Origin of the sequence: Kitasatospora sp. NPDC059827 (assembly GCF_042731675.1) — a bacterium.
Taxonomy (GTDB): domain Bacteria; phylum Actinomycetota; class Actinomycetes; order Streptomycetales; family Streptomycetaceae; genus Kitasatospora.
Genome location: NZ_JBHWIV010000004.1, coordinates 1 through 113,063 on the forward strand (window position 1 = coordinate 1; position 113,063 = coordinate 113,063).

Sequence of the window (113,063 nt, forward strand, 5' to 3'; positions counted from 1 at the left end):
GGCGGTCACCATCCCCTCGGGGATGGTGACCGCCGCGCTCGCGTCCGGTCAGCCGTTGATGTGCTTGAGGCAGAGCACGTAGTTCAGCGCGGGGAGCTTGGTGTAGGTGCGGGTGTAGGTGCTGTCCGACTTCGGCTGCTTCTCGCAGGCCTTCTCGTCCGAGGTGGCGAAGTACTTGTAGACCACCTTGTACTGGGCCTTGGGGTCGGTGCAGGGCAGCACGGTGATCTTCGGGTGGTCGTCCGCGGTCGCGTTGCTGGAGTTCTCGTTGCGCAGGCAGTCGCCGATGCCCGCGCTGTCGACGTCGTCCTTGGCCGCCGGGGTCGCGGGCGGCGGCAGGGTGATGCTCGGCAGGGAGAAGGTGGGCACCGGGAGCGGCGGCGGCGGGGTGTAGCTGAACGTGGGCCGCGGCGACGGCGAGAAGGTGACCGTGCTGGTCGTCGTCGGCCCCGCGACGGGGCCGGAGTCCTGCTTCGGGCCGATCACGCCGGTGGCCAGCAGGACCCCGGTGACCAGCAGGGAGACCGGCACCAGCAGCATGGCGACGTGCGGACGGCTGCCCAGCGGGGCGCCCGGGTCCAGCTGCGGGCCGTGGGTGCCCGGCATGGGCGGCGGCAGCCGCTTGATCCGGTTGTGGGCGCCGAGGTTCATCAGCAGGGTGATCACGGTCAGGATCGGTGAGATCCAGCTCCACCAGCCCTGGACCAGCGTCCTGGCCGACATGTCGCGCACGGTGGCCGTGCCGCAGGTGCGGCAGAACGGGCCGTGCATCCGCAGCATCCGGAACGCGATCAGCAGGCCCTGGTGGCCGCGGACGGTGGCGCGTACGGCCGGGAAGCCGCCGCAGAAGCGGCAGTGCTCCCCGTCCATCGGGGCCGGCGGCGGGTAGCCGTAGCCGTAGCCGGGCGGCTGGGCGCCGTACGGCTGCTCCGGCGGGGGCGGGGCGCTCGGGTAGCCGTACCCGGGCGGGGGCGGCGGTGGCGGGGCGCCGTACGGGCCGCCGGCGTACGGGTTGCCGTCGCCGGGTGGCGGGCCGTAGGGCATCTGGGGCGGAGGCGGAGCGGACAAGGGATCCCCCCGGAACAAGGACGTGGTGGAAGGGTCAGGACTTCTTCACCGGCGGGTAGCCGGTGGTGGGGGTCAGGGGGCCGAGGCAGAGCACGTACCGCGTCTTGTTCCAGCGGCGGCCGCTCTTGCCCGAGACGGCGCTGGTGGTCTGCGGGGTCTGTCGGCAGCGGGTCACGTCGGTGGTGCCGGTGAACTTCGACAGCACCTTGTAATTCGCCTGGGAATCAGTGCACTTGACGATCTCGACGTCACGGGAGCCGCTCACCCGGACGCAGTCCCCGGGCTTGGCGCTGCTGACGTTCGGGCTGCTGAAGAAGTACGCGCCCGCGAGCACCACGCAGCCGCCGACCGCCCCGGCGATCCGCAGCTTGGCGCGGGCACCGCGCTTGGCGGGCGGCGCCGTGGGGGCCGCACCGGGCTGCGGGTAGCCGTACGGCCCGGCGGGCGGCTGCGGCCCGTACGGCGCCTGCCCGTGGGGCGGCTGGGGGTACGGCGGCTGGCCGTACGGGGGTTGGGGGCTCGGCGGCGGGCCGCCGTACGGGCCCGGGGCGTACGGCTGCTGGGCGGGCGGCCCGCCGTACGGCGCCTGGGCGTAGCCGGGTGGGGGCGGACCGAAGCCCGGCGCCGCGGGTGGCGGCGGCCCGTACGGACCGGTCGGTGTGCTCATCAGTTCGTCCCCCGAGACAGAGTGCTGTCCTTCCGACAGGTTTACGTACCTTAGCGACCGGGTCGGACGCAATCGGTCCGGTGGCCGCAACCGGAGTCCGGGACGAACCGGTTGCGGTTCCGGTACCGCGCGGTGTCAGTGGGCCTCGCCGGGCAGGGGGCCGGACCGCCGGGCGGCCCGCAGGTAGAACACCGCGGTCAGCCCGTACACCACCGCCACCCCGACCACCACCGTGACCGAGCGGCCGGACAGCGGCAGCACCAGGGCCGTCACCAGGGCGGCGGCCACGAAGGCGACGTTGAACAGCACGTCGTAGACGGCGAACACCCGGCCGCGGAACTCGTCCTCGACCGACTCCTGCACCACGGTGTCGGCGCAGATCTTGGTGCCCTGGGTGACCACCCCGAGCAGCAGCGCGGCGGCCAGGGTGGGCACCGGGGCGAAGAACAGGCCCAGCGCGGGGACGAAGACCACCGGGGCGAGCAGGCAGACCGTCATCCAGCCGGCCAGGCCGAGCCGGCGGGTGCACCAGGGGCTGACCACCGCGGCGACGAAGAACCCGGCGGCCGACAGCCCGACCGCCTGGCCGAGGGTGGCCAGCCCGGCCGCGCTGTCGGTCGGGGCGTTGAAGGTGTAGCGGGCGAGCATCACCACGACCACGATCAGCACGCCGTAGCAGAACCGGGCCGCCGTGACGGCGGCCAGCGCGTGCACGGCCGGGCGGCAGTCCCGCACCAGGTGGCGGACGGCGGAGCCGAGCCCGACGGCGGCCCCCACCAGCGCCTGGCCGAGCGCGGGGCGCTCGCCGTGCTGGTCCGGGCCGAGCAGGTCGCGGTCCATCCGGCGGGCGGCCAGCGCGGCCGAGAGGTAGAGCAGCGAGGCGACGGTGACCAGTGCGGCGTCCGCCTTCGGCCCGGGGGCCATCAGCTGGTGCAGCAGGAAGCCGATGCCCCCGCCCAGGGCGGCGGCGACGGTCCCGAGGGTGGGGGAGAGGGCGTTGGCGGTGACCAGCCGGTCCTGCTCGACCACCCGGGGCAGCGCGGCCGACAGCCCGGCCAGGATGAACCGGTTGAGCGCGGTGACCAGCAGGGCCGAGGCGAAGAACAGCCAGGTCGGTGCCTCGGCCAGGAGCAGCGCGCCGGTGCCCAGGCCCAGCCCGAAGCGGGCCAGGTTGCCGAAGTAGAGCACCTGGCGCCGGCGCCAGCGGTCCAGCAGCACCCCGGCGAACGGGCCGATCACCGAGAACGGCAGCAGCATCACGGCCAGCACCGAGGCGATGTCGGCGGGGGAGGACTGCTTCTCGGGGGAGAAGACCACGTAGGCGGCGAGTGAGACCTGGAAGACGCCGTCCGAGAGCTGGGAGAGCACCCGGGCGGTGAGTAGCCGGCGGAAGTCCCGGCCGCGGAGCAGACCGAGGAGCGTGGCGCGGTGCGCGGACTGGTGGGTGCTGCCGTTCTCGGTGATCGCCACCCGCCCAGGGTGCCACGGAACCGGGCACCGTTTCATGTGAAACATTCGCTGCGCGAACGTGAAGGGCTCACGACCGGATGATCGTGAGCCCTTCTGGCGCGTTACGAGCGGTCAGCTCGGCGCCCGGTGTCCTACGGTCGCGAACCGAGCTGTGCTCAGCGCTCGACCTCGCCGCGGATGAACTTCTCGACGTTCTCCTTGGCCTCGTCGTCGAAGTACTGGACCGGCGGGGACTTCATGAAGTACGAGGAGGCCGACAGGATCGGGCCGCCGATGCCGCGGTCCTTGGCGATCTTCGCGGCGCGGACGGCGTCGATGATGACACCAGCCGAGTTCGGGGAGTCCCAGACCTCGAGCTTGTACTCCAGGTTCAGCGGGACGTCGCCGAACGCGCGACCCTCCAGGCGGACGTAGGCCCACTTGCGGTCGTCCAGCCAGGCCACGTAGTCCGAGGGACCGATGTGGACGTTCTTGGCGCCCAGCTCGCGGTCGCGGATCTGCGAGGTGACGGCCTGGGTCTTGGAGATCTTCTTGGACTCCAGGCGCTCGCGCTCGAGCATGTTCTTGAAGTCCATGTTGCCGCCGACGTTCAGCTGCATGGTGCGCTCGAGGATGACACCGCGGTCCTCGAACAGCTTGGCCATCACGCGGTGCGTGATGGTGGCGCCGACCTGGGACTTGATGTCGTCACCGACGATCGGCACGCCGGCCTCGGTGAACTTGTCCGCCCACTCCTTGGTGCCCGCGATGAACACCGGCAGGGCGTTCACGAAGGCGACCTTGGCGTCGATGGCGCACTGGGCGTAGAACTTGGCGGCCTTCTCGGAGCCGACGGGCAGGTAGCAGACCAGGACGTCGACCTGCTGGTCCTTGAGGATCTGGACGACGTCGACCGGGGTCTCGTCCGACTCCTCGATGGTCTCCAGGTAGTACTTGCCCAGACCGTCGAGGGTGTGGCCGCGCTGGACGGTCACGCCGGTCGGCGGGACGTCGCAGATCTTGATGGTGTTGTTCTCGCTGCTGCCGATGGCGTCGGCCAGGTCGAAGCCGACCTTCTTGGCGTCGACGTCGAAGGCGGCGACGAACTCCACGTCACGGACGTGGTAGTCACCGAACTGGACGTGCATCAGCCCGGGGACCCTGCCGGCCGGGTCGGCGTCCTTGTAGTACTCGACACCCTGCACCAGCGACGCGGCGCAGTTGCCCACGCCCACGATGGCTACGCGAACCGAACCCATTCCGGTTGCTCCCTCTGATCTCATGAGGGCCGTCGGAACAGACGGCACTCGTCCTGCTTCTTCGAATGACTGCTTGTACGGGCGCGAGGCGCCCACTCCTGCCGCGCGGCACAGGGCTGACGCGGCGTCAGCGCTCCTGGGCGGAGCGCCCCGGGCGGTCGTACGGTGGCCCGGACGGGTCGGAGGACCCGGTCTCCTGGCCACGGCCGTCCGAAGTCGTGTGGGGTACGGCGGTGGTTCCGGCGGTCCCGGTGGGGGCGCCGGTGGCGGGCCCGGTCCGGCCGGTGCGGTTGGCCCGCTCGGTCTCGATCAGCTCGTTGAGCCACCGGACCTCGCGTTCCACCGACTCCAGGCCGTGCCGCTGGAGTTCGACGGTGTAGTCGTCGAACCGTTCGCGGGCGCGGGCCAGCGAGTTGCGCATCCGCTCCAGGCGCTCCTCCAGCCGGCTGCGGCGGCCTTCCAGGACGCGCATCCGGACGGCCCGGTCGGTCTGACCGAAGAAGGCGAAGTGGACGCCGAAGCGCTCGTCCTCCCAGGCCTCCGGGCCGGAGTCGGCGAGCAGCTCCTCGAAGCGCTGCTTGCCCTCGGGGGAGAGCCGGTAGACGATCTTCGACCGCTTGCCGTTGAGCGCGGTGGCCGGGACGTACTCGACGTCCGGGTTGTCCTCGACCAGGAAGCCCTGGGCGACCAGGCTCTTCAAGCACGGGTAGAGCGTTCCGTAGGAGAGCGCCCGCAGTGCCCCGAGCAGGATGTTGAGCCGTTTGCGCAGTTCGTAGCCGTGCATCGGGGCGTCGTGGAGCAGCCCGAGAACGGCGAACTCCAGCACTCCTGAGCGCCTGCCCACTGCCGTCGTCCTCCTCCCTCTCGACCCTCGCTCCGGCCGTTGCCTCGGCGGTATACCGCTTCGATGTATCGGCTCGATATATCGAGAACAGTAAACCCGACCCCCGGAACGAGCAAGGGGGGCACGCGTGAATGTGATCACAAGCCGACGCGCGGGTGGGGTTGGCAACGGCCGTGTAATGATCTGCTGCCGTTTTGCGGGCATTGGCACCTGATGCCCGATTAGGAAGGTTTTCCCGCTGCGTACGCTGTCGCGTGTGCACGAGGACCAACCTCCGGGGTTAGGGCGGTCCGGGCATCGGACAGGAACCCTGCCTTCAGGCCGACCGGGCCTGGCGAGGAGCGGCTGGAAACATGAGCGAGCGACGGCGAAGGACGCCCAATTCGGGCGGTGACGGGCAGCAGCCGCCGGGAGGCGGCGGCCGTCGGGGCGGCCCCGGCCCCGACGAACTGGGCTCGGAAGGCGTCGGCCGTCGACGTCCGCCCGGTGTCCGGGAGACCGCCCAGCAACCCCGGATGGGCCGCGCCGAGATGCGCAAGGCCTCCCAGAAGAAGGGGAAGGGCGGTGGCCGGCGCGGTGCCGCCGCCGCCTCCGCCGCCGCTGCGGCCGGCCCCGGCAAGAAGCGCTTCATCGACTACCCGCGGTTCGGCAAGACCGGCTTCCGGCGCTGGCTGCCGTCCTGGAAGCTGGTCTCCAGCGTCTTCCTGGTGTGCTTCGCCGCCTGCGTGGGCGTCGTGTTCTACCTGTACCAGACCACGACGGTGCCCCAGCTCAAGGACCTGGTGAAGGACCAGAACACCATCTACTACTGGGCCGACAACACGGAGATGACCCGCAAGGGCGAGACCAACCGTCAGATCGTCGAGCTCAACGACATCAACCCCACCCTGCAGAACGCCGTCATCTCGGCGGAGAACGAGACCTTCCGCACCGACAGCGGCATCGACCCCAAGGGCATGCTGCGCGCCGTCTACAACATGGCGAAGGGCGGCGAGACCCAGGGCGCCTCGACGATCACCCAGCAGTACGTCAAGAACGCCTACCTGAGCCAGGAACAGACCATCAGCCGCAAGCTGAGGGAGTTCTTCATCACGCTCAAGCTCAACCAGCAGACCAGCAAGGAGGACATCCTCAAGGGGTACCTCAACACCAGCTGGTTCGGCCGCAACGCCAACGGCGCCCAGGCCGCGGCGCAGGCGTACTACGGGGTCAACGCCAAGGACCTGAACCTCTGCCAGAGTGCCATGCTCGCCGGGCTGTTGAAGGGTGCCAACTACTACGACCCCTCCAAGCCGGCCAACCACGACCGCGCGGTGGAGCGCTGGAAGTGGATCCTGGACCGGATGGTGACCACCCACAACGCCACCGCGGAGGAGCGGGCGAAGTGCACCACCTTCCCCGAGCCGATCGCGTTGAAGGCCAGCTCCAACATGAACGGTGAGATCAGCTACCTGGTCGACACCGCCAACCAGTACGTGATGACCACCGACAAGTCGATCACCCAGCAGATGCTCGACAAGGGTGGTCTGAAGATCTACACCACCTTCGAGAAGGACAAGGTCGACGCCCTCAAGAAGGCCGTCGACGACGTCAAGGGCGAGAACCTCGACCCGCAGAAGCGGCCCAACAACGACACCTTCGTCCAGTTCGGCGCCGCCAGCATCAAGCCCGGGGACGGCGCGATGGTCGCCATCTACGGCGGCGACGGCGTGGAGAACGGCCACTTCGACAACAACGCCAACGCCGGCGGTGTCCAGGTCGGCTCGACCTTCAAGCCCTTCGTCCTGGCCACCGCGATGCAGACCGGTGTGCAGACCGCGAAGGACACCGACGGCAAGCCGAAGCGGATCAACGCGGACAGCCGCTACCTGGCCGACGACATGTCCGAGATCCGCAAGCCCGACGGCTCGCTGGTGATCGGCGACGACGGCAAGCCCTACCGGCAGAAGAACGAGGACGCCGGCAAGCGCGGCTACGTCTCGCTGCGGCAGGCCATGCAGTTCTCGTACAACGTGCCCTTCGTCCAGCTCAACCAGGACGTCGGCGGCCCCGCCGTGGCCGACATGGCCGTGCAGATGGGCATCAAGCGGGAGAGCCTGGCCGACCCGAAGACCGCGACCTTCCCGCTCGGCACCTCGACCATCAGCCCGATCCGGATGGCCACCGGCTACGGCACCCTGGCCGCCAGCGGCAAGGAGGCCGAGCCCTACTCGGTCACCAAGGTCGAGGTGGACGGCAAGGAGCGCCCGGGCTTCGGCAAGAAGGACGCCAAGGTCGCGCTGGAGCCGGCCGTCGCGGACAACGTCACCGACGTGCTGGTGAACGTGGCCAAGAACGGTACTGGTACCAAGACCAACACCCTGGGCCGCCCGGTGGCCGGCAAGACCGGTACCACCGACCAGAACAAGTCGGCCTGGTGGGTCGGCTACACCCCGCAGCTGGTGACCAGCGTGGCGATGTGGCGCGAGGACCCGAACAAGCACGACCGGGAGTCCCTCAACGGCACCGGCGGCAAGGAGTCCATCCACGGTGGTGACATCCCCACCGACATCTTCACCCGGTACATGAAGGCCGCCCTGGCCAACGAGAAGAAGGTGGACTTCCCGACCCCGCAGCCGGTCGGCACCGAGGTGGACTCCTCCGGCGCGCCGTCCACGGCCACCATGACGCCCTCCCAGACCCCGACCACCACCCCGCCGACCACGGTGGAGACCCAGCAGCCGACCCAGCAGCCCAACCAGCCGCAGCCCCCGCAGCCCACCCAGGGCAGCGGCTGCGTGCCGACCATCGACTGCCCGCCGACCGCGCCGCCGACCCAGACCCACAAGCCGAAGCCGACGGACACCCCCTGCAACCTGATCCTCGGTTGCCCGTCGACGCCGCCGGCCGGTGGCAACGGCGGTGCCGGCAACGGCGGTGCCGGCAACGGTGGCACCGGCGGAAAGCCGAGCCCGAGCAGCACCGGCGGCGCCGGTGGTGCCGGCGGTGCCGGCGGTGCCGGCGGTGGCGGCGGCCTGCAAGGCGGTGGCGCAGCGGCCGGGCAGTAGCCCGGTCCGACCGGCCGACCGGTCCGACCGGTGAGAAGCCGACAACGGCGGTGGCGGTCCTCCTCGGAGGGCCGCCACCGCCGTTTCGTCACGATTCGCCGCACGCGCCCCGTCCGTACCGCTGGACCACCGCAGGGTCCTCCTCGTCCCGGCGCATCCGGTGCGGCAGGATGTCCGGCATGACGTCGAGCGATCGTGACGAAACCGGCGGCCCGGACGGGCCCGGCGCCGCCGCAGGGCCCACCCCGGCGGCCGTCGCCACGGCCGTGCCGGCGGCCGACACCGTGGTCGTCCCGGCGGACGAGGACCGGGTGGCGGCGGCCGGCAGCGAGGTGTTCGGCGGCCCGCCCGGCCGGCGGGCGCTGCTCGGCGTCTCCTGGTGGATCCCGGTGCGGGTGCTGGCCCTGGTGGTGATCGTGGTCTCCGCGCTCGGCATGGTGCACAACCTGCCCTGCTACGACCAGGCCTGGTTCCAGCCGGGCTCGCCGCAGTACATCCACGCCTGCTACAGCGACGTCCCGCACCTGTTCTCCGGCCGCGGCTTCGCGGCCGGGCTGCACCCGTACGTGGACCGCATCCCCGGTACCACGGGGGACCTCCAGTACCTGGAGTACCCGGTGCTGACCGGCCTGTTCATGCAGGTCGCGGCCTGGCTGACGCCCGGCGGCGGCACCGAGCAGGCCCAGGAGCAGTGGTTCTGGGCGATCAACGCCGGGCTGCTGATGGCCTGTGCGGTGGTCGCCGCGGTCGCGCTCTCGCGCACCCACCGCCGCCGCCCCTGGGACGCGATGCTGTTCGCGCTCTCGCCGGTCCTGCTGCTCAACGGCACGATCAACTGGGACCTGCTCGCGGTCGCCCTGGCCGCCGTGGCGATGGCCTGGTGGTCCGGCTCCCGGCCCGGCTGGGCCGGGGTCTTCATCGGCCTGGCCACCGCTGCGAAGCTCTACCCGCTGCTGCTGATCGGCCCGCTGCTGGTGCTCTGCTGGCGGGCGGGCAAGTGGCGCGAGTTCCGGCTGCTGCTCGGCGGCGCGGTCGGGGCCTGGCTGGTGGTCAACCTGCCGATCATGCTGGCCAACTGGCAGGGCTGGTCGACCTTCTACGTGTTCAGCAAGCACCGCGGCGAGGACTACGGCTCGTTCTGGCTGATCCTGATGCAGCAGCGCGGCGTGGGGCTGGCCGACCTCGACCTCTACATCGGCGTGCTGATGGTGCTGGGCTGCGCGGCCATAGCGTGGCTCGGCCTCTCGGCGCCGCGCCGGCCGCGGTTCGCGCAGCTGGCCTTCCTGGTGGTCGCGCTGTTCGTGCTGGTCAACAAGGTGTACTCGCCGCAGTACGCGCTCTGGCTGCTGCCGCTCGCGGCGCTGGCCAGGCCGCGCTGGCGCGACCTGCTGGTCTGGCAGGCCTGCGAGGTGCTGTACACCCTGGGCATCTGGTCCCACCTGGGCTTCGTCACAGGGCCCAAGCAGCACGGCATCGGCGAGCCCTGGTACCACTTCGCGATCGCGCTGCACCTGCTCGGCACGCTCTACCTGGTCGTGCTGGTGGTCCGGGACGCCCTCTACCCGGACCGCGACCCGGTCCGCTGGGACGGCACCGACGACCCCTCCGGCGGGGTGCTGGACGGCGCGCCGGACGTGGTGACCCTGGGCGCCGCCCGGCGGCTGGAGGAGGAGCGGAGCTACGCCGGATACGCGCCGGCCGGCTCCTTCGAGCAGTGGCTGGAGGAGCCACCGGCGAAGGAACCGGCCGACGGGAAGGCGTAGCGGCCCCCAGCGGCCCGTAGCGGCCGCCGGCGGCTCCTGCCCTGTCCGGCCGATCTTGCCGGGCCCGCGACGCCGGGCATCCCGCCTGGCCGCACGCCCGAATCGCCCGAGTACACCCAGTACGAGGACGATCCGGGCGCACGCCCAGCCGGGCGCCCACCGCCGCGGGCTGATCCGACAAGATCGACCGGACAGGGCCTAGCGGTCCACCACCCGGTCGAAGTGGGTGGTGGTGTGCCGGACCTGGAGGCCCAGCTCCTCGCCGATCGCGGGGGGCGCGGTCTCGCCGTCCAGGAACAGCAGTGAGACCTGCATGTGCGGCGGCTCGGCGAACCAGAGCTGCTTGCCCGCCCAGTGGAACGGCGACTTGGTCTTGTTGACCGTCGCCAGACCGGCCCGGGCGATGCCCTTGGCGCGGGCGCCCATGCTGGCCACGTACTTGGGCGCCTCCAGGCCGATGCCGTGCGCGGTGCCGCCGGCGACCACCAGGATGTGGCCGTCGGTGGGCGCCGGGTGCTGGCGGTAGCCGTAGCGCTCGCCCTTCTTCAAGGGGGTGACGTCCAGGACCGTGGCCCGGACCTCCAGCGCGCCGTGGTCGCCCAGCCAGAGCCGGGTGCCGATCCGGGCCCGGAACACGGTGCCCGGGTAGCGCTGGGCCAGCTGTTCCATCCCGGCCGCGCCCAGGTGGCTGACGAAGACGGTGTGCACCGGGATGCCGGCCGCCAGCGCGGTGTCCACCCAGTACACGACCTCCTCGACCGGGCTGGAGCCGTCCGGCCGGTCCATCGGCAGGTGCAGGGCGAGGCCCTCGAAGGAGACGCCGTCCAGCTCGGCGGCGACGGTGCGCAGGTCGGCGGCGCTCACGCCGTGCCGGCGCATGGTGGTCATGCACTCCAGCACCACCCGGGCGCCGTGCAGCGAGCGCAGCGCGTCCACGCTGGCCACCGTGCGGATCACCCGGGAGTGCGGCAGCGGGAGCACCTCCTCGCCGACCCGGTAGGGCGTGAGCACCAGCAGCTCGCCGCCGTACCACTCGGCGGCGTCGGCCGCCTCGTACGCGGTGCCGACGGCCAGCACACCGGTGCCGAGCAGGGTCGCCTCCTCGGCCAGCCGGTGGTTGCCCAGGCCGTAGCCGTTCCCCTTGGCGACGGGCACCAGGCCGGGGAACTCGGCGAGGACGGAGCGCTGGTGGGCGCGCCAGCGTTCGGTCTCGAGGTAGAGCGACAGCGTCATCGGGGCAGCCTCCTCAGCGGCGGGACATGTAGAGGTCGAGGGCCTTGTGCAGCAGCTTGTTCAGCGGGAAGTCCCACTCGCCGAGGTACTCGGCCGCCTGGCCGCCGGTGCCGACCTTGAACTGGATCAGACCGAACAGGTGGTCGTTCTCGTCCAGGGTGTCGCTGATGCCGCGCAGGTCGTACACGCCGCCGCCGAGGGCGTAGGCGTCGCGCATCATCCGCCACTGGATCGCGTTGGACGGCTTGACCTCGCGCTTGTGGTTGGCCGAGGCGCCGTAGGAGTACCAGACGTGCTCGCCGACCACCAGCATCGTGGTCGCGGCCAGCGGCTCGCCCTCGTGGTAGGCGATGTAGAGCCGCATCCGGTTCTGGTCCTCGGCGGTGAGGGCCTGCCACATCCGCTGGAAGTAGGACAGCGGGCGTGGGGTGAACTTGTCGCGCTCGGCGGTGACCAGGTAGAGCTGGTGGAAGATCGGCAGCTCGTCGTAGCCGCCCTGGTACACCTCGACGCCGCTCTTCTCGGCCTTCTTGATGTTGCGGCGCCAGAGCTGGTTGAAGTTCTTGTGGATGTCGTCCAGCGAGCGGTTGGCCAGCGGCACCTGGAAGACGTAGCGCGGCTGGACGTCGCCGAAGCCGGCCCCGCCGTCGTCGCCCTGCAGCCAGCCGGCCTTGCGCAGCCGGTCGGCCACCTCGAAGGCGCGGGCCTCGTACCAGTCGGCCTCGACGTCGCGCAGGCGCTTGGCCTGCTTGGCGGCGATGGCCTCCTTGATGGTGGGGGCGTTCCAGCGGCGGATGACGATCGGCGGGCCCATCTTCACCGAGAACGCGCCCTGCGACTTCAGGTGGGCGAGCATCGGGGAGAGCCAGCGGTCGAGGTCCCGGTCGAACCAGTCGATGACCGGGCCCTCGGGCAGGTAGGCGAGGTAGCGCTTGACCTTCGGCAGCTGGCGGTAGAGCACCAGGCCCGCGCCGACCAGCTGGTCGGCCTCGTCGAACCAGCCGATCGACTCCGAGCGCCACTCGGCCTTCACGTCGCCCCAGGACGGCACCTGCATGTGACTCGCCGAGGCGCGGCTCCTGATGAAGGCGAGGTGCTCCTCGCGGGTGATCGTCCTCAGGCGCAGGCTCATTGCTCGGTGCTCCTCGTCGGTCGGGCTGCGGTGGGCCCAGGTTCTCGGGCTCGACCCTATCGTCCGGGGCCCGGCGGCCCGGCGCTGCGGGCACGACGGCGCCCCCGGCGGGTACCTGTCTGATGCAGATACGCGACGGGGGCGCCGAGGGTTCCTGGAGCCGGGTGTTCAGCCCCAGAGGCCGCCGCGGGCGATGCCGAGGTAGAAGCCGATGGCGGAGGCGCCGAGCGCGATCATCAGGACGAAGCGTTCGGCGGTGGTGACCGAGACGAACATGCCCCACAGGCCGGTGACGATCCCGGCCAGGCCGGTCCACGAGGTCAGCAGGTGCAGGTTGTAGAAGAACGAGGTGGTGAAGGCGATCACACCCAGCACGGCCGTCAGGGCCACCAGGGTGTTCTCGCGGGGGTGCGGGTGGCCGTCGGTGTTCAGTGTGAGGGCGGGCATGCGGTGGACGGACTGGGCCATGAGTCCCACCTCCTGGCGTGGAGACGAACGGGCAGGAATCCCGTTCCGTCCAGATTGCGGCGGTTGGGTCCGTCTCACAACCCCTATGCGTTTTGTTCGGCCGTCCGGGTGCAGGTAGGCTGTGCCGTCTGCACTGGTGTAGTTGTGCCCCCTTGCGCCCTCTTCCGGGTGACACCCCTGGTGGGTGTACGGGGCCCGACTGTCCGACCCGGCCGCTACCGTGGGCCGGGGTCGTCACCGCACCGGTGCCGACGCTACGCACAACCCTCCTGCCACGGAGAGACCGTGGCCGCTGAGTCCAAAGGAGGTGGGTTACTCATGCGTCACTACGAGCTGATGGTCATCCTCGACCCGTCGGTCGAGGAGCGCGCTGTCTCCCCCCTGATCGAGTCCTTCCTGGCCGTCGTCCGCAACGCCGGCGGCAAGGTCGAGAAGGTCGACACCTGGGGTCGTCGCCGTCTGGCTTACGAGATCAACAAGCAGTCCGAGGGCATCTACTCGGTCATCGACCTCAAGGCCACGCCTGAGGTCGTCAAGGAGCTCGACCGCCAGATGGGCCTGAGCGAGTCGGTTCTGCGGACCAAGGTCCTGCGCCCGGACACCCACTGAGCCACTTCTGAGGCCTTCGGGTCTCGGGTAGCTCGCGTCCGCTGTTTCACGTGAAACAGCGGTGAACGGACATCTTCCCGAGAGGTCATCACCACCATGGCAGGCGAGACCGTCATCACCCTCGTCGGCAATCTCGTCGACGACCCCGAGCTGCGCTTCACCCCGTCGGGTGCGGCGGTCGCGAAGTTCCGCATCGCGTCCACCCCCCGCACCTTCGACCGTCAGACGAACGAGTGGAAGGACGGCGAGAGCCTCTTCCTCACGTGCAACGTCTGGCGGCAGCCGGCGGAGAACGTGGCCGAGTCGCTGCAGCGCGGCATGCGCGTCATCGTGCAGGGCCGACTGCGCCAGCGGTCTTACGAGACCAAGGAAGGCGAGAAGCGGACGGTCTTCGAGGTCGAGGTCGACGAGGTCGGTCCGAGCCTGCGCTCGGCGACCGCGAAGGTCACCCGGGCCAACCGGTCCGGCGCTCCCGGCGGCGGCTTCGGCGGCCAGCAGGGCGGCGGCCAGGGCGGTAACTGGGGCGGTGGCAACGGTGGCGGCCAGCAGGGCGGCGGCAGCTGGGGTGGAAACTCCGGCGGCGGCCAGTCCGGCCCCTCCGACGACCCGTGGGCGTCCAGCGCTCCGTCCGGTGGAAACCAGGGCGGCGGCGGCTGGGGCGGCGCCCCGTCCGGTGGCGGCTTCTCGGAAGAGCCCCCGTTCTAAGAGCTGACAGATTTCGTGCGGCCCGGCCGCAGGCGTCCCCGGACGCCGGTCGGGCCGTGAACCCCAAATGGAGCACACCATGGCGAAGCCGCCTGCTCGCAAGCCGAAGAAGAAGGTTTGCGTCTTCTGCAAGGACAAGGTCAACTACGTTGACTACAAGGACACGAACCTGCTGCGGAAGTACATCTCCGACCGCGGAAAGATCCGTGCCCGCCGTGTCACCGGCAACTGCACCCAGCACCAGCGTGACGTCGCCACGGCCGTGAAGAACAGCCGTGAGATGGCGCTGCTGCCCTACACCAGCACCGCGCGCTAAGAGAGGGTGACCGAGTAATGAAGATCATCCTCACGCACGAGGTTCCGGGTCTCGGCTCCGCCGGCGAGGTCGTCGAGGTCAAGGACGGCTACGCCCGCAACTTCCTGGTCCCGCGTGGCTTCGCCATCCGCTGGACCAAGGGCGGCCAGAAGGACGTCGACGCGATCCGTCGCGCCCGCAAGATCCACGCGATCCAGACCCTGGACGCGGCCAACGAGGTCAAGGGCAAGCTCGAGGGCGTCCAGGTCAAGCTGGCCGTTCGCTCGGGTGACGCCGGCCGTCTGTTCGGCTCGGTGACCCAGGCCGACGTCGTCGAGGCCATCAAGGCCGCCGGCGGCCCGGCCGTGGACAAGCGCGCCGTCGCGATCGCCTCGCCGATCAAGACCGTGGGCACCCACAAGGTCTCGGTCAAGCTGCACTCGGACGTCGTGGCCAACCTCGACGTCGCCGTCGTGGCTGCCTGAGTTCCGTAGCACCGGCCGAGGGCCGGACTCCCCCCGGGGAGTCCGGCCCTCGGGCGTTCCCGGGCCCGCTCAGTCGCGCACGGCCCCGGTGACCAGCCAGCGGCCGCCGCGGGCGCGGGCCACCAGGAAGACCGCGCGGACCAGCATGAACAGGTTCATCGCCCACCACAGCCCGGCCAGCCCGGTGCCGGTGGCCGGCACCAGGAACGCGGCCGGGGCGAACACCGCCAGGGTGGCGAGCGCCGCCCGGGCCAGGTAGGGGCCGTCCCCGGCGCCCATCAGCACGCCGTCCAGCACGAAGACCAGGCCCGCCACCGGCTGGCTGAGCGCGAGCAGCAGCAGGGCCGTGTGCAGCTGCCCCTGGACCACCGGGTCGGGGGTGAACAGCGGGACGTACAGCGGGCGGGCCAGCACCACCAGCAGGCCCAGCACCACCCCGGAGCCCAGGCCCCACTCGACCATCCGCCGGGTGGCCGCGCGGGCGCCCGGGACGTCCGAGGCGCCCAGGTAGCGGCCGATGATGGCCTGGCCGGCGATCGCGATGGCGTCCAGCGCGAAGGCCAGGAAGCTGAACAGCGTCATGGCGATCTGGTGTGCGGCGACCTGGTCGTCGCCGAGCCGGGCGGCCACCGCGGTGGCGATCATCAGCACCGCGCGCAGGCTGACCGTGCGGACCAGCAGCGGCCCGCCCGCCCTGGCCCCGGCCCGGATGCCCGTCGCGTCCGGCCGCAGCGAGGCCCGCTCCCGGCGGGCGCCGCGGACCACCACGACCAGGTAGACCGCGGCCATCCCGGTCTGGGCCAGCACGGTGCCCCAGGCCGAGCCGGCCACCCCGAGCCCGGCGCCGTACACCAGGCCGAGGTTCAGCCCGATGTTGGCGGTGAATCCGCCGACGGCCACCAGCAGCGGCGTACGGGTGTCCTGGAGGCCGCGCAGCACGCCGGTGGCGGCCAGCACCAGCAGCATCGCCGGGATCCCCAGGGAGCTGATCCGCAGGTACGTCACGGCGTACGGCGCCGCGGTCGGCGAGGCGCCCAGCAGGTCGGCCGCCCAGGGGGCCAGCAGCAGGGTGAGCAGGACCACCGGGACGGCCAGGCCGACAGCGAGCCAGAGGCCGTCGACGCCCTGCTGGACGGCGCCCCGGCGGTCCCCGGCGCCGATCCGGCGGGCCACCGCGGCGGTGGTGGCGTAGGCGAGGAAGACGAACACCCCGGTGGCCGTGGTGAGGGCGGCGGAGGCGACGCCGACCCCGGCGAGCTGGGGCGTGCCGAGGTGGCCGACGATCGCGGAGTCGGCCATCAGGAACAGCGGTTCGGCGACCAGGGCGCCGAAGGCGGGCACCGCCAGGGCGAGGATCTCGCGGTCGTGGCCGCGTCGGTCGTGGCCGCGTCCGGTGGGGCTGCGTCTGGAAGGGCTGCGTCTGGAGGGCTCGGCGGGGGCGGTGCTCATGCGCTCCAGGGTACTCATCCACAGGTAAGAGGCCAATGGGCAGTTCGGTCGTTACTCGAAACTGCGAGCGGTGTACTCCGCCCGGTCCGCGCCCACAGCCGTTCGGCAGTGTGTGAAGAATTTCTCATGCACAGGCCCCGGAAGAGGTAATCGCAGGTCAACAGGTTGACGATGGATCGATCGTTCGGTTATCCACAGGAGCTTCCACAGGGGTGTCCACAGCTTTGCGGCAGTTCTCCACAGCCCGGGGCCACTCGTCCACACCCCCTGTGGATAACCGCCTTGGCGCGAGGGCGTCCGGCGCCTTAGCGTGGGCCCTCCACCCGACACTCCCACCGGCCCCGGCGTCCGATTTGTCGGGGCCGTGGCGTACAAAGAGGAGCGGATCCGCTCCACCCAGCCACCGGCAAGGCCCGCTCCAACTTCGCACCACTCGCTGATCGGGGAACACGCGTGACCGGCCCCCAGTACGACGACCACGACGCCCCGCCGCCGGAGGAGGACTGGCAGCCCGCCGAGGACCCCTTCCCGGCCGGCGCCTTCGACGACGCCCCCTTCCCGGACGGTCCCGGCGACCGGCTGCCGGTCTCCCGCAACCGCGGCGGCCAGGGTGGCGGCGGCGGTCAGGGCGGCAACCGGGGCGAGGGCTTCCGCAAGGGCGGCGGCGACTTCAACGGCAGGGGCGGCAAGAACGGCAAGGGCGGCGGCCGGGACGACCGTCGGGACGACGAGGGCCACGGCGGCGTCGACGGCTTCGAACGCGTCCCCCCGCAGGACCTCGCGGCCGAGCAGTCCGTGCTGGGCGGCATGCTGCTCTCCAAGGACGCCATCGCCGACGTGGTCGAGGTGCTCAAGCCGGCCGACTACTACCGGCCCGCGCACGAGATGGTGCACGGCGCGATCCTCGACCTGTACGCCCGCGGCGAGCCGGCCGACCCGATCACCGTGGCCGGCGAGCTCACCAAGCGCGGCGAGCTCCAGCGCGTCGGCGGCGCCGCCTACCTGCACACCCTGGTCAACTCCGTCCCGACCGCGGCCAACGCCGAGTACTACGCCCAGATCGTCGCCGAGCGCGGGGTGCTGCGCCGCCTGGTCGAGGCCGGCACCCGGATCGCCGGCATGGGCTACGCCGCCGAGGGCGACGTGGACGAGATCGTCAACGCCGCCCAGGCGGAGATCTACGCCGTCACCGAGCAGCGCACCAACGAGGACTACGCGCCGCTCGCCGACATCATGGAGGGCGCCCTCGACGAGATCGAGGCGATCGGCTCCCGCAACGGCCAGATGTCCGGCGTGCCGACCGGCTTCGCCGACTTCGACGCGCTCACCAACGGGCTGCACCCCGGCCAGATGATCGTCATCGCGGCCCGCCCCGCGATGGGAAAGTCCACCCTGGCGCTGGACTTCGCCCGGGCCTGCTCGATCCACCACAAGCTGCCGAGCGTGATCTTCTCGCTCGAAATGGGCCGCAACGAGATCGCCATGCGCCTGCTCTCCGCCGAGGCCAGGGTCGCGCTGCACCACATGCGCTCCGGGAACATGACGGACGACGACTGGACGCGGGTCGCCCGCCGGATGCCGGACGTCAGCGAGGCGCCGCTGTTCATCGACGACTCGCCGAACCTGTCGATGATGGAGATCCGCGCCAAGTGCCGCCGGCTCAAGCAGCGCAACGACATCAAGCTGATCGTCATCGACTACCTCCAGCTGATGCAGTCCGGCGGCTCCCGCCGGGCCGAGAACCGCCAGCAGGAGGTCTCGGACATGTCCCGTAACCTCAAGCTGCTGGCCAAGGAGCTGGAAGTGCCGGTCATCGCGCTGTCCCAGCTGAACCGTGGTCCCGAGCAGCGCACCGACAAGCGGCCGATGGTCTCCGACCTGCGCGAGTCCGGCTCGATCGAGCAGGACGCCGACATGGTCATCCTGCTGCACCGCGAGGACGCCTACGAGAAGGAGTCCCCGCGCGCGGGCGAGGCCGACCTGATCGTCGCCAAGCACCGTAACGGTCCGACCGCGACCATCACCGTCGCCTTCCAGGGCCACTACTCGCGCTTCGTCGACATGACCCGGGACTGACCGCCGGCCCCGGGCCGCTCCCGGTGCGGAACCGGGAGCGGCCAGGGGCCGGGGCGGCCGGGGTGGCCGGTCAGAACCAGGACAGGCAGTGCGGCGGGCGCTCGGTGCGGAACAGGGCGTCGGCGAGGGCGACCGCCTCCGGGCGGTGGGCCCGGACGTGCCCGGCCCGCACCAGCGTGCCCACGGGGGTGCCGCCGAGGTAGACCGCGCCCAGGTCCCGCACGTCCAGCGAGAGGTCGGGCTCCCGGTCGGTCGGCACGCACACGGCCTCGCCGCCCCGGACGGTCAGCAGGTGGCGGGCGCGCTCGCCGAGGAACGGGTCGTCCACGTCGAGGACGAGCTCGCCGTCGGCGGACCAGCCGCGCGCGGTCAGCGCCCGGGGGACGTCCAGCAGCCGGACCCAGAGCCACTCGCTGCTGTTGCCCACCTGGGCGGCGCCGAAGTCCGCGAGCTGCCAGCGCAGCGGGTGCTCGGCCGGGAAGTGCTTGAAGACGACCTGGTCGACCAGGTCGTGCCCGAGCAGGAACCGGGCCAGGGCCGAGGTGACGGCGTCGTCGACGGCGATGGTCTCGTCCACGGTCAGGGTGTCCCCGTCCAGGGAGTAGCTGGCGTAGCCGTCCGGGGTGCCGGCGGCGTCGCGGTGGACGGCGATGTAGCGCGGCGTCGCGGAGACCGGGGGCTGGCCGGCGCCCAGGGCCCACCAGCGGTGCGGCCGGGACAGCGCGCCGGGACGGGCGCGGCGGTAGCCGTCGTAGACCTCCTCCAGGAGGTCCCGGCAGTCGGCCCGCCGCAGCAGCTCGACCGAGCCGGTGTCCGTGCCCCCGCCGGCCCGCGGGGCGGTGAAGGCGGCCCGGTGGCGCGGCACCGTCAGCCGCCCGGTGTACGTCGCCGGGCCGTAGCCGAACCGGCCGTAGATCGCGGGCTCGGAGGCCAGCAGCACGGAGAGGAACTCCCCGCGGGCCCGCAGGTCGGCGAGCTGGCGCCGCATCATCGCGGTCAGCACGCCCCGGCGGCGGTGGGTGGGCAGGACGCCGACGAAGCTCACTCCGGAGACCGGGGTGAGCGCCCCGCCGGGCAGGGTGAGCTCGAAGGAGTACGCGGCGGCGGTGCCGACCGGACGCCCGTCGTCCGTCACCGCGAGCAGGCCGCGCTCCGGTTCGATCGCCGACCACCAGACCCCGCTGCCGTCCTCGGCCCGGGCCTCCGGGAAGCGGCCGAACGCGGCGTGGACGGTGTCGACGAAGACGTCGAGGTCCTTCTCGGTCGTGGAACGGATCTCCATCGCTGCTGAGCCCTCCCCTGGGTACGGCCCACGGTGCGCGGGCCGCCGACAGTCCAGCGGAGGGCCGGAAGGGGGTCAACCGAATATGGTCCGCCGGGGCGGCCCGGGCCCGTACGGCGCCGGAGGACGGGGCGGTGGTGCGATGGACTACTGTCCCTGCGTGAAGACGATACGACAGCTGTCCGCCCGCAAGGCCGGGGGAAGCGCGCAGGCCCGGCCGGGCGGGGCAGCCGCCCGGCTGGGCTGGCTCGACGCGCTGCGCGGCGTGGCCGCCCTCGTGGTCGCCCTGCACCACTTCGATGTCCTGAAGCTGCTGCCGGACCGGCTGGCCGCCTTCATCTGGTGGCACGGGGACCTCGGCCTCTACGGCGTGATGCTGTTCTTCCTGGTCAGCGGCTACATCATCCCGGCCTCGCTGGAGCGCCGCGGGAACGTGCGGGCGTTCTGGATCGGGCGCATCTTCCGGCTCTGGCCGCCGGTGATCATCGGCATCGCGGTGGCGCTGGCCATCATCCCGAAGGGTGACGGCTCGGTCGCGCTCTTCGCCACCGGCCACAACTACGTGGCCGTGGCCGCCAACGCGACCATGCTGCAGGACTTCATGGGCGTCTGGAACGGCCTGGGCGTGATGTGGACGCTCAGCTACGAGATGGCGTTCTACTACATGGTGACCGCGCTCTTCGCGGTCGGACAGCACCGTCGCAGCGGACCGGTCGCGGTGGCCTTCGCCGCCGTGGCGCTGATCTTCGGTACCTCGATCGCCTCCCACACCATGACCGTCGACGCGGCCTCGACCCACAACCTGGTCTGGGGCGTCGTGCTGATCGTGCTCTTCGCCTTCGGCTGCGTGCTGAGCGGCCGGGCGAACCTGACCCGGATCGGGGCGATCACGCTCGGCGTGCTGGCCTTCGTGCTGATGTACAACAACAGCCGGGCGCCGATGTTCGAGACCCTGATGATCTTCGCGACGATGTTCGCCGGCACCGTGGTCTACCGCGCCGAGAGGGGCCAGATCGACCGGCTCCAGGCCGTGCTGTGCTGCGGTTTCGTGATCGCCGCGGGCGTGGCCATCGGCTTCTTCTACAACCACAGCGGCATGGAGAACAACACCTGGACCGCCGGACCGCGGGCCTGGGTCGGCTCCTACCTCGGTGCCTGGATCACCTTCGGGATCGGCTTCGCGCTGCGCAAGCGCCGCTTCCCGAAGCCGCTGACCTGGCTCGGCGGGATCAGCTTCTCGCTCTACCTGCTGCACGTCCCGGTGCTGCACACCCTGCACGACCTGCTGAACGTGCCCAAGGTGCCCCCGACGACCGGCGGCAAGGTGCTCTGGACGGTCGAGTACCTCGCGGTGATCATGGTCGTGAGCTGGCTGATGTACAAGCTGGTGGAGCTCCCGGTGCAGAAGCTGGGCCGCAAGGTGGGCAAGTGGGTCGACCGCCGCTGGCCGGGCGGCGACCTGCCACCGCTGGCCTTCGGGGCGCCGGCCGGACCGGCGGCGACCGGCGTGCCCGGCGGGGCTCAGGCCCGGGCCGAGGAGCCGGTGCCGGTCGAGGTCGGCGCGGGGTCGTCCGGCCGCTGACCTGCTGAGTACGACGAAGGGCTCGCCCCACCGGGGGCGGGCCCTTCGTCGTACCGATCCGTCCTACCGCGGGCCGGGCGGTGGCCGCCGTCAGACGGTGACGGTGGCCCGGAAGAGGGTGCCGGCGGTGCCGGAGAGGCGGGTCGGGGTGCCGGTGGCGGGGAGGAAGGCGGACTGGCCGCGGGCGAGGTCCAGTACGGCGCCGTCGGCGGCGGTGAGCCGGACGGCGCCCTCGGTGCAGAGCAGGATCTGCGGGGTGCGGCCGTCGATCTCCCGCTGCACGCCGTCCAGTTGGAAGCGGGACAGCCGGAACTCGTCGATCGGGACGGGGTAGAGCCGCTCGCCGGGGGTGCCCTCGACCGGGACGGGGTGCACCACCTCGGGGGCGCCGGGCTCGAAGAGCACGACCTTCAACAGTTCCGGGACGTCGATGTGCTTGGGGGTGAGGCCGGCCCGCAGCACGTTGTCCGAGTTGGCCTGGAGCTCCACGCAGACGCCGGACAGGTAGGCGTGCGGCACCCCGGCGCCCAGGTAGAGCGCCTCGCCGGCCCGCAGCCGGACGTGGTTGAGCAGCAGGCCGGCGATCACGCCGCGGTCGTCCGGGAAGTCCTTCGCGATCCGGGCGTACGGGGCGTGCGGGCCGTCCGGGTCGGTGCCGGCCAGCGCGGCGACGGTCTCCCGGACGGTCCGTGCGGCGGTCTCGTCGTCCAGGGTGAGCAGGGTGGCCAGGGTGCGGCGCAGTGCCTCGGCCTCGGCCTCGGCGCCGCCGTCCTCGCCGACCGCCAGCAGCGCGATCAGCGGGTCCAGCCCGGGCACCCCGAGGGCGGCCATCAGCGCGGCCGCCCCGGCGGGCCGGCGGAAGCCGCACAGGCCCTCGAAGTCGCCGAGCGCGCACACCATTTCGGGCTTGTGGTTGTCGTCGCGATAGCTCCGCTCCGGGGCGTCCGGCGCGAGGCCGAGGGCGTTCTCGGCGGCGAAGCCGGCCCGGGCCTGGTCCGGCGTGGGGTGGGCCTGGATGGACAGCGGGATGCCGGCGGCGAGCACCTTGAACAGGAACGGCAGGCTCGGCCCGAACCGGGCCACGCTCGCCGCGCCGAGCTCGCCCTCGGGGTCGGCCGCGATCAGCTCGTCCAGTCGGCGCGGGCCTTCGCCGCGGTCGGCCCGGGACGGGTCGCCGGGGTGGGCGCCCATCCACAGCTCGGCCTGCGGTTCGCCGGTCGGCTCCTGGCCGAGCAACTCGGGCAGGGCCGTGAGCGACCCCCAGGCGTACGGGCGGACGGTGTTGACGAGCCTGTCCATGCGCGCGGTCCTACTCCTTCGCTGACGGGGCTGCCCCGGACGTCCCGGGTCCGGGCCGGCGGTGCGGGCCCGGCGGTGCGGGCGGTCCGGGCCCGGGCAAGGGCATCGACCCTAGCTGACCCGGGTCGCCCGCGGGGAAACGGTGGGCATCAGGGGGGAGTGCCGTGGTCCGACCAGCGGTTCCCGGGCGCGGTAGTAGAATGCCAGGACGCAGTAGTATCCGCCCCCCGCAGCATTCTCCACCGTGGTCATCCCGTCGGCGGGCTGGCGGCGGGGCCGCGTTCCAGAGTGCGGGCGACGGTGTTCTGACACTCCCCGCCATCGGCCGAGAGGTTTGTACGTGACCGTGAACCAGCAGAGTTTTGCTGATCTCGGCAGGGTCCTGGTGATCATCCCGACCTACAACGAGGCGGAGAACGTCGAGCGGATCGTCGGCCGGGTCCGTGCCGCGGTGCCCGAGGCCCACGTGCTGGTCGCCGACGACAACAGCCCCGACGGCACCGGCGAGCTGGCGGACAAGCTGGCCGCCGAGGACGGCAACGTCCACGTCATGCACCGCAAGGGCAAGGAGGGCCTGGGCGCCGCCTACCTCGCGGGCTTTCGCTGGGGCATCGACAACGGCTACGACGTCCTGGTCGAGATGGACGCGGACGGCTCGCACCAGCCCGAGGAGCTGGACCGGCTGCTGGGCGCGCTGCGCGGCGCCGACCTGGTGCTCGGCTCGCGCTGGGTGCCGGGCGGCCGGGTGGTGAACTGGCCGAAGTCGCGCCTGCTGCTCTCCCGCGGCGGCTCGACCTACTCGCGGCTGATGCTGGGCGTGCCGATCCGGGACGTCACCGGCGGCTACCGGGCCTTCCGCAAGGAGACCCTGCTGGGCCTGGGCATGGACGAGGTGGCCTCGGCCGGCTACTGCTTCCAGGTCGACCTGGCCTGGCGCACGGTGAAGGCCGGCTTCAAGGTCGCCGAGGTGCCGATCACCTTCGTCGAGCGCGAGCTCGGGGCCTCCAAGATGAGCCGCGGCATCGTGGTCGAGGCGCTCTGGCGGGTGACCTCCTGGGGTGTCGCCGACCGGGTGTCCCGGGCGCGCGGCGGTGCCGCGAAGGGCTGAGCCGCCCCCGATCGTGCGAAGGGCCCGTCCGCCGGGATACGGCGGACGGGCCCTTCGTCGTACCCGGGGGCGACCAGCTGTCGGGGCCGGCCGGTCAGCAGCCGCCCCGGAGGGCGCTCTCCGGCAGGTAGCGGTCGGCCCAGACGGCCAGTTCGTTGAGGGCCGGTTTCAGGGCGACGCCGCCCTCGGTGAGCCGGTAGCTGACCCGCAGTGGCGGGCCGGGGTCGACCTCGCGGACGACCAGCCCGGCCTCGGTCAGTTCGGTCAGCCGGTCGGAGAGCATCCGCTCGCTGATGCCCGGTACGGCGCGGCGCAGCTCGGAGAAGTAGGCCGGTCCGCCGTTGTTGAGCACGCCCAGCAGCATGCCGGTCCAGCGCTTGCCGAGCAGGGTGAACACCCGGTTGAGGGCCAGGTCGACGTTGGCGCAGCCGCCGCGGACGGCAGGGGCGGCGCACGCGTCGACCGCGGTCGGTACTGCGTCGGTCACTACCTCGGGCTCGGCCATGGATCCAGCGTACTCGACCGGCCACTAGTGACTGCAGAAAAGTAAGCTGCTACCTTAGTTGCAGCTGCGAGGGAAAAGCCAGCTACTAATTCTCCGGAGGACCGCCATGCCCACGCTCCTGCACATCGACTCCTCGGCGCTCACCGACGGCTCCGTCTCCCGCGAGGTCACGGCCGCCTTCCGGGCCGCCTGGGAGGCCGAGCACCCCGGCGGCACGGTGGTCCACCACGACCTCGCCGCCGACCCGATGCCGCACCTGGACGCCGCCGGCATCACCGCCGGATACCTCCCGGCCGAGGCGCGCACCGCCGAGCAGGCCGCCGCCTTCGCGCTGCGCGAGCGGCTGATCGTCGAGCTGGAGACCGCCGACGCCGTGCTGATCGGCGCCCCGATGTACAACTTCACGATCCCGTCGACCCTCAAGGCCTGGCTGGACCAGGTGGTCCTGATGGGCCGCACCGCCGGCGAGCGGCCCTCCGCCAAGGGAACCCCGGTCACCGTGGTCGCCTCCCGCGGCGGCTCGTACGGCCCCGGCGCCCCGCGCGAGCCGTTCGAGTTCGTCATCACCTACCTGGAGAAGGTGCTGGCCGGCGGGCTCGGGCTGGAGGTCGACTTCATCGTCCCGGAGTTCACCATGGCGGCGAGCGTCCCGGCGCTGGCCGAGTTCGTCCCGGTCGCCGCCGAGTCCAAGGCCAAGGCCCTGGAACTGGCCGCCGCCCGGGGCAAGGAGCTCGCCGCCCGGGCCGCGGTGTGACGTGCGCCCGAAGGCGCGTCCCACCGGGCGCGCCTTCCGCGCAATCGGCCGCCGGTGCTCCCATGCTGTAGGGCGCAGGAAGTCCGACCGCCGACCAGAGGGAGCAGCCCGTGACGTCGTCCCCGCCCGAGGAGAGCGCCGGCGCGGAACGGGTGGACGCCGAGCCCGTCGCGGCCGGACTCCCCGACGACACCGAGCGGACCGCCCGACCGCTGGAGGTCTCCGTCTTCACCGGGCCCGAGTCGTCCTTCTTCGCCACCTCCACGCTGATCCTCGGCGAGCACACCGCGATCCTCGTCGACGCCCAGCTCACCCGCAGCGCCGGGCGCGAACTGGCCGAATGGGTCGCGGGCAAGGGCCGCCGACTGCTCGCCATCGTGGTCACCCACCAGCACCCGGACCACTACTTCGGGGCCGAGGAGGTGCTGAGGCTCTTCCCGGACGCCCAGCTGCTGGCCGCCCCGGCGGTGGTCGAGGGCATCCGGCGCACCGTCGCGGCCAAGGTCGCCCAGTGGAAGCCGGTCTACGGCGACGACATCCCGGACCACCCGCTGGTGCCCGCCCCGCTGCTGCCGCAGCCGCTGATGCTCGACCGCCAGGTCATCCCGGTGCTGCTGCTCGGCCAGGCCGACTGCGGGGAGTCCACGGTCGTCCACGTGCCGAGCATCCGGACCGTGATCGCCGGGGACTTCGTCTGCAACGGCACCCACGTGTGGACCGCCGACACCACCCCGGCCCAGCGCACCACCTGGGGCCACAACCTCGGCCGGATCGCCGACCTCGGCGTGGACCGGGTGATCGCCGGGCACCGCGCCCCCGACCAGGGCGACGACGCGGCCCGGGTGCTCGCCTTCACCGGGGAGTACCTGCGGGACTTCGACCGGCTGCTCGCCGAGCACCCGGACGACCCGGAGGCGCTGGTCACGGCGATGAACGAGCGGTACGGGGAGCTGACCCTGCCGTCCTTCCTGGACCTGGGGGCGGCCGCCAACACCGCCCGGTCCGCCGCCGCTCCGGCGGACGGGGCCGAGGACGGGGCCGAGGGCGAGGACGAAGAGGAGACGGCCGGGGACGGCCCGGACGGGGCCGACCGGTAGGGCGGGATACTGGCGGCATGACGACGCCGTACGACGTGATCGTTCCGGCGGGCGGCGCGGCCCGGAGGCTGGGCGGCGTCGACAAACCCGGCCTGACCGTCGGCGAGACCACCCTGCTGGACCGGGTGCTCGCCGCCTGCGCCGGTGCCCGGACCACCGTGGTGGTCGGCCCCGCCCGGCCCACCGCGCGCCCGGGCGTCCGCTGGACCAGGGAGCAGCCGCCCGGCGGCGGGCCGGTCGCCGCCGTCGCGGCCGGGCTCGACCTGGTCACCGCGGACACCGTGCTGCTGCTCGCCGCCGACCTGCCCTTCCTGGACCGCCGTACGGTGGACCGGCTGGTCGCCGCCCTCGACCGGGCCGGACCGCACACCGACGCCGCCGTCCTGGTCGACGCGGGCGGCCGCGACCAGCCGCTCGCCGCCGCCTACCGCACCGCCCCGCTGCGCGCCGCGCTCGCCGGGCTCGGCGACCCGGCCGGGCAGCCGCTGCGCCGCCTGGTCGGCGGGCTGCCCGGGCTGCGGGTCGCCGACACCGACGACGTCGCGTACGACTGCGACACCTGGGAGGACCTGGAACGGGCCCGGGAGCGGGCGAAGTCCTGACCGGCGGCCGGGCGGTGAGCGGGCCTCACCAGGCCGGGCCGTCGGCCGTGAGGGAAACGACGCGCCCCGCACACGGGGTGAACACCTCGGGGAAACCGCCGATCGGGCAGCATGGGCGCATGGAGCGCACGCTGGAAGACTGGATCGCCGAGGTCAAGGCCGACCTGGGCATCGACCTGGACGTGGACGTCCGGGGACTGCTCGACCTGGCCCGGGTGGTCGCGCACGGGGTGGCCCGGCCCGCGGCGCCGCTGACCGCCTTCCTGATCGGCTACGCGGCCGCGCAGCAGGGCGGCGGGGCGGAGGCCGTGGCCGAGGCGTCCCGGCGGACCGCGGCGCTCGCCGAGCGGTGGAGTCCGGCCGACGGCCCGGGGGAGCCGTGAGCGAGGTCGGACGGACCACCGTGACCGTTCCCGCCACCGGCCCCGGCGTGCTGAGCTGGTCGCGCGCCCGGGAGGCCGCGCGCCGGGCCGGGCTGCGGCCGCTGCCGGTGATCGGGCTGCCGCTGGCCGAGGCGCTCGGGCACGTCCTCGCCGAACCGCTCGGCGCGCTCACCGACCTGCCCGCCTTCGACACCTCCGCGATGGACGGCTGGGCGGTCGCCGGGCCGGGGCCCTGGAAGGTCACCGGCCGGGTGCTGGCCGGCCGCACCGAGGTGGCGCCGCTGGCCGACGGCGACGCCGTCGAGATCGCCACCGGTGCCCAACTGCCGCCCGGCGCCACCGCCGTACTGCGCCGCGAACACGGCCGGGCGGAGGGCGCGCTGCTGCGCGACACCGGCCCCCAGCAGCTGACCACCGGCCAGGACGTCCGCCCGCGCGGCCAGGAGTGCCGCCGGGGCGAGGAGTTGCTGCCCGCGGGGACGGTGGTCGGGCCGGCCGTGCTCGGCCTGGCCGCCGCCTGCGGCCACGACCGGCTCGCCGTGCGCCGTCGGCCGGCGGTCCAACTGCTGGTGCTCGGCGACGAGTTGCTCGACACCGGGATCCCCGGACCGGGACTGGTCCGGGACGCGCTCGGCCCGCTGCTGCCGCCCTGGCTGCGGGCGGCCGGCGCCGACGTGACCGAAGTCCGCTGCGTCCAGGACGACTTCGGGCTGCTGCGGGACGCCCTGCGGCACTCCACCGCCGACGTCGTGGTCACCACCGGCGGGACGGCCGCCGGTCCGGTGGACTTCCTGCACCGGGCGCTCGCCGAGGCCGGCGCCCGACTGCTGGTGGACGGCGTGGCCGTCCGCCCCGGACACCCCATGCTGCTGGCCGAACTCACCGGCGGCCGCCACCTGGTGGGCCTGCCGGGCAACCCGCTCGCCGCCGTCGCCGGCATGGTCACCCTGGCCCTGCCGCTGCTGCACGCCCGTGGTGGCCGGGCCGCCGGCGCGCCCGCGCTCGCCCCGGCGGCCGTCCTGCTGCCCGGGCACCCGGCGGACACCCGGCTGCAACCGGTGCGGCGCACCGCCGAGGGCGTGGTGCCGCTCGCCTTCGACGGGCCCGCGATGCTGCGCGGCCTCGCCCGGGCCGAGGCCCTGGCCGTCGTCCCGCCCGGCGGGGCGGCCGCGGGGGAGACCGTCGAACTGGTGGAGGCACCATGAGCAGGTTGCGACGCATCTCGGCGCCGGGGACGGAGCCGTGGGCGGACGCCGGGATCGTGCTGCCCGCGCGCCGCACCGCGCCCGCCGTCCGGCAGGTCGGCTCACGGCTGCTGGTCGCGCTGGCCGTGCTGGTCGCCACCTCGGTGATCGTCTACCTCGACCGGGCCGGCTACCACGACAACGCGGGCGGCGGACTCAGCTTCCTGGACGCGGCGTACTACGCCACCGTGACGCTCTCCACCACCGGCTACGGCGACATCACCCCGTACAGCGACGGCGCGCGGCTCACCAACATCTTCGTGATCACCCCGCTGCGCGTGGTGTTCCTGATCATCCTGGTCGGCACCACGCTGGAGGTGCTCACCGAACGGACCCGCCTGCAATGGCGGTTGAACCGCTGGAGGTCCACCGTGCGCGAGCACACCGTCGTCATCGGATTCGGGACGAAGGGGCGCAGCGCCGTCGACACCCTGCTCGGGCAGGGGGTGAAGGCGGAGGAGATCGTCGTCGTCGACCCGCAGCGCAAGGTGATCGAGCACGCCTCGCAGCACGGCCTGGTCGGGGTGGTCGGCGACGCGACCCGGACCGACACCCTGGTGCGGGCCGCCGTCCCCGCCGCGGCCCGGATCGTGGTCGCCCCGGAACGGGACGACACGGCGGTGCTGATCACCCTGACGGCCCGGCAGCTGAACAAGGGCGCCACCGTGGTCGCGGCCGTCCGGGAGGACGAGAACGCACCCCTGCTGCGGCAGAGCGGCGCCGACGTCGTGGTCACCAGCTCCAGTTCGGCCGGGCGGCTGCTCGGGCTGTCGATGCTCAGCCCGCACGCCGGGGCGGTGATGGAGGACCTGCTGACGTACGGGAACGGGCTGGACGTGGTCGAGCGTCCGGTCACCCGGGCCGAGGCGGGCCACAGTCCGCGCGAGTGCGAGGAACTGGTGGTCGCGGTGGTGCGGGGCCGACGGGTGCTCAACTACACCGAGCCGGAGGCCGCCGTGCTGCAGCTCACCGACCGGGTGATCGTCATCAAGTCGGCCGCGCAGGGCGGGGCCTGAGCCCCGGACCGCCGTGCGCCGCAGTAGGTTCGGGGCATGCATGCGATGACGATTCCCGTACCCGGCGGCCCCGAGGCACTGGTGTGGGCCGAGGTTCCCGACCCGGTGCCCGGCGAGGGCGAGGTCCTGGTCGAGGTGGCGGCCACCGCGGTCAACCGCGCCGACCTGCTCCAGCGGCAGGGCTTCTACAACCCGCCGCCCGGCGCCTCCCCCTACCCCGGGCTGGAGTGCGCCGGGCGGATCGTCGCGCTCGGCCCGGGCGTGGCCGGCTGGGCCGTCGGCGACGAGGTGTGCGCGCTGCTGGCCGGCGGCGGCTACGCCCAGCGGGTCGCGGTGCCGAGCGGGCAGCTGCTGCCGCTGCCGAAGGGGCTGAGCCCGGAGCAGGCCGCGGCCCTGCCGGAGGTGGCCTGCACCGTGTGGTCCAACGTCTTCCTCACCGCGCACCTGCGGCCGGGCGAGACGGTGCTGCTGCACGGCGGCGCGAGCGGGATCGGGACGATGGCGATCCAGCTGGCCAAGGCGGTCGGCGCCCGGGTCGCGGTGACGGCCGGCAGCGCGGCGAAGCTGGCCCGGTGCACCGAGCTGGGCGCGGACATCGCGATCGACTACCGGGAGCAGGACTTCGTCGAGGTGCTCCGGGAGGCCACCGACGGGGCCGGGGCGGACGTGATCCTGGACATCATGGGGGCCAAGTACCTGCAGCGGAACGTGGAGGCGCTGGCCGTCAACGGGCGGCTGGTGATCATCGGGCTGCAGGGCGGGGTGAAGGGCGAACTCGACCTCAACGCGCTGCTGCGCAAGCGGGCGGCGGTGATCGCCACCAACCTGCGCGGGCGGCCGCTGGCCGAGAAGGCGGCGATCGTGGCGGCGGTGCGGGAGCACGTGTGGCCGCTGGTGGAGTCCGGGGTGGTGAAGCCGGTGGTGGACCGGGTGCTGCCGCTGACGGAGGTCGGCGAGGCGCACCGGGTGCTGGAGGCGGGGGAGCAGGTCGGGAAGGTCGTGCTGACGGTCTGAGCGCTGGGCCCGGTCCGGCCGATCTTGCCGGACAGGGCCTGGGCGGGGGTACCGCTGCGTGTCCGAAATGCCGCGATTGTCGGACTGTGTGAGGCTGGTGCGGAGCTGTCCCGCCGCCGAACCCGCCTCCGGGCGCGGTCGGCCGTCGGAAGGACTCCGACCGTGGCCGCACCCCCGCACATCGCCCTCGGGCCGTTGCCCGCCGCGCTCCACCACCGCCCCGACCGCCGTGCCCGCCGGCTCCGCCGGGCCCGTCCGACCGGTCGGGCCCGGCGGCTGGTCGCGGCGGCCGTGCTGGGGCTGACGCTCCCGTTGGCCGCCGCGACCGCCGCGGTGGCGCTCCCCGCGCCGGGTGCCTCGGCGCCGGGGCACGCGCGGGCGGACGCTCCGGTGCCGGGCGGTGAGGAGCAGCGGGCGGACCGGTCCGATCCGGCAGCGCAGCCCGACCAGGCGGACGGGGTGGATACGGCGGACGCCACGGACGCCACGGACGCCACGGACGGGGCGGACGCGGCGGACCAGGCCTGGTCCGCGCCGAAGGCCGCACCGCCGCAGTACGGGGTGCCCGACCGGTCGCGCCCGGACCTCGCCGAGCTCAGGGCGCACCGCCACCACCCGGCCGCCGCCCTGGAACGGCCCGACCAGGCCGTCGAGCAGGCGCCGGACCAGGCTCCCGAGCAGGTTCCCGACCAGGCCGTCGACCAGGCCGTCGAGCAGCCGCCCGAGCAGGCCCCGGACCAGGGCGCCCGGGCGGACCGGCCGGACCCGGCCGCGGACACCCCGGACGCCCAGGACCCCGCCGCCGGCCAGGACACCGTCACGACGGCCGCCCAGCCGGTGGCGGCCACGGCGGTCACCGGGGTCCTCCCCGCCCGCTGGCAGGACCCCTCCACCCTCCAGCTGCCGCTGGGCGTGGGCCTGGGGCTGATCGGCTGCGGCCTGGGGCTGGTGGGTCTGCGGCTGCGGAAGGGCTGAGGGGGCGGGCCCGGGGCGTGGAGGTTCGGTGCGGGTTCCCGGGGGACACGGCCGCGGCGAGGGGTGGGTTTCGCGGGGTGGTCGGGGAGGTGCTGTGTGCGACCGGAGTGGCGCGGGGGGCGGCGTACGCGCGGGCGCGGACGGTCGGGTCGGGGCGGGAACTGAGTATCCGTACGGATTCCCGGGCGGGCCGCGGGGGCGTACCGTCGTCACGGTTGGCGCAGGACGGCGGGAAGCACGGGGGCTTCCGCCCGACCAACCCCAGTGAGAGAGAATGTTGTTCATGACGAATCCGATGAACGAGCGCTCGTCGCAGGAGCCCTTCCGGGCCGCCGACGGGCAGTCGCAGGACGGCCAGAAGGTGCTGATCGTCGGACCGGACGGGCTGCCCGTGGGCCAGGGGTTCGCCGCGGTACCGATCGGGGGGGACGAGGACGCGGACATGCCGCGCGAGCTCCCGGTGACCGAGATGGTCGAGCAGCCCGCCAAGGTCATGCGCATCGGCAGCATGATCAAGCAGCTGCTGGAGGAGGTCCGGGCGGCGCCCCTCGACGAGGCCAGCCGGGTCCGGTTGAAGGACATCCACGCCAGCTCGATCAAGGAGCTGGAGCTCGGGCTGGCCCCGGAGCTGGTCGCCGAGCTGGAGCGGCTCTCGCTGCCGTTCACCGACGACACCATCCCGACCGAGGCCGAGCTGCGGATCGCCCAGGCCCAGCTGGTGGGCTGGCTGGAGGGCCTGTTCCACGGCATCCAGACCGCCCTGTTCGCGCAGCAGATGGCCGCGCGGGCGCAGCTGGAGCAGATGCGGCGCGCGCTGCCGCCCGGTCTGCACGGCGGCGAGCCGGACGAGGAAGAGCCGGGCCAGGGCCGCGGGATCCGCTCCGGCCCGTACCTGTAGGCCCGTACCTCCAGGCCCGTACCCGTGGGCCCGCCGGGCCCGTAGCCGTGGGCCCGCCGGGCCCGGACCCGCCCGCCGGGCCCGCCCCGGGGCCGGACGTACCGCGACGATCCGCCCCGGACCGGCGCGCGGGGAGCGGGCGCCGACGGTCCGGGGGCGGGACCGGCCCTGGGCCGATCACCGTCGGCGGGAGCCGATACCCTGACCCCTGTCGCAGGCCGGTGGAGCCGCCGCGACAGGGGTTCGCCGGGCCAGTGGGCCGGGCCACCACGCACGGACGAGACCGAACGTCACGGTTGCGGCAGGACCACCGCGCCGAGGGGGAGCAGGGGACCATGAGCGAGCACGGCAACGCGGCGGCCGGGGGCTTCTCCCTGGGCAACGGCCGCTATGTGCTGCAGCGGCTGCTGGGCGAGGGCGGCATGGCCTCCGTGCACCTCGCGTACGACAGCGTGCTGGACCGGCAGGTCGCGTTGAAGAGCATGCACAGCGAGCTGGGCCGGGACGACTCGTTCAAGGAGCGGTTCCGCCGTGAGGCCCAGGCGGTGGCCCGGCTGGAGCACCCGAACATCGTCACGGTCTACGACAGCGGCGAGGACGTCGCCCCGGACGGCTCCAGCACGCCGTACATCGTCATGCAGCTGATCGACGGCAAGGGCCTGCGCGAGGCGATCAACGAGGCGGTCGCCCAGTACGGCGCGATGCCGGCGGACGAGGCCCTGAAGGTCATCGTCGGCGTGCTGAACGCGCTGGAGGCCTCGCACGACATGGGCCTGGTGCACCGCGACATCAAGCCCGGCAACGTCATGTTCGACCGCAAGGGCAACGTCAAGGTCATGGACTTCGGCATCGCCCGGGCGCTGGAGTCCGGCGTCACGTCGATGACCCAGACCGGCATGGTGGTCGGCACCCCGCAGTACCTGTCGCCCGAGCAGGCCCTCGGCAAGCCGGTGGACGCCCGCTCCGACCTGTACTCGGTCGGCGTGATGCTCTTCGAGATGCTCACCGGCCAGCTGGTCTTCGACGGGGACTCGGCCTTCTCGATCGCCTACAAGCACGTCCAGGAGGAGCCGCCGGCGGCCTCCAGCCTCAACCGGTCGATCGTCCCGGTGGTGGACGCCTTCGTGGCGCAGGCGCTGCGCAAGGACCCGGCCCACCGGTTCCAGAGCGCGGCCGCGATGCGGGACGAGGCGGAGCGGCTGATCGCCGAGTTGAAGGGCGGCGGCGCCGGGCACGCGCTGCAGGCCAGCTCCCCGCTGGTGATCAAGGAGGGGCCGCGCTCGGTGCACGCCACTCCGCAGGCGCCGCAGACCCCGCACCCGCAGTACCTCCAGCAGGGCGGGCCACAGGCCCAGCCGCAGCAGCCGCCGCAGTACCGGACGCCGCCGCCGGCCTATCAGACGCCGCACCCGCAGTACCTCCAGCAGGGCGGGCCGCAGGCCCAGCCGCAGTACCGGACCCCGCCGCCCGCGTACCAGACCCCGGGCCCGCAGGCCCCGCACACGCCGCAGCCCTTCCAGCGGCCGATGCACACCCCGGGCCCGCAGCCGATGCCGCCGTACCAGCAGCCGAAGCCCAGCGGCGGCGGCTGCTCCACGGCCTTCGTGGTGATCGCGATCATCGTCGGCGTGCTGGTGCTGGCCGGCATCATCATCGCGATCGTGGTCAACAAGGCGCAGAACACCACCAACGGCAAGTTCCACTCCGAGCGCCCGGCCGCGGTCGTGGTGGTGGACCCGCAGGCCGACCGGGGCGGTCTGCTCTGACGGATTTCCGCCCCTCCGCGCGTGTCACGGGTGCGCGCCGGAAGCGGTAGCGTTCGGGGATACGTAAGCGACAGGGCACCGCGAATCCGAGCGAACGCCCGGGGCGAGGAGCGATGGCACAGACGCAGCAGCCGGACGACGAGACGGGTGCCCGAGCGAACGGCCGGACCGGCGGCACGCCGGGGATCCCCGGGCCGGGCAGCGAATCCGCGACCTCCGCGCTGCCGCCGTTCGGCGGTTCGCAGACACCGGGCCGCGGGGTGCCGATGGGCACGGTCGGCGACGGCCGCTACCGGCTGACCCACCGGCTCGGCCGCGGCGGCATGGCCGAGGTCTTCGCCGCCGAGGACGTGCGGCTGGGCCGCACCGTCGCGGTCAAGCTGCTGCGCGGCGAGCTGGCGCAGGACGACATCGCCCGGGTGCGCTTCACCCGCGAGGCGCACGCCGTCGCGGCGCTCAACCACCACTCGATCGTCGCGGTCTACGACACCGGCGAGGAGTACGTCGGGGACGAGTCCACGCCGTACATCGTGATGGAGCTGGTCGAGGGCCGGACCGTCCGCGAGCTGCTGGCGGACGAGGATGCACCGCCGGTCGACCAGGCGCTGATCATCATCGCCGGGGTGCTGGAGGCGCTGGCCTACAGCCACCGCAACGGCATCGTGCACCGCGACATCAAGCCCGCCAACGTGATCATCACCAACGCCGGCGCGGTCAAGGTGATGGACTTCGGCATCGCCCGGGCGCTGACCGGCGGGGCCACCACGATGACCCAGACCGGCATGGTCATGGGCACCCCGCAGTACCTGTCGCCCGAGCAGGCGCTCGGCAAGCCGGTCGACCACCGCTCCGACCTGTACGCGGCCGGCTGCATGCTCTTCGAACTGCTCACGCTGCGCCCGCCGTTCACCGGCGACACCCCGCTCTCGGTGGTCTACCAGCACGTCCAGGACCCGCCGATGCCGCCCTCGCAGGCCAACGGCCGGGTGCCGGTCGGCCTGGACCCGCTGGTGCTGCGCTCGCTCGCCAAGAACCCGGACGACCGCTTCCAGGACGCCGACGAGTTCCGCGCCCACCTGCAGCACGCGCTGCGCGAGATGCACGGCGCGGGCGGGGCCGGCTGGGTCGGCGCGGGCACCGGGCTGCCCGGGGACACCGGGGCCACCCAGGTGCTCCGGCCGGACCAGGCGGCCGCCACCCAGGCCTTCGGCGCGGTCGGCGCCGGCGACCAGACCTCGGTGATGCCGTACTCCACGGGCGGCCCGCACACCCCCTCCCCGTACCAGGGCGGCGGCTCGTACGGCGGCGGTGGCGGCGAGGACGACCACGGCGACCACGGCGGCCGGCGGCGCGGGCCCTGGGGCTGGCTGGCCGGCGGGATCGCCGTGCTGGTCGCGGCCGGGGCCGGGATCGCCTTCGCGCTCAGCGGCACCGACGTGAAGACGCCCGTCGTGCCCAACACGCCCGAGCCGGCGGTCAGCACCGTCGAGTCGACCACGCCGACCCAGAGCGGCCAGCTGACCCCGCCGCCGTCGACCTCCGGCAGCCGGCGGCCGCAGCAGCCGAGCGACCCCGGGACGTACGGCGGCAGCGGTGGCGGGGGCGGCACCAACATGTCGCCGTCGCCGACGGGGAAGCACACCCCGACCCCGACGCCGACGGCCACCCACACGCCGAGCGCCTCCGCGACGGCGACGGGTGGGGCGAGCTCCTCGGCATCGGCGCCGACCGGTGACGGCTCGACGCCCTCGAAGTCGGCTCCGCCGACGAAGCCGGCCGGCGGCGGGGGCGTGGGCGGGGCAACGCTGCCGCCCCCCGCCAACAACCCCTGACTGATCAGTTGGCGAAGGCGTCCAGGACCTGCTCGTACTCCTGGCACCACCACGCCAACTGGCCCGCGGAGGCGGGGTAGAGCGGGTCGGCCCGGTGGTCGGCCCGCTGGTAGCGCCACTGCAGCATCCAGAAGTCGTTCAGCCGCTCCCACCAGACCCGGTGGACGGCGGCGGCCAGGTGCTCGGCGGTGGCGGCGCCGGAGGCCCGGTAGGCCTGGGAGTAGCGGCGGACCCGGACCAGGTCGAGGGCGCCGCTGGTGCGGTCGTTGAAGAGCAGGGTGGCGGCCCGGACGGCCTCCTCGGCGCGCGGCTGCGGGCCGAGCTTGTCCCAGTCGAGCACCGCGGTGACCCGCTCGCCGCCGTCCGGGCCCGCGGTGTGGATCAGGTTGAGGCCGTGGAAGTCGCCGTGGGTCCAGCCGGTGGGCGGGGCGGCGAGCGGGTCGGGCCGTCGCTGGGCGTGCTCGGCGAGCAGTTCCAGCCGTTCGTCGAGCCGTCGGACGACGAGGGCGTCCAGGTCGCCGTTCGGGCGGTGCTCGCGGGCGCGGCGCCGCAGGTCGCGGGCCAGTTCGGCGCTGTCGAGGGGGTCGGCGCTGCGGTAGCCGTCGGGCTGGTCGAGGGGGGCGCAGACGTCGTCGAGCGCGCCGTGCAGTCGGCCGAGCAGCGCGCCGAGGGCGTCGCACTGCGGCGGTTCGAGCTCCGTACCGTGCCGGTGTCGGCCATCGGTCCAGGGGAACAGGGCGAACAGGCGGCCGTTCAGGCCGGCCACCGTCGCGCCGCGGTCGGAGCAGTTCAGCGGGGGTGCCACCGGCAGGCCGAGGGCGTGCAGGTCGGTCATGGCGCGGTGGTGGGCGAGGATCTTCGGGCGGTTGGCGGTGGCGGCGTCGACGTAGCACTTCAGGAAGTACGCGCCGGCCTCGGTGGTGACCCGGTAACCGCGGTTGAGCAGGCCTTCCGCGACCGGTTCGGCGGTGAGCAGCCGCCCCACCCGGAAGCGGGCCAGGACCTCGGCGAGTGCGCTGCGCGGTACCGGTGGACTGAGGGTCCCTATCGGCGGTGCGGAGAGGTCGGGGCGGGCCGGGGCGCAGGCGAGGGTCTGGCTGAAAGTCACGTGCAGAGGTTATGGCCCCCTGGTGGGGGCCCTTGACAAACCGTCACATGTGTGAAGGACCGTATCAGTACTGATGATCGGCCTGGTGCCGCGCCACGTACGCTGCCGCCTGGGTGCGTCGCTCCATGCCCATCTTGGCGAGCAGACTGGAGACGTAGTTCTTCACCGTCTTCTCGGCCAGGTGCAACTCGTTGCCGATCTGACGATTGGTCATCCCCTCGCCGATCAGATCGAGGATCCGCCGCTCCTGCTTGGTGAGTTGGGCCAGCCGCTCGTCCTCCTTCTCGCCGCCGTCGCGCAGTCGGGCGAGCACCCGGCTGGTGGCGACCGGGTCGAGCAGGGAGCGGCCGGCCGCGACGTCCCGGACGGCGGTGATCAGGTCGGTGCCGCGGATCGCCTTCAGGACGTAGCCGGAGGCGCCGGCCATGATCGAGTCGAACAGCGCCTCGTCGTCGGAGAACGAGGTCAGCATCAGGCACTTGATCTCGGGCAGTCGGGAGCGGATCTCGCGGCAGACCTCGACCCCGTTGCCGTCCGGCAGCCGGACGTCGAGCACCGCGACGTCGGGGTGGACCGCGGGGATCCGGGTGAGCGCCTCGGCGGCGGTGCCGGCTTCGCCGACGATCTCGATGTCGTCCTCGACCGACAGCAGGTCGTGCACGCCCCGTCGGACGACCTCGTGGTCGTCGAGCAGGAACACCCTGATTTGTCCGTTATCAGTCACGCCCAAAGCCTCCCATACCACCGTACAAAAGGCCTATCGTCCCCAGTGCCGTAAAGGCGGGATCCAGCCACACCCGACCGAAACCGATACCGAGAACCCCCTTACGTACGGGCTTCCGCCCGGATAACGTGCGCTGGTGTCCTGAAGGCGCTCGAATTGAGAGCTGCGTCACGCCGACCGTCACCCCCACCCTTTCCGACGGCGAGCCGGGCGCGGCACCCGCGGGGTCGTAGGCCCTGAACAAGTAGGACGTCCTAGCGCAAGCGCGCCAAGGGCGGACGCTGGGTAACGTTCTCGTGAGGGACGCCGTCGGAACAGGATCACCACCTGCCACGCAGTAGGTGCGCACACCCACGCGCGCCCCGCGAGGCGGTGACCGGACCGGTCACCGGCGACCCCGGGCGGCCGGACAGACCGAGGAGTGAACGTGACCGTCAAAAGCACGGCGAGGACCCGCAAGAAGGCGGCCCCCGCTGTTCCTGACACCCTCCGCGCCACGGGAACGGACGTCCAGCCGGAGCTCGTCCAACTGCTCACGCCGGAAGGCGAGCGGGTCGAGCACCCGGACTACCCCCTCACCACCACTCCCGAGGAGCTGCGCTCCCTCTACCGCGACCTGGTGCTGGTGCGCCGGTTCGACGGCGAGGCGACCTCGCTCCAGCGCCAGGGCGAGCTGGGCCTGTGGGCCTCGCTGCTCGGCCAGGAGGCAGCCCAGGTCGGTTCCGGCCGGGCCATGCGCACCGGCGACTACGCCTTCCCGACCTACCGCGAGCACGGCGTCGCCTGGTGCCGCGACGTGGACCCGCTGAACCTGCTCGGCATGTTCCGCGGCGTGAACCACGGCGGCTGGGACCCGAACGAGAAGAACTTCCACCTCTACACCATCGTGATCGGCGCGCAGGCCCTGCACGCCACCGGCTACGCGATGGGCATCACCAAGGACGGCACCGACGACGCGGTGATCGCCTACTTCGGCGACGGCGCGTCCAGCCAGGGCGACGTCAACGAGGCCTTCACCTTCGCCTCGGTCTACAACTCGCCGGTGGTGTTCTTCTGCCAGAACAACCAGTGGGCGATCTCCGAGCCCACCACCACCCAGACCAGGATCCCGCTGTACCGCCGCGCCTCCGGCTTCGGCTTCCCCGGCGTCCGGGTCGACGGCAACGACGTGCTGGCCTGCCTCGCGGTCACCCGCTGGGCGCTCGACCACGCCCGCAGCGGCAACGGCCCGGTGCTGATCGAGGCCTTCACCTACCGGATGGGCGCGCACACCACCTCCGACGACCCCACCCGCTACCGGGCCACCGAGGAGACCGAGGCCTGGAAGGCCAAGGACCCGATCCTGCGGCTGCGCACCCTCCTGGAGAAGGAGGGCCTGGCGGACGAGGAGTTCTTCGCCTCCGTCGACGCCGAGAGCGAGCAACTGGGGCTGCGGGTGCGCGAGGGCGTGCGCAGCATGCCGGACCCGGACCCGACGCTGATCTTCGACCACGTGTACAGCGAGCCGCACGCGCTGGTCGACCAGGAACGGGCCGAATTCGTCGAGTACGCGGCCTCCTTCGAGGCGGGGGAGAACCACTGATGGCCGGTCAGAGCATCGCCAAGGCGCTCAACGACGCGCTGCGCAAGTCGCTGGAGAACGACCCGAAGACCGTCCTGATGGGCGAGGACATCGGCAAGCTCGGCGGCGTCTTCCGGATCACCGACGGCCTGCAGAAGGACTTCGGCGAGGACCGGGTGATCGACACCCCGCTGGCCGAGTCCGGCATCATGGGCACCGCGATCGGCCTCGCGCTGCGCGGCTACCGCCCCGTCGTGGAGATCCAGTTCGACGGTTTCGTCTACCCGGCCTTCGACCAGATCGTCTCCCAGCTGGCGAAGATGCACGCCCGCGCGCTCGGGCACGTCAAGATGCCGGTCACCGTCCGCATCCCCTACGCGGGTGGTATCGGCGCGGTCGAGCACCACAGCGAGTCGCACGAGGCGTACTTCGCGCACACCGCCGGTCTGCGGGTGGTCACGCCGTCCAACGCGCACGACGCGCACTGGATGCTGCGGCAGGCCATCGAGTCCGACGACCCGGTCATCTTCCTGGAGCCCAAGCGGCGTTACTGGGACAAGGGCGAGGTCGGCGCCGCCGCCGACCTGGGCCTGCACGAGGCCCGGATCGTCCGCCCCGGCACCGACCTGACGCTGATCGCGTACGGCCCGATGGTCAAGGTCTGCCAGGAGGCCGCCGCGGCCGCCGAGGAGGACGGCCGCCGGCTGGAGGTCGTCGACCTGCGCTCGCTCTCCCCGGTGGACTTCGCCGCGCTGGAGGAGTCGGTCAAGCGCACCGGGCGGGCCGTCGTGGTGCACGAGGCCCCGGTATTCCTGGGCATGGGCGCCGAGTTGGCCGCCCGGCTCACCGAGCGGTGCTTCTACCACCTGGAAGCACCGGTCCTGCGGGTCGGCGGCTACTTCGCGCCGTACCCGCCGTCCCGCGTCGAGGAGGCCTTCCTCCCCGACCTGGACCGCGTGCTCGACGCCGTCGACCGCGCGCTCGCGTACTGATACCGGGGAGCGAAGATGACCACCGAAGTTCGCTCGCTCCGCGAGTTCAAGATGCCGGATGTGGGAGAGGGCCTCACCGAGGCCGAGATCCTCAGCTGGTACGTCAAGCCCGGTGACACCGTCACCGACGGGCAGGTCGTGTGCGAGGTGGAGACCGCCAAGGCGGCGGTGGAGCTGCCGATCCCGTTCAACGGGGTCGTCGAGCAGCTCTTCTTCCCCGAGGGCGCGACGGTCGACGTCGGCACCGCGATCATCTCGGTGGCGGTCGCCGGGGAAGCGGGGGCCGCTCCGGCCGCCGCACCCGCCCCGGCGCCCGCTGTCGCCGCGGCTCCGGCCGTCGAGGCCGAGCCGGAGCGGCGGGAGGTGCTGGTCGGGTACGGCCCGCGCACCGGCACCGCCCAGCGCCGGGCCCGGCGGACCACCACGGCCGCCGGTACGGCGAAGGCCGCGGCTCCGGCCGCCGCTGCCGTTCCGGTCGCCCCGGTCACTGCCCCGGCTCCGGCCGCTCCGGCCGCTCCGGCCGTGCCCGCCGAACTGCCCTCCGGTGAGCGGCCGTTGGCGAAGCCGCCGGTGCGCAAGCTGGCCAAGGACCTGGGCATCGACCTGCGGTCCGTCACCCCGACCGGTGCGGGCGGGGTGATCACCCGCGAGGACCTGCACGCCCACGCGGCGGCCCAGGCCGCTCCGGCCGCTCCGGCAGCTGAGCCGGTCGTGGCCGAGGCCGTCGAGGTCGTCGGGACCGTGGCGGCTCCGGCGTCGGTGTCCGGTTCGGGCGACGTCCGGGTGCCGATCAAGGGCGTCCGCAAGGCGACCGCGCAGGCGATGGTGGCCTCGGCCTTCACCGCCCCGCACGTCACCGAGTTCGTCCAGGTCGACGTGACCCGCACGATGAAGTTCGTCCGCAAGCTCAAGGAGAGCGGCGAACTGGGCCGGGACGTCCGGGTCAGCCCGCTGCTGCTGGTCGCCAAGGCGCTGCTGGTGGCGATCAAGCGGCACCCGGAGATCAACGCCCAGTGGGACGAGGCGGCCCAGGAGATCGTGGTCAAGGGCCAGGTGAACCTCGGCATCGCCGCGGCCACCCCGCGCGGCCTGATCGTCCCGAACATCAAGGACGCCGGGTCCAAGACCCTTTCGGGCCTGGCCACTTCGCTCGGCGGGCTGGTCGAGACCGCCCGCCAGGGCAAGACCTCGCCGGCCGACATGCAGGGCGGCACGGTCACCATCACCAACGTCGGCGTCTTCGGCGTCGACACCGGCACCCCGATCCTCAACCCGGGCGAGGCGGCCATCCTCGCCTTCGGCGCGGTCCGGGAACTGCCGTGGGTGCACAAGGGCAAGGTGGTCCCGCGCCAGGTCACCACGCTCGCGCTCTCCTTCGACCACCGCCTGGTGGACGGGGAGTTGGGCTCCCGGGTGCTGGCCGACGTGGCCGGGCTGCTGGAGTTCCCGAAGCGCCTGATCACCTGGGGCTGACGCCCCGCCGGATGTGACGAAGGGGCCCTGTTCCGTACCGCTGTACGGAACAGGGCCCCTTCCGCGTACCCGCCCGTCGACTACCGCTGGCGGCGGAGGCGCCGGACGGCGAGCAGGACGCCGGCCCCGAGCGCGAGCAGCGCGGCGGACGAGGTGGCGAGGAAGGCGTTGGTGGAGGAGGCGCCGGTGTGGGCGAGCTCCGGGGTGCCGGCCGGGGCGGTGGTCGCCGGGGTGGCGGTGGGGGCGGGCTGCTCGGTCTTGTCCGCGGCGGGCTTGGCGGGCTTGGCGGGCTTGGCGGGCTTGGCCGGGTCGGCGGGCGCGGGCTTGGCGGCCGGGGACTGCTTCTCCGCGGCGGGCGCGGCCTTGGGGTGGGTGACCTTCACGGTGCGGTTGCCCCAGTACTCCAGGGTGCTCTTGTCGGTCTCGGCGTCTGTCACCAGCGTCAGCGCGCCCAGGTCCTTCGGCGCGTCGGGGGAGAGCGAGACCCGGAACATGATGGCGGTGCCCCGGTTGTTGGCCAGCGGCTGCGCCAGCGAGGCGGTGTCGGCGTCGAGCCCGATGCAGCCCGCGTTGAGCTTGAGCGGCTTCCAGGCGCCGTGCTGCATGACCTCGACCCGTACGTCCTTGGCACGCAGCGGGGTGCCCCGCCCGGCGGCCGACAGGCTGAAGCTCGGGGTGACCTTGGCGACGTCCGCCCCGGTGAAGTTGGTCATCCCCACCCCGACCTCGGTCCAGCTGCCGTCGGCGGCAACGGTGTTGGCCAGGGGGTCGCGGAAGTTCGCGTTCGGGACGGTCGGCTGCTTCGCGGCGGGGTCGACCACCGGGGAGGTGCCGTACCGCTGGTCGCCGCAGGCCCAGCCGGTGTCGGCGGCGATGAACTGGACGCCGCCGGCGAGGACGGTGGTGGCGGCGAGCACGGCGATGCGGCGGCGGCCGGAGAAGGCGCGGTCGTTCTTCGCAAAACGGGTGATAACGGACGTGCGCATGGCGTGACTCCCCAGGGTCATGGGTCTGACGGTGTGTGGTGAAGACGACCGGCCACCGCTCCTGACGAGCGGAAGCGCCCCCCGGCTCTGCCGGTCTCGCTCTCCGTGCCTTCACCCTGATAGACGTCCATCCCTGCCGGGGGTTGCAGGTGGATCGAAAACTTTTTTCGGGAGTCTTCGACCGGGGTTCGGGATACTGCCGGAATGACGGATGAACTGACGATCAGCCCGGAGACGGTGACGGGTGGGGCCGGGGAACGTCGGTCGCTGCGGCGGGACGTGTCGGTGCCGGCCTTGCTGGCGGGGCTGGTCTGCGTCGCGGTGTCGTTCTCCGGGCCGCTGGTGGTCGTGCTCGCGGCGGCCGCCGCCGGGCGGCTGGACCCGGCGCACACCTCCTCCTGGATCTGGGCGGTGGCGATCGGCAGCGGTGTGAGCGGCTTCGCGCTCAGCTGGTGGACCAGGACGCCGGTGATCGCCGCCTGGTCCACGCCGGGGGCGGCGCTGCTGGTGACCAGCCTGGGCCACTACCCGTACCGGGAGGCGATCGGGGCGTTCCTGGTGAGCGCGGCCGTGGTGGCGCTGTTCGGGGTGACCGGGTGGTTCGGCCGGCTGATCGCGGCCGTGCCGGTGGGGATCGTGAACGCGATGCTCGCGGGCATCCTGTTCTCCTTCGGCGCCGGGATCTTCGGTGCCGTGCACGGCGCGCCGGTGCTGGTGGTGGGCAGCTTCGCGGCCTTCCTGCTGGCCAAGCGGTTCTCGCCGCGGTACGCCGTGCTGATCGCGCTGGTGGTCGGCGGGGTGCTGGCGGCCCTCACCGTCGGGCTGCCGCTGCACCTGGGCTCGGGCGGGCCGACCGTCCCGGTGCTGACCGTGCCGGCCTTCTCCTGGTCGGCCCTGGTGGGGCTGGCGCTGCCGCTCACCATCGTCGCCCTGGCCTCGCAGAACGCGCCCGGGCTCGGGGTGATGCGGGCCTTCGGCTACCGGGCCGACGACCGGCTGCTGATCGGTGCGACCGGGGCGGTGTCGGTGCTGGTGGCGCCGTTCGGCTCGCCCGGGGTGAACCTGGCGGCGATCACGGCGGCGATCTGCTCCGGCCCGGAGGCCCACCCGGACCCGCGCCGCCGCTACGTCGCGGGGATGTCCTCGGGCGTGCTGTACGTGCTGGTGGGCAGCTTCGGAGGGGTGCTGGTGAGCCTGTTCACCGGGCTGCCGAAGGAGCTGATCGCGGTGGTCGCCGGGGTCGCGCTGCTGGCCTCGCTGCAGGGCAGCCTGGCGGCGGCGGTCGCGGCGGAGCGCGGGCGGGACGCGGCGGTGGTGACCTTCCTGGCGAGCGCCTCGGGGATGAGCCTGTTCGGCATCGGCTCGGCCTTCTGGGGACTGCTCTTCGGCCTCGGGACGCACCTGCTGCTGGACGTGGGCAAGCGCTCCCGGTGAGTTGCGGGCAAGCGCTCCCGGTGAGCCGCGGGGGAGCCCTCCCGGGATGGACGGGGGCGCCCCCGAGATTGATTGGTATGACAGGTACAACGGGAATCGTTCGGCCAGGTCGGTGACATTTTCTGCGGCCGGTGGGGGCGACACGCCGGTACGGGTACGTCTCCGCTCCACCACCCGGGCGACACCGGGTGACCGGAGCCCCGAGGACGCACCCGTATGCCTGCTGGCAACCCTGGCCGTCTCGTCCGGAGTCTGGCCGCCCTCGTACTGGTGTCCACCGCCGTACTCCCGGCCGCCCTGGAACTCGTCGGCCCCTCGCCGTTCGGCGTGATCGGGGCGGGCGCCCCCGTGGACCGGGCGGTGCCCCCGCACACCGCCCTCCGCGCCGACCGGCGGATGCTCACCGCCGCCCCGACCTTCGACATACGCCGCACCGGGGACCCGACCAACCGGATCACCCTGGTCCTGCTCGGCGACGGCTACACCGCGGACGAGCAGGAGGCGTTCCGGCAGCAGGCCGACAAGGCCTGGCACGCGCTGATGGACATCGAGCCGTTCCGCACCTACCAGGGGTTCTTCAACATACGGCGGGTCGAGGTGGTCTCCCCGATCTCCGGGATAGCCGAGACCGAGAGCCGCGGCCGCCACCCCGCCACCCCGCTGGGCATGCACTTCTGGTGCGAGGGCACCGCCCGGCTGCTCTGCGCCGACGAGGGCGCCACCGCCCGCTACGCCGGGGACAGCACCGGCCCGCAGTACCTGATCGCGCTGGCCAACTCGGTCGAGTACGGCGGCGCCGGGGGCACCGGGGTGACCACCCTGGCCGGGGGCAGCCCGGACGCCGGACGGATCATCCAGCACGAGATCGGCCACACCGTGGGGGACCTCGGCGACGAGTACGACAGCGCCCCGGACGACGCCGACTACCCGAACCTCTCCACCCTCAACGCCGAGGACATGCTCAAGAAGCAGACCAAGTGGTGGCGCTGGCTGGGCGCCGTCTCGCCGGACGGCGCCGGCACTGTCGGGGCGTACCGCAGCGCCAACGGCCTCTACCGGCCCACCCCCGACTCCGTGATGCGCACCCTGGGCAGTGCCTACAACCTGCCCTCCCGCGAGGCGATCGTCCAGGAGCTGTACCGCAAGGTCCGGCCGACCGACGCCCCGTCGCCGCCGCCCGGCGAGGTCGCCGGGCTCCCCCGGCTGGACGTCCGGCCGCTGCCGCTGACCGGCGCCCGGCAGCTGACGGTGGACTGGAAGGTGGACGGCGCCCCGGCCGCCCCGCAGGCCGTGGACGGGGGCCGCCTGGACACCGCGCAGCTGGACCTCGCCCCGGGCCGGACGGCGACCGTGACGGCGACCGTCCGGGACACCACGGACTGGGTGCGGGACGAGGCCTTCCGGGACCGCTACATGACCCGGTCGGTGTCCTGGACGGTCACCGGCTGAGAGCCGGACGGTCGCCGGCCGGGGTTCGCGAGCTCACACCGAGGGGACCTGGGCGTCCAATCATGGGATGACTAGTCTGGACGGACTATGACCGTGGAGCCCGCTCGTTCAGCCGCGTCCCCGTCCGTCCCCGCTCCTCGGTCCACCGTCGAGCCGCCGACGGCCGGGGCCCCCGTACCGCCCGGCGGCCGGGCGGCCTGGCTGGCCTGGTCCGTCGGCGTCAGCGTCTACGTCCTGGCCGTCATCCACCGCACCAGCCTCGGCGTGGCCGGACTGGACGCCGCCGAACGCTTCGGCATCGGCGCCTCGGCGCTGTCCACCTTCTCGATCCTCCAGGTGCTGGTCTACGCGGCCATGCAGGTCCCGGTCGGCCTGCTGGTCGACCGGTTCGGGCCGCGCCGGGTGCTGCTGCTCGGCGTACTGCTGCTGAGCACCGGTCAGCTGGCCTTCGCGTTCAGCTCCTCCTTCGCCCCAGCGCTGGCCTCCCGGGCCGTGCTCGGCTGCGGCGACGCGATGACCTTCATCAGCGTGCTGCGGATCGCCGCCCGGTGGTTCCCGGCGGCGAAGAACCCCTTCGTCGCCCAGCTGACCGGCCTCGCCGGGATGGGCGGCAACCTGGTCACCACCGTGGTGCTCGCCCAGGCGCTGCACAGCGAGGGCTGGACGCCCACCTTCACCGCGATCGCACTGCTCGGCGTGGCGGTGTTCGCCCTGGTCGCGCTCTTCCTCCAGGAGGCCCCGACGGCCGTACGACCGGTCGACCCGCCGGTCGGCACGCCGGCCGCCCGCCCGAAGGTCCGACGGCAGATCCAGGACTGCTGGCGGGAGCCGGGCACCCGGCTGGGCCTGTGGATCCACTTCACCACCCAGTTCCCCGGCAACGCCTTCGGCCTGCTCTGGGGCATGCCCTACCTGATCGAGGCCCAGGGGATGACCCGGGGCGAGGCCGGCGGGCTGCTGACCCTGCTGGTGCTCGCCAACATGGCCTGCGGGTTCCTCTTCGGCCGACTGCTCTCCCGCACCGCCCGGACCCGGATGCCCATCGTGCTCACCGTCATCGCCACCACCGCGCTCGGCTGGGCACTCGTGCTCGCCTGGCCCGGCGGGCACCCGCCGATGTGGCTGCTGATCGGGATCATCCTGGTGATGGGCAGCAACGGCCCCGCCTCACTGGTCGGCCTGGACTACGCCCGCACCCGCAACCCGGCCGAACGGCTCGGCACCGCCTCCGGGATCGTCAACATGGGCGGCTTCATCGGCACGATGATCACCCTGTTCGGCATCGGCGTCCTGCTCGACGCCCTCTCCCCGTCCGGCACCGGGTCCTACTCCGCCGACGCCTTCCGCTGGGCGTTCTGCTGGCAGTACGTGCCGCTCGCGGTGGGGACGGCGATGATCCTGCGGCTCCGGCGGAGGGTTGTGGCGGCGGACGCGTAGGGTTTCCGACCTGCGGAAATGCCGGTAACCATCGCTAGAAGCGATGGTTACCGGCGGGATCAGCCGCCGTACTCGCGCATCAGCTCGGCGATCTGCGGCGCGGTTCCGTAGATCCGGGCGCCGTGCATCTCCACGGTCAGGGTTCCTTGCCGCGGCACTCGGTCGGGTTGGGGTTTCGCCGTTTCCCGGAGCCGGATCAGGTCCACCAGCTTCAACTTCGGGCAGCCCGGGACGATCCGGCTGCCCCGGATGCCGACCCGCTCCCCACCCGGGCAGGCGAAGTACGCACCGAACGGCGGCCCGCTGTCCTCCTCCCGGCTCGGCAGGTGGAACACCATCTCCCCGTGCCGGCAGTGGACCGTCCCGTCGGAGTGGACGGTCAGGCCGGGCCAGGCCTCGTGTTCGATCTCCGCGACGATCCGCACCTGCTGCCCGATCGCCTCGGCCAGGGTCTCCGCCATCCGCCGCTGCTGGGTGGGGATGTCGGTGTCGCCTCGGCGGACGGAGGGGAGAAGCTCTTCGGTGACCCAATTGCGGAACGGCCGGGCTGCGGTCTTGTCCGACCTCATGAGGAGGCTGTACAGACCGGCCTCGCTCACCACGCCGAGCAATGGATTCCCCTGCCGGTAGGGTTTCTGACCTGCGGCAACGTCGAATGGCCCCATCTGATGGGTTGATACCGAGCGCTGGTCGACGGTGCGGTGCTGATGGGGCTCCAGCCCGTTGACGGCAGTGGTCGGATTACGTCGACCCACGATCCGGCACACGTCCGCCGTGACGAACCACGGCTCCCCGTCGATCATCACGACGCGGATCGGCTGCCCGGTGACCGGGAAGCTCGACCGCACCAGCACCATCTGTTCCTGCTGTTCCCGCTGTTCCTGTTCGTCGTCCATCTGGACGCCCCTCCTTCTTCCGGGTGATGGCAGTGCTGCCCGGTGAAACGAGGCCAAACAGGTGAGGTTGCTGGTGCTGGATTGACGTATGGGTGCACGAGTGGTGCCGACCCGGCGCGCGGTCGTGCGTGTACGCCGGGTGGTGCGCGCTGGGCTCGGCGGAGCGGCTCAGATGGTGACGGAGAAGGTGGCCAGGACCCGTTCGGCCAGTTCCTTGTCGCCCTCGACGCTGACCGGGCCGGGTCGGCCGCGGCCGCAGGCGAGGCGGACGTAGGTCTCCCAGTCCATGGTGAGCTGGACGTCGGGGGCCAGGCTGATCGACTCGTCGACGCTGCCGCGCCCGGTGGCGTCCACCCGGACGGTGCGCAGGAACTCCACCGGGCCGGTCACGTCCAGGACGAGGGCCGTCCCGGCCGGGGCGCCGGCGGTGTGGGCGACGGCCTTGGGCAGCAGCTCCAGCAGGACGTCCCGGGCGATCAGGGCGCCGGGGGAGTCCAGGTTGCCGGGGGCGTCGAGGGCCCGGCGCAGGTCCTGCTCGTGGACCCAGACGTCGAAGGCCCGCATCCGCAGCAGCTGGTGGTACGGCACGTCCGTGGCCAGCGGACCGGCGGGCCAGCGGGCCGGCTCCCCGGGCGTCTGCTTGGCGTTCCGCAGCGCGCGGGAGCGGCGGATGATCGTGTACTCCAGCTCGCTGGTCATCTCCAGCGCGGTGTGGCAGCGGCGCTTGTCGACCGGCAGTTCGACGTAGCGGGCGAAATCGGTGGTCACGTGGCGAAGGTCACGCGGCAGCGAGTGGATCGGGCGGGGGTCGCCGAGGAGCTCGGACTCGACCGCGATCACGTGCGAGACGACGTCCCGGACCGACCAGCCGGGGCACTCGGTGGCCCGGTTCCAGGAGCCTTCGGGGAGGGGGGCGACCAGCTCCGATATGGACTCGATGCTCTGGGTCCACGCCTCCGTGTAAGCCTGCACGGTCTGGTTGTCCGTCACGGGAATCTCCGGCCCTCCGTCAGCTTTCCTACGCTCGGCGCCCGGCCGTCGCGGTCGGCCGGGATGGTCCGGCTTCCGGGCGCGCACGCTAACCGCACGTTACGCTGCCGGGAGACAGCTGGGCAGCGCTTTCGGGTGACGATCGTAGGTCTCTTGTCGTGGACGGTGGTACTGTGCGCGCTTCATTGATCCAACTCGCGGTCTCCGACGCCGAGCCGGCCGCCGAACGGCGGGCCCGGGCCGCGTCGCTGGTACGGGCCCAGCAGGGTGCCGACCTGGTGGTCCTGCCGGAGCTGTGGCCGCTCGGCGGCTTCGCCCACGACCTCTGGTCGGAGGGTGCGGAGACGCTCGACGGGCCCACCTCGGACGCGATGGCGGCCGCCGCGCGGGCCGCCGGGGTGTGGCTGCACGCCGGTTCGATCGTCGAACGCGACCCGGACGGTCCGATCTACAACACCTCGATGGTGTTCGCCCCGGACGGCGAGCTGGTGCACACCTACCGCAAGATCCACCGCTTCGGCTTCGACAGCGGTGAGGCGGTGGTGATGGGCGCCGGGCAGGAGATCGTCACCGCGCCCACCGAGTTCGGCACCCTGGGCCTGGCCACCTGCTACGACCTGCGCTTCCCCGAGCTGTTCCGGGCGCTGCTGGACGCCGGGGCCCAGTTGCTGGTGGTCCCGGCGGCCTGGCCGGCCAAGCGGCGCGAGCACTGGACGCTGCTGGCCCGGGCCCGGGCGGTGGAGGAGCAGGCCTTCGTGCTGGCCTGCAACACGGCCGGGACGCACGCCGGGGTCGAGCAGGCCGGGCACAGCATCGTGGTGGATCCGTGGGGTCGGGTGCTGGCCGAGGCCGGGCCGGCCGAGGAGGTGCTGACCGTCGAGTTCGACCCGGCCGAGGTGGGTCGGGCGCGTGAGGAGTTCCCGGTGCTGCGGGACCGCCTGCTCGGCATTCCGGCGCCGGTCCAGCGGTAGGCACGGGCGGGGGCACGGGGTCCGGGTGGGTTGGTTCGTACCTGCTCCGGGTCCGTTTGAGAAGATGAGCACTCGTCGTGTTCCCCGCCGCCGGTCGGCCGGTCCGTCGCGGGTCGGTACGGTGGCCCGCCCCAGGAGGTCGCGCGCATGTCCGGCACCGGCGCCGGCGACACCCCCCGCCCCGTCGTCATCCAGCGCAACAGCCTGCGCGAGCAGATCGCCGGCGCGCTCCGCGAGGAGATGATGGCCGGCCGGCTGGAGGCCGGCCGCAACTTCACCGTCAAGGAGATCGCCGAGCTGTACGGCGTCTCCGCGACCCCGGCCCGCGAGGCGCTGGTCGACCTCGGCGCCCAGGGGCTGCTGCGGGCCGAGCACCACCGCGGCTTCACGGTGCCGGAGCTGGGCTGGGAGGACTTCCTGGAGATCTTCGAGGCCAGGGTGCTGCTCACCGACAGCTTCCACCGCCAGTTCGCCACCCGCCGGGCCCTGCCCGACCTCACCCGGCTGCCCTCGCTGAGCCGCCGGGCCGACGCGGCGGTGCGGGCCGCCCGGGCCGGGAACCTGGACGTGATGGTGGGCTGCGACCGCCGGTTCTGGCAGGAGGTCTCCGCCCTGCTCGGCAACCGCCGGATCGCGGAGTACCTGGACTGGCTGCGGGTGCAGTCCTGGATGTTCGCCGCGCGGTACCTGCGGGCGATGCCCACCCTGGGCGGGGTCTGCTGGGACCGCCACCCGGACCTGGTCGACGCGATCGGGGCCCGCGACCTGCACGGCGCGCACCGGATCATCTGCGAGTACAACCTCTTCACCGTCCGGCTGCTGGCCGGGCTGGCCGGGCGGCCGCTGGAGTCGGTGACGGTGCTCGGGCTGCTCACCGAGGTCGCGGACGGCGAACCGCTGCCCGTCCCGGTGGAGCCGCCCGCGTCGCAGCCGGGGTGGCACCGGCCCCGTCAGCTCCCGGCGGACCGGCCGGCGCCGGACGCCGCGGAGGAGTACGGGGCCGCGCCGGAGTCCGGGACGGCCCGGGGCGGGCGGTCCCGGCGGGGGGACGAGGTCGGCCGCGAACTGGGCCGTGAGCTGGGACTCGGCCTCGGCCTGGTGCCGCAGCCGCGCTGGGTGCCGCACACCAGGTTCGGCCGACGGCTGCCCGAGCCGCCCCCCGAGGCTCCGCAGGGACGGCCCGATCCGCGCCCGGCCCCGGGCCGGTAGGGTGGGCGGGCGTCGGACCGGCCGCCCGCACGGGCCGTCCGGGTACCGACCCCGCCCCCCGTCGTCGCCCCGCCCCGCGGGCGATCCCGCCGTCCGGAGAGGAACTGCCGGCCATGGCCTGCGACCTCTGGCTCGTCCCGTTGGTGGACGTGCTGAGCCACAGCCCCGACAACCCCTTCCGGGACGACCTCGCGCTCTACAACGCGGTGCTCACCTCGCGCGGCCTGCCCGAGGTGCCGGTGTACCAGTTCGTCCCGGGTCTGAGCGGGGCGGTCGAGCCGATAGCCGCCTTCGACTACGACTCGCTGCACTTCCTGCGCCGCGCCTACCTGTTGGGCCTCACCGGCCTGGACATCACCCCGGTCGACGCGCTCGGCAGCGACTACGAGCAGCTGCTGGAGATGTTCGAGAGCAGTGCCGAACAGTCGCACCTGGTCTGGCACTTCGACCACGCCGGCGCCTACGTGCCGATCGAGTTCCCGGCCCCGCTGGTGGACGAGACGCTGCTCGCCGCCGGCGGCCCGCTCGGCTCCAGCCACGGGCTGCTGCGCGAACTGCAGGCCGTGGCACCGGCCCTGGGCATCGACCCGCTCAACCCGCCGAACCCGACCCGACCGCTCGGCCCGACCGGCCTGGAGCAGCCGTTCGGACCGCCGATCGACGACCTGCACCCCTTCGCCCGGGAGCGGCACGCGTGGTCGGGCCTGTACGCGGCGGCGACCCGGAGCCTCGGCCAGGGCTCGATGATCGTCTTCGCGTAACGCCCCGGCATCGCCTCCGGCTTCGCCCCGATCCGGCCCAGGCCCCCGATCCCGGGCCCCCGATCCCGGGCACCAGGCCCGTCCGGCTAGCGCAGCGGGCCCTCCGGCGGCCGCTGACGCGGCATGGTGGGCCTCGTCCCCGGCGGCGGCAGCACCCGCACCTGGGCGCCCACCCCGGGTTCGGTGCGGCCGCCCCAGGTCCCCGCGGACTGGGTGGGCAGCTGGGTCATCGAGGCGCGGAACTCCAGCATCCACTCCGAGGTCTCGGTGCGGACCATGTCCGAGACGTCCTCGCAGAACCGGCGAAGCACGCCCAGGCAGCGCTCGGCGGCCTCGCCCGCGGTGCCCTCGGTCGGGCCGAGCACCTCGCGCACGCACTCCGAGGCCCAGTCGAACTGGAAGGCCTCCAGGCGGCGTTGGAGCGCCTGCGCGGTGGAGACGTCCCGCATCCAGCCGGAGGTGAGGCCGAAGACCCGGTCGGTGCCGTAGCAGGCGGCGGAGAGCGCGAAGCCCACGTAGCCCCAGGCGGTGCCGTGGGCGAGCGTGCCGGTGAGGCCCACCAGCGGGGCGGTCACCCCGCTCGCCGCGAAGCCGGCCGACCCGAAGCGCAGCAGGCGCGCCCAGCGGCGCTTCCAGATCCGGTCCCGGCGGTACCACTCGATCGCCTCGACCGCCCGCTCCTCGGACCAGCGGTAGAGCTCCTCCAGCCGCTCCGCGGGCTCGCCCCAGTCCCCGAGCGGGAACTGGCGGGCGCTCAGATCGGTCCGGTGCCGGGTGGAGGCCCGCCGGGCCACGGCTGCGGCGGGCTGGTCCTCCTCGCCGATCTCCTTGCCCCAGGCACTCTCCTCGGGCTGCATTTCCGGCTGGCTCACCTGTGGGGCTCCCTGTGGCGGGCGGGCGGCATGGTCTGTCGGCGCATCGGCTGACGCGACGTCCGCCGGTGGTTGTCCAACAGCACTTCTTACCGCCAAATGGCTGACCGCGGGGCGCTTCGCCGGTGATCGTTACCGGTTTCGGCCACCGGAACACGAGGTGGGGCGGTTGCGGGGCCCGGCGAGATTTCACCCGTCCGAGCGAGGCGCCGGTGACCCGCCGTCCTGACCCGGGCACCCGGCGCGCATCCGACCCGGCCCGGCTAGGAGGATCCTCCTAGCTCATCGGTGTACGGACCGCTTCTCCTGGAGGATCCGACGGGACCGGAGAGCGGCCGGAACAGGCCACCGACTACGCTGCCAGGCGTGAAGGTCCTCGTCATCGGCGGCGGCGCCCGCGAACACGCCCTGTGCCGCTCCCTGTCCCAAGATCCCTCCGTGACCGAGCTGCACTGTGCCCCGGGCAACGCCGGGATCGCCCAGGTGGCGACGGTCCACCCCATCGACCAGTCGGACGGCGCCTCGGTCGCCCGGCTCGCCGCGGAACTCGGCGCCGACCTCGTGGTGGTCGGCCCCGAGGCCCCGCTGGTGGCCGGCGTCGCCGACGCCGTCCGCGCGGCCGGCATCCCGGTCTTCGGCCCCTCCGGCGCGGCCGCGCAGCTGGAGGGCTCCAAGGCCTTCGCCAAGGACGTGATGGCCGGCGCCGGCGTGCCCACCGCCCGCTCGTACGTCTGCACCACCGCCGAGGAGGCCGCCGAGGCGCTGGACGCCTTCGGCGCCCCCTACGTGGTCAAGGACGACGGCCTGGCGGCCGGCAAGGGCGTCGTGGTCACCTCCGACCGCGCGGCCGCGCTGGCGCACGCCGCCTCCTGCGAGCGCGTGGTCATCGAGGAGTACCTCGACGGCCCCGAGGTCTCGCTGTTCGCCGTCACCGACGGCACCACCGTGCTGCCGCTGCAGCCCGCGCAGGACTTCAAGCGCGCGCTGGACGGCGACGAGGGCCCCAACACCGGCGGCATGGGTGCCTACTCGCCGCTGCCCTGGGCGCCCGCGGGGCTGGTCCAGGAGGTCCTGGACACCGTCCTGCAGCCGACCGTGGACGAGCTGCGCCGCCGCGGCACCGAGTTCTCCGGCCTGCTGTACGCGGGCCTGGCGCTCACCTCGCGCGGTACCCGGGTGATCGAGTTCAACGCCCGCTTCGGCGACCCGGAGACCCAGGTCGTGCTGGCCCGGCTGCGCACCCCGCTGGCCGGCCTCCTGTTCGCCTCCGCCACCGGCACCCTGGACCAGCTGGAGCCGCTGCGCTGGGACGAGGGGGCGGCCGTCACCGTGGTCGTCGCCTCCGAGGGCTACCCGGCCGCGCCGCGCACCGGCGACCCGATCGAGGGCCTCGCCGAGGCCGAGGCGGACGGCACCGCGTACGTGCTGCACGCCGGGACGAAGGCGGACGGGGACGGCCGGGTGCTCAGCGCCGGCGGCCGCGTCCTGTCGGTCACCGCGACCGGCACCGACCTGGCCGAGGCGCGCGAGCGCGCGTACGCGGCGGTGGAGCGGATCTCCCTCAAGGGCGGCCAGCACCGCACCGACATCGCGCTCAAGGCGGCCAACGGCTGACGCCACCGCGACCCCGGCGGCCCCCGTGCGAACCCTTCGCACGGGGGCCGCGGCTGTGCCGGGCCCGCGGGCGAGCGGCGAAGAGGGGCCGAACAACCCGCAGGGCGCAGCGCTCGCGGCGTTTCCGGGGTCGGAGCGGTTCCGGGGCCCGACGCACCGATCGGCGGGCGGATTCCAGCCCATCGGGTGACAGCACCCGCATCCGGCTGACGTAACCCGGCGCCCGGCCTTATGGTGCGCTGGATCGCCGTGCGACGGTGCCGTGCGCCGGGGTCGCCGCCGGGTAGCGGCGCGCCCGCGGGGGGATGCTGGACGGCGATCGGCCGGGTGGTCGCCCGGTGCTTCGCACCGGACCGGTAGCGGCCCCCGGGCGGCGTCGCCGGACCGACCGCGGCGTCACCGCGACGACCGGGCGGTGTCACCGGGACGAGTGGAAACCGGGGCGATCCGGAACGCCCGCCCGGACCGGGGCGTCGAAAATGTCAGTAGCGCCACACAGCATGCACTGCCGGGATCGGACGCCTCCGCTTCCCGGTCGGAACTGATCGTTTCGAGTCGCCTCAGGGCCCGTGGCGGGTGCCCGAGGGCTCCGAAGGGGGTGCCGCACCGTATGGCCGTCGACACCGCGCGCGCTCACGCCCAAGCGGTCCTGCGGATCCGGGGCCTCGCCCTGGCCGTGGCCGTCCTGCCCGCCGCCGTGGCGGTCGTCCTGCTCGCGGGCCGGTTCACCGGCCGGATCGGGGCCGCCGGCTCCTCCGACGCCGCCGGCTGGGACGCCGTCCGGTGGGTGGTCTGCGCGCTCGCCGCGCTGACCCTGCTGGTGGCCGGGCTGACCGCCCGGGCACTGCGCCGGGCCGTCCCGCCGCAGATCCCGGCGGTGCCGGTCGAGCGGGCCGGCGCCCCCGAGCTGTACCGGCTGATCGACGAACTGGCCGAGCGGCTGGACGTCCCGGCCCCGTCCGCGGTGGCGCTCACCCCGGACTGCGACAGCTGGCTGGAGGACGTCGCCCTGCCGCGCCGCCCCCACCCGCTGCGGCCGCACCCCTCGCCCGCCGCGCCGGTCCTGGTGATCGGCTCGCCGTTCCTGTGGTGGATGCGGTCCGGCGAGCTGCGCGCCCTGCTCGCCCCCGTGGTGGCCGGCACCGCCGCCTCCGCCGACCCCGAGATCGCCGCCGCCCGCCGCTTCCTGCGCGCCCTGGACGCCTGTCTGGACTCCGGTCCGGCCGCGGCCCCCGGTCTCGGCGGCGGCACCCTGACCGTCCCGCCGGCCCCGCCCCGCCGGGGCCCGGCCCGGCTCGCCGACCGGATCACCCGGCGGATCACCCGCCGGCTGCTGGGCGCCTGCCGCGGCCACTCCGCCGAGCTGGAGCGGTCCGTCGCGGGCTGGGCCTCCGAGCAGGCCAGGACGGTCGACTACGGCCTGCGGATCGCCGCCCAGGAGCAGGTCGGCCTGGCCTACGCCGGCTGGGACCGACTGCTCACCCGGGTCGCGCTGCCCGCCTGGCGGCTCGGCCGCCACCCCGCGCACCTGAACGCCGGCGTGGTCGCCGCGCTCACCGAGCTGTCCCGCCGCGACCGGCTGGCCGACGGTTACGGCACCCGGCTCGGCGACCGCCCCGCCTGCGACCTGCTGGAGGAGCCCGGCGCGGTGGACCGCGCGGTCTCCCGGCTGGCCGCCGAGCTGTTCTTCGGCCGCCCGGCGGCCGGGGCCTGGCACGAGCTGGAGTGGGCCGACTACCCGGCCGAGGTGGTGGACGCCGGCTGGCGGGCCCGGGCCGCCGCCCTGCAGTCCGCCCTGGACCGGCTCGCCCCGCAGTCCCGCCCGGGCGCCCCGACCCTCACCCGGCTGCTGGCCCGGCTGGCCGAGGGCGACGGCGAGCGGCTGGCCGCCGCCCTGGCCGCCCAGCTCGCCCGCACCACCACCCCGGCCCCGCTGCTGGAGCCCGACCGCACCGGCCGCGACCTGCTGGTCGACCACGTCACCGCGATGGTCTGCTGCGCCGCCGTGGACACCGCGGGCGGCGCGCCCGGCCTGGACTGGCTGGACGGCCCGGTGCTGCTGCTCGGCGGGGTCCGCCGCACCGACCTGGCCGGCCCGGTCGCCCAGGCGGTGGAGCAGGGCCAGGACGGGCCGCTGCGCGCCTGGCTGGACGCCGCCGAGGTGCGCCTGGAGAAGCCCGTCCGCCTCTGAGGCCCCGGGAGGCCCCGACCGCCCCGGGCGGCGCTCGGCCCCCGGCACGCGCCCCCGGGGCCCCCGGCCGCCGGCCGTCTCCGCAGGCCGGAGGCCCCGTCCCGGCGGAGCGGAAGATTCCCGACACCAATTGCTACCGTGGGGTGACGGAGCGCCAGCACTGTGTGGTGTATTAGACCGCACGCACATCCGGGGGGCACGTGCCAACCGGGCCTCGGGAGCCGAAGGCGCGCCGGTGTCGAAAGCGACGAGCGACGAGCGAGGGCAGCGAGCGCCGGAGCGAGGAACGCCGACACCGGATCGGGAGCGCCCGGAGGCGAGCGAGGGATTCGCGGAAGTGCACCTGGGAGGGGCGCGTGGGGACCGAACTCAACGGCCGCTGGGAGTCGGGCACGCACGCTTACAGCGTCTCCGACCCCTTCGGCCAGGGCCCGCTGCCCTGGCTGCGCAGCCCCGACCAGTACCTCGCCGGGGCCGAGGGCGCCGTGCCCTGGTACGTCTCGGTGGACGCGCCCGGCCAGCAGCCGCTGTCGGCGGGGGTGCGGCCCAAGCCGCCGGTCGGCACCCCGCAGAGCTCCAACGACGTGGACCAGCAGATCAAGGGCTTCGCCTCGGCGGGGGTGATCCGTCCCGGCGGCTCGGTGGACTTCCGGGTCACCGTCAACCCGCCGCGCGAGTTCACCGTGGACGTCTACCGGATCGGCCACTACGGCGGCGACGGCGCCCGCCACATGACGTCCAGTCCGCTGATCTCCGGTCTGGCCCAGCCCGCGCCGCTGGTGGTCGAGCGGACGGTCTCCTGCCACCACTGGTGGCACTCCTGGCGGTTGCAGGTCCCGCTGCACTGGCAGCCCGGGGCGTACGTGGCCGTGCTGACCACCGCGGACATGCTGCACCGCAGTCACATCCCGTTCACCGTGCGGGACGTCGCCGAGCAGGGGCGGAGGGCCGAACTGCTCCTGGTGGTCCCGGATGTGACCTGGCAGGCGTACAACCTGTTCCCCGAGGACGGCCGGACCGGTGCCAGCCTGTACCACGCCTGGGACGGCCGGGGCGGCCTGGTCGGCGAGCCCGAGGCGGCCGTCACCGTCTCCTTCGACCGCCCGCACGCCACCGCCGGGCTGCCGCTGCACGTCGGCCACGCGTACGACTTCATCCGCTGGGCCGAGCGCTACGGCTACGACCTCTCCTACGCCACCGCGACCGACCTGCACGCCGGGCTGGTCGATCCGGGTGAGCACCGCGCGCTGGTCTTCCCCGGCCACGACGAGTACTGGTCCGAGCCGATGCGCCGGGCCGCCGAGCGGGCCAGGGACGGCGGCACCTCGCTGGTCTTCCTGTCCGCCAACACCATGTACTGGCGGGTGGAGCTGACCGCCGCCGCCTCCGGCGAACCGAACCGGCTGCTCAACTGCCGCAAGCGGCAGAAGGTCGGGCCGGGCAGTCCGGCCGCCGGGGTGCCCGGCGCGGCCAGCGCGCTCTGGCGGGACGCCGGGGAGCCCGAGCAGCACCTGCTGGGCGTGCAGTACTCGGGCCGGGTCGCCGCGCCCGTGCCGCTGGTCGCCCGGCACACCGCGCACTGGCTCTGGGACGGCACCGGGCTGCAGGAGGGCGACGAGCTGCCCGGACTGGTCGCGGGGGAGGCCGACCGGTACTACCCGAAGGTCGCGCTGCCCGAGCACACCGAGCGGGTGCTGCTGGCCCACTCGCCGTACCGGGACCTGGCCGGCCGCACCCGCTACCAGGAGACCTCGCTGTACCGGGCGCCCAGCGGCGCCTACGTCTTCGCGGCCGGGACCTTCGCCTGGTCGCCCGCCCTCGGCCGCCCCGGGCTCACCGACGAACGGGTCCAGCGGGCCACCGCCAACCTGCTGGACCGGCTCTGCAAGAACTGAGTCCGGGCTGCGCGGGAACCGAGCCCCGGGCTCCCCGGGAGCCCGGTCGGGCGGGCGTGAAAGACTGCGGGGGCAGTGACCTCCCCTTTCGCGGTGCCCCACGCCCGTGAACGACCCCTGAGGACTGAACACCTTGAGCGGATTTGTCACCAAGCCCGAGCCGGTCCAGGTACCCGGCCTGGTCCACCTGCACACCGGCAAGGTGCGCGACCTGTACCGCACCGGGTCGGGCGAGCTGGTGATGGTGGCCAGCGACCGGATGTCCGCCCACGACTGGGTGCTGCCGAACGAGATCCCGGACAAGGGCCGGGTGCTCACCCAGCTCTCGCTCTGGTGGTTCGAGCGGATCGCCGACATCGTCCCCAACCACGTGATCTCCACCGAGGTCCCGGCCGGCGCCCCCGCCGACTGGAAGGGCCGCACGCTGATCTGCAAGAGCCTGGACATGATCCCGGTGGAGGCGGTCGCCCGCGGCTACCTGGCCGGCTCCGGCCTGACCGAGTACGAGGAGAGCCGTACGGTCTGCGGCATCGCCCTGCCGGAGGGCCTGGAGAACAGCTCCGAGCTGCCCGCCCCGATCTACACCCCGGCCCTCAAGGCCGAGGTCGGCGAGCACGACGAGAACGTCCCGTACGAGGAGACCGCCCGCCGGATCGGCGCCGAGCTGGCCAACCAGGTCCGCCGCACCACCCTGGACGTCTACGCCCGCGCCCGCGACATCGCCCGCGCCCGCGGCATCATCCTGGCCGACACCAAGTTCGAGTTCGGCCTGCTGGACGGCGAGCTGATCATCGGCGACGAGGTGCTCACCCCGGACTCCTCCCGCTACTGGCCGGCCGACGAGTACCGGCCGGGCCGCTCGCAGGCGTCCTTCGACAAGCAGCTGATCCGCGACTGGCTGGTCTCCCCGGCCTCCGGCTGGGACCGCTACAGCGAGCAGCCGCCGCCGGAGCTGCCCGCCGAGCTGGTCGAGCGGACCCGGGCCAAGTACATCGAGGTGTACGAGCGGCTGACCGGCACCGGCTGGGTCTGAGCCCCTCCGCCGCCCGCGAGCACCGGATCGGTCAGATCCAGCCGTGCTCGCGGGCGATCCGCACCGCCGCGTGCCGGTTCTCGGCGCCCAGCTTGGTGGCCGCCGAGGACAGGTAGTTGCGTACGGTGCCCTGGGACAGTCCGGCCCGCCCGGCGATCTCCGCGATCGGGGTGCCGTCCGCGGCCAGTTCCAGGACGTCCGTCTCGCGCGGGGTCAGCGGGGTCTCCCCGGCGCTGATCGCGTCCGCCGCCAGCTCCGGGTCCACGTACCGGCCGCCGGAGAGCACGGTGCGGATGATGCCGGCCAGGTCGGCCGCCGAGACGGTCTTCGGCAGGAAGCCGCGCACCCCGACCTCCAGCGCCCGCTTGAGGTAGCCGGGGCGGCCGTGGCCGGTGACGATCATGCAGCGGCAGTCCGGCAGCACCTGGCGCAGCTCGGCGGCCACCTCGATGCCGTCCTTGCCGGGCATCTGGAGGTCCAGCACCGCGACGTCCGGCCGGTGCGCCCGGGCCATCGCCAGCGCCTCCGGGCCGGAGCCGGCCTGGGCGACCACCTCGATGTCCTCCTCCAGCGAGAGCAGCGCGGCCATGGCGCCGCGGATCAGGTGCTCGTCGTCGGCGAGCAGGACGCGCACGGGCGGGGTGTCGGTCATCGGACGGCCTTCCTCGGCAGCGGGATCTGCGGTGGCAGCGGGATCCCGGTGGTGGCGGGGGATCCGCGGTGGCAGCGGGACCCGCGGTGAGAAGCGGGACCCGCGGTGGCAGGGGTCAGAGCGGTACGGCGGCGAGCATCCGGAAGGTGCCCGGCACGGCCGTCGGGACGGTCAGTTCGCCGTCGTGGGCGGCCAGCCGCTCGCGCAGGCCGCGCAGCCCGGTTCCGGCGCCCTGGGAGGGCAGCGGGACCTCCGGCACGCCGTCGTTCTCCAGTTCCAGCACCGCCCGGCCGTCCTCCCGCCGCAGCCGGATCCGGCAGTGGGCGGCCTCGCTGTGCCGCAGCACGTTGGTGGTGGCCTCGCGGATCACCCAGCCGAGCACCGACTGCACCGGCAGCGGCAGCCCGTCGGCGTTCTCGCCGAGGTCGATCTCGCAGGCGATGTCGGCGGAGCGCAGCACCGCCCGGGCGCCGATCGCCTCGGCGCGCAGGTCGGCGGTGCGGTAGCCGCGGACGACGTCCCGGACCTCGCGCTGCGACTCCTGGGCGATCCGCTGCACCTCGGACATCTGCTCGGCGGCCTCCGGGCGCCCGCGCTTGGCGAGTTGGACGGCGAGCTCGCTCTTCAAGGCGATGGTGGTGAGGTTGCGGCCCATCACGTCGTGGAGGTCGCGGGAGAAGCGCAGCCGCTCCTCGGCGACGGCCAGCCGGGACTGCGCCTCGCGGGCGGTGTCCAGCTCCCAGACGACGGCGGTCACCCACGCGGCGCTGCGGCAGCTGCCGATCAGGACGAGGGTGCCGATGACCGCGCCGACCACCCACCCCGTGGTGGTGAGGAGGTTGATGCCGGCCAGCAGCATCGCGGGAGCGACCGCGAGCGGCGCGGCGACCGCGCCGACGAAGGCCCAGCGCGTCGGCAGGCCCACCCCGGCCGGTCCGGTGGCCCCGCCCACCAGGGCGGCGGCGATCACGGTGGTGAACGGCGCGCCGGGATTCGGTGACAGGCTGTCGGAGGACGGTCCGAGCAGCAGCAGGGCCCAGGAGCCCCCGACCGCGAGCGCGGCGTTGACGGCCAGCCAGCGGCGATGGGGGCTGGGCCGTCCCAGGTAGTGGTCGAGGGAGGTGCGGTAGGCCCGGATGGTGACCAGGACCGAGGCGAGGGAGAGCACCAGGGCGACCTGGGCGAGGGAGGCCGAGCCCGTGATCCGTACCGAGGAGGCGCTGGCCAGCAGGTTCACCGGCAGCCCGATCCACGCGACCAGGTAGAGCGACCAGCGGAAGTACAGCTCGGCGCGTTGCGGCTTGCCGTAGCCCTTCCAGCGGCGGATCGGCCCCCGGACCATCGCAGTGCCCCCCGTCCGAGTCACGATCGTGTCGCTGTCTTCATATCAGAGGCGGGCCGGGGGCGGGTCCTTCGGTTTCCCGTTCGTCCTGGTCGTTCGCCCTGGTCAGCGGCGCGGTTCCCAGCGGAAGTAGCGGACCGCGCCCCAGATCGCGAGGCCCAGCCAGACCGTGCCGGTGATCAGGTGCGGGGCGGCGGCGCCCCAGCTGCCCAGGAAGCCGGTCGGGGCGGCCGAGCCGTCGGTGCCGAACCAGCCGACCCGGATCAGCTGGAAGGCCGGGGTGGTCGGCAGCAGCCGGCAGACGTCGGCCAGCTGGGAGGGCATCACCTCCAGCGGGACGAACAGGCCGGAGCCGAACTGCATGACCAGCAGGACCGGCAGGGTGGTGATGCCCGCGCTCTCCACGGTCTTGGTGAAGGCGCTGGACAGCGCGGCCAGGGCGATCATGGTGGCCAGCGTGAGCATCAGGCCGACCAGCATCAGCAGCGGGTTGACCGGGACCGCCAGGTGCAGGCCGAGGCTCCCGCCGACCCCGATCAGGGCGGCCATCAGCAGGCCGAGGGTGAGCGAGGGGACGGCGGTGCCGAGCAGGATCTCCAGGTCCCGGGCCTCGCCGGTGCGCAGCCGCTTGAGCACCAGTTCGCCGCGCCGCCCGACGTACGCGGCGGTCAGGTTGTAGTACACGACGAAGGCCAGGACCATCCCGACCGAGCCGTAGACCAGCATCGAGTCGATGTCCAGGCCGGGGGTGTTCTCGGCCTGCTGCTTGAGGATGCTGCGCAGCGAGCCGATCAGCACCACCGGCAGCACCACGGCGGTGAACAGGGCGGTGCGGTTGCGCAGCAGCAGGGTGGCCTCGGCGCGGCCGAGGGCGAGCAGGCGGCCGGCGGTGGTGCTCGGGGCACCCGTGGCGGTGGTGGCTGCGGTGGTCATCGGGCGGATCCGATCAGGCGGCGGCGGGCGGGACGGGTGGGGGCGGCGGGCCCCGAGGGCGGTGTGGTGCCGGGCGGGGCCTGGTGGGCGGCCTCGGAGGCGATGGCGAGGAAGGCCTCCTCCAGCGAGGCGCTGCGGGCGTCCAGGGCGCCGAGCGCGATCCCGTGGTGGCGGGCCCAGCCGAGCAGGTCGGTGAGGGTGTCCTGGAGGCAGGTGCTCTGCACGGTGACCTTGCGGCCGTCGACGGTGACCTCGGCGCCGGCCAGGACGGGCAGCGCGGCCCCGGCCCGCCCGTGGTCGAGCAGCTCGGGGAGCTCGAAGGTGATCCGGGAGGGCCGGCCGGCGATCACCTCGGCGACGGTGCCGGTGGTGACGACCCGGCCGCCGTGCATGATGGCCAGTCGGTCGGCGAGCTCCTCGGCCTCCTCCAGGTAGTGGGTGGTGAGCAGCACCGTGGTGCCCTGGGCGCGCAGTTCGCGGACCAGCCGCCAGACGGCGACGCGCGCCTCCGGGTCGAGGCCGGTGCTGGGCTCGTCCAGGAACAGCACCTCGGGGCGGCCGAGCAGGGCCATCGCGAGGTCGAGCCGGCGCCGTTCGCCGCCGGACAGCTGCTTGACCCGGACGTCGGCGCGGTGGCCGAGGCCGACCAGCTCCAGCGCCTCCGCCACCGGGCGGGCGCCGCTGGTCATCCCGGCCCAGGTGCGGCCGGTCTCGGCGGCGGTGAGCTCGCCGGGGAAGCCGCCCTCCTGGAGCATGATGCCGATCCGCGGCCGGACGGCGGCGCGCTCCGCGAAGGGGTCGTGGCCGAGCACCCGGACGCTGCCGGCGCCGGGAGCGGCCAGGCCCTCGATGACCTCCATGGTGGAGGTCTTGCCGGCGCCGTTGGTGCCGAGCAGGGCGAACAGCTCACCGCGGCCGACGGTCAGGTCGACGCCACGGACGGCGTGGTACGCGGCGGCGCCGGTGCCGTAGTGGCGGTGCAGGTCGGTGACCTCGATCACGCTGTCGCCGGGGCGGGCGGGCTGGCTCTTTTCCATGCCTCGAGCCTTCCGCCGCCGGGGCCTGCCGGGCAGTGCGGGCCGTCATCGGTCCGTGCTGCGGATCCACGGGTCGGCGATGACAAATGTCATGGGGAGGAGTGGGGGAGGAGCACGGGAGAACGTGCGGGAATACGCCGAAGGCCCCCTCGATCCGAGGGGGCCTTCGCTCTGGAGCGGACGACGAGATTCGAACTCGCGACCCTCACCTTGGCAAGGTGATGCTCTACCAACTGAGCTACGTCCGCATGGTCAGACTATTGAGTTGTGCTGTGCTCGCACACTGCGAGCGGACGACGAGATTCGAACTCGCGACCCTCACCTTGGCAAGGTGATGCTCTACCAACTGAGCTACGTCCGCATGGTGCCTGGTGGGCACCTGCCGCCTCTTTGGATCTCTCCGTTGCGGCGACGAGGAATACTCTACAGCATCGTTCGAGGTGGTCGCCCCACCCTTTCGGTCCAGGCGGGCGGGGCGACCTGGGGCGTGCCCCGACGGGGTCAGTTCGCTTCGGCGAACGCCTCGTAGACGTGCTTGGGGATGCGACCGCGGGCCGGGAGTTCCATGCCGCGCGACAGGGCCCAGGCGCGCACGGCGGCCGGGTCCGGGGTGAGCGCGGTGCGGCGGAAGGACTTTCCGGTGCGGCTCTGCCGACGGCCGGCCGCGACGAACGGAGCGAGGGCCTCCCGCAGCTTTTCCGCGTTGTCCACGGACAGGTCGATCTCGTACGACTTCCCGTCGACACCGAAGTGGACGGTTTCCGCTGCGGCACCGCCGTCCAGGTCGTCGGAGAGCGTGACAACTACACGCTGAGCCATGGGTGTCAATCCTCTCGGGCAATTCGGCCGCCGGTTCGCGGAGTGCGCCCGCCGACCTGATGTGCACCCACTCGCGCAAGCGCATACGGGCAGGCCTGGTGGCCCGCCGGATACGCAGCACTTGCCGCGACAGGTGGCCCTATTCTGCACCCGAAGGGGGTCGAAATCGAAGAGTTCGGCATTCTTTTCCGGATATTCACGAGTCTTCGCGGCAGTGCCGGATACCGGAGTGCGGGACGGGAGGATCTGTCCCCAAGTGCCGTATTCGGGTGTTCTTCGGGCAGCGCGGTTGGGGGCTCCGAATCCCGGGAAACGGGGCGGCCCGGGCGGGGGGTGGGGGCGTCGGATCCCTTGTGGCGTAAGGGGCCTGGGTCTACGCGCGTCACCCGCCCCGGCCAGCAATCCTGCCCCGAACGGCCGGTAGTCTGGAGTTCCCCCGCCTCACCGAAGACACCACCGGGAGTGCCAGTGGCACGCGTCGTAGTCGACGTCATGCTCAAGCCGGAGATCCTCGACCCCCAGGGCCAGGCGGTGCAGCGTGCACTGCCCCGTCTCGGATTCACCGGGATCGCCGACGTCCGCCAGGGCAAGCGTTTCGAGCTGGAGCTGGAGGGTCCGGTCGACGACGCCGCGCTCGCCCGTATCCGCGAAGCCGCCGAGACCTTTCTCGCCAACACCGTGATCGAGGACTTCACCGTCCGGGTCGAGGAGGCGGCGAAGTGACCACCCGCGTAGGCGTCGTCACTTTCCCCGGTTCCCTCGACGACCGCGACGCCCAGCGCGCGGTCCGCCTGGCCGGCGCGGAGCCGGTCGCCCTCTGGCACCGTGACAAGGATCTCCACCAGGTCGACGCCGTCGTCCTGCCGGGCGGATTCAGTTACGGCGACTATCTGCGCTGCGGCGCGATCTCCCGCTTCTCGCCGGTGATGGAGACCGTCATCGAGCAGGCCAGGCTCGGAATGCCGGTGCTCGGTATCTGCAACGGCTTCCAGGTGCTGTGCGAATCGCACCTGCTGCCCGGCGCGCTCACCCGGAACGACTCGCTGCACTTCATCTGCCGCGACCAGAAGCTCCGGATCGAGAACGCGGGCACCGCCTGGACCGGGGATTACTCGGTGGGCCAGGAAATCGTCGTCCCGCTCAAGAACGGCGAGGGCCGCTTCGTCGCCGAGGCCCACGTCCTGGACGAGCTGGAGGCCGAGGGCCGGGTCGTGGCCCGGTACCTCGACGTCAACCCGAACGGTTCGTACCGCGACATCGCCGGCATCACCAACGCCGCGGGCAATGTCGTCGGCCTGATGCCGCACCCGGAGCACGCCGTGGAGCCGCTCACCGGTCCGACCACCGAGGGACTGGGCTTCTTCACTTCCGTCCTCAAGCAGCTGGTGAACGCCTGATGAGCCTCGACACCGTCAAGAACGCCGAGCAGACCCCGGATGCCGCCCAGCCGTGGGCCGAACTCGGCCTCAAGCAGGACGAGTACGCGCGCATCCGGGAGATTCTCGGCCGCCGCCCGACCGGCGCCGAACTCGCGATGTACTCGGTCATGTGGTCCGAGCACTGTTCGTACAAGAGCAGCAAGGTCCACCTCAAGCAGTTCGGCGAGAAGAAGCCGGATTCGGACGCGATGCTCGTCGGCATCGGCGAGAACGCCGGTGTGGTCGACGTCGGCCAGGGCTACGCGGTGACCTTCAAGGTCGAGTCGCACAACCACCCGTCGTACATCGAGCCCTACCAGGGCGCGGCCACCGGCATCGGCGGCATCGTGCGCGACATCCTGGCGATGGGCGCCCGCCCGGTCGCCGTGATGGACCCGCTGCGCTTCGGTGCGGCCGACCACCCGGACACCCGGCGCGTGCTGCCCGGCATCGTCGCGGGCATCGGCGGCTACGGCAACTGCCTGGGCCTGCCGAACATCGGCGGCGAGGTCGTCTTCGACTCCTGCTACCAGGGCAACCCGCTGGTCAACGCGCTGTGCGTGGGTGTCATGAAGCACGAGGACATCCACCTCGCGCAGGCCTCCGGCGCCGGCAACAAGGTCATCCTGTACGGGGCCCGCACCGGCGGCGACGGCATCGGCGGCGTCTCGGTGCTGGCCTCCGAGACCTTCGACGACACCAAGCCGACCAAGCGCCCCGCCGTCCAGGTCGGCGACCCGTTCCAGGAGAAGCTCCTGATCGAGTGCACCCTGGAGATCTTCCGGGAGAAGCTCGTCAAGGGCATCCAGGACCTCGGCGGCGCCGGCCTGTCCTGCGCCACCAGCGAGCTGGCCTCGGCCGGCTCCGGCGGCATGCGGATCGACCTCGACACCGTGCACCTGCGCGACCACACGCTCTCGCCGGAGGAGATCCTCATGAGCGAGTCGCAGGAGCGCATGTGCGCGATCGTCGAACCCGACAAGGTCGCCCGCTTCCTGGAGATCTGCGAGAAGTGGGACGTCATCGCCAACGTCATCGGCGAGGTGACCGACGGCGAGCGCCTGGAGATCTTCTGGCACGGTGAGCTCGTGGTGGACGTGCCCCCGCGCACCGTCGCCCACGACGGCCCGGTCTACCAGCGCCCCTACGCCCGCCCGAGCTGGCAGGACGCGCTCCAGGCCGACGCCCCCACCGCCGAGCGGCTGGCCCGCCCGACCACCGGCGAGGGCCTCAAGGCCGACCTGCTCAAGGTCGCGAGCCACCCGAACCAGGCCTCCAAGTCCTGGATCACCGACCAGTACGACCGCTACGTGCTCGGCAACACCGTGCTCTCGCACGGCGAGGACTCGGGCATGATCCGGATCGACGACGAGACCAACCTCGGCGTCTCGGTCGCCACCGACGGCAACGGCCGCTACGCCAAGCTGGACCCGTACACCGGCGCCCAGCTGGCCCTGGTCGAGGCCTACCGCAACGTCGCGGCCGGCGGTGCCAAGCCGCTCGCGATCTCCGACTGCCTCAACTTCGGCTCCCCCGAGGACCCGGACGTGATGTGGCAGTTCGCCGAGGCCACCCGCGGTCTGGCCGACGCCTGCCTGGTGCTCGGCACCCCGGTCACCGGCGGCAACGTCTCGCTGTACAACCAGACCGGCGAGGTCGCCATCCACCCGACCCCCGTGGTCGCGGTGCTCGGCGTCATCGACGACGTCACCCGGCGCACCCCGGTCGCCTTCGCCGAGGAGGGGCAGCTGCTCTACCTGCTCGGCGACACCGCGGACGAGCTCGGCGGCTCGGCCTGGTCGCAGGTCGTCCACGACCACCTCGGCGGCCTGCCGCCCGCGGTGGACCTGGAGCGCGAGCGGCTGCTCGGCGACATCCTGATCGCCGCCTCGCGCGACGGCATGATCGACGCCGCGCACGACCTCTCCGACGGCGGCCTCGGCCAGGCGCTCGTGGAGAGCTGCCTCAAGGGCGGTCACGGCGCCCGGATCGTCGTGCCCGAGGGCACCGACCCGTTCGTCCTGCTGTTCTCGGAGTCGGCCGGCCGCGCCGTCGTGGCGGTGCCGCGCAGCGAGGAGCTCCGCTTCAACGACATGTGCACCGCGCGTGGCCTGCCGGCCACCCGGATCGGTGTCGTGGACGGCGACAGCCTCGACGTCCAGGGGCAGTTCAGCGTCACGCTGGCCGAGTTGAAGGACGCCCACACCGGCGTCATCGAGGCCCTGCTGGCCTGACAGGTCGTTGTCGAGGGACGGATGGTTCGATCGAACCGTCCGTCCCTCGGCGTATCTTGGGCCCCATGCCCGCCAAGTCCCGTACGTACCAACCGCAGAAGGTCCGCGCCGCGCTGGCCGCCCAGACCGGGGCGCTGCGCGCCGCCGTGGCGGGCCTCGGCGACGAACAGCTGGACCTGCCGACCAGGTTGGGGGACTGGCGGGTGCGGGAGCTGCTCGCCCACCTGGCCGTCCAGCTCGACTTCGTCCCCGCGCACCTGGACGATCCGCTCCAGGGTCGCCCGCCGCTCGACCTGCCGGGCTGGGTGGCGGCGGTCGGCACGGTGGCGCCGCTGCTGGACGAGCAGGCCCGGGACCGGGCCTCGGCGGACTTCGGCGGGGACGCGGCCGCCGTCGCGGCGGCCTTCGGGCGGGCCGCCGACGCGCTGACCGATCTGCTGGCGAGGCCCGAAGCCGCCGACCCGGTACGGCGGTTCGAGATCCGGCTCGGCTCGATGACGCTCGCCGACATGCTGGTCACCAGGCTGGTGGAGACCGTCGTGCACGCCGACGACCTGGCCGACGCCCTCGGCACCGCCGCGTTCCCGCACGACCGCCAGGCCCTCGCCGCCGTCACCCGGCTGCTCGCCGACGCGCTGGCCGTCCGGGCCCCCGGCGGCGCGGTCGAGCTGCGGATCCCGCCGTACGCCGTCGTCCAGGCCGTCGAGGGCCCCCGGCACACCCGGGGCACCCCGCCGAACGTGGTCGAGACCGACCCGCTGACCTGGATCCGGCTGGCCACCGGCCGGCTGCCCTGGGCGGCGGCGGTGGCCGACCACCGGGTGTCCGCCTCGGGGGAGCGCAGCGACCTGGGGGCGTACCTGCCGGTGCTGGGGTAGCGGCCCGGGCCGGACACCCCCTCAGCCGGACAGGGCCTAGTGCAGCTGGTCGACCAGGGTCGCGGCGGCCTTGCGCAGGGGTTCGCCGGTGAGGGCCTGGTCCGGCTCGCCGGTGCTGGGGTTCTGGGACAGCATCAGCACGATGTCGCCCTCGCCCTGGTGCGCGATCCGGGCGAGGGCCGCGGTTCCCTTGCTGCCGAGGATCCGGGTCCGGCCGGGGCCCGGCTGCTCGGTGGCGACCTGCTGGAGCTCGGCGACGGACAGCTCCGCGGCGCGCCGGATGCCCGGCAGGAGCATGTTGACGGCCACCCCGGACTGCGGGACGGCGAACAGTTCGAGGTCCAGCCTCGCCGTGCCGACCTGGTAGGCGCAGGTGACGTCGGCGTTCGGCGGAGTGGCCGGGATCGACGGCATGGTCGGCGGGTGGCTCGCGCCGGACGGCCACGGCTGCGGCGGCAGGCCGTCGCCGACGCTGCCCTGCACGGCGTGCCCGTCGTACTCGTGGTCCGGGGTGACGGTGCCGGGGATCCCGGCCGCCTGCAGCGCCTTGCCGAGGTCGAGGCCGAACGGGCAGGTGTCCTGCTTGTCCTGCTGGAGCTTCTCGGCGGTCGAGCGGACGGAGCCGTAGGACAGTGCGCCGGGCCCGGGGACGCCCCCGGTCGAGGACGAGCAGGCGGCGGCGCCGAGGGCGATCCCGGCGGCGGCGAACACGGCGGTGAGCTTTCGGCGGTGGGCAGCGGTCATGGTCGCAGGGTAGGCGCCGGGGGTCCCGGCGGACTGCCGATCAGGTCTCAACTCCGTTCCGAAGCGCGGCGCCGGACGCTCCTCAGGGTACGGCCGGGCCGCTCAGGTAGGTGCCCTCGGCGGAGTACGGCCAGGCGTTCGGCGTGCAGCCCTTGAGGCCGTAGATCTGCTGCATCATCGCGGGTGCTGGCTTGCCCGGGCCGGGGCAGGTCTCGTGGCCGTGGCCGATCCGGTGGCCGACCTCGTGATTGATGATCAGGGCCCGGTACTCGTCCAGCGGCCCGTCGAACTGGGGTGAACCGGTGTTCCAGCGCTTGGAGTTGACGAGCACCTGGTTGCCGACGTTGCAGTTCACCTCGCCGTGGGTGTCCAGGCCGGAGGCGCCGCAGATCTTGTCGACGGTGGCCGGGGAGGCGATCTTCACGGTGAAGTCGTAGGAGCCGCCGGCGACCAGCTGGAAGGCGTTCTTGCGGTCGTTGGTCCAGCCGCGGCGGTCGCCGAGGAAGCCGTGGATCTGCGCGGCGGCGGAGGCGGCGTCGATGCCGATGCCGTCCTCGACCTCCACCCGGTAGCGGCGTACGGTGCCGCGCCCGACCGCCTTGGCGTTGGCGGGGGCGGTGCTGAACGTGCCCGAGCCCTTGGTGGGGCCGGGGTCCGGGGCGGTGGGCGTCGGCGTGGGCGTGGGCGTCGGGGTGTTCACCGGGGTCGGGGTGGGGGTCGCCGACGGGGTGCCGGGTGCCTGTTCGGCGGGCGGGGCGAGCCGGGCCTGGGCGGAGGCGGCGGGGGCCGGGGCGTCCGGGGAGCGGTCCAGGGCGAAGGCCGCGGCGCCCAGCAGCAGCACGGAGGCCACCAATGCCGTGAGCATGCCAGGTCCGATCCGGCGGGATGCCCGGCGACGGCGTCTGCTGCGAGCGTTCTTGGACTGAGTGGCTCGCCGGCGGGCGGATCTGGCTGCGGGCACGCGCCACACCCTGACATGGCGAACGGGTGAATGTCCATATACCCGGTATGCAACCTCAGGGGCCCGTCGTGCGTTGGGCGGCGCTCGTCGGACCGGCGGGCGGCCGATCACCGGGGGGCGGTTGACCCCAGGGCCCCGAATGGCAGACTGCACCCATGGCGATCCACAGGAATCTTCTCGACGGCCCCGAACCGACCCTGCTGCCCGAGGACGAGCAGCCCTACCGGATGCTGGCGGAGGAGTCCGCCTCACCGACCCAGGTGGCCGCGGAGTTCCCGACCTTCTGCCTCGCCTGGGCCATGCTCGCCGACGACGCCTACGCCGCCGGCCGGCACGTCGAGTCGTACGCCTACGCCCGCACCGGCTACCACCGGGGCCTCGACGCGCTGCGCCGCAACGGCTGGAAGGGCCACGGCCCGGTGCCGTGGGAGCACCGCGGCAACCGCGGCTTCCTGCGCTGCCTGGCGGCGCTCGCCCGGGCGGCCGGCGCGATCAAGGAGACCGAGGAGGAGGCCCGCTGCTGGCAGTTCCTCAAGGACAGCAGCGCGGAGGCGTACGCGGAGCTCAAGCAGTCGACCGAGCTGTAGGCACCCCGACGGTGTGACCGTGCCCCCGGTGGACGATCCACCGGGGGCACTCAGCACTCCGGGCGCCGGTCGTGCCGGCCGCCGGCTACTTCAGGCGCTTGCCGGCCGAGCGCAGCTGCTCGGCGGCCTCGCGCACCCGGGCGGCCATGCCGGCCTCGGCCAGCTTGCCCCAGGTGCGGGGGTCGTAGGTGTTCTTCTTGCCGACCTCGCCGTCGACCTTCAGCACGCCGTCGTAGTTGGCGAACATGTGGCCGGCCACCGGGCGGGTGAAGGCGTACTGGGTGTCGGTGTCCAGGTTCATCTTCACGACGCCGTTCTCCAGCGCGGTGGCGATCTCCTCGGTGGTCGAGCCCGAGCCGCCGTGGAAGACGAAGTCGAACGGGTCGGTCCGGCCGTACTGCTTGCCGATCGCGTCCTGCAGCTCGCGCAGCAGCTCCGGCTTGAGCACGACGTTGCCCGGCTTGTACACGCCGTGCACGTTGCCGAAGGAGGCGGCCAGCAGGTAGCGGCCCTTCTCGCCCAGGCCCAGCGCCTCGGCGGTGCGCACCGCGTCGTTGACGGTGGTGTACAGCTCGTCGTTGATCTCGTGGGTGACGCCGTCCTCCTCGCCGCCGGTCGGGGTGATCTCGACCTCAAGGATGATCTTGGCGGCGGCGGCCTGGGCCAGCAGCTCCTGGGCGATCTCCAGGTTGTCGGCGAGGGTCTCGGCCGAGCCGTCCCACATGTGCGACTGGAACAGCGGGTTCTGGCCCTTGGCCACGCGCTCGGCGGAGACCGCCAGCAGCGGGCGGACGTAGCCGTCCAGCTTGTCCTTCGGGCAGTGGTCGGTGTGCAGCGCGACGGTGATGTCGTACTTGGCGGCGACGATGTGGGCGAACTCGGCGAGCGCGACCGCGCCGGTGACCATGTCCTTGCTGTGCTGGCCGCCCAGGAACTCCGCGCCACCGGTCGAGATCTGGATGATGCCGTCGCTCTCGGCCTCGGCGAAACCGCGCAGCGCGGCGTGCAGGGTCTGCGACGAAGTGACGTTGATGGCCGGGTAGGCGAACTTGCCCGCCTTGGCCCGGTCCAGCATCTCGTTGTAGACCTCGGGAGTTGCGATGGGCATGCGATCCGCTCCTGTCGGGTTGCGGCGTACGGACGGTGCTGTCCGACGCTGTGTACGCCTTCGTGACGACTCCGTGCCGGCCCGCCGACGCGCGGCGCTGCGGTGTGGCTCTCCGGCACCAAGGTTCGAGGCGACCTCCGCGGTACGGCCATGAGGGTGGTGGGCCGCTGCGGACCGGACGCCGGTGTCATCTTCCCAGACTCGTGCCCGCAGGTCAGCAGGAGCCCGTCTGTCGGGACGGCGTACCGGACGGCTCGGCCGGAACTCGTCGGCGGTTCCGCGCCCACCGGGCCGGTCCGCGCTCCCGGTCGGTGCTCCCGGTCGGTGCGCCTGGTCGGTGCTCCCGGTCCGGGGCCTCGGCCGGACGTCACCGGAAAGGTACGCCCGCTATCCTGCGCCCGTGGACTACAACCAGTTGGCCGTCAACGTGCTCGACGCCAAATCCCTGATCTCGTCCCTCGGCGCCATCGGGCTGATCGCGATCATCTTCGCGGAGACCGGCCTGCTGGTCGGCTTCTTCTTCCCGGGTGACTCGCTGCTGATCCTGGCGGGCGTGGCCGCGTCGAACGCGGCCTCCTCGGTGCTCGGCGACGGTGCGAAGCTGCCGATCGCCGTGCTGCTCGTGGGCTGCCCGATCGCGGCGATCGCCGGTGCCCAGCTGGGGCACCTGATCGGTGTCAAGGTCGGACCGAGGATGTTCGACAAGCCCGATTCGAAGATCTTCCGCCGCGAGTACGTGGTGAAGGCGGAGGAGTACTTCAACAAGTTCGGCTCGGGCAAGGCCGTGGTGCTGGCCCGCTTCATGCCGATCATCCGGACCTTCCTGAACCCGGTGGCCGGCACCCTGGAGATGCCCGCGAAGACCTTCTTCGTGTGGAACGTCGTCGGCGGCGTGCTCTGGACCGAGTCCATGCTGCTGATCGGCTACTTCTTCGGCGACGCGCTCGCCCCGGTGATCGACAAGTACCTGATTCCGGCCGTGCTGCTGATCGTGCTGCTGTCGGTCTCGCCGATCCTGGTCGAGGTCGTGCGGGAGCGCCGCAAGAAGAAGGCCGGCATCGTCGAGGCCCCGGCCGGCGACGCGGTGCAGAGCGGCAGCGGGCGGCACCGCCGCGGCTGAGGCTGCACGGCGTACGGCTCAGCCGCGGCGTACGGCTGCCGGCGTACGGCTTCACGGCTTCACGGTGTAGTGACGGAGGGCCGGGCCCCGTTCCACGTGGTTTCACGTGAAACAGGGCCCGGCCCTCGGTGTTGCTCGGGGTGCCCGTACGGGTCAGAGACCCAGGTCGTCCAGGTCGTACGCGGTCACGTACTCCAGGCCCTGCTCCGCGATCGCGGCCGCGCCACCGCGCTCGACGATCACCGCGACGCCGACCACCTCGGCGCCCGCCTCGCGCAGCGCCTCGACGGCGGTCAGCACCGAGCCACCGGTGGTGGAGGTGTCCTCGACCGCCAGCACCCGGCGGCCCTTCACCTCGGGGCCCTCGATCCGGCGCTGCAGGCCGTGCGCCTTGCCCGCCTTGCGGACCACGAAGGCGTCCAGCTTCTGCCCGCGCGCGGCGGCGGCGTGCAGCATCGAGGCCGCCACCGGGTCGGCGCCCAGGGTCAGGCCGCCGACGGCGTCGTACTCCAGGTGGGAGGTCGCGTCCAGCATCACCCGGCCGACCAGCGGGGCGGCCTCGCCGTCCAGCGTGATCCGGCGCAGGTCGACGTAGTAGTCGGCCTCCTTGCCGGAGGAAAGGGTGACCTTGCCGTGCACGACGGCCTTGTCCTTGATCTGTGCCAGCAGGGCGTCGCGGTCGTTGCTCATGAGCGTTCAGTCTAGGCCCTGACGGCCTTCGGGGCGCTCGCGGCTAGCGCCGGCGCAGCGCCCTGACCAGCACCACGGCGCCGCCCAGCAGGGCCACCGAGCCGCCGATCACCCACGGCACCGCACTGCGGCCGCCCGCGCCCGGCACCACGATGCCTCCGGCCTCGCCGCCCCAGCGGGACGCCGCCCGGGCCCGCGCGCTGCGGGCCGGCAGCGCCGGGGCGTACCGGCCGCGCGGCGGGGCGTGGTCCACCTCCTCGGCCGAACGGCCGACGATGCTGCGGCGGACCGGGCCGGAGAGCTCCGGCTCGTCCTCGTAGGCGAAGAGCGGCTCGACCGGGAGCTCCTCGGCGACCCCGTCCTGCGGGCCGCCGGTCCCGGCCTCGGCGGCGTCGCCGTCGCCGCGCTCGTCGATGTCGTCCTCGCCGTCGTTGTCGTCGTCGTCGGCGGAGCCGGTGGGGAGGCCGAAACGCTCGGCATCGGCGTCGGAGAAGGCGATCAGGTCGGAGAGGTCGTCGTCCAGGTCGTCGCCGGGCTGGTCCTGGCGGTCCTCGATGAACACCACCTCGGCGTCCGTCCCGGTGTCCGTCCCGTCGTCCGTCCCGGCGTCGGCCTCGTCCGAGGGCTCCGACCCGGCCTCGTCCGCGGCCTCGTCGGCGAGCTCCTCGTCGCCCTCGGCCGGGGCGTCCGGGGAGGTGAGCGCGAGGGCGAAGCGCTCCAGCAGACGGCGGCCGACGGCGTCGAGGGTCTCGGCGTCGAACTCGGTCAGCCGGCCGGTGGCGCTCAGGTCGCCGGTGAAGCGGACCGTCGCGGTGCCGTCCTCGGCGCCCTCCGCGACGCTCACCCGTACGGTGGCGGTCGCCTCGCCGCTGCCCCGGGCCTCCTCGCCCTCGGCCAGCACGGTCAGCACACCGCCCCGGCCCTCGATCAGCGACAGCACGCCCTTGTAGGTGATCGTGGAGCCGCCGATCCGCAGTTTCAGCCGCCCGCCGATCTCCTCGGCCGGCCCGGCCCCGACCGCCGCCGGCTCGGTGCTCAGGCCCGGCACGCTCCGCGCCAGCAGCGCCGGATCCTGCAAGGCCTGCCGCACCAGCTCTGCGGACATCGGGACGACAACCTCATGCTCCATGCCACGGAGCCTACCGACTGGGCCCCGCCCGGTCCCCACCCACCACCGCCCGACTTTCCCCGGCCCACCCCCGCCCGCCCGGGCTCCGGGGCGTGTCCCGCACCCGCCCGCCCGGTCGGCCCGTCCTCTCCCGGCCAGGGGCCCCGGAGCCGCTTCGTGCGCGGCTCGGTGCACCGCTCGGGCCGTGGGCAGACCGGCGCACCGCCGAGGTCGGCCGCCGGGTCAGCGTGGTGCCAGCAGGGTGAGGGGGGCCGGGGGGTGGGTTGGGCGGAGGGCGGTGAGGCGGGTGGTCGAGGTGCGGAGGGTGTCGGGGGTGAGGGCCCGGGGTGGTGGGGCGTCGGGGGCGAGGGTGAGCGGGGGCGGGGTGGCGGCGGCGAGCAGGAAGTCCTGGGCGGCGTCCGGCGGGCCCGGGCGGCAGTCGGCGGTGGCGCTGCCGTCGACCGCGTACGGGGCGGTCCGCAGCCCGACCGCGCGGAGGCCGGACTCGATCTGCCAGAGGCTGTCCCCGCCGTTCCCGCCGTTCCCGCCGTCCCCGCCGGCGCGGACGGCGAGCCGGCCGCCGGGGGCCAGCAGCCGGGCGGCGAGGCCGTAGAACTCCTGGGAGTGGAACTTGACCGGGCCGCCGTCCGAGGGGGCGGGCAGGTCGGCGAGCACCACGTCGTACTCCTCGTCGGGTGCGCCGCGCAGCCAGGCCAGCGGGTCGGCGGCGGTGGTGCGGACCCTGGGGTCGTCCAGGGAGTGGCCGTCGAGGGCGGCGAGGCCGGGGTCGGTGCGGGCGAGCCGGGGGAGGGCCGGGTCGGCGTCGACGAGGCGGACGGAGCGGACGCCGCGGTGCCGCAGCACCTCCCGCAGGGCGAGGCCGTCGCCGCCGCCGAGCAGCAGGACCCGGGCGTCGGGGCCGGCGGCCATGGCCGGGTGGACGAGGCCTTCGCTGCCCCGGTACTCGTCGGGCCCGCAGACCGCGAGCCGTCCGTCGAGGTAGAGCCGGAGCGGGCCCTCGGCGGGGCCGGTGAGCACGATCTCCTGGTACCGGCTGCGGGTGGCGTAGCGGACCTGGTCGCCGTAGAGGGCGTGCCGGGCGGCGCGTTCGATCGGGTCGGAGCCGACGGCGGCCGCGGCGAGCAGGGCGAGGACGAGGGCGCAGCCGGCCCAGAGCAGCCGTCGTATCCGGGGGGCGGGTTCCTCGCGGAAGAGCCAGAGCACCACGGCGGCCCCGGCGACGGCGTTGACCGCCCCGGTGAGCAGGGCGCCGTCGCCGGGGCCGAGCAGGGGGAGGATCAGGAACGGGAAGGCGAGGCCGCCGATCAGCGCGCCCACGTAGTCGGCGGCGAAGAGGTCGGCGACGGCGCGTCCGGCGTCCTCGCGCCGGATGCGTTGGATGAGGGTCATCAGCAGCGGGATCTCGGCGCCGATGAGGATGCCGATGAGGCACGTGAGGATGACCATCGCGGCCTGGTAGCGGCCGATCCAGGCCCAGCAGGAGTACAGGGCGAGGACGGAGAGCCCGCCGGTGAGGGCGAGGGCGCACTCGACGAGGGCGAAGGCGGTCGCGGGCCGGCGGGTGAGCCGTTTGGCGAGCAGGGAGCCGAGGCCCATCGCGAAGACCATGACGGAGAGCACCACGGAGGTCTGGGTGACGGTGTCCCCGAGCAGGTAGTCGCCGAGCGCCACGAGTTCGAGTTCGTAGACGAGTCCGCAGGCCGCGCAGACGAACGCGGCCAGCAGGACGGTCAGCCGGGCGAGCCGGGGGCGGGAGCGCAGCCGGGAGCGACGGCGGGCGGGCAGGGGGATGAGGCTTCGCCCGGGCCGGGGTGGGGTGCCGTCGTCGAGGTCCACTCGCGGGCGTGCGGGCGGACCGGCCGGATGGTTGATCACGAACAAACGCTAGGGGACGTGCGGGACGGATCGCTGCGCCCATCCGACGGACAGCGGGAGCCCTCGGATTGACGAATCGTTCCTGCGTACGATTCATAGGCCTGTGCCGGGTGGCATATGACCGGTTCGGTGCTGCCGGACGGGCTGCTGGTGCCCGGCGGGTGGGCTGTCACGGCCCCGGCACCACCAGCGAGGAACGGGTGCAGACCAGCTGCCCCTCCTGCGGGTAGGCGTGCCAGGTCCGCCAGAGCAGCCGGTCGGTGCCGCCCTGGGTGACCAGGGCGGTGAAGGCGCTCGGGTCGCCCGGGAAGACCCCGGCGAGGCCGCGCGGGTGCCCCTCGACCAGGGCCAGCAGCTCCTGGGCGCGGGCCGCGAAGTCGTGCGGGGGCAGGGCCTCGATGCGGGCGGCGAACTCGTACTCCCAGCCGCCGACCTGCTTGGCCACCCGGGCCGGCAGCGGGGTGCGGCGGCCGGGCATGCAGGCGACGGTCTCCAGGCAGTCTCCGGGGCCGGCCGAGATCACCACCTGGTGCGAGGCGCCCAGCAGCCGCAGCTGGAGGGTGCCGGGGGTTCCGGGGGTTCCGGGGCGGCCGCCGTCGAGTCTCAGGTCGCGGACGGCGAGAGCGGGCAGCGGGTCGCCGCCGAGGCACCAGGCCAGGTCACCGGCGCGGGTGTCCGTGTAGGAGGTCTGCAGTGTGGTGAGCATGCTCGGCTCCGCGTTTCAGCTCCGTGCGCGCCCGCCGAGCAGCAGCGAGTAGGCCTAGGCGATGGCGAGGCTGTTCGTGGCTGTGCGGCCCTGGGCGCGGCCGACCGTGGAAGGAAGGATTCCGGCTGGAGATTCAGCAGCAGAGAAGCATGAATACGCCGGGTCCGTCGGTGATTTACCCATCTTTGTCAAGCATTCACCGTTTCGAGCACACCTGCTTCCCGGCTCTGATCGACCCGGTGTGCGACTCTGCACAGCGCGCGCCCCTGTCACCGGCCTGTGCGCCGTGTGCGCCGGTCGTGCGCTCTTCGCGCGCATCATGCGCCGCCGCCCGCCCCACGCGGGGTGCGGGCGGGTCTCCGGGCGTGCCCGACAGGCCGTGAGGCCTGCCTGACGGGCAGCAAAGGAGCATGCCACTCAGGGGAGTTGGGGGTCGAATCAGCACATCCGGCGGGCCAGAATTGGTCCCTCTCCAAGGGGGCGCGCAAAACGAAACGCGCGCCCCACGCGCGCAACGGGCCCCCGGAACCCTCCGCTCCCTTTGCAGAAACCGCTCTCCGTCGGGCTAGGCGGCGCCGCGCGGACCGGACGGGGCTGCCGAGCGGAGCTGTCGGCGGATCAACTCATGTGTGAGCAGGGCATGTTCGTCACGAGCGGCGGCCGCGGGGCGCGATCTGGCGCGGGACCGGACAGCAGCAGGGGCGGGAACGGGGGCGGAAGGGTATTCCGCCCCCCGGCATTCCGCACTTCGTGATCGGCTTCGTGATCGGTGAGGACGTCGGCGGGCTTCTTCCGGTTCTTCCGGATTCCGCACGGCACCGAATTCGCCGCCGACGTCGACCGGCGGTCGCTCAGGTCGCTCAGAGCCGCCGCAGGCGGTCGACGGCCTCCTGGAGGACCTCGTCCTTCTTGCAGAAGGTGAACCGGACCAGGCTGCGCCCGGCGTCCGGGTCGTCGTAGAAGACGGCGTTGGGGATGGCGACGACGCCGCAGCGCTCCGGGAGGGCGCGGCAGAAGTCGATGCCGTCCTTCTCGCCGAGCGGGGTGATGTCGGTGGTGACGAAGTACGTGCCCTCGGGGGTGAAGGCGCGGAAGCCGGCCGCGGTGAGGCCGTCGAGCAGGAGGTCGCGCTTGCGGCGCAGGTCGGTGCGCAGGGTGTCGAAGTAGCCGTCGGGCAGGCGCAGGGCCTCGGCGACGGCGTACTGGAAGGGGCCGGCGCTGACGTAGGTGAGGTACTGCTTGGCGGTGCGCACGGCGGCGACCAGGGCGGGGCTCGCGGTGACCCAGCCGACCTTCCAGCCGGTGAAGGAGAAGGTCTTGCCGGCCGAGGAGATGGTGACGGTGCGCTCGCGCATGCCGGGGAGGGCGGCGAGGGGGTGGTGGGTGGCGCCGAAGACCAGGTGCTCGTAGACCTCGTCGGTGATCACCAGGAGGTCGTGCTCGATCGCGAGGGCGGCGATGCCGGCCAGCTCCTCGGCGGTGAGGACGGTGCCGGTCGGGTTGTGCGGGGTGTTGATCAGCAGCAGCCGGGTGCGCGGGTTGATCAGGGCGCGCAGTTCGTCCAGGTCGGGGCGGAAGTGCGGGGCCCGGAGGGTGAGCGGGCGGCGGACGGCTCCGGCCATGGCGATGCAGGCGGCGTAGGAGTCGTAGAAGGGTTCGAGGGCGATCACCTCGTCGCCGGGCTCCAGCAGGGCGAGCAGGGCGGCGGCGATGGCCTCGGTGGCGCCGGCGGTGACCAGGACCTCGGTGTCGGGGTCGTACGCGAGGCCGTGGAAGCGCTGCTGGTGCTCGGCGACGGCGGTGCGCAGCTCGGGGATGCCGGGGCCGGGCGGGTACTGGTTGCCGTGGCCCTCGCGCAGGGCCCGGACGGCCGCCTCGCGGACCTCCTCGGGCCCGTCGGTGTCGGGGAAGCCCTGGCCGAGGTTGATCGAGCCGGTGGCCGTGGCCAGGGCGGACATCTCGGCGAAGATCGTCGTCCCCATCCCGGCAAGTCGGCGGTTCAGCAGCGGCCTGGTACCCATCGGTGGCTCCTCACGGCTCGTCGTCAGGGCCATCCTGGGGCAGTCGGGGGCCGGGGACAAGGACGGCCCGGCGGCCGGGAGGGCGCGGGGAGGGTACGGGAACGGCCCGGCCCCCGGCGTCTGCCGGGGGGCCGGGCCGCAGGGGTGCGTGCCAGGGCCTCGATCAGGCCTCCTCGCCGCCCTCGCTGTCGCCGTCCTCGCCCTCGATCTCGTTCTGCAGGCCGAGGCGCTCGACGATCCACTGCTCGAAGCCGACCGCGGCCTGGGTCCAGTTCGCGGTGGTGGTGACGAAGTAGTCCAGGTTGACGCCGTTGCCGACGATCATCTGGACCTCGCCGATCAGGCGGACCACGCCGTCCTCGTGGGTGTGGGTGTACACCTTGGGCCAGAGGGTCTCGCGGTTCCACTCGTCGATCAGGTCGAGGATCTCGCCCTTCTTCTCCAGCGGGTACGCGCGGTCGTAGAAGGCACGGACCGCGAAGAGCTCCTTCTGCTCGCCGCGGAACATGTAGTAGACGCGGAAACCCTCCCAGGGGGCGGTGAGGTCGCCCTCCTCGTCCACGACGTGCTTGAGCTGCATCTGGTCGAGCAGCTGGGCGACCAGGGCCTGGTCCGGGACGACGATCGGCGGAGGGCCGGCCGGTCGGCCACCCTGGCCACCGGGCTGGCCGCCCTGGGGCACGCCGAACGACGGGATGGACGACGGGTCGATGCTCATGGGGGGTCCCTCTTCCTCAGTGCACGTGGTGGCCGGCAATGAGAGGCCGCCCTTTCCACCTCCCATCCTGCCTCATCCGGGGCTCCGCTCACAGGGGCGGCGGGGGCGCGTCGATCTTCGCCCCGGGGGGTCCGGGGGCCTCCGTCACGCACGGTGCCCGGGGTGCGGCGGCCCCGTCGCACGCCCGGCGCGCGCGTGAGCCAAGTCACGCGCCCGGCGCCCGGGTTCGCCTGCCGTGCGGGCCGGATGCGGTTAGCGTGCGACGGAACTGGCCCGGGGTAAAGGCCTTTCCTCCCGGGCGAGTTGAGACGTTTTGGACCGAAGGGGGGAACGGGGATGGAGCGTACGGTGACGGGGGAGGGTGCCTCGCTCGGGGCGTTGCTGCGGAACATCCGGCTGGACCGGGGGATGACGCAGGAGCAGTTGGGGGAGGCGTCGGGGCTGAGCGTGCGGTCGATCCGCGACCTGGAGCGGGGGGTGTCCTGCCCGCGGGTGTCCACCCTGCGGCTGCTCACCCAGACCTGGAGCCTCCCGGAGTCCCAGGGCGCCGAGCTGCACCGGATGGCCCGTGCCTGGCGGGACCGCACGCGGCGGGAGCAGCGGGCCCCGGGGACCGAGCGGGTGCCAGGGTACTGAGCGGGTGCCTGGCGGCCGTCCCCTCGCGCGGGCGAGGGGACGGCCGTGGGCCGGCGGTGCCGGTGACGGGCGGGGCCGGCGGTTACTTCTCCAGCGGGCCCCGGCTGCGGACCGTGAGCCGGTCGCCCTCCTCGTCCCGCTCGACCAGGACGGTGTCCCCGTCGTGCACCTGGCCGGAGAGGATCGCCCGGGCGAGCTGGTCGCCGATCGCGGACTGCACCAGCCGGCGCAGCGGGCGGGCGCCGTACGCCGGGTCGTACCCGGTGAGCGCCAGCCAGTCGCGGGCCGCCGCGGAGACCTCCAGGGTGAGCCGCCGCTCGCGCAGCCGCTCGGCGAGGCGGGCGACCTGGAGGTCGACGATCCGGCTGAGCTCGGCGGTGCCCAGCGGGTCGAAGACCACGATGTCGTCCAGCCGGTTGAGGAACTCCGGCTTGAACGCGGCCCGGACGGCGTCCAGCACCAGGGCCTTCTTCCGGTCCTCCGGGGTGGTCGGGTCGACGAGGTGGTGCGAGCCCAGGTTGGAGGTGAGGATCAGGATCGCGTTGCGGAAGTCCACCGTGCGGCCCTGGCCGTCGGTGAGCCGGCCGTCGTCCAGCACCTGGAGCAGCACGTCGAAGACCTCGGGGTGGGCCTTCTCCACCTCGTCCAGCAGCACCACGCTGTACGGGCGGCGGCGGACCGCCTCGGTGAGCTGGCCGCCCTCCTCGTAGCCGACGTACCCGGGCGGGGCGCCGACCAGGCGGGAGACCGAGTGCTTCTCGCCGTACTCGCTCATGTCGATCCGGACCATCGCCCGCTCGTCGTCGAAGAGGAAGTCGGCCAGGGCCTTGGCGAGTTCGGTCTTGCCGACGCCCGTCGGGCCGAGGAACAGGAAGGAGCCGGTCGGGCGGTCCGGGTCGGCGATGCCCGAGCGGGTGCGCCGCACCGCGTCGGAGACGGCCTGCACCGCCTCCGCCTGGCCGATCAGGCGCCGGCCCAACTCCTCCTCCATGCGCAGGAGTTTGGCGCTCTCGCCCTCCAGCAGCCGGCCGGCCGGGATGCCCGTCCAGGAGGCGACCACGTCGGCCACGTCGTCCGGGCCGACCTCCTCCTTCACCATCGAGGCGGAGGCGTCCTGGTCCGCGGCGCGCTCCTGGGCCTCGGTGAGCTCGGTCTCGGCGGCCGGGATCTCGGCGTACATCAGCTTGGACGCCCGCTCGAAGTCCCCGTCGCGCTGGGCCCGTTCGAGCGCGCCGTGCAGGCCCTCCAGCCGCTCCTTGAGCTCGCCGACCCGGTTGAGGCTCTTCTTCTCCTGCTCCCAGCGCGCCGTCAGCACGCTCAACTGCTCGTTCTTGTCGGCGAGATCGCGCCGCAGCCGGGCGAGGCGGTCGACCGAGGCCGGGTCCGACTCCTTCTCCAGGGCCAGCTCCTCCATCCGCAACCGGTCGACGGAGCGCTGGAGTTCGTCGATCTCGACCGGGGAGGAGTCGATCTCCATCCGGAGCCGGGAGGCCGCCTCGTCGACCAGGTCGATCGCCTTGTCGGGCAGGAAGCGGGAGGTGATGTAGCGGTTGGACAGGGTGGCCGCGGCGACCAGGGCGGCGTCCGAGATCTGCACCTTGTGGTGCGCCTCGTACCGGCCCTTGAGGCCGCGCAGGATGGCGATCGAGTCCTCGACGCTGGGCTCGCCGACCAGCACCTGCTGGAAGCGGCGCTCCAGGGCCGGGTCCTTCTCGATCCGCTCGCGGTACTCGTCCAGCGTGGTGGCGCCGACCATCCGCAGCTCGCCGCGGGCCAGCATCGGCTTGAGCATGTTGCCCGCGTCCATCGCGGAGTCGCCGCCGGCGCCCGCGCCGACCATGGTGTGCAGCTCGTCGATGAACGTGACGACCTGGCCGTCGGAGGACTTGATGTCGTTCAGGACGGCCTTCAAGCGCTCCTCGAACTCGCCGCGGAACTTGGCGCCGGCCACCATCGCGCTGAGGTCCAGCGAGACCAGCCGCTTGCCGCGCAGCGACTCCGGTACGTCACCGGCCACGATCCGCTGGGCCAGGCCCTCGACCACGGCCGTCTTGCCCACGCCGGGCTCGCCGATCAGCACCGGGTTGTTCTTCGTCCGGCGGGAGAGCACCTGGACCACCCGGCGGATCTCGTGGTCCCGGCCGATCACCGGGTCGAGCTTGCCGTCCCGGGCGGCCTGGGTGAGGTCGGTGCCGTACTTCTCCAGGGCCTTGTAGGTGCCCTCCGGATCCGGCGACGTCACCCGGCCGCTGCCGCGGACGTCCTTGAAGGCGGCGAGCAGCGCCTTGGGCGTCGCTCCCTGCTGCGCCAGCAGCTCGGCGACCGCCCCGCCCTCGGCGGCCAGGCCGACCAGCAGGTGCTCGGTGGAGACGTACTGGTCGTCCAGGTCGTCCGCGCGCCGGCCGGCCTCGGTGAGCACGGCCAGGGTGTCCCGGGCCAGCTGCGGGGCGGAGACCGTCGAGCCCGTCGCGCTGGGCAGCGCCATCAGCTGGCGGCGCGCCTCGGCGTCGATCCGGGCGGGGGCCGCCCCGACCGCCTCCAGCAGGGGCCGGGCGATGCCCTCGGGCTGCTCCAGCAGCGCGATCAGGATGTGCACCGGCCTGACGTCCGGATTGCCTGCGCCGCCCGCCTGCCGGATCGCGGCGGACAGGGCGTCCTGGGTCTTGGTGGTGAACTTGCTCGCGTCCACTGCTGGGGGATCCTCCCTCGTCGTCCTTCACTGCTGCTGGATACAGCATGCACTAAGTTGAGTGTACTCCGCTCAACTTTTGGGCGAAGGCTTCTCGCGGTGCCTGGGCCTGTGGGCCAAGGCGCTCAGCCCCTCCGCCGCAGGTGCTGGCGGACGCTCCGCCGGGTCAGGCCCAGCAGCTCCCGGGCCGGCCCGCCCGGCCGCTGCCCGGCCGGCCACACCGCGCGCAGCGGCCGCCGCAGGTCCAGCTCCTCCGCCAGCGGCACCTCGACCAGCCGCCGGGTGGCCAGCTCCTCCACCACCGCCAGCTCGCTCAGGCAGACCGGCCCCGCCCCGGTCATCGCCGCCCCCTTCAACGCCGTGGACGAGGCCAGCTCCATCCGGGGCTGCACGGCGCCCCCGTACGGTGCCAGCGCCGCCTCCAGCACCTCCCGGGTGCCCGAGCCGGGCTCGCGCAGCACCAGCGGGGTGGCCGCGAGCTCCGCCCCGGTCAGCGGGGTGCGGCGGCGGGCCCAGCGGTGGCCGGGGGCCACCACGACCACCAGCCGGTCCGCCGCCACCACCGCGCCGGCCAGTCCGGGCGGGGTGGTCGGACCCTCGACGAAGCCGAGGTCGGCGTCCCCGGCCAGCACGTGCCCGGCGACCTCCGCCGAGTTCGCCGTCCGCAGCGTCACCGCCGTCCCCGGACTGGCCTCGGACAGCGCCAGCAGCCAGCCCGGCATCAGGTACTCGGCGACGGTCAGACTGGCCACCACCCGCAGCTTGGCGTCCCGCCGTTCGCGCAGCGCGTCGATCCCGGCGTCCAGCGCCTGCGCCGCCTCCACCACCTGGCGGGCCCACTCGACCACCAGCCGGCCCGCCTCGGTCGGCCGGCTGCCCCGGGGCGAGCGCTCCAGCAGCGGGACGCCGATCTGCCGCTCCATGCCCTTGATCCGGGCGCTCGCGGTCGGCTGGCTCACGCCCAGCTCGGCCGCGGCCCGGCCGACGCTGCCCAGCCGGGCCACCGCGAGCAGCAGTTCCAGGGCGCCCAGTTCGGGGACGTGCGGAGAGAGGGGCATAGATTCAGGCTATGCCCTCATAGAACCCGCGGCGCTACCGGCGGCCGGGCCGCTCGGCGACGGTGGAACCATGTCCACCTCGGCCGATGTCCGCCCGCTCACCAGCCCCGCCGCTCCTGCCCGCTCCTCCGAGCAGCCCCGGCCGTCCCGTCCCCTCCGCCCTTCCGGGCCCACCCGCGACTCCCACGGCCCCCACGGCTCCCGGTTCTCCCAGCTCTCTCGGCTCTCCCGCCTCGACCTGGCCCAGCTCGGCCCCAACTGGTACGCCGCCGTGATGGGCACCGCGATCGTGGCCAACGGCGCCGCCGCCCTGCCGGTCCACCTCCCCGGGCTGATCGGCTTCGGCGAGGTGATGTGGGCGCTCGGCGCGACGGCCCTGGTGCTGCTGGCCGGCGCCCGCCTGGTGCACCTCACCCGGCACCGCGAGGCGGCCCGCGCCCAGCTGCTGGACAACCCGGCCACCGCCGTCTTCTACGGCTGCCCGCCGATGGCCCTGCTGGCGGTCGGCCTCGGCACCCTGCTGCTCGGCTCCCGGGTCATCGGCACCGGGCCCGCCGTCGCCCTGGACGCCGTGCTGTGGGGCGTCGGCACGCTCTACGCGCTGACCGTCGCGGCCGGCATCCCGTACCTGATGATCACCCGGCACCGGGTGTCCGCCTTGGAGGCCAACCCGACCTGGCTGCTGCCCGTGGTCGCCCCGCTGGTCGCCTCCGCCTGCGGCCCGGCCCTCGTCCCCCACCTGCCCGCCGGAACGCCGCAGGAGGCCATGCTGTACGGCTGCTGGGCGCTGTTCGGGATCGGCCTGCTGGCCACCCTGGTGCTGCTGCCCGTGGTCTTCACCGGCCTGTTCCACAGCAAGCTGCCCACCCTGGTGCTCACCCCCGCGCTGTTCCTGGTGCTCGGCCCGCTCGGCCAGTCCGTCACCGCGATCCACCAGCTCGCCGACGCGGCCCGCCCGGTGCTGCCCGCGCTGGCGCCCGTCCTGCTGCCGCTGGCCGAGCTGTACGGGGTCGCCGTGATCGGCGTCGCGATGCTCTGGCTGGCCGTCGCGCTGACCGCCAACCTGCGCGCCCGGCGGGCCGGGATGCCGTTCGCGATGACGTGGTGGGCGTTCACCTTCCCGGTCGGCACCTGCGTCACCGGCGCCGCCGCGCTCGCCCGGCACACCGGCTTCGGCGGCTTCACCGGGCTCTCCGTCGGGCTCTACCTGCTGCTCGGCACCGCCTGGGTGCTCGCCGCGACCGGCACGGCCACCGGGCTGCTGCGCGGACGGCTGCTGGCGCGCTGAGCCGGGGCGGCGGTGCGGGCTGAGCTGCGACGACCCGCACCGCGGCCGCCGTACTCAGGAGCACGCCGCCGTTGCAGGAACGCGCACCTGCACGATGGCGGTGCCCGGCCGACCGCCGCGCGCCGCCCGTACCCCCCGCTGGCCTCGGCCTTTACCGGAATCCCCGCCCCCGCCCGCGGCCCCGCGCCCGCTGCGGGATGCAGATAACTGCAATTGCGCGAACCTGCACTCGGGCGGCACTTGTTCACCGGCCGTCACACTGTGAAGGTGGAGGTACGCCAGGTCGTCCGGGCACCGCAGTCCGATGGTGGCGACCAGCTCTTCAGAACTGACCACGCGGGCAACGTCCCGCACGCGTGGAACGGGGGGGAAGAGCCCCGGCCGGGATCCATGTGTGGTGATGGAGCCCGAACCGGTACCGGCGAGGCGTTGCTGCTCCGCCTCGACGGAATCGCCCTGACCTGGCGTACCGATGGCGGCCCCCGGGACCCCGTGTGCGACGGCACCCGGACCCGGGGGCCCGCCGTCCGACCGGTAGCGTGAGACGCCCGGCCACCGGTGCCCGCGGACCGCGCAACCCGCGGCCCCGCGCGTACGGACGGGGACAGCAAGGGGAGAGGCGTCCGGCAGGGAGAGTACGACGTGACGGCGGAACCGGCGGTCGCGCCGCACCAGGCGGTACCCGAGGGCGAGGAGCCCGACGAGGCCGCCCGACAGCTCTACCTCGCGGTCATCGCCGAAGGCGGCCGCATCCCGTTCGCCGACGTCACCGACGCCGACCGGGCCGCGCTGCGGCAGCTCCTCGACATCGGCCTGGTCATGGTCAACCGGATGGACCGCTGCTACACCGCCGTCAGCCCGCGCTCCGTAAGCGACCGGGTCGGCGCCGAACTCCGCAGCGAGGCAACCCGGTTGCTGGTCCGCGCCGAGAACCTCCCCGGCGCCCTCGACGGCCTCACCCGCGCCTACGACGCGATGCCCCGTCCGTCCGGCACCTCCGGCGGCGCGGTCTACGTCGAGGGCCACGTCCACATCCGCCAGCGGATCTCCCAACTGGTCTCCGACTGCCGCTCCGAGGTCCTCACCGCCCAACCCGGCCACCGCCCCGCCGACACCCTCCAGGTCGCCCTCGCCCAGGACGTCCAACTCCTCCAGCGCGGCTGCTCCCTGCGCACCGTCTACCAGCCCGTCGCCCTCGTCGAACCGGCCGCCCTCGCCTACGCCGAGAAGGTCACCCGGCACGGCTCGCAGATCCGCGTCCTCGACGAACCCTTCCAACGCCTGATCGTCTTCGACCGCAGCGTCGCCGTCATCTCCGCCAACGACGACAACAGCACCGCCGCGTTCATCAGCGACCCGGCCACCCTCGCCTTCCTGATCGGCGGCTTCGAACGCGACTGGGCCCGCGCCGACACCGCCGAGGCCGCCGCCGCCCTCGGCCAGGGCCCCGCCCGCACCATCCCCGAGCGGGTCGGCCGACTGCTCGCCCGCGGCCTCACCCAGCGCGCCGTCGCCACCCGGCTCGGCCTCAGCGAACGCACCGTCGCCGGCCACATCTCCCGCCTGCGCGACCGGTACGGAGCCCAGACCCTCTTCCAGCTCGGCTGGCTGATGAGAGGCGCCCGCGATGACCGATGAGCCCGGCCCGGCCGAACGCGCCCTCTACCTCGACGTCGTCCGCGCCGGCGGCCGGCTGCGCCCCGAGGACCTCGCCCCCGCCGACCGCGCCACCGTCGCGGCCCTCGTCGCCCGCGGGCTCCTCACCCCGACCGCCACCGGCTACACCGCCGCCAACCCGCGCGCCCTCGGCGACCGGCTCGGCACCGAACTCCGCCTCCGGGCCACCCGCCTGCTGGTGCACGCCGAGCGGCTGCCGGGGACCCTCCAGCCGCTCTCCCAGGCCTACGAGGCGCTCCACCGGCCGCCCGGGTCCGGGGAGGAGGGGTCCGGCGACGCCGCCCGGCTCGACGGCGGCGGGGGCGGGGCCGGTAGCGGTGTGGGTGCCGCCGCCGTCCGCCGGTGCATCTCCGAACTCATCGCCGAGTGCAAGGAGGAGTTCCTCGCCGCCCGACCCGGCCACCACTCGGCCGAAGCCCTCCAGACCAGCCTCGCCCAGGACCTCGCCCTGCTCCGGCGCGGCTGCTCGATGCGCACCCTCCACCAGCCCGGCGCCCTCGACGATCCCGCCACCCTGCGCCAGGTCGCCCTCCGCAGCGGCGAGGGCGCCGAGGCCCGGGTGCTCGCCGAACCGTACGAACGGGTGCTGGTCTTCGACCGCTCGGTGGCCGTCATCCCCGCCGTCGAGGACCGCAACCGCGCCACCGTCGTCACCGACCGCACCACCGTCGCCTACCTGGTCGCCCAGTTCGAACGCGACTGGGCCCGCGCCACCCCCGCCGACCGCAACCTCGGCGCCCCCCACCCCACCACCGTCCGCATCGGCCGACTGCTCGCCCGCGGCCTCACCCAGCGCGCCGTCGCCACCCGCCTCGGCCTCAGCGAACGCACCGTCGCCGCCCACATCGCCCGCCTCCGCGAGCGCTACGGCGCCCAGACCCTCTTCCACCTCGGCTGGCACCTCCGCGGGGAACGCCATGGCTGACCCCACCACCCTCCTCGCCGCCACCCTCCCGGACACCGCCGCCCGCGCCCTCTACCTCGCCGTCCTGCGCGAGGGCGGCCGCATCCGCGCCGCCGAGGTCGGCGCGGGCGACCGGGAGGCACTCGGGCGGCTGGTGGAACTGGGTCTGCTGGTACCGCAGTTGCTGGACGGGTGCTACAGCGCCGTCGACCCGCGCGCGGCCACCGAACGGATCGGCAGCGAGATCCGCCGACAGAGCATTCGCCTGCTCGCGGAAGCAGAGCAACTCCCCGAGCTGATGGGCGAACTCACCCAGGCCTACGACACCAGCCCGAAGCGGCGGAGCGACTCGGCCGGGGTGCGCTACGTCACCGGGCTGGAGGAGATCCGTTACGAAATCGACCGATTGACCGAGGAGTTGCCCGGAGACGGCATGTCGGCCCAGCCCGGCGGCCCCCGCCCGGCCAACGAGATACCGGACTCGCTACGGCGCGCCCGCCGCTTCCACGAACGCGGCGGCACCGTGCGTTCCCTCTACGAGGTCTCGGCCAAGTACGACCCGCCGACCGTGCGCTTCGCCGCCCAGGTGTCCCAGCTGGGCGCCACCACCCGAGTCCTCGCCGTACCGTTCAGACGCTTCCTGGTCTTCGCCCGCACCGTCGCCATCATTCCCGCCGCCGCCGACTACAGCACCGCCGCCGTGGTCGACGACCCCGCGACGGTCGCCTTCGTGGTCGACACCTTCGAGACGCTCTGGCAGCAGGCCGAAGGCGTCAACTGGGCTGCACTGGACGACGGTTCCCTCGACTCCGCCGTCCATGAGCAGGTGGGCCGTCTGCTGGCCCGAGGGCTCACCCAGCGCGCCATCGCCACCCGCCTGGGTCTCAGCGAGCGCACGGTGGCCGGCCACATCGCCCGCCTGCGCGAGCTGTACGACGCCGAGACGCTCTTCCAACTCGGTTGGCAGATGCGGGGTGAACGGCCATGACCGACCAGGGCATCGCCCTCCCGGACGCCTCGGCCCGCGCCCTCTACCTCGCCGTCCTGCGCGAAGGCGGCCGCATCCGCGCCGCCGAGGTCGGCGCGGGCGACCGGGAGGCGCTCGGGCGACTGGTGGAACTGGGGCTGCTGGTGCCGCAGTTGGTCGACAACTCGTACAGCGCCGTCGACCCCCGGGCGGTCGCCGAACGCATCGGCGCCGACATCCGCAGGGCCGGCGCCCGGCTCCTTGCCGAGGCCGACCAGGTCCCCGAGCAGCTGCGCGACCTCACCCGTGCCTACGACACCGCACCACGCCGGGAGCCGGGCCTGGGCCGGGCCCGGGTCGTCACCGGCAAGGCCGAGATCCGGCACGAAGTCGCGCAACTGACCGAGGAGTTCGCCAGCGAAGCCCTGAGCTCCCAGCCCGGCGCCGCGCGCGACGCCGGCCAGCTCGCCGAATCCCTCGTCCGCACCCGCCGCTACCTCGATCGCGGCGGTGCCATCCGATGTCTGTTCGAGCTCGGTGCCCGCACTGACCCCGGGGCCGTGACGTACGCAGCGGCAGCCACCGCACCGGGCTGCGCGATCCGGGTGCTCGACCGCCCGTTCAAGCGCTTCCTGGTCTTCGACCGGACCGTTGCCGTCATCCCCGCAGAGCCTGACCTCAGCAGCGCCGCCGTGGTCGACGACCCGGCGACGGTGGCCTTCATCGTCGAGGCCTTCGAACAGCTGTGGCAGCGGTCCGACAGTGTCGACTGGGCGTCCCTGGACGGCGGCGCACCGGAATCGGACCTCCGTGACCAGATCGCCCGCCTGCTCACCCAGGGCCTCACCCAACGCTCGATCGCCACCCGCCTGGGCCTCAGCGAGCGTACCGTCGCCGGCCACATAGCCCGCCTGCGCGAGCTGTACGACGCCGAGACGCTGTTCCAACTCGGCTGGCAGATGCGGGGAGTCCGTGATGCCTGAGCCGGTACTCGATCTGCCCGATGCCGCCCGCGAGCTCTACCGCGCGATCCTGGAGGACGGCGGGCGGCTCCGGATCGCCGACATCCCGGGGGATGCCGCCGACACCGTTCAGACCCTGTTGGAAACCGGCCTGTTGAAGCTGTACGCCTCGGACGGCGTGCTCAGCGCGGTCAATCCGCGCACGGTCACCACGCGGATCGCGGCCGAGTTGCGGGCGGCCGGTACCCGCATGCTGGTCCAGGCGGAGGAAGTGCCCGACCTCCTCGACGACCTGGCCGCCGCCTACGACAGTGCTCCGCGACGCCACGACGGCGCCGGGGCCACCCAGATCGTCCACGGACACGCGAACATCCGGCACCGGGTCTCCCAACTCGTCGAAGAGCTGGGCAACGAGGCCCTGTCCCTGCGCCCGGGAGGTGCCAGGCCGGCCGAGGCCGCGGACGACATCGTGGCGCACGCCCGCCGCTACGCCGAGGCGGGCGGCACACTGCGCACGATCTACGAGGTCGCGGCCCGGCTCGACGGCCCGACGGTTCGGATCGCCGCGCGACTGACGGAGGCCGGCTGCCACATCCGGGTCCTGCCCGTCCCGTTCCGACAGCTGATGATCCTCGACCGGACCGTGGCGGTGATCCCCGCCGCCCCGGACGACAGCAGTGCGGCCTTCATCGAGGACCCGGCCGTGGTCGACTTCCTGGTGCAGGACTTCGAGACGCACTGGCAACAGGCCGAAGGCGTCAACTGGGCCGCCCTCGCGGACGGTTCCACCGAAGCCGCCGCCCACGAACAGGTCGGCCGTCTGCTCGCCCGAGGGCTGACCCAGCGCGCGATCGCCACCCGCATGGGCCTGAGCGAGCGCACCGTGGCCGGCCACATCGCCCGCCTCCGTGAGTCGTACGACGCCGAGACGCTGTTCCAGCTCGGCTGGCAGATGAGGGGAGCCCGCAGTGCCTGACCAGGACCTGCCCGACGCCACCGCCCGTGAGCTCTACCGCGCCATCCTGGCCGAGGGCGGCCGGATCCGCGTCGGCGAGGTCCGCCCCGAGGACGAGGCCGCCGTCCGGCAGCTCGCGGACCTCGGCCTGCTCGTCCTCCGCACCGCCGACGGCACCTACAGCGCGGTGAACCCGCGGGCCGTCGGCGAGCGCATCGGTGCGGATCTGCGGGAGGAGAGCGCCCGTCTCCTCGCCCGGGCCGCCGCCGTCCCGGACCTGCTGGACGACCTGACCCAGGCCTATGACACCGCGCCCCGTCGCGCCGACCCGGTCGGCGGGGTCCGGCGGGTGGTCGGCATGCCGGAGATCCGGCACCTGATCTCGCAGCTGGTCAAGGACTACCCGCACGAGGTCCTCGCAGCTCAGCCCGGCGGGCCCCGGCCCCACGACCACATGCAGGACACGCTCGACCACAGCCGCCGCTACGTCGAAGCGGGCGGGGCGATGCTCACCGTCTTCGAACCGTCGGCCTGCACCGATCCACGGACGGTCCGGTACGCGCTGCACTCCACCCAGGTCGGTGCCCCGATCCGGCTGCTGGAGGGGCCCTTCACCAAGACGCTGATCTTCGATCGCACCGTCGCAATGATCCCGGCCACCCCCGACCACACGGTCGCCGCCGTCGTCGAGGACGCCGCGATGGTCGCCTACCTGGTCGGGGTCTTCGAGCAGCAGTGGCAGCAGGCCCAGGCCGTGGACTGGGAGTCACTCGCAGCCGGCTCCGCCCCGATAGCCCACGAACAGGTCGGCCGCCTGCTCGCCCGAGGGCTGACCCAGCGCGCGATCGCCACCCGCCTGGGCCTGAGCGAGCGCACCGTGGCTGGTCACATCGCCCGCCTGAGGGAGCTGTACGACGCCGAGACACTGTTCCAGCTCGGCTGGCAGATGAGGGGAGCCCGCGATGCCTGACCCGGACCTGCCCGACGGCGCCGCGCGCGAGCTCTACCGGGCGATCCTGGCCGAGGGCGGCCGGATCCGCATCGATGAGATCCGCCCCGAGGACGAGGCCGCCGTGAAGCAGCTCGCCGACCTCGGCCTGCTCGTCCTCCGCGCAGCGGACGGGTCCTACAGCGCGGTGAACCCCCGCGCTGTGGGCGAGCGCATCGGTGCGGACCTGCGGGAGGAGAGCGCCCGCCTCCTCGCCCGCGCCGCCGCAGTCCCGGATCTGCTGGACGACCTGACCCAGGCTTATGACACCGCGCCCCGTCGCGCCGACCCCATCGGTGGGACACGTCGGGCGGTGGGGTTCGACCAGATTCGGCACGTGATCGCCCAGTGCATCCGGGACTACCCGCACGAGGCACTGGCAGCCCAGCCGGACAGGATCCACCCGCCGGCGCACCGAGTGGACTCGCTGGTGCAGACACGCCGTTACGTCGACTACGGCGGGTCGATCCGGACGCTCTACGGCCCGCAGGCCCGGATGGATCCGGACCATGTCGAGTTCGCAGCGGAGAATACGAACGCGGGCTCCCGGATCAGGGTCCTGAACACGCCGTTCAACCGGATCATGATCTTCGACCGCACCGTCGCCCTGCTGCCCGCAGCCCTCGACAACAAGGTGGCCGTCGTCGTGGAGGACCCAGCGGTAGTGGCACACCTCGCGGACGTCTTCGACCAGCAGTGGCAGCAGGCCGAGGTGGTGGACTGGGTGGCGCTCGCGGACGGCTCCCTCACTCCGGCCGCCTACGAGCAGGTGGGTCGCCTGCTCACCAGGGGTCTCACACAGCGGGCGATCGCCAGTCGCATGGGCCTGAGCGAGCGCACCGTGGCCGGCCACATCGCCCGCCTGCGGGAGCTGCACGACGCCGAGACCTTGTTTCAACTCGGCTGGCAGATGAGGGGAGCCCGCGATGCCTGACCCCGACCTCCCCGACGGCGCCGCCCGCGAGTTCTACCGCGCGATCCTGGCCGAGGGCGGCCGGATCCGCGTCGGGGAGATCCGCCCCGAGGACGAGGCTGCCGTGAGGCAGCTCGCCGACCTCGGTCTGCTCGTCCTCCGCGCAGCGGACGGCTCCTACAGCGCGGTGAACCCCCGCGCTGTGGGCGAGCGCATCGGTGCGGACCTGCGGGAGGAGAGCGCCCGTCTCCTCGCCCGCGCCGCCGCCGTCCCGGACCTGCTGGACGACCTGACCCAGGCCTATGACGTGGCTCCTCGCCGGATGGACCCGGTCGGCGGAGTCCGGAGGATGGCCGGCATGCAGGAGATCCGGCACCTGATCTCACAGCTGGTCAAGGACTACCCGCACGAGGCGTTGTGCGCCCAGCCCGGCGGGGCCCGCCCGCTGGAGCACATGAATGACTCCTTGAAGCAGAGCCGGCGCTACATCGAAGCGGGTGGATCCGTCCGCACCACCTTCGAGCCCTCGGTCTGCTCCGATCCGCCGACCGTCGGGTTCGCGCTGGAGTCGACCCGGATCGGCGCTCCGATCAGGGTGTTGGAGGGCACGTTCACCCGGACCCTGATCTTCGACCGCACGGTGGCCATGATTCCTGCGGCTTCCGACAACACGGTCGTCGCCGTGGTGGACGACCCCGCGATGGTCGCCTACCTGGTCGGGGTCTTCGAGCAGCAGTGGGCTCAGGCACTGGCCGTGGACTGGGCGTTACTGGCAGCGGGCAGTTCGCCGGCCACCTACGAGCAGGTGGGTCGCCTGCTCGCCAGGGGTCTCACACAGCGGGCGATCGCCAGTCGCATGGGCCTGAGCGAGCGCACGGTGGCCGGTCACATCGCCCGGCTGCGTGAGGTGTACGACGCCGAGACCCTGTTCCAGCTCGGCTGGCAGATGCGGGGAGCCCGGACGGGGGAGTCCGGTGGGTGAGCCCTGCTCAGCCGGTGGCGGCGCCGGTCGGCCAGTAGCCGGGGACGGAGGTCTGCTGCTGCCGGGGGACGTTGAAGCGGTCGCCGGGGGCGGTCCAGAAACCCTCGCGGAGGGAGAGCGCCATGCCGGCCCAGTCGAGGGCGGTCTCCACGGTGTGGTGGAGGGCCTCCTGGGACCAGGTGTCGTCGAAGACCAGCGGCAGGACGGGGGCGACCTGCTCGATGGTGGCGATCAGCGGGTTGTGGGTGATGGCCTCGTCGACGAGCAGGACGATCGGCTTCCGCAGCGCCGACGCCCAACCGAGTTCGAGGCTGACACCGGCCGAGAGCGGGGCGCCGACGTAGGCGAACACCAGGTCCGCGGACTGGAGCGCCCGGAAGTCGGAGGGGACCCGGGGCTCGGGCGCCCGGCCGGCGACGGTCCAGGCGTCGCTGTGGTGCGCGCTGTACACGGCGGCACCGCTGCGCAGGAGGGTGGTGCGGAGCGTCGTCAGCCGCGTCCGGCTGGCGAGCGTCACCACGCTGTCCGCGGGGCCGGTCAGCCGCATCAGCGGCGCGGCCAGGAACACACGTGCACGCCGACCCTCAGGGGCATTGCTGAGGTGATGGGAAGCGGAGCCCTGGTAGTGGTCAGTCATGTCGACTCCATTGAAAGGCCGACCGGGTCGGGGGGACGGGGCCCAGTGGCTGCTGCTGTTTGGTGGTACTCGCGCCGAGACGGTCGTTCAGGGGAATTTGATGTGAACACATCCGCTGTGTCACGCTCGTACGTGGCGATCAGTCGGTGCACTGATCGTGTCGTTGAGCTGGCCTGCGCGTCCACTGGCCCGAGGTGTCATCTCGCTGCATGGCAGAGAGATGACATGCTGACGTGCCTTCGAGAGACGGCGGGACTTTGGAAGAGTTGGGCTGGGCAAGAGCGTTGCGAAGGACTCCCTCGCTGACACGTTCGGGATCGTGCAGCATAATCAGCGCTGCGGCTCATGCGCTGCCGATTCGCTGAGCGTTCAACATTGTCCGAAGGGGAGTGGTCACAGTGCGTGAGGCGCGTCGGTGGGCGACCGCGATAGCACTGGCTGTAGTGACGGTTCTGCTGGGTTCGGCTCCCGTGCATGCTGACGTGATCTGGACCGCACAGCCCGCTACCTCCCAGGCCCCGACAGGGGGTCATCAGAAGCTTGCCGCTGTCACCATTGCGGATGACGTGATCTGGACTTGAGCCTGCCTCAGTAGGGTGTCTCGGGGTCGCTGAACAGCGGCATGGTGCGGTGACTTTCGGACAGCTTCCAGCCCAGCTGGAACAAGGTGTCGGCGGCGTATTCGTCACGGAGCTCGGCAATGTGCCGGGCAAGGGTTCGCTCGCTCAAGCCCAGGTTCCTGGCTATGACGCGGTGGCCGATGCCCTGCAGCATCATTCTGAGGATGTTCTCGCGGAGCCTGGACACAACCTCCGGCGGAACATCGAGACCGCCCTGGAACGGGATGGCGCGTTCCCAGAAGCTCTCGAACAGGCTGACCATGAAGCCGATCACGGCCTCGTCCTGAATGAACGCGGCTCGCTGCTGGTCGCCACTGACAGGAATGATCGCGGCAGTGCGATCGACAATGATCATTCTTGTGAACGGCTCGCCCAACGTCCGAACCTCACCGCCAGCCGCTGTCATGGCCGCTACATAGGCGCGCGTGGGTGCGGAGTACCGCGTGCTCGGCTGGTACAACGTGCGTCGCGAGACTCCGCGGCGCAGCATGTCCGTGTCCAGGGCGATAGCTGCCTCGGTCGGAAAGGAGCGGGAGCCCCCACCCGGTTGGGCGCTCAGTACCTCCTCACGACTGCCTTCCATGAGCTCGACCAGTCTGCGGTTGATCTCGGCCAGACCGTGAAGGTGCTCGATCGGGCCACCGTCATGCGCCTCGCTCCCCCCGTTGCCGTAGGCATGGGTGAGCTCCTGGAACTCGGCGGGCAAGGTGGCGGCCCGGCTGAGTAGGTCGAGGGCCCTGCGTTGCCATGTCGCTGTGAGCGCACTGGCGAGCTGCTTTGGGTCGACGGCGACAAGCATTCCCGGATTCTCGATATCCGGTATCAACAAGCCGATATCGACCAATTCGCGGAGGGAGCCTCGGTCGCCTTCCTCGGCCATGGCAGCGATCACTCTCCCGGGCTCTTGAAGAACGGCCATGTAGAGAGATCTCGCATCAGAGGAGAGCTGGCTGTTGGCGTTGGTCATGGGACCGGATGCCTCAGTCCCGCCCATCTGTTGCTCCCTGCCTCGGCTTGGACCTTTCGGCCTTACTCGGTTGTATTCACTACCAGATTTGGATGCAACTGTCGCATGACAGAACCCGCTTTCACACGGCAGGAAGGAGCCTGCCACGCCGACGCAGCCGCCGGCACCCCCCGAACAGGAGGGAGCCGGCGGCTGGTGGTGCGGTGCGGGCCCCGGGTCAGCGCTTGGGGCGCCAGACGACGAGGGCGCTGGATTGGGGGGTGGGGGGCTGGTAGGGGACGAGGTCGCGGCGGTAGGAGGCGTGGACGGCGGCCTCGCGCTGCTGGAGGGCGGTGGCGGCGCCTTCGAGGGAGTCGGCCAGTTCGGTGATGCGCGACTGGAGGGCGCTGACCTGGTTCTCCAGCTCGATGATCCGCTTGATGCCGGCCAGGTTGATGCCCTCGTCCTGGGAGAGCCGCTGGACCTCGCGGAGCTGCTGGATGTCCCGGGCGGAGTAGCGACGGCCGCGGCCGGCGGTGCGGTCGGGGCAGACCAGGCCGAGGCGGTCGTACTGGCGCAGGGTCTGCGGGTGGAGGCCGGAGAGTTCGGCGGCGACCGAGATGACGTACACCGGGGTGTCCTCGGTGAGGACGTACTGCGGCGCGGACGCGGCGCGGCGGGGGCGGCCGCCGGCGGGGTTGCCGGGGAGGCCTTCGCCGAGGCCCGGGCCGATCGGGCCGTTGGAGGCCATCGGGTCCATCGGGTTCGTCGGGTTCAGCGGGTTCGGGGACATCTGGTCGTCACGCTCCCTTCGCCGCCCGGAAGAGAGCGGCTCGTGGGTCGTCGGAGGCGGTGGCCTCGCGGTACTGCTCCAGGGCGTCCAGCGCGTCACCGGCGACGTGCTGGGGGACGACGACCTCGACGGTGACGAGGAGGTCGCCGCGGGTGCCGTCCTTGCGGGTGGCGCCCTTGCCGCGGGCGCGCATGGTGAGGCCGTTGGCGCTGCCCGGGGGGAGCTTGAGCTTCACGGCGGGGCCGTTCAGCGTGGGCACCTCGATGGTGGCGCCGAGGGCGGCCTCGGGGAAGGTGACCGGGACGGTGACGGTGAGGTTGTCGCCCTTGCGCCCGAACACCGGGTGGGGGTCGACGTGCACGGTGACGTAGAGGTCACCGGGCTGGCCGCCGCGTTCGCCCTGGGCGCCCTTGCCCTTGAGTCGGATCCGCTGGTCGGCCTGGACGCCGGCCGGGATGCGGACCTGCATGGTGCGGGCGGAGCTGGCCCGGCCGCTGCCGTGGCAGTCGGGGCACGGGTCGTCGACGATCATGCCCCGGCCGCGGCAGTCCTTGCAGGGCTCGGAGAGCGCGAAGGCGCCCTGGCCGCGGCTGACGGTGCCGGCGCCGACGCAGGTCGGGCAGACCCGGGGGGTGGTGCCGGTCTTGGCGCCGGTGCCGTTGCAGAGCCGGCAGGGGGCCTGGCTGGTCATCCGCAGCGGGACGGTCGCGCCGTCGACGGCCTCCTCGAAGGAGAGCGTCACCTCGGTCTCGACGTCGGCTCCGCGCCGGGGCTGGGCCTGCCGGGCGCCGCCGCGGTTGAAGAGGCCGCCGAAGACGTCGCCGAGTCCGCCGCCGCCACCGCTGCCCTGGTTGCCGTTGAAGAGGTCGCCGAAGTCGAAGCCGTAGCCACCGGCGCCGCCGGGGCCGCCGGTGCGGAAGCCGCCGTTGGCGAAGAGGCTGCGGGCCTCGTCGTACTCCTTGCGGCGCTTCTCGTCGGAGAGGACGTCGTACGCCTCGGAGATGTCCTTGAAGCGCTCCTCGGCCTTGGCGTCGCCCTTGTTCGCGTCCGGGTGGAACTCGCGCGCCAGCTTGCGGTAGGTCTTCTTGATCTCGGTGGCGGTGGCGTCCTTGGGCACGCCGAGGACCTTGTAGTAGTCCTTCTCGACAAAGTCCTTGCCGCTCATGCGCCCACCTCGCTCCGCCCGGAAGCCGCTGAGCGGTTCACGCACCCCTCGATGGTTCGCTCGCTGTGCTCGCTCACCGCTCCCGACACCTCCCGATGTCCATCGTCACTGCGCTGTCAACAGCCGCCGGAAGAAGCGCTGCTGACAGCGCGCTGCGGAGCCGGCCGCCGTACTGGCCGGCGTACGACTCCGCAGCGCACTGGTTGTCAGCTGTCACAGGTTGTCAGCTGTCCGAGCCACCGTCGGACTTGTCCTTCTCGGCGGACTTCGCGTCGGCGTCCGGGCCGGGCGTCGTCTGGGTGCCGGGCTGGGGCTCGGCCACGGCGACCATCGCCGGGCGGATGATCCGCTCGCCGATGCGGTAGCCGGGCTGGAGGATCTGGACGCAGGTGTCCTCGGTGACGTCCGAGGAGTAGCTGTGCATCAGCGCCTCGTGCTGCGTCGGGTCGAAGGGCTCGCCCTCCTTGCCGAACTGCTGCAGGCCCAGCTTGGCGACGACCATCTCCAGGGAGTCGGAGACGGACTTGAAGCCGCCCGTCACCTCGCCGTGCTCGCGGGCGCGGCCGATGTCGTCCAGGACGGGGATCAGGGACTCCAGGATGTTGGAGACCGCGATCTCGCGGACGGTCAGCCGGTCGCGCTCGACCCGCTTGCGGTAGTTCTGGTACTCGGCCTGCAGTCGCTGCAGGTCCGCGGTGCGCTCGGCCAGCTCGCGCTTGGCCGTGGAGAGCTCCTCGGGGGTCTCGCCGGCACCGGCCGAGGCGGCTTCCTCGGCGGCCTTGATCACGGCCTCCTCGGCGGCGGAGTCGTCGCCGGGCTTGCCGCCCTGCGGCTTGTCCGTCATGCCGACGCACCGCCCTTGGGCTTCTCGTCGTCGACGATCTCGGCGTCGACGACGTCGTCCTCCTTGGCGTGGGCGGAGTCGCCGGCCGCGGCGGCACCGGCACCGGCGGCGTCGGCGTTGGCGTAGAGCGCCTGGCCGAGCTTCTGGGCGGTGGTGGAGACCTTCTCGGAGGCCTCGCGGATCTTCGCGATGTCCTCGCCCTTGAGGGCTTCCTTGAGCTCGCCGATGGCGGTCTCGACCTCGGTCTTGACGTCGGCCGGCAGCTTGTCGGAGTTGTCGGCGATGAACTTCTCGGTCGAGTAGACGAGCTGCTCGGCGGAGTTGCGGGTCTCGACGGCCTCGCGGCGCTTGTGGTCGTCCTCGGCGTACTGCTCGGCCTCGCGGCGCATGCGGTCGACCTCGTCCTTCGGCAGCGAGGAGCCGCCGGTGACGGTCATCTTCTGCTCCTTGCCGGTGCCGAGGTCCTTCGCGCCGACGTGCATGATGCCGTTGGCGTCGATGTCGAAGGTGACCTCGATCTGCGGCAGGCCGCGCGGCGCCGGCGGGAGGCCGGTCAGCTCGAACATCCCGAGCTTCTTGTTGTACGCGGCGATCTCGCGCTCGCCCTGGTAGACCTGGATCTGCACGGACGGCTGGTTGTCCTCGGCCGTGGTGAAGATCTCGGAGCGCTTGGTCGGGATCGTGGTGTTGCGCTCGATCAGCTTGGTCATGATGCCGCCCTTGGTCTCGATGCCGAGGGACAGCGGGGTGACGTCGAGCAGCAGGACGTCCTTGACCTCGCCCTTGAGGACACCGGCCTGGAGCGCGGCGCCGATGGCGACGACCTCGTCCGGGTTGACGCCCTTGTTGGCGTCCTGGCCGCCGGTCAGCTCCTTGACGAGCTCGGCGACGGCGGGCATGCGGGTCGAGCCACCGACCAGGACGACGTGGTCGATCTCGGAGAGCGAGATGCCGGCGTCCTTGATCACGTTGTGGAACGGGACCTTGCAGCGGTCCAGCAGGTCCGCGGTCAGCTGCTGGAACTGGGCGCGGGTGAGCTTCTCGTCCAGGTGCAGCGGGCCCTCGGCGGAGGCCGTGATGTAGGGCAGGTTGATCGAGGTCTCGGAGGACGAGGACAGCTCGATCTTGGCCTTCTCGGCGGCCTCGCGCAGACGCTGCAGGGCCATCTTGTCCTTGGACAGGTCGACGCCGTGGCCGGACTGGAAGACCTTGACCAGGTGGTCGACGACGCGCTGGTCCCAGTCGTCGCCGCCGAGGTGGTTGTCACCGTTGGTGGCCTTCACCTCGACGACCCCGTCGCCGATCTCCAGCAGGGAGACGTCGAAGGTGCCGCCGCCGAGGTCGAAGACCAGGATGGTCTGGTCGTCCTTGTCCAGGCCGTAGGCCAGGGCGGCCGCGGTGGGCTCGTTGACGATGCGCAGGACGTTGAGGCCCGCGATCTCACCGGCCTCCTTGGTGGCCTGGCGCTCCGAGTCGTTGAAGTACGCCGGGACGGTGATGACGGCGTCGGTGACGGTCTCGCCCAGGTAGGCCTCGGCGTCGCGCTTCAGCTTCTGCAGCACGAAGGCCGAGATCTGCTGCGGGTTGAAGTCCTTGCCGTCGATGTTGATCTTCCACCCGGTGCCCATGTGGCGCTTCACCGAGCGGATGGTGCGGTCGACGTTGGTGACCGCCTGACGCTTCGCCACCTCGCCGACCAGGACCTCGCCGTTCTTGGCGAAGGCGACGACGGACGGCGTGGTCCGCGCGCCCTCGGCGTTCGTGATGACGGTGGGCTCGCCACCCTCCAGAACGCTGACGACCGAGTTCGTCGTACCGAGGTCGATGCCGACCGCGCGTGCCATCGTAGATACCTCCACGGAAGAGTTGAGCTTTACAGGCTCAAGGATGCACGACCCGGCGGGCATCGTCAACAGCTATGAGTGTTCACCGCTCAACTTTGCTGATGCCGGTCCGGAGGGGGTGCGGGTTCCCGGCGCGCGCGGCCCGGGGCGGCGCGCGTGCGGTCACGTGACTGCCGCCATAGCTTGGGAACCTTCTGGAGGACTGTTGGCGACCTGTAATGTCCGGGCCGTCGGCCCGGCAAGTTACCGACCAGTACAATCACTCGGAAAACCGCGGTCCCGCAGAACGTAAGAACGCAAGAACGTAGAACCGCAGGACCGCAGCAGCGCAGGACCGCAAACCGCAGAACCGCAGAACCGCAGACACTGCTCAACCGCAAGCCGCAGGAGACGGAGAGCGATGCAACTAGCAGCGATCGTCATCTCGCTGGTCACGTTCGTGATCGGCACCGCGCTCGCCCTCCGTGCGGCGTGGCACATTTTCAGGGTCGTGCTGACCGGCGCGCCGGACACCACCCGCTTCGGCAAGCCCGCCCAGCGGGTGAAGACCCTCGCGACCGAGTTCTTCGGCCACACCCGGATGAACCGCTGGGGGATCGTCGGCATCGCCCACTGGTTCGTCGCCGTCGGCTTCTTCAGCCTGGTGCTCACCATCGTCAACGCGATGGGCCAGCTGTTCGACGCCGAGTGGGAACTGCCGATCATCGGCAACTGGATGATCTGGCAGCTCTTCGTCGAGCTGGTCGGCACCCTGACCACCCTGGGCATCGCCACCCTGATCGTGATCCGGTTGATGAGCCTGCCGTCCCGGTCGGGCCGCAAGTCCCGGTTCGCCGGCTCGATCGCCTGGCAGGCCTTCTACGTCGAGTACACGATCCTCGGCATCGGCCTGTGCATCCTGATGCTGCGCGCCCTGGAGGGCGCCCTGGCCGGCGTCGACTCGTACGGTCCGGAGCACCTGGTCTCGTACCCGATCACCTCGGCGCTGAGCGGGCTGTCGCACGGCACGCTGGAGAACCTGGTCTACCTGTTCGCGATGCTGAAGATCTGCATCTCGTTCGCGTGGGCGATCACCATCGGCCTCAACCCCTCGATGGGCGTGGCCTGGCACCGCTTCCTCGGCTTCTTCAACATCTACTTCAAGCGCGAGGACGACGGCGCCACCGCGCTCGGCGGGCTCCGTCCGATGACCAGCAAGGGTGAGCCGATCGACTTCGAGGACCCGGCCGACGACGCCGTCTTCGGCGTCTCCCAGGTCGAGCACTTCTCCTGGAAGGGCATCCTCGACTTCTCCACCTGCACCGAGTGCGGCCGCTGCCAGTCGCAGTGCCCCGCCTGGAACACCGGCAAGCCGCTGTCCCCCAAGCTGCTGATCATGAGCCTGCGCGAGCACGTCTACGGCAAGGCGCCGTACCTGCTGGCCGGCGGCGGCAAGGACATGGAGGGCGTCGAGCAGGCCACCGCCGAGCAGCTCAAGGACGTCCCGGCGGCCGCGCTGGCCGAGGCCGAGCGCCCGCTGATCGGCACCGCCGAGGAGAACGGCGTCATCGACCCGGACGTGCTGTGGTCCTGCACCACCTGCGGCGCCTGCGTCGAGCAGTGCCCGGTGGACATCGAGCACGTCGACCACATCGTCGACATGCGCCGCTACCAGGTGATGATCGAGAGCAACTTCCCGACCGAGGCCGGGACGATGCTCAAGAACCTGGAGAACAAGGGCAACCCGTGGGGCATGGCCACCAAGGCCCGCCTCGACTGGGTCAAGGAGCTCAAGAAGGAGACCGGCATCGAGGTGCCGGTGATCGGCGAGGACATCGACCCCGCCGAGGTCGAGTACCTCTACTGGGTCGGCTGCGCCGGCGCCCTGGAGGACCGAGCCAAGAAGACCACCAAGGCCTTCGCCGAACTGCTGCACACCGCGGGCGTGAAGTTCGCCATCCTCGGCAAGGAGGAGACCTGCTCCGGTGACTCCCCGCGCCGCCTGGGCAACGAGTTCCTCTTCCAGATGCTCGGCGCGCAGAACGTGGAGACGCTGAACGCCGCGCTGGAGGACGCCCCGACCAAGCGGATCGTGGCCACCTGCCCGCACTGCTTCAACACCATCGCCAACGAGTACCCGCAGCTCGGCGGGCACTTCGAGGTGATCCACCACACCCAGCTGCTGCAGCACCTGATCGACGAGGGCAAGCTCGTCCCGGTCAACCCGGTCGAGGGCCTGATCACCTACCACGACCCCTGCTACCTGGGCCGCCACAACAAGGTCTACAGCCCGCCGCGCGAGATCATGGACAAGGTCCCCGGTCTGCGCCAGCAGGAGATGCACCGCCACAAGGAGCGCGGCTTCTGCTGCGGCGCCGGCGGCGCGCGGATGTGGATGGAGGAGCGCATCGGCAAGCGGATCAACACCGAGCGCGTGGACGAGGCGCTGTCGCTCAACCCGGACATCGTCTCCACCGCCTGCCCGTTCTGCCTGGTGATGCTCTCCGACTCGGTCAACGGCAAGAAGAACGAGGGCGCGGCCAAGGAGCACCTCAAGGTGGTCGACGTGGCCCAGCTGCTGCTCGACTCGGTGAAGGCGACCCCGCCGGCCGAGGCCGAGGAGCCCGCGACGGTGGACGCGTAGCGGGTGGACGCGTAGCCGGTGAGCACGTAACCGCGGTCACTGCGGTCACTGCGGTCACTGCGGTCACTGCGGTCACCGCGGTCACTGCGGTCACCGCGGTCACTGCGGTCACCGTTCGCTGTTCGACAGTTCTGCAACAACCGCCCGGCCCGGTGGACGCCGCCAACGCGCCCGCCGGGCCGGGCTTTTCGGTGGCCCGGGCGACGGTCGGCGGTACGGCGGGCGGACGGCGAGTGACGTCAATCGCACGGCCGCCGGACGGGCATTCGGTCGGAAGGAAATACAGTAGGCGCCGGACCGGCTGCGAGCCGGGCGACCCGTTCAGGACGGGTTCGGACCACTGACGGAGGTATCGGCCCGCCGGGCCGGGCCGCGGAGAGCACAAGGGGAACAGCGCAGACCATGACCGAGGCGATCATGCTCGTCGGTGGTAAGGGCACGCGACTGCGTCCGCTGACCACCCACACCCCCAAGCCGATGCTGCCCGTGGCAGGCGTCCCCTTCATCGCGCACCAGCTGGCCCGTGCGGCCGCCGCCGGGGTCACCCGGGTGGTGCTGGCCACCTCCTACCTGGCCGAGGTGTTCGAGGACCACTTCCAGGACGGCACCCCGTACGGGATCGAGCTGGTCTACCTGACCGAGCGCGAGCCGCTGGGCACCGGCGGGGCCATCCGCAACGCCGCCTCCGGGCTGACCTGCGGCCCGGACGAGCCGGTCCTGGTCTTCAACGGCGACATCCTCTCCGGCCTCGACATCGCCGCCCTGCGCGACGGCCACGTGGCCGCCGGGGCCGACGTCACCCTGCACCTCACCCGGGTGGAGGACCCGCGGGCCTTCGGCCTCGTCCCGACCGACGCGAACGGGCGGGTGCTGGAGTTCCTGGAGAAGCCGGAGACGCCGGAGCAGATCGTCACCGACCAGATCAACGCCGGTTGCTACGTCTTCACCCGCTCCGTCATCGACCGCATCCCGGCCGGCCGCGAGGTCTCCGTCGAGCGCGAGACCTTCCCCGAGCTGCTGGCCACCGGCGCCCTGCTGCGCGGTGTCGTCGACACCTCGTACTGGCTGGACCTCGGCACCCCGGCCGCGTTCGTCCGCGGCTCGGCCGACCTGGTGCTCGGCAAGGTCGACTCCCCGGCCGTCCCCGGCCCCACCGGTGACGCCCTGCTGCTGCCCGGCGCCACCGTCCACCCGGGCGCGGTGCTCAGTGGCGGCACCGTGGTCTCCGCGGACGCGGTGGTCGAGGCCGGCGCGATCGTCGAGGGCAGCGTGATCCTGCCCGGCGCCGTGATCGGCCCGGACACCCTGGTCAAGGACTCGATCGTGGGTGCCTACGCCACCGTCGGCGACCGCTCGGCCCTGGACGGCGCGGTGATCGGCGACGGCGCGATCGTCGAGTCCGACAACGAGCTGCCCAACGGCATCCGGATCGCCTGCGGCACCCTGCTGCCGGTCGGCGCCGTCCGCACCACGGCCGGCCCGGGCGGCTGCCCGGCCGGCACGGCCGCGGCCGCCTCGGTGCACGGGCCGTCGGTCACCGCCCAGCGCTGACGGCTCCGCAGGGGCCCCGGGCGTCCTCGCCGGACGACTTTCGGACCCGTTCGTCTCAGGCTCGCTGCAAACCGGCCCCGGCTCCGTCCGGGACGGACGCGCACTGGGCCGGACGGGTACCTTCGGAGCGTGGCTGGTAATCGATACGACAGCGGTCAGGGTGCCGACCGTCCGCACGGCGGATGGTCGGCGCCTCCGCCGCCGCCGGGGGCGCCCGGGGGGTACGGGCGGACGGACGGCCCCGTGGACGGGCCGGAGTACTTCACGGCCGCGCACCCGACGGCAGCGCCCGGCGGGCCCGGCGCCCCGGGCACTCCGGGCACCCCGGGCGGCGGCGCGGGCGGTCCCGGGTCCACGGTCGGTGACGGGTACGACCCGTACGCGGCCGACCGGCCGGGCAGCACCCGGGCCTTCCCGACGGCCGGCGACCCGTACCGGGGCGGCGCCCCGTACGGGCAGCAGCAGCCGCCCTACGGCCAGGGCCACGGCCACGGCCACGGCCACGGCCACGGCCCGGACCAGGGCCGGTACGGCTACGACGACGGCGGCTACGGGCAGCAGCAGCCGTACGCCCAGGAGCAGCAGCCCCCGTACGGCCAGGACAACGTCACCGTCTACCGCGCCGGCGGCCAGTCCGCCCCGCACGTCAGCGGGCCCCGGCCGCAGTGGCGCGAGCTGTTCGTCGGCATCTTCCGTACCCCGACCGCGATCTTCGACCGCACCCGCGACCACCAGGTCTGGCTGCCCGCCCTCAGCGTCTCGCTGCTGTACGGCGTGCTCGCGGTGCTCGGCATCGGGCTGACCCACGACGACATCGTCAACTCGACCTTCTCGGTGGCGCTGACCGGCCTGCTCGCCGCCGCCATCGGCTTCACGGTGGCCGGTGCCGTCTTCGGCGCGGTCACCTACGCGCTGGCCCGCCAGCTCGGCGGCGACGGCCCGTGGAAGTCGACGGTCGGCCTGGCCGCGCTGATCGGCTGGCTGACCGACGCGCCCCGGCTGCTGCTCGACCTGGTGCTGCCCTCGGGCAGTGCGGTGGTGCAGGTGGTCGGCTGGGCGACCTGGATGCTCTGCGCGTACCTGCTGACCACCATGGTCCGACGGGTGCACGACCTGCCCTGGGGCAAGGCGGCGGCCGCGGCGGCGCTGCAGCTGCTCGCGCTGCTGGTGCTGATCAAGCTGCCGACGCTCGGGTGACCGGGCGGCAGCGGCCGGCGTGATCAAGGTCCCTGCCGCCGGTGCGGGGCCGACAGGCAGAATGGTGGGCGGGTCCGGCCGGAAGGCCCCGGGCCCGCCCACCCTCGTTCGTCGACCACCAGCGGAGCCAGCCATGACCCTCCCCACCACCCACGTCAGCTTCCCGGCCGGGGCGGTGACCGGGGAGTCCCCGGTGCTGGCGGTGCACCCGCTGGCGGACGGCCGGTACGCGGTGGTGACCACGGCGACCCCGTTCCACCCGCTCGACCACACCTGGCCCGACCAGCCGGCCGACCACGGCACCCTCACCGTCGACGGCACCGAGCTGGCCGTGGTGGACTGCCTCACCGGCGCGGTCGGCCCGGACGGCGGCGCTCCGCTGGTCGGCGCCGAGATCCCGGTCAAGCGCGGGGACGAGGAGTGGTCCTGGCTGGTCCTGCACGTCCTCGCCGCCGACCCCGGCGACCTCGTCGGCCGTACCGCCGCGCTCGCCGTCGACACCGAGCGCCGGGCCGCCCTGAGCGCCTCGCACAGCGGCTGCCACCTGCTCGCCCTCGCCCTGAACGCCGCGCTCGCCCCGCGCTGGCGCAAGGACCCGGGCCGCTCCGACGCCTTCGGCAGCCCCGACTTCGACAGCCTCGCCATGGCGAGCTCGGTGATGGACACCCAGGCCAGCACCGACAGCTACCGGCTCGGCAAGTCGCTCAAGAAGAAGGGCTTCACGGTCGACGCCACCGAGGAGTTCCCCGCCCTCGCCGACGCCCTGCCCGCCCTCACCGAGGCCGTCAACGCCCGGCTCGCCGCCTGGGTCGCGGCCGACGCCCCGGTCCGGATCGACGTCCCCGGCCCCGAGCTGACCGCCCGCCGCCAGTGGCACTGCGAGCTGCCCGAGGGCGGCGCGCAGATCTTCTGCGGCGGCACCCACCTGCACCACCTCGGCGAGCTCGCCGAGCTGCGCACCGAGCTGCGACTGTCCGAGGACGGCGCCGAGCTGGTCGCCGTCACCAGCCCGAAGCGGGCCTGACACCGCTCGGGCGGCTCCGCCGGCTGTCCGGCTCCGCCAGCTCTGCCGGCTGTCCGGCTCCGCAGCCGTCCGGAAACGCCGCGGGCGGCCACCCCCGGGTCGAGGGGGTGGCCGCCCGTCGTGCGTGCGCTCTGCCGCGGCGCGGTCAGACCTCGCTGCGGTGGAAGTTCAGGTACGAGCGGGACGGCGTCGGGCCGCGCTGCCCCTGGTAGCGCGAGCCGTAGCGCGCGGAGCCGTACGGGTGCTCGGACGGCGAGGAGAGCCGGAACAGGCACAGCTGCCCGATCTTCATCCCCGGGTAGAGCTTGATCGGCAGCGTCGCGACGTTCGACAGCTCCAGCGTCACGTGACCGCTGAAACCCGGGTCGATGAAGCCCGCCGTGGAGTGGGTGAGCAGGCCCAGCCGGCCCAGGCTCGACTTGCCCTCCAGCCGGGAGGCCACGTCGTCGGGCAGCGTGATGACCTCGTACGTCGAGGCCAGCACGAACTCGCCGGGGTGGAGGATGAACGCCTCGTCGCCGTCCGGCTCGACCAGCCGGGTCAGGTCCGGCTGCTCCTCGGAGGGGTCGATGTGCGGGTACTTGTGGTTCTCGAACACGCGGAAGAAGCGGTCGAGGCGCACGTCGATGCTCGACGGCTGGATCATCGACGGGTCGAACGGGTCGAGGGCGACCCGGCCCAGGTCGATTTCGGTCCGGATGTCCTTGTCAGAGAGCAGCACGCTTCGAGGTTACGTGCACGACGGGGCCCCGGACGAATCCGTCCGGGGCCCCGTGTCCTCCCGCCGGCCGTCAGGCCAGGAACTCAGCGGCCTCCAGCCGCATCGCCCGAGCCAGTTGGGCCGTCGACAGCTCCCGTACGTCGGCTGGCACCGAGTTCCGCAGCCGTCCGCACTGCGGACAGCGGATCAACCGCCCGGGACCGAGCCGCCCGGGACCGAGGTTCTGCATCGGGAACGTGGTGGTGCTGAACAGGTGCCCCTCGGCACAACGAACGACGGTGCGCTGCTCCATCGATCCCCTTCCCATCCCTAACCCAGTACTCACCCGTACTCATCGCGCCCCGGCGGCCTGGCCCCGGGACAGCGTCACATTAGGGGATGTTCCGGACATTCCACACCATGGCTCGCCGCCCCGACCCCACACCCACCGGGGCACTCGCACGCGGCCCAAACAGTACGCTCCCCGCCCGCCCCCACCGGGCTCCGCCACGGCCCGGGACCGGCCGTGCGGCCACTGTCGCGGATGGGGTACAGTGACACTGGAATGAGCAGTCTCTGACGGCTCATCAGGCGGGCGTAGTTTAATGGTAGAACATGAGCTTCCCAAGCTTAGAGCGCGAGTTCGATTCTCGTCGCCCGCTCCAGCAGTAAAGCCCCAGGTCAGCGACCTGGGGCTTTACGCATTGTCCGGGCACCGTCGCGGAGCGGGGGCGGGGCTCGGAGGGCGCCGACGGTCTTCCGGGCGTCGTTGACGGCGTCCAGGTCGGTGCCGGTGCCGTAGAGGTTCTCGGCGGTGGTCGCGGTCGGCTCGGCGAAGTCGGCGGAGGTGGCGTCGACGGCGAGCTCCCCGCCGGTGGCGGTGGCGGTGGCGGTGAGGTGGAAGGTCCAGGTGGGCAGGTCGGTTGTCCTTGCCCGTCCGCGGCCCTCTGGCGCAGTGCCGTCCGATCAAGTGATCATCTCTATGACGTGATGTCATGTTCCATCACCAGAGAGGGTGTTCACGATGTTGGTCGACTGGCCCACCGAGACGTTCGCGCTGCGGCTGCACCGCATTCCCGGCCTGGTGGCCGGTGCTCCGGCGGGGAGCCCGGAGGGTACTCCCGTGGTGCTCGCGCCCGAGACCGGCGGTGACGGTGAGCAGTGGGTGGCCGAGCGGTTCCGGGTGATCAACCACCGGATCCGGCACGTCGCCACCGGCCTCTACCTGACCGCGGAGGCATCGAGCCGGGGTGCCGCGGTCACCCTGCGGCCCAAGTTCCCCGACACCGGCAGCGATTCCTCGTACTGGCGGCAGGCCTGGCGGGCCTTTGTCCAGCGCGACACCGGTCGGCTGATGGCCATGCACGACTCCTCCAACTGCCTCCTCGGCCTGGCCGAACCGGCTGCCGAGCGACCCGGCGGACCGCTGGTCCTGGAGAAGGGCGCCGGGGCCGAGGACCGGTCCTGCACCGCCTGGGCGCCCGCGCCCGTCCCGGCGCCGAAGCCCGCACCGGCTCCGGCGCCGAAGGCCACCGACCTCCCGGTGGGGACGGGACGGGTCCGGGTGCCGGCCCGCCGCTACGAGAAGCGCGTGCGGACCATCGAGCAGATCTTCGACGAGACCAGCTTCCGGGAGGTCCCCGGCGAACTCCTCACCCCGGGCACCCGCATCGAGACCTTCGACTTCGACCAGTACTCCCAGGGCGACTGGTACCAGGAGGGGCGGGAGGGGGGTCTCGTGACCTTCACGGACAGCTACGACACGGCGGGCGCCGCGCGCCGGGCCTTCCACCGCTTGAAGGGGGAGCCCGTCCGCTACGTGGACTCCGGGGAGGTGGACGTCCACTACGTCCCGCCCAAGCTGGTCGCCCGCACCAACTTCCCCGCCGCCCTCTTCGACTGCATCGGCGGCAGCGACGCCATCTTCCGGACGCCGTACCGGCTGCCCAACGGACACGGCTTCTACAACCAGCCGGAGCGCCGCGAGGGCCTCTACTTCCCCAAGCGCGACGGCGCCGGCACCGTCGTGCAGTGGAACAAGACCTGGATCGCGGACAACGACACCACGTCCAAGGTCTTCCTGTGCTTCGACGGCCGCTACTTCATTGACGAGATGGACATCACCTGGGCGGACGACGCGAAGGGCTGACCCCGGATCCGGTGGCGGCCCCACCGTGCCCGGGTGGCGGGGTGCGGTGGGGCCCGGGGCGGGGAACTGTCCGTGCCCGGGGGCCGTCCAAGGAGTGACGGAATGCCTGCCCGGGTTGAACGCCGGGGGGAGTACGGAGGGCCCTGTGCAGTCAGGTGGTGCCGAGCTGAACCTGGGGTGCCCGGACGGGTTCCGCGCCGGCGCGGTGGCCGTGCCGGACTGGTGGCCGGTGTTGGCCCCGGATGTGACGGGCGATCAACTCGACGCCGGGGAGCGGTGCGAGGAGCTGCTGCGGGAGACCGTGGAGGCCCTCCGGCCGGTGCCGGTGTGGCAGGAGGCGGTGCCGCGGGCGGGGGTGCGGTTGGCGGCGCCCGGGCGGCGCGGGGCCGAGGTGCTCTGGTACGTGACCCGCGGGCGGGACCTGTTGACCGTCGTGTCGCCGGGCCGGCGGGCGGAGTTGGCGGGCGCGGTGGAGCGGCAGTGGCGGCGGCGGGGGTGGACGATCACCTCGCTGAACGCCGGACGGGACCGGCCCGGGGTCGCCGCGACGACTCGGGAAGGTTCTCAACTGGTGCTGTGCTTTGGTGAGTTCGGTGAGATCCGAGTGACCGCGAGCCAGCTCGGGGTGGCCCGCTCGGAGCGGGTGCCCGAGTTGCCGGGAGCGGGTGAGCCCGATCCGGCTCCGCTGCCCTACGTGCACTGCGCGTACTGGAGCGCACTGGTGTGACGGACGGGGGGCGGGTTACGGGGGAGGCGTGGAGCGAGTCCCCCCGGACCCGCTCCACGCCGCCACGTCGCGCGGCTTCGGCGCTGCCGCTCCCCCCGACACCCCGGCAGCCTCGCCGTTCCCCCCTGCACCACCCTCCGGCGAGAGCGTCCGCACAGACCCGGCGAGTCCCCACCCCCGGAGACGTCGTGCTCTCACGCTAACAAACCGCGTGGTTGGTTTGTCAATAGTGGGATCCACGAAAAATCCACAATCGTGGCGATGTGGTCGGGCCGGTGTGATGGGCGTCCCACCAGGCAGTTGTGACCTCGCCGGGGTGGTGGGCGGCCGGGCGGCACGCTCCCGGACGCGCACAGCGCGCGGCCCGGAACCCGACATTCCATGCATCATGACAGCACGGAGTGACACCGCGCGAGTGCCCAGCGCAGCGGAGGAGCGGGCTCCGGCGGGCCGGGGCGGTCAGCGCAGCAGCCGGCGCTCCTTGGCCACCGCCACCGCGCCCGCCCGGGTGTCCACGCCCAACTTGTCGTAGATCCGGCCGAGATGGGTCTTCACCGTCGCCTCGCTGATGAACAGCGCCCGGGCGATCTCCCGGTTGCCCAGGCCCTGCGCCAGCTGTTCGAGGATGTCCTGCTCGCGCTCGGTGAGCTGCGGCGAGGGCGCCCGCATCTGCGCCATCACCCGGGAGGCGACCGGCGGGGAGAGCACCGTCCGGCCCCGGGCGGCCGCGTGGACGGCGGCGAACAGCTCCTCCGGCCGCTCGGCCTTCAACAGGTAGCCGGTGGCGCCGGCCGCGATGGCCCGGGTGATGTCGGCGTCGGTGTCGTACGTGGTGAGGACCAGGACGTGCGGTCCGCCCGGGGCGGCGGTGATCCGCCGGGTGGCCTCCACGCCGTCGATGCCCTCGCCGAGCTGGAGGTCCATCAGCACGACCTGCGGGGCCAGTGCGGCCGCCAGCGCGACGGCCTCCTCCCCGGTGCTCGCCTCGCCGACCACCTCGATGTCGCCCGCGCTGGCGAGCAGTGCCAGCAGGCCGGCCCGGACCACCGCGTGGTCGTCGCAGACCAGCAGCCGGACGGCGGCGGAGCCGGTGCCCGGTGCGTCGCTCGACGGGGTGCGCGCTGCGTTCATCGGTGCTCCAGGGGGATCGCGGCGGAGACGACGGTGCCCTCGCCGGGGGTGCTCTCCACGGTCAGCGTGCCACCCAGCTGCCGCAGCCGGGCGCGCATGGCCGACAGGCCGTACCCGCGGGTGCCGCCGGTCGTACGGTGCCCGCCCGCCGCCGGATCGAAGCCCTGCCCGTCGTCGGCGACGTCCAGCACGGCCTGGTCACCCAGGAAGGACAGGGTGATCGCGGCCGCCGAGGCCCCGGCGTGCTCCCGGACGTTGGCCAGCGCGCCCTGGGCGATCCGCAGCAGCGCGGACTGCACGGCCGCCGGCAGCGGGACGGGCGTGCCGTCCAGGTGGAAGCGGACCGGCAGCCCGCTCTCGGCGGACTCCCGTTCGGCGAGCGCCCGCAGCGCGCGGTCCAGGGTGCCGCCGTCGGCGAGCTCGGCCGGGGCGAGGTCGTGGACGAAGCGGCGGGCCTCGGCGAGGTTGCGGGCGGCCACCTCGGCGGCGGTGCGGACGTGGGTGCGGGCGGTCGCCGGGTCGGCGTCCCAGGTGCGGTCGGCGGCCTGCAGCAGCATCTGCTGGCTGGACAGGCCCTGCGCCAGGGTGTCGTGGATCTCCATCGCCAGCCGCTCGCGCT

The 113,063-nt window shown here is 72.8% G+C and carries 96 protein-coding genes, 3 tRNA genes and 3 pseudogenes (1 of these 102 running past the window's edge); 56 read left to right on the forward strand and 46 right to left on the reverse strand.

The features are described from left to right. Positions 1-48 precede the first annotated feature (48 nt). The 5 genes from ACFV8H_RS03585 to ACFV8H_RS03605 form a co-directional block, all read right to left on the reverse strand. On the reverse strand, positions 49-1,068 hold the full coding sequence (locus ACFV8H_RS03585; RefSeq protein ID WP_380396349.1) for a hypothetical protein: 1,020 nt from the start codon (positions 1,066-1,068) through the stop codon (positions 49-51). 34 nt (positions 1,069-1,102) lie between these two features. Further along, complete coding sequence (locus tag ACFV8H_RS03590; protein ID WP_380396350.1) at positions 1,103-1,735, reverse strand: hypothetical protein; 633 nt, start codon at positions 1,733-1,735, stop codon at positions 1,103-1,105. 135 nt (positions 1,736-1,870) lie between these two features. Then, positions 1,871-3,205 (reverse strand): MFS transporter, encoded by a 1,335-nt coding sequence (locus ACFV8H_RS03595; protein ID WP_380396351.1) that lies wholly within the window; start codon positions 3,203-3,205, stop codon positions 1,871-1,873. A gap of 155 nt (positions 3,206-3,360) precedes the next feature. Further along, a complete protein-coding gene (locus tag ACFV8H_RS03600; protein WP_380396352.1) occupies positions 3,361-4,443 on the reverse strand; it encodes an inositol-3-phosphate synthase in 1,083 nt (360 codons plus the stop codon). Positions 4,444-4,570: 127 nt separating this feature from the next. Then, a complete protein-coding gene (locus ACFV8H_RS03605) occupies positions 4,571-5,287 on the reverse strand; it encodes a PadR family transcriptional regulator (RefSeq protein ID WP_380396353.1) in 717 nt (238 codons plus the stop codon). 353 nt (positions 5,288-5,640) lie between these two features. On the opposite strand from ACFV8H_RS03605, the gene ACFV8H_RS03610 reads away from it, so the two are divergent. Next, positions 5,641-8,334 carry a transglycosylase domain-containing protein gene (locus ACFV8H_RS03610; RefSeq protein ID WP_380396354.1) on the forward strand — a complete coding sequence of 898 codons (2,694 nt, stop codon included), beginning with the start codon at positions 5,641-5,643 and terminating at the stop codon, positions 8,332-8,334. A 179-nt stretch (positions 8,335-8,513) separates the two neighbouring features. Continuing rightward, positions 8,514-10,097 carry a glycosyltransferase family 87 protein gene (locus ACFV8H_RS03615; RefSeq protein ID WP_380396355.1) on the forward strand — a complete coding sequence of 528 codons (1,584 nt, stop codon included), beginning with the start codon at positions 8,514-8,516 and terminating at the stop codon, positions 10,095-10,097. Between the two features lie 198 nt (positions 10,098-10,295). Here the strand turns inward: ACFV8H_RS03615 and ACFV8H_RS03620 are convergent, their stop codons facing one another. The 3 genes from ACFV8H_RS03620 to ACFV8H_RS03630 all read right to left on the reverse strand — a co-directional run bounded on the left by ACFV8H_RS03620 (position 10,296) and on the right by ACFV8H_RS03630 (position 12,930). After that, positions 10,296-11,330, reverse strand: a complete 1,035-nt coding sequence (locus ACFV8H_RS03620; protein ID WP_375882884.1) for an alanine racemase — start codon at positions 11,328-11,330, stop codon at positions 10,296-10,298. 13 nt (positions 11,331-11,343) lie between these two features. After that, complete coding sequence (locus tag ACFV8H_RS03625) at positions 11,344-12,462, reverse strand: lipid II:glycine glycyltransferase FemX (RefSeq protein ID WP_375882883.1); 1,119 nt, start codon at positions 12,460-12,462, stop codon at positions 11,344-11,346. Positions 12,463-12,630: 168 nt separating this feature from the next. After that, on the reverse strand, positions 12,631-12,930 hold the full coding sequence (locus ACFV8H_RS03630; RefSeq protein ID WP_375882880.1) for a hypothetical protein: 300 nt from the start codon (positions 12,928-12,930) through the stop codon (positions 12,631-12,633). A gap of 318 nt (positions 12,931-13,248) precedes the next feature. On the opposite strand from ACFV8H_RS03630, the gene rpsF reads away from it, so the two are divergent. From rpsF to rplI, 4 genes are all read left to right on the forward strand, one after another. Continuing rightward, a complete protein-coding gene (gene rpsF / locus ACFV8H_RS03635) occupies positions 13,249-13,539 on the forward strand; it encodes a 30S ribosomal protein S6 (RefSeq protein WP_375882877.1) in 291 nt (96 codons plus the stop codon). 96 nt (positions 13,540-13,635) lie between these two features. Next, positions 13,636-14,244, forward strand: a complete 609-nt coding sequence (locus tag ACFV8H_RS03640) for a single-stranded DNA-binding protein (RefSeq protein WP_375882874.1) — start codon at positions 13,636-13,638, stop codon at positions 14,242-14,244. Between the two features lie 79 nt (positions 14,245-14,323). Then, positions 14,324-14,560, forward strand: coding sequence for a 30S ribosomal protein S18 (gene rpsR, locus ACFV8H_RS03645; protein WP_030059640.1), 237 nt, complete (start codon positions 14,324-14,326; stop codon positions 14,558-14,560). A 17-nt stretch (positions 14,561-14,577) separates the two neighbouring features. Next, on the forward strand, positions 14,578-15,024 hold the full coding sequence (gene rplI, locus ACFV8H_RS03650) for a 50S ribosomal protein L9 (protein WP_360227569.1): 447 nt from the start codon (positions 14,578-14,580) through the stop codon (positions 15,022-15,024). A 69-nt stretch (positions 15,025-15,093) separates the two neighbouring features. Here the strand turns inward: rplI and ACFV8H_RS03655 are convergent, their stop codons facing one another. Beyond that, on the reverse strand, positions 15,094-16,473 hold the full coding sequence (locus ACFV8H_RS03655; protein WP_380396356.1) for an MATE family efflux transporter: 1,380 nt from the start codon (positions 16,471-16,473) through the stop codon (positions 15,094-15,096). Between the two features lie 579 nt (positions 16,474-17,052). On the opposite strand from ACFV8H_RS03655, the gene dnaB reads away from it, so the two are divergent. Then, positions 17,053-18,549: a replicative DNA helicase gene (gene dnaB, locus ACFV8H_RS03660; protein WP_375882933.1), complete on the forward strand. Its 1,497-nt coding sequence runs from the start codon at positions 17,053-17,055 to the stop codon at positions 18,547-18,549. Between the two features lie 70 nt (positions 18,550-18,619). Here the strand turns inward: dnaB and ACFV8H_RS03665 are convergent, their stop codons facing one another. After that, positions 18,620-19,831, reverse strand: coding sequence for a GNAT family N-acetyltransferase (locus tag ACFV8H_RS03665; protein WP_380396357.1), 1,212 nt, complete (start codon positions 19,829-19,831; stop codon positions 18,620-18,622). A gap of 160 nt (positions 19,832-19,991) precedes the next feature. On the opposite strand from ACFV8H_RS03665, the gene ACFV8H_RS03670 reads away from it, so the two are divergent. Further along, positions 19,992-21,413: an acyltransferase family protein gene (locus ACFV8H_RS03670; RefSeq protein ID WP_380396358.1), complete on the forward strand. Its 1,422-nt coding sequence runs from the start codon at positions 19,992-19,994 to the stop codon at positions 21,411-21,413. Positions 21,414-21,503: 90 nt separating this feature from the next. On the opposite strand, the gene manA is transcribed toward ACFV8H_RS03670, so the two are convergent. Further along, complete coding sequence (gene manA / locus ACFV8H_RS03675) at positions 21,504-22,712, reverse strand: mannose-6-phosphate isomerase, class I (protein ID WP_380396359.1); 1,209 nt, start codon at positions 22,710-22,712, stop codon at positions 21,504-21,506. Between the two features lie 340 nt (positions 22,713-23,052). Between manA and ACFV8H_RS03680 the strand changes: the two genes are divergently transcribed. Beyond that, on the forward strand, positions 23,053-23,820 hold the full coding sequence (locus tag ACFV8H_RS03680) for a polyprenol monophosphomannose synthase (RefSeq protein ID WP_380396360.1): 768 nt from the start codon (positions 23,053-23,055) through the stop codon (positions 23,818-23,820). Between the two features lie 94 nt (positions 23,821-23,914). Here ACFV8H_RS03680 and ACFV8H_RS03685 read toward each other — a convergent pair whose 3' ends face one another. Then, entirely contained in the window at positions 23,915-24,325 is a 411-nt protein-coding gene (locus ACFV8H_RS03685; RefSeq protein ID WP_375882862.1) for a winged helix-turn-helix transcriptional regulator, read from the reverse strand. A 106-nt stretch (positions 24,326-24,431) separates the two neighbouring features. Here ACFV8H_RS03685 and ACFV8H_RS03690 point away from each other — a divergent pair, with 106 nt between their 5' ends. The 11 genes and pseudogenes from ACFV8H_RS03690 (at position 24,432) to ACFV8H_RS03740 (ending at position 35,906) form a co-directional block, all read left to right on the forward strand. After that, positions 24,432-25,079 carry an FMN-dependent NADH-azoreductase gene (locus ACFV8H_RS03690; RefSeq protein ID WP_380396361.1) on the forward strand — a complete coding sequence of 216 codons (648 nt, stop codon included), beginning with the start codon at positions 24,432-24,434 and terminating at the stop codon, positions 25,077-25,079. A 110-nt stretch (positions 25,080-25,189) separates the two neighbouring features. Beyond that, a complete protein-coding gene (locus ACFV8H_RS03695) occupies positions 25,190-26,176 on the forward strand; it encodes an MBL fold metallo-hydrolase (RefSeq protein ID WP_380396362.1) in 987 nt (328 codons plus the stop codon). A 17-nt stretch (positions 26,177-26,193) separates the two neighbouring features. Continuing rightward, positions 26,194-26,766: pseudogene (locus ACFV8H_RS03700) on the forward strand (molybdenum cofactor guanylyltransferase); the annotation flags it as partial. 113 nt (positions 26,767-26,879) lie between these two features. Then, positions 26,880-27,161 (forward strand): annotated as a pseudogene (locus ACFV8H_RS03705) (DUF6457 domain-containing protein); the annotation flags it as partial. Continuing rightward, positions 27,158-28,366 (forward strand): molybdopterin molybdotransferase MoeA, encoded by a 1,209-nt coding sequence (locus ACFV8H_RS03710; protein ID WP_380396363.1) that lies wholly within the window; start codon positions 27,158-27,160, stop codon positions 28,364-28,366. The pseudogene ACFV8H_RS03705 and the gene ACFV8H_RS03710, both read left to right, overlap by 4 nt. Then, positions 28,363-29,421, forward strand: coding sequence for a potassium channel family protein (locus tag ACFV8H_RS03715; protein WP_380396364.1), 1,059 nt, complete (start codon positions 28,363-28,365; stop codon positions 29,419-29,421). The genes ACFV8H_RS03710 and ACFV8H_RS03715 overlap by 4 nt, the downstream gene beginning before the upstream one ends. Positions 29,422-29,457: 36 nt before the next feature. After that, positions 29,458-30,435 carry an NAD(P)H-quinone oxidoreductase gene (locus ACFV8H_RS03720; RefSeq protein WP_380396365.1) on the forward strand — a complete coding sequence of 326 codons (978 nt, stop codon included), beginning with the start codon at positions 29,458-29,460 and terminating at the stop codon, positions 30,433-30,435. A gap of 162 nt (positions 30,436-30,597) precedes the next feature. Beyond that, the gene (locus tag ACFV8H_RS03725) at positions 30,598-31,410 is read left to right on the forward strand and encodes a hypothetical protein (RefSeq protein WP_380396366.1); all 813 of its coding nucleotides are present in this window, start codon (positions 30,598-30,600) and stop codon (positions 31,408-31,410) included. A gap of 283 nt (positions 31,411-31,693) precedes the next feature. Then, a complete protein-coding gene (locus ACFV8H_RS03730) occupies positions 31,694-32,308 on the forward strand; it encodes a bacterial proteasome activator family protein (RefSeq protein WP_380396367.1) in 615 nt (204 codons plus the stop codon). A gap of 335 nt (positions 32,309-32,643) precedes the next feature. Next, entirely contained in the window at positions 32,644-34,074 is a 1,431-nt protein-coding gene (locus ACFV8H_RS03735) for a protein kinase (protein ID WP_375882841.1), read from the forward strand. Between the two features lie 113 nt (positions 34,075-34,187). Next, positions 34,188-35,906 (forward strand): protein kinase, encoded by a 1,719-nt coding sequence (locus ACFV8H_RS03740; protein ID WP_380396368.1) that lies wholly within the window; start codon positions 34,188-34,190, stop codon positions 35,904-35,906. A 4-nt stretch (positions 35,907-35,910) separates the two neighbouring features. On the opposite strand, the gene ACFV8H_RS03745 is transcribed toward ACFV8H_RS03740, so the two are convergent. Then, positions 35,911-37,014 (reverse strand): phosphotransferase enzyme family protein, encoded by a 1,104-nt coding sequence (locus tag ACFV8H_RS03745; protein ID WP_380396369.1) that lies wholly within the window; start codon positions 37,012-37,014, stop codon positions 35,911-35,913. 64 nt (positions 37,015-37,078) lie between these two features. Beyond that, complete coding sequence (locus ACFV8H_RS03750; protein ID WP_350506572.1) at positions 37,079-37,738, reverse strand: response regulator transcription factor; 660 nt, start codon at positions 37,736-37,738, stop codon at positions 37,079-37,081. 427 nt (positions 37,739-38,165) lie between these two features. On the opposite strand from ACFV8H_RS03750, the gene pdhA reads away from it, so the two are divergent. Genes pdhA through ACFV8H_RS03765 form a run of 3 tightly spaced genes read left to right on the forward strand, consistent with a single transcriptional unit; the run spans position 38,166 to position 41,764 of the window. Then, positions 38,166-39,320 carry a pyruvate dehydrogenase (acetyl-transferring) E1 component subunit alpha gene (gene pdhA, locus ACFV8H_RS03755; protein WP_375882834.1) on the forward strand — a complete coding sequence of 385 codons (1,155 nt, stop codon included), beginning with the start codon at positions 38,166-38,168 and terminating at the stop codon, positions 39,318-39,320. Continuing rightward, positions 39,320-40,291, forward strand: a complete 972-nt coding sequence (locus ACFV8H_RS03760; protein ID WP_375882831.1) for an alpha-ketoacid dehydrogenase subunit beta — start codon at positions 39,320-39,322, stop codon at positions 40,289-40,291. Before pdhA ends, ACFV8H_RS03760 begins: the two co-directional genes overlap by 1 nt. A gap of 15 nt (positions 40,292-40,306) precedes the next feature. Continuing rightward, positions 40,307-41,764: a dihydrolipoamide acetyltransferase family protein gene (locus tag ACFV8H_RS03765; RefSeq protein ID WP_380396370.1), complete on the forward strand. Its 1,458-nt coding sequence runs from the start codon at positions 40,307-40,309 to the stop codon at positions 41,762-41,764. A gap of 80 nt (positions 41,765-41,844) precedes the next feature. Here the strand turns inward: ACFV8H_RS03765 and ACFV8H_RS03770 are convergent, their stop codons facing one another. After that, entirely contained in the window at positions 41,845-42,750 is a 906-nt protein-coding gene (locus ACFV8H_RS03770) for a hypothetical protein (RefSeq protein WP_380396371.1), read from the reverse strand. 204 nt (positions 42,751-42,954) lie between these two features. Between ACFV8H_RS03770 and ACFV8H_RS03775 the strand changes: the two genes are divergently transcribed. From ACFV8H_RS03775 to ACFV8H_RS03785, 3 genes are all read left to right on the forward strand, one after another. Then, a complete protein-coding gene (locus ACFV8H_RS03775) occupies positions 42,955-44,184 on the forward strand; it encodes a benzoate/H(+) symporter BenE family transporter (protein WP_380396372.1) in 1,230 nt (409 codons plus the stop codon). A gap of 216 nt (positions 44,185-44,400) precedes the next feature. Beyond that, the gene (locus ACFV8H_RS03780) at positions 44,401-45,633 is read left to right on the forward strand and encodes a M64 family metallopeptidase (RefSeq protein WP_380396373.1); all 1,233 of its coding nucleotides are present in this window, start codon (positions 44,401-44,403) and stop codon (positions 45,631-45,633) included. An 87-nt stretch (positions 45,634-45,720) separates the two neighbouring features. Further along, the gene (locus ACFV8H_RS03785; RefSeq protein WP_380396374.1) at positions 45,721-47,070 is read left to right on the forward strand and encodes a nitrate/nitrite transporter; all 1,350 of its coding nucleotides are present in this window, start codon (positions 45,721-45,723) and stop codon (positions 47,068-47,070) included. A gap of 59 nt (positions 47,071-47,129) precedes the next feature. Here ACFV8H_RS03785 and ACFV8H_RS03790 read toward each other — a convergent pair whose 3' ends face one another. Both ACFV8H_RS03790 and ACFV8H_RS03795 read right to left on the reverse strand, forming a co-directional pair. Continuing rightward, positions 47,130-47,966, reverse strand: coding sequence for a Bro-N domain-containing protein (locus tag ACFV8H_RS03790; RefSeq protein WP_380396375.1), 837 nt, complete (start codon positions 47,964-47,966; stop codon positions 47,130-47,132). Positions 47,967-48,134: 168 nt separating this feature from the next. Next, the gene (locus ACFV8H_RS03795; RefSeq protein ID WP_375882815.1) at positions 48,135-48,956 is read right to left on the reverse strand and encodes a maleylpyruvate isomerase family mycothiol-dependent enzyme; all 822 of its coding nucleotides are present in this window, start codon (positions 48,954-48,956) and stop codon (positions 48,135-48,137) included. 173 nt (positions 48,957-49,129) lie between these two features. Here ACFV8H_RS03795 and ACFV8H_RS03800 point away from each other — a divergent pair, with 173 nt between their 5' ends. The 3 genes from ACFV8H_RS03800 to ACFV8H_RS03810 all read left to right on the forward strand — a co-directional run bounded on the left by ACFV8H_RS03800 (position 49,130) and on the right by ACFV8H_RS03810 (position 51,897). Next, on the forward strand, positions 49,130-49,927 hold the full coding sequence (locus tag ACFV8H_RS03800; RefSeq protein ID WP_380396376.1) for a carbon-nitrogen family hydrolase: 798 nt from the start codon (positions 49,130-49,132) through the stop codon (positions 49,925-49,927). Between the two features lie 147 nt (positions 49,928-50,074). Beyond that, the gene (locus tag ACFV8H_RS03805; protein ID WP_380396377.1) at positions 50,075-51,136 is read left to right on the forward strand and encodes a GntR family transcriptional regulator; all 1,062 of its coding nucleotides are present in this window, start codon (positions 50,075-50,077) and stop codon (positions 51,134-51,136) included. A gap of 113 nt (positions 51,137-51,249) precedes the next feature. Then, complete coding sequence (locus tag ACFV8H_RS03810) at positions 51,250-51,897, forward strand: hypothetical protein (protein ID WP_380396378.1); 648 nt, start codon at positions 51,250-51,252, stop codon at positions 51,895-51,897. 86 nt (positions 51,898-51,983) lie between these two features. Here the strand turns inward: ACFV8H_RS03810 and ACFV8H_RS03815 are convergent, their stop codons facing one another. Continuing rightward, a complete protein-coding gene (locus ACFV8H_RS03815) occupies positions 51,984-52,769 on the reverse strand; it encodes an SLATT domain-containing protein (RefSeq protein ID WP_380396379.1) in 786 nt (261 codons plus the stop codon). Positions 52,770-53,135: 366 nt separating this feature from the next. Here ACFV8H_RS03815 and purD point away from each other — a divergent pair, with 366 nt between their 5' ends. The 4 genes from purD (at position 53,136) to ACFV8H_RS03835 (ending at position 59,502) form a co-directional block, all read left to right on the forward strand. Beyond that, on the forward strand, positions 53,136-54,383 hold the full coding sequence (gene purD / locus ACFV8H_RS03820; protein WP_380396380.1) for a phosphoribosylamine--glycine ligase: 1,248 nt from the start codon (positions 53,136-53,138) through the stop codon (positions 54,381-54,383). A gap of 610 nt (positions 54,384-54,993) precedes the next feature. After that, complete coding sequence (locus ACFV8H_RS03825) at positions 54,994-56,574, forward strand: hypothetical protein (RefSeq protein WP_380396381.1); 1,581 nt, start codon at positions 54,994-54,996, stop codon at positions 56,572-56,574. 356 nt (positions 56,575-56,930) lie between these two features. Continuing rightward, positions 56,931-58,469 carry a N,N-dimethylformamidase beta subunit family domain-containing protein gene (locus ACFV8H_RS03830; RefSeq protein WP_375882796.1) on the forward strand — a complete coding sequence of 513 codons (1,539 nt, stop codon included), beginning with the start codon at positions 56,931-56,933 and terminating at the stop codon, positions 58,467-58,469. A 133-nt stretch (positions 58,470-58,602) separates the two neighbouring features. Continuing rightward, on the forward strand, positions 58,603-59,502 hold the full coding sequence (locus ACFV8H_RS03835) for a phosphoribosylaminoimidazolesuccinocarboxamide synthase (RefSeq protein ID WP_380396382.1): 900 nt from the start codon (positions 58,603-58,605) through the stop codon (positions 59,500-59,502). Between the two features lie 31 nt (positions 59,503-59,533). On the opposite strand, the gene ACFV8H_RS03840 is transcribed toward ACFV8H_RS03835, so the two are convergent. The 7 genes from ACFV8H_RS03840 to ACFV8H_RS03870 form a co-directional block, all read right to left on the reverse strand. After that, entirely contained in the window at positions 59,534-60,154 is a 621-nt protein-coding gene (locus ACFV8H_RS03840; RefSeq protein ID WP_380396383.1) for a response regulator, read from the reverse strand. Positions 60,155-60,269: 115 nt separating this feature from the next. Further along, a complete protein-coding gene (locus ACFV8H_RS03845; protein ID WP_380396384.1) occupies positions 60,270-61,496 on the reverse strand; it encodes a sensor histidine kinase in 1,227 nt (408 codons plus the stop codon). A 105-nt stretch (positions 61,497-61,601) separates the two neighbouring features. Continuing rightward, positions 61,602-62,429, reverse strand: coding sequence for an ABC transporter permease (locus ACFV8H_RS03850; protein ID WP_380396385.1), 828 nt, complete (start codon positions 62,427-62,429; stop codon positions 61,602-61,604). Continuing rightward, positions 62,426-63,466, reverse strand: coding sequence for an ABC transporter ATP-binding protein (locus tag ACFV8H_RS03855; RefSeq protein WP_380396386.1), 1,041 nt, complete (start codon positions 63,464-63,466; stop codon positions 62,426-62,428). Before ACFV8H_RS03855 ends, ACFV8H_RS03850 begins: the two co-directional genes overlap by 4 nt. A gap of 172 nt (positions 63,467-63,638) precedes the next feature. Beyond that, positions 63,639-63,714, reverse strand: a tRNA-Gly gene (locus ACFV8H_RS03860). Between the two features lie 40 nt (positions 63,715-63,754). Continuing rightward, positions 63,755-63,827, reverse strand: a tRNA-Gly gene (locus ACFV8H_RS03865). Between the two features lie 140 nt (positions 63,828-63,967). After that, on the reverse strand, positions 63,968-64,285 hold the full coding sequence (locus ACFV8H_RS03870; protein ID WP_030056585.1) for an Lsr2 family protein: 318 nt from the start codon (positions 64,283-64,285) through the stop codon (positions 63,968-63,970). A gap of 468 nt (positions 64,286-64,753) precedes the next feature. Between ACFV8H_RS03870 and purS the strand changes: the two genes are divergently transcribed. The 4 genes from purS (at position 64,754) to ACFV8H_RS03890 (ending at position 68,815) form a co-directional block, all read left to right on the forward strand. Beyond that, the gene (gene purS / locus ACFV8H_RS03875) at positions 64,754-65,008 is read left to right on the forward strand and encodes a phosphoribosylformylglycinamidine synthase subunit PurS (RefSeq protein WP_030278336.1); all 255 of its coding nucleotides are present in this window, start codon (positions 64,754-64,756) and stop codon (positions 65,006-65,008) included. Next, positions 65,005-65,682 carry a phosphoribosylformylglycinamidine synthase subunit PurQ gene (gene purQ, locus ACFV8H_RS03880; protein WP_375882778.1) on the forward strand — a complete coding sequence of 226 codons (678 nt, stop codon included), beginning with the start codon at positions 65,005-65,007 and terminating at the stop codon, positions 65,680-65,682. The genes purS and purQ overlap by 4 nt, the downstream gene beginning before the upstream one ends. Beyond that, complete coding sequence (gene purL, locus ACFV8H_RS03885; RefSeq protein WP_380396387.1) at positions 65,682-67,937, forward strand: phosphoribosylformylglycinamidine synthase subunit PurL; 2,256 nt, start codon at positions 65,682-65,684, stop codon at positions 67,935-67,937. Before purQ ends, purL begins: the two co-directional genes overlap by 1 nt. A gap of 65 nt (positions 67,938-68,002) precedes the next feature. Continuing rightward, complete coding sequence (locus tag ACFV8H_RS03890) at positions 68,003-68,815, forward strand: sterol carrier family protein (protein ID WP_380396388.1); 813 nt, start codon at positions 68,003-68,005, stop codon at positions 68,813-68,815. A 36-nt stretch (positions 68,816-68,851) separates the two neighbouring features. Here the strand turns inward: ACFV8H_RS03890 and ACFV8H_RS03895 are convergent, their stop codons facing one another. Both ACFV8H_RS03895 and ACFV8H_RS03900 read right to left on the reverse strand, forming a co-directional pair. Further along, entirely contained in the window at positions 68,852-69,559 is a 708-nt protein-coding gene (locus ACFV8H_RS03895) for a hypothetical protein (protein WP_380396389.1), read from the reverse strand. Positions 69,560-69,641: 82 nt separating this feature from the next. After that, positions 69,642-70,424 (reverse strand): DUF3152 domain-containing protein, encoded by a 783-nt coding sequence (locus ACFV8H_RS03900; RefSeq protein ID WP_380396390.1) that lies wholly within the window; start codon positions 70,422-70,424, stop codon positions 69,642-69,644. A 251-nt stretch (positions 70,425-70,675) separates the two neighbouring features. Between ACFV8H_RS03900 and ACFV8H_RS03905 the strand changes: the two genes are divergently transcribed. Beyond that, on the forward strand, positions 70,676-71,107 hold the full coding sequence (locus tag ACFV8H_RS03905; RefSeq protein ID WP_375882763.1) for a DUF3151 domain-containing protein: 432 nt from the start codon (positions 70,676-70,678) through the stop codon (positions 71,105-71,107). Positions 71,108-71,192: 85 nt separating this feature from the next. On the opposite strand, the gene fbaA is transcribed toward ACFV8H_RS03905, so the two are convergent. Next, positions 71,193-72,215: a class II fructose-bisphosphate aldolase gene (gene fbaA, locus ACFV8H_RS03910; protein WP_375882760.1), complete on the reverse strand. Its 1,023-nt coding sequence runs from the start codon at positions 72,213-72,215 to the stop codon at positions 71,193-71,195. 400 nt (positions 72,216-72,615) lie between these two features. Between fbaA and ACFV8H_RS03915 the strand changes: the two genes are divergently transcribed. Then, positions 72,616-73,335, forward strand: coding sequence for a DedA family protein (locus tag ACFV8H_RS03915; RefSeq protein ID WP_375882757.1), 720 nt, complete (start codon positions 72,616-72,618; stop codon positions 73,333-73,335). Positions 73,336-73,488: 153 nt separating this feature from the next. On the opposite strand, the gene pyrE is transcribed toward ACFV8H_RS03915, so the two are convergent. The 6 genes from pyrE to ACFV8H_RS03945 all read right to left on the reverse strand — a co-directional run bounded on the left by pyrE (position 73,489) and on the right by ACFV8H_RS03945 (position 80,474). Then, the gene (gene pyrE / locus ACFV8H_RS03920; protein ID WP_375882755.1) at positions 73,489-74,025 is read right to left on the reverse strand and encodes an orotate phosphoribosyltransferase; all 537 of its coding nucleotides are present in this window, start codon (positions 74,023-74,025) and stop codon (positions 73,489-73,491) included. Between the two features lie 43 nt (positions 74,026-74,068). Beyond that, a complete protein-coding gene (locus ACFV8H_RS03925; RefSeq protein WP_380396391.1) occupies positions 74,069-75,154 on the reverse strand; it encodes a hypothetical protein in 1,086 nt (361 codons plus the stop codon). A gap of 222 nt (positions 75,155-75,376) precedes the next feature. Further along, complete coding sequence (locus ACFV8H_RS03930; protein WP_380396392.1) at positions 75,377-77,029, reverse strand: polyamine aminopropyltransferase; 1,653 nt, start codon at positions 77,027-77,029, stop codon at positions 75,377-75,379. 169 nt (positions 77,030-77,198) lie between these two features. Further along, positions 77,199-77,735 carry a DUF2617 family protein gene (locus ACFV8H_RS03935; protein WP_380396393.1) on the reverse strand — a complete coding sequence of 179 codons (537 nt, stop codon included), beginning with the start codon at positions 77,733-77,735 and terminating at the stop codon, positions 77,199-77,201. Between the two features lie 860 nt (positions 77,736-78,595). Further along, positions 78,596-79,756 carry a pyridoxal phosphate-dependent aminotransferase gene (locus ACFV8H_RS03940; RefSeq protein ID WP_380396394.1) on the reverse strand — a complete coding sequence of 387 codons (1,161 nt, stop codon included), beginning with the start codon at positions 79,754-79,756 and terminating at the stop codon, positions 78,596-78,598. Between the two features lie 163 nt (positions 79,757-79,919). Continuing rightward, positions 79,920-80,474 carry a YbjN domain-containing protein gene (locus ACFV8H_RS03945; protein ID WP_375882741.1) on the reverse strand — a complete coding sequence of 185 codons (555 nt, stop codon included), beginning with the start codon at positions 80,472-80,474 and terminating at the stop codon, positions 79,920-79,922. 348 nt (positions 80,475-80,822) lie between these two features. Between ACFV8H_RS03945 and ACFV8H_RS03950 the strand changes: the two genes are divergently transcribed. Beyond that, entirely contained in the window at positions 80,823-81,110 is a 288-nt protein-coding gene (locus ACFV8H_RS03950; RefSeq protein WP_380396395.1) for a helix-turn-helix domain-containing protein, read from the forward strand. Positions 81,111-81,192: 82 nt separating this feature from the next. On the opposite strand, the gene clpB is transcribed toward ACFV8H_RS03950, so the two are convergent. Next, a complete protein-coding gene (clpB, locus tag ACFV8H_RS03955; protein ID WP_380396396.1) occupies positions 81,193-83,799 on the reverse strand; it encodes an ATP-dependent chaperone ClpB in 2,607 nt (868 codons plus the stop codon). Between the two features lie 125 nt (positions 83,800-83,924). Then, positions 83,925-84,857, reverse strand: a complete 933-nt coding sequence (locus ACFV8H_RS03960) for a LysR family transcriptional regulator (protein ID WP_380396397.1) — start codon at positions 84,855-84,857, stop codon at positions 83,925-83,927. 70 nt (positions 84,858-84,927) lie between these two features. Here ACFV8H_RS03960 and ACFV8H_RS03965 point away from each other — a divergent pair, with 70 nt between their 5' ends. The 9 genes from ACFV8H_RS03965 (at position 84,928) to ACFV8H_RS04005 (ending at position 94,493) form a co-directional block, all read left to right on the forward strand. Then, on the forward strand, positions 84,928-86,145 hold the full coding sequence (locus tag ACFV8H_RS03965) for a TDT family transporter (RefSeq protein WP_380396398.1): 1,218 nt from the start codon (positions 84,928-84,930) through the stop codon (positions 86,143-86,145). Positions 86,146-86,787: 642 nt separating this feature from the next. Further along, positions 86,788-87,783 (forward strand): LuxR family transcriptional regulator, encoded by a 996-nt coding sequence (locus tag ACFV8H_RS03970; RefSeq protein WP_375882730.1) that lies wholly within the window; start codon positions 86,788-86,790, stop codon positions 87,781-87,783. Next, positions 87,773-88,747 (forward strand): LuxR C-terminal-related transcriptional regulator, encoded by a 975-nt coding sequence (locus ACFV8H_RS03975; RefSeq protein ID WP_380396399.1) that lies wholly within the window; start codon positions 87,773-87,775, stop codon positions 88,745-88,747. The genes ACFV8H_RS03970 and ACFV8H_RS03975 overlap by 11 nt, the downstream gene beginning before the upstream one ends. Further along, a complete protein-coding gene (locus ACFV8H_RS03980) occupies positions 88,740-89,714 on the forward strand; it encodes a LuxR family transcriptional regulator (protein WP_380396400.1) in 975 nt (324 codons plus the stop codon). The genes ACFV8H_RS03975 and ACFV8H_RS03980 overlap by 8 nt, the downstream gene beginning before the upstream one ends. Continuing rightward, entirely contained in the window at positions 89,711-90,676 is a 966-nt protein-coding gene (locus tag ACFV8H_RS03985; RefSeq protein ID WP_380396401.1) for a LuxR C-terminal-related transcriptional regulator, read from the forward strand. Before ACFV8H_RS03980 ends, ACFV8H_RS03985 begins: the two co-directional genes overlap by 4 nt. Further along, complete coding sequence (locus ACFV8H_RS03990) at positions 90,669-91,631, forward strand: LuxR family transcriptional regulator (RefSeq protein WP_380396402.1); 963 nt, start codon at positions 90,669-90,671, stop codon at positions 91,629-91,631. Before ACFV8H_RS03985 ends, ACFV8H_RS03990 begins: the two co-directional genes overlap by 8 nt. Continuing rightward, positions 91,624-92,580: a LuxR family transcriptional regulator gene (locus tag ACFV8H_RS03995; RefSeq protein ID WP_380396403.1), complete on the forward strand. Its 957-nt coding sequence runs from the start codon at positions 91,624-91,626 to the stop codon at positions 92,578-92,580. Before ACFV8H_RS03990 ends, ACFV8H_RS03995 begins: the two co-directional genes overlap by 8 nt. Beyond that, positions 92,573-93,532 (forward strand): LuxR family transcriptional regulator, encoded by a 960-nt coding sequence (locus ACFV8H_RS04000; protein ID WP_380396404.1) that lies wholly within the window; start codon positions 92,573-92,575, stop codon positions 93,530-93,532. Before ACFV8H_RS03995 ends, ACFV8H_RS04000 begins: the two co-directional genes overlap by 8 nt. Beyond that, positions 93,525-94,493 carry a LuxR family transcriptional regulator gene (locus ACFV8H_RS04005; RefSeq protein ID WP_380396405.1) on the forward strand — a complete coding sequence of 323 codons (969 nt, stop codon included), beginning with the start codon at positions 93,525-93,527 and terminating at the stop codon, positions 94,491-94,493. Before ACFV8H_RS04000 ends, ACFV8H_RS04005 begins: the two co-directional genes overlap by 8 nt. A 7-nt stretch (positions 94,494-94,500) precedes the next feature. Here ACFV8H_RS04005 and ACFV8H_RS04010 read toward each other — a convergent pair whose 3' ends face one another. From ACFV8H_RS04010 to dnaK, 6 genes are all read right to left on the reverse strand, one after another. Next, positions 94,501-95,130 (reverse strand): hypothetical protein, encoded by a 630-nt coding sequence (locus tag ACFV8H_RS04010; RefSeq protein WP_375882714.1) that lies wholly within the window; start codon positions 95,128-95,130, stop codon positions 94,501-94,503. Positions 95,131-95,718: 588 nt separating this feature from the next. After that, on the reverse strand, positions 95,719-96,717 hold the full coding sequence (locus tag ACFV8H_RS04015; protein WP_380396406.1) for a hypothetical protein: 999 nt from the start codon (positions 96,715-96,717) through the stop codon (positions 95,719-95,721). Between the two features lie 217 nt (positions 96,718-96,934). After that, on the reverse strand, positions 96,935-97,447 hold the full coding sequence (locus ACFV8H_RS04020; RefSeq protein WP_375882928.1) for a heat shock protein transcriptional repressor HspR: 513 nt from the start codon (positions 97,445-97,447) through the stop codon (positions 96,935-96,937). 49 nt (positions 97,448-97,496) lie between these two features. After that, positions 97,497-98,654, reverse strand: a complete 1,158-nt coding sequence (dnaJ, locus tag ACFV8H_RS04025; RefSeq protein WP_375882710.1) for a molecular chaperone DnaJ — start codon at positions 98,652-98,654, stop codon at positions 97,497-97,499. 223 nt (positions 98,655-98,877) lie between these two features. Further along, the gene (gene grpE / locus ACFV8H_RS04030; protein ID WP_375882708.1) at positions 98,878-99,498 is read right to left on the reverse strand and encodes a nucleotide exchange factor GrpE; all 621 of its coding nucleotides are present in this window, start codon (positions 99,496-99,498) and stop codon (positions 98,878-98,880) included. After that, the gene (dnaK, locus tag ACFV8H_RS04035) at positions 99,495-101,342 is read right to left on the reverse strand and encodes a molecular chaperone DnaK (protein ID WP_375882705.1); all 1,848 of its coding nucleotides are present in this window, start codon (positions 101,340-101,342) and stop codon (positions 99,495-99,497) included. The genes grpE and dnaK overlap by 4 nt, the downstream gene beginning before the upstream one ends. A 400-nt stretch (positions 101,343-101,742) precedes the next feature. Between dnaK and ACFV8H_RS04040 the strand changes: the two genes are divergently transcribed. The 4 genes and pseudogenes from ACFV8H_RS04040 (at position 101,743) to ACFV8H_RS04055 (ending at position 107,737) form a co-directional block, all read left to right on the forward strand. Beyond that, the gene (locus ACFV8H_RS04040; RefSeq protein ID WP_380396407.1) at positions 101,743-103,965 is read left to right on the forward strand and encodes a (Fe-S)-binding protein; all 2,223 of its coding nucleotides are present in this window, start codon (positions 101,743-101,745) and stop codon (positions 103,963-103,965) included. Positions 103,966-104,367: 402 nt separating this feature from the next. Continuing rightward, positions 104,368-105,432, forward strand: a pseudogene (locus ACFV8H_RS04045) (sugar phosphate nucleotidyltransferase); the annotation flags it as partial. Between the two features lie 327 nt (positions 105,433-105,759). Further along, complete coding sequence (locus tag ACFV8H_RS04050; protein ID WP_380396408.1) at positions 105,760-106,713, forward strand: Yip1 family protein; 954 nt, start codon at positions 105,760-105,762, stop codon at positions 106,711-106,713. Positions 106,714-106,846: 133 nt separating this feature from the next. Next, positions 106,847-107,737, forward strand: a complete 891-nt coding sequence (locus ACFV8H_RS04055; RefSeq protein WP_380396409.1) for a metal-dependent hydrolase — start codon at positions 106,847-106,849, stop codon at positions 107,735-107,737. Positions 107,738-107,882: 145 nt separating this feature from the next. Here the strand turns inward: ACFV8H_RS04055 and dcd are convergent, their stop codons facing one another. Both dcd and ACFV8H_RS04065 read right to left on the reverse strand, forming a co-directional pair. Further along, entirely contained in the window at positions 107,883-108,458 is a 576-nt protein-coding gene (gene dcd / locus ACFV8H_RS04060) for a dCTP deaminase (RefSeq protein WP_375882696.1), read from the reverse strand. A gap of 70 nt (positions 108,459-108,528) precedes the next feature. Continuing rightward, positions 108,529-108,765, reverse strand: a complete 237-nt coding sequence (locus tag ACFV8H_RS04065) for a hypothetical protein (protein ID WP_375882694.1) — start codon at positions 108,763-108,765, stop codon at positions 108,529-108,531. A gap of 263 nt (positions 108,766-109,028) precedes the next feature. Between ACFV8H_RS04065 and ACFV8H_RS04070 the strand changes: the two genes are divergently transcribed. The 3 genes from ACFV8H_RS04070 to ACFV8H_RS04080 all read left to right on the forward strand — a co-directional run bounded on the left by ACFV8H_RS04070 (position 109,029) and on the right by ACFV8H_RS04080 (position 111,313). Further along, positions 109,029-109,102 (forward strand) — tRNA-Gly (locus ACFV8H_RS04070). A gap of 359 nt (positions 109,103-109,461) precedes the next feature. After that, a complete protein-coding gene (locus ACFV8H_RS04075; RefSeq protein WP_380396410.1) occupies positions 109,462-110,586 on the forward strand; it encodes an RICIN domain-containing protein in 1,125 nt (374 codons plus the stop codon). A 145-nt stretch (positions 110,587-110,731) separates the two neighbouring features. Then, positions 110,732-111,313, forward strand: a complete 582-nt coding sequence (locus ACFV8H_RS04080; protein WP_380396411.1) for a hypothetical protein — start codon at positions 110,732-110,734, stop codon at positions 111,311-111,313. Positions 111,314-111,772: 459 nt separating this feature from the next. Here the strand turns inward: ACFV8H_RS04080 and ACFV8H_RS04085 are convergent, their stop codons facing one another. After that, complete coding sequence (locus tag ACFV8H_RS04085; RefSeq protein WP_380396412.1) at positions 111,773-112,444, reverse strand: response regulator; 672 nt, start codon at positions 112,442-112,444, stop codon at positions 111,773-111,775. Beyond that, positions 112,441-113,063, reverse strand: partial view of a sensor histidine kinase gene (locus ACFV8H_RS04090; protein WP_380396413.1) — the 3' portion only. The gene runs 610 nt beyond the window's last position; the window shows 623 of its 1,233 coding nt (coding positions 611-1,233); its start codon lies off the right edge, out of view; the stop codon is at positions 112,441-112,443. Before ACFV8H_RS04090 ends, ACFV8H_RS04085 begins: the two co-directional genes overlap by 4 nt.

Excerpts from the sequence above, each read along its gene's own strand:
- ACFV8H_RS03590 (WP_380396350.1), bottom strand. The coding sequence starts at position 1,735 with ATGAGCACACCGACCGGTCCGTACGGGCCGCCGCCACCCGCGGCGCCG.
- ACFV8H_RS03600 (WP_380396352.1), bottom strand. The coding sequence starts at position 4,443 with ATGGGTTCGGTTCGCGTAGCCATCGTGGGCGTGGGCAACTGCGCCGCG.
- ACFV8H_RS03610 (WP_380396354.1), top strand. The coding sequence starts at position 5,641 with ATGAGCGAGCGACGGCGAAGGACGCCCAATTCGGGCGGTGACGGGCAG.
- ACFV8H_RS03615 (WP_380396355.1), top strand. The coding sequence starts at position 8,514 with ATGACGTCGAGCGATCGTGACGAAACCGGCGGCCCGGACGGGCCCGGC.
- ACFV8H_RS03620 (WP_375882884.1), bottom strand. The coding sequence starts at position 11,330 with ATGACGCTGTCGCTCTACCTCGAGACCGAACGCTGGCGCGCCCACCAG.
- ACFV8H_RS03625 (WP_375882883.1), bottom strand. The coding sequence starts at position 12,462 with ATGAGCCTGCGCCTGAGGACGATCACCCGCGAGGAGCACCTCGCCTTC.
- ACFV8H_RS03630 (WP_375882880.1), bottom strand. The coding sequence starts at position 12,930 with ATGGCCCAGTCCGTCCACCGCATGCCCGCCCTCACACTGAACACCGAC.
- rpsF (WP_375882877.1), top strand. The coding sequence starts at position 13,249 with ATGCGTCACTACGAGCTGATGGTCATCCTCGACCCGTCGGTCGAGGAG.
- ACFV8H_RS03640 (WP_375882874.1), top strand. The coding sequence starts at position 13,636 with ATGGCAGGCGAGACCGTCATCACCCTCGTCGGCAATCTCGTCGACGAC.
- rpsR (WP_030059640.1), top strand. The coding sequence starts at position 14,324 with ATGGCGAAGCCGCCTGCTCGCAAGCCGAAGAAGAAGGTTTGCGTCTTC.
- rplI (WP_360227569.1), top strand. The coding sequence starts at position 14,578 with ATGAAGATCATCCTCACGCACGAGGTTCCGGGTCTCGGCTCCGCCGGC.
- ACFV8H_RS03655 (WP_380396356.1), bottom strand. The coding sequence starts at position 16,473 with ATGAGCACCGCCCCCGCCGAGCCCTCCAGACGCAGCCCTTCCAGACGC.
- ACFV8H_RS03665 (WP_380396357.1), bottom strand. The coding sequence starts at position 19,831 with ATGGAGATCCGTTCCACGACCGAGAAGGACCTCGACGTCTTCGTCGAC.
- manA (WP_380396359.1), bottom strand. The coding sequence starts at position 22,712 with ATGGACAGGCTCGTCAACACCGTCCGCCCGTACGCCTGGGGGTCGCTC.
- ACFV8H_RS03685 (WP_375882862.1), bottom strand. The coding sequence starts at position 24,325 with ATGGCCGAGCCCGAGGTAGTGACCGACGCAGTACCGACCGCGGTCGAC.
- ACFV8H_RS03690 (WP_380396361.1), top strand. The coding sequence starts at position 24,432 with ATGCCCACGCTCCTGCACATCGACTCCTCGGCGCTCACCGACGGCTCC.
- ACFV8H_RS03715 (WP_380396364.1), top strand. The coding sequence starts at position 28,363 with ATGAGCAGGTTGCGACGCATCTCGGCGCCGGGGACGGAGCCGTGGGCG.
- ACFV8H_RS03720 (WP_380396365.1), top strand. The coding sequence starts at position 29,458 with ATGCATGCGATGACGATTCCCGTACCCGGCGGCCCCGAGGCACTGGTG.
- ACFV8H_RS03730 (WP_380396367.1), top strand. The coding sequence starts at position 31,694 with ATGACGAATCCGATGAACGAGCGCTCGTCGCAGGAGCCCTTCCGGGCC.
- ACFV8H_RS03735 (WP_375882841.1), top strand. The coding sequence starts at position 32,644 with ATGAGCGAGCACGGCAACGCGGCGGCCGGGGGCTTCTCCCTGGGCAAC.
- ACFV8H_RS03740 (WP_380396368.1), top strand. The coding sequence starts at position 34,188 with ATGGCACAGACGCAGCAGCCGGACGACGAGACGGGTGCCCGAGCGAAC.
- ACFV8H_RS03760 (WP_375882831.1), top strand. The coding sequence starts at position 39,320 with ATGGCCGGTCAGAGCATCGCCAAGGCGCTCAACGACGCGCTGCGCAAG.
- ACFV8H_RS03765 (WP_380396370.1), top strand. The coding sequence starts at position 40,307 with ATGACCACCGAAGTTCGCTCGCTCCGCGAGTTCAAGATGCCGGATGTG.
- ACFV8H_RS03770 (WP_380396371.1), bottom strand. The coding sequence starts at position 42,750 with ATGCGCACGTCCGTTATCACCCGTTTTGCGAAGAACGACCGCGCCTTC.
- ACFV8H_RS03775 (WP_380396372.1), top strand. The coding sequence starts at position 42,955 with ATGACGGATGAACTGACGATCAGCCCGGAGACGGTGACGGGTGGGGCC.
- ACFV8H_RS03780 (WP_380396373.1), top strand. The coding sequence starts at position 44,401 with ATGCCTGCTGGCAACCCTGGCCGTCTCGTCCGGAGTCTGGCCGCCCTC.
- ACFV8H_RS03785 (WP_380396374.1), top strand. The coding sequence starts at position 45,721 with ATGACCGTGGAGCCCGCTCGTTCAGCCGCGTCCCCGTCCGTCCCCGCT.
- ACFV8H_RS03790 (WP_380396375.1), bottom strand. The coding sequence starts at position 47,966 with ATGGACGACGAACAGGAACAGCGGGAACAGCAGGAACAGATGGTGCTG.
- ACFV8H_RS03805 (WP_380396377.1), top strand. The coding sequence starts at position 50,075 with ATGTCCGGCACCGGCGCCGGCGACACCCCCCGCCCCGTCGTCATCCAG.
- ACFV8H_RS03810 (WP_380396378.1), top strand. The coding sequence starts at position 51,250 with ATGGCCTGCGACCTCTGGCTCGTCCCGTTGGTGGACGTGCTGAGCCAC.
- ACFV8H_RS03825 (WP_380396381.1), top strand. The coding sequence starts at position 54,994 with ATGGCCGTCGACACCGCGCGCGCTCACGCCCAAGCGGTCCTGCGGATC.
- ACFV8H_RS03840 (WP_380396383.1), bottom strand. The coding sequence starts at position 60,154 with ATGACCGACACCCCGCCCGTGCGCGTCCTGCTCGCCGACGACGAGCAC.
- ACFV8H_RS03845 (WP_380396384.1), bottom strand. The coding sequence starts at position 61,496 with ATGGTCCGGGGGCCGATCCGCCGCTGGAAGGGCTACGGCAAGCCGCAA.
- ACFV8H_RS03850 (WP_380396385.1), bottom strand. The coding sequence starts at position 62,429 with ATGACCACCGCAGCCACCACCGCCACGGGTGCCCCGAGCACCACCGCC.
- ACFV8H_RS03855 (WP_380396386.1), bottom strand. The coding sequence starts at position 63,466 with ATGGAAAAGAGCCAGCCCGCCCGCCCCGGCGACAGCGTGATCGAGGTC.
- ACFV8H_RS03870 (WP_030056585.1), bottom strand. The coding sequence starts at position 64,285 with ATGGCTCAGCGTGTAGTTGTCACGCTCTCCGACGACCTGGACGGCGGT.
- purL (WP_380396387.1), top strand. The coding sequence starts at position 65,682 with ATGAGCCTCGACACCGTCAAGAACGCCGAGCAGACCCCGGATGCCGCC.
- ACFV8H_RS03890 (WP_380396388.1), top strand. The coding sequence starts at position 68,003 with ATGCCCGCCAAGTCCCGTACGTACCAACCGCAGAAGGTCCGCGCCGCG.
- ACFV8H_RS03895 (WP_380396389.1), bottom strand. The coding sequence starts at position 69,559 with ATGACCGCTGCCCACCGCCGAAAGCTCACCGCCGTGTTCGCCGCCGCC.
- ACFV8H_RS03900 (WP_380396390.1), bottom strand. The coding sequence starts at position 70,424 with ATGCTCACGGCATTGGTGGCCTCCGTGCTGCTGCTGGGCGCCGCGGCC.
- ACFV8H_RS03905 (WP_375882763.1), top strand. The coding sequence starts at position 70,676 with ATGGCGATCCACAGGAATCTTCTCGACGGCCCCGAACCGACCCTGCTG.
- fbaA (WP_375882760.1), bottom strand. The coding sequence starts at position 72,215 with ATGCCCATCGCAACTCCCGAGGTCTACAACGAGATGCTGGACCGGGCC.
- pyrE (WP_375882755.1), bottom strand. The coding sequence starts at position 74,025 with ATGAGCAACGACCGCGACGCCCTGCTGGCACAGATCAAGGACAAGGCC.
- ACFV8H_RS03925 (WP_380396391.1), bottom strand. The coding sequence starts at position 75,154 with ATGGAGCATGAGGTTGTCGTCCCGATGTCCGCAGAGCTGGTGCGGCAG.
- ACFV8H_RS03935 (WP_380396393.1), bottom strand. The coding sequence starts at position 77,735 with ATGCTCACCACACTGCAGACCTCCTACACGGACACCCGCGCCGGTGAC.
- ACFV8H_RS03940 (WP_380396394.1), bottom strand. The coding sequence starts at position 79,756 with ATGGGTACCAGGCCGCTGCTGAACCGCCGACTTGCCGGGATGGGGACG.
- ACFV8H_RS03945 (WP_375882741.1), bottom strand. The coding sequence starts at position 80,474 with ATGAGCATCGACCCGTCGTCCATCCCGTCGTTCGGCGTGCCCCAGGGC.
- ACFV8H_RS03960 (WP_380396397.1), bottom strand. The coding sequence starts at position 84,857 with ATGCCCCTCTCTCCGCACGTCCCCGAACTGGGCGCCCTGGAACTGCTG.
- ACFV8H_RS03965 (WP_380396398.1), top strand. The coding sequence starts at position 84,928 with ATGTCCACCTCGGCCGATGTCCGCCCGCTCACCAGCCCCGCCGCTCCT.
- ACFV8H_RS03975 (WP_380396399.1), top strand. The coding sequence starts at position 87,773 with ATGACCGATGAGCCCGGCCCGGCCGAACGCGCCCTCTACCTCGACGTC.
- ACFV8H_RS03980 (WP_380396400.1), top strand. The coding sequence starts at position 88,740 with ATGGCTGACCCCACCACCCTCCTCGCCGCCACCCTCCCGGACACCGCC.
- ACFV8H_RS03985 (WP_380396401.1), top strand. The coding sequence starts at position 89,711 with ATGACCGACCAGGGCATCGCCCTCCCGGACGCCTCGGCCCGCGCCCTC.
- ACFV8H_RS03990 (WP_380396402.1), top strand. The coding sequence starts at position 90,669 with ATGCCTGAGCCGGTACTCGATCTGCCCGATGCCGCCCGCGAGCTCTAC.
- ACFV8H_RS04000 (WP_380396404.1), top strand. The coding sequence starts at position 92,573 with ATGCCTGACCCGGACCTGCCCGACGGCGCCGCGCGCGAGCTCTACCGG.
- ACFV8H_RS04005 (WP_380396405.1), top strand. The coding sequence starts at position 93,525 with ATGCCTGACCCCGACCTCCCCGACGGCGCCGCCCGCGAGTTCTACCGC.
- ACFV8H_RS04010 (WP_375882714.1), bottom strand. The coding sequence starts at position 95,130 with ATGACTGACCACTACCAGGGCTCCGCTTCCCATCACCTCAGCAATGCC.
- ACFV8H_RS04015 (WP_380396406.1), bottom strand. The coding sequence starts at position 96,717 with ATGACCAACGCCAACAGCCAGCTCTCCTCTGATGCGAGATCTCTCTAC.
- ACFV8H_RS04020 (WP_375882928.1), bottom strand. The coding sequence starts at position 97,447 with ATGGCCTCCAACGGCCCGATCGGCCCGGGCCTCGGCGAAGGCCTCCCC.
- dnaJ (WP_375882710.1), bottom strand. The coding sequence starts at position 98,654 with ATGAGCGGCAAGGACTTTGTCGAGAAGGACTACTACAAGGTCCTCGGC.
- grpE (WP_375882708.1), bottom strand. The coding sequence starts at position 99,498 with ATGACGGACAAGCCGCAGGGCGGCAAGCCCGGCGACGACTCCGCCGCC.
- dnaK (WP_375882705.1), bottom strand. The coding sequence starts at position 101,342 with ATGGCACGCGCGGTCGGCATCGACCTCGGTACGACGAACTCGGTCGTC.
- ACFV8H_RS04040 (WP_380396407.1), top strand. The coding sequence starts at position 101,743 with ATGCAACTAGCAGCGATCGTCATCTCGCTGGTCACGTTCGTGATCGGC.
- ACFV8H_RS04055 (WP_380396409.1), top strand. The coding sequence starts at position 106,847 with ATGACCCTCCCCACCACCCACGTCAGCTTCCCGGCCGGGGCGGTGACC.
- ACFV8H_RS04065 (WP_375882694.1), bottom strand. The coding sequence starts at position 108,765 with ATGGGAAGGGGATCGATGGAGCAGCGCACCGTCGTTCGTTGTGCCGAG.
- ACFV8H_RS04075 (WP_380396410.1), top strand. The coding sequence starts at position 109,462 with ATGTTGGTCGACTGGCCCACCGAGACGTTCGCGCTGCGGCTGCACCGC.
- ACFV8H_RS04085 (WP_380396412.1), bottom strand. The coding sequence starts at position 112,444 with ATGAACGCAGCGCGCACCCCGTCGAGCGACGCACCGGGCACCGGCTCC.